The sequence below is a fragment of the Rhodococcus sp. 05-2255-3B1 genome, from assembly GCF_002258545.1.
Taxonomy (GTDB): Bacteria; Actinomycetota; Actinomycetes; order Mycobacteriales; family Mycobacteriaceae; genus Rhodococcoides.
The window spans coordinates 1-97,515 of record NZ_NOZC01000029.1; the positions used below are offsets into that span (position 1 = coordinate 1).

Consider the following 97,515-nt stretch of genomic DNA (forward strand, 5'->3'; position numbering starts at 1 on the left):
GCTGTCGACGAAGGCCACACCGTCGAGGCCGGGGACCTCATCGCCGTCCTGGAAGCGATGAAGATGGAAAACCCCGTCAACGCCCACAAAGCAGGCACCGTCACCGGCCTGACCGTCACCGCAGGCGACGCCATCACCCAAGGCACCGTCCTCGCAGAGATCAAGTAGGGGAGTGTCCGATGACTGCCATCGCTGAATCGTTCGACGGTGGTACCTCGCCGGTGCATTCCACCGAACTCGAAATCGTGTCCACGGTGCTGCGCATGGCGTCGGCCGCGCGGGTCCGTCTGGCGGAGGCGCTGGACGCGCAGGGGCTGAGCTGGGCGAGGTACGAGGTGCTGGAACTGGTGTCCAGGCGAGGGCCGATGTCCTACAGTGCGCTGTCGCGGGAGTTGGTGCGGCACCGGACGAGTATCACCGCCACGACGGCCAGTCTCGTCGAGTCGGGGCTGTTGGTGCGGAGCGCCAATCCGCGAAATCGGCAGCAGTACATGGTCGAGGCCACCGACTCGGGGCACCGTGCGGTCACTCGGGCCGAGCGTGCGCTCGAACGCGCTCGGTCGAGGATGGCAGTCGATGCCGATTCTGCTCGGACGCTCGAGGTGTTGCGCGGCATCGAGAAGCAGTGGAACGGTCGGCGCTGACCGGCAGGTGACAACACCGGGCCGTCGGCTCTGAGTGCAAGTACCCCTGGGGTGATACCCCCAGGGGTACTTGCATACCCCCTTGGGTATGTGCGAAGGTGGGCACGTTCGATCGATCCGGGGGTTCGTCTGCCCCGATCGATACCCCCGCCCGTATAGGAGCACCATGTCGCTGCGTGATGCCGAAGTTCTTCGTCCACCGGATGATCGGCCGGTAGCCGCGCCGGGCCTACTCGGCCGTGCGGGCGGGGCGATGGTGACCCATCGACGGTGGGTGTTCGGTGTGTGGCTCATCGCGCTCGTCGGCCTCGGTTCGTTCGCGCCCTCGGTGTTCTCGTCCCTCGCCGGAGCGGGATGGCAGGCGAACGGATCCGAATCCGTTCAGGTTCGAGAATTGGCCCAGCAGCACTTCGGCGGTAACTCCTCCGCCGCGGTGCAGGTGGTCGTCCACTCCGACGCAGAACCCATCACCGATCCCGCTGTTCGGAACGTGATTGCCGACGTGTCCGATGTGTTCGCCGGTGACACCAGATTCGGGGACGTCGTTGCGCCGCAACCGGGGATGACGATCAGCCCGGACGGCCGAACCGGCATCGTCATCGCCGGGGCGAACGGCACGACCGACGAGATGGTGAAGGCCGTCGACGATGTGAAGGAGCGGTTGACCGCGCTCTCGACCGACGGAATCGAGGTGTACCCCACCGGTTCGTCGGCCCTGTGGTCGGACTTCAACCAGGCGAACCACGACGCGATGATCCAAGCCGAATTGTTCTCGTGGCCGGTCACATTGGCGATCATGGTGCTTGCGTTCGGATCACTCGTCGCCGCCGGATTGCCGCTGCTGCTCACCGTTGCCGGTCTCGTCGCATCGGCTGGTGGTCTCGTTCTGCTCAACGGAGTCACGCCGATCTCGGTGTGGGCCATGAACTTCGCGATGATGTTCGCGCTCGCGCTGGGAATCGACTACGCGCTGTTCGTCGTTGCTCGATTCCGCGACGCGTTGCGTCACGCAGACCCTCGGGCGGCGGTGGCCGAAACCATGGACACCGCAGGCAAAGCCGTCGTGTTGTCCGGGCTGACGGTGCTGGTGAGTCTGTCCGCAGTGTTGCTGGTCCCCGCGCCTGCGGTGCGCACGATGGCTGTCGGAATCATGCTGGCCGTTGCCTTCGTGTTGCTGGCGACCATGACACTGCTCCCTGCGGCGTTGGGCGCGCTCGGACCCAGGGTCGACGCCGCCTCGTTGCCGTACGCCAAGCGGCAGGAACATCGATCCCCGAAGTTCGCGGCCTGGGGCGAGTTGTTGCACAAGCACCCGTGGCCGTTCGCCGTCGTCTCCGTGGGAATTCTGATCGCCCTCGCCCTACCTGTGCTGGGATTGAAGGTGGCGATGCCGTCGATCGCGGTGGTGCCCGAGAACGCACCGGTGCGCCAGGGCTACGAGCTCGTACAGGCCCAGTTCGGGCCGGGTGTACCGGGAGCGCTGCAGATCGTGGTTCCCGACGCCGAGGCTCTCGGCACCGCGACCGCCGCTGCCGGGGTCGACGGGATCGCGATGGTGACGCCGCCACAGAGTGCAGCTGACGGTTCGGGATTTGCTCTGCTGCAGGCAATTCCGTCGGTGGATCCGTCCGACGAATCGATGGGTACCATTCTCGCCGATCTGCGATCCACGCTGCCCGATTCGGCACTCGTCGGCGGAGCACCCGCGGAGAACCTGGACCTTCAGCAGGCTCTGAACGACTACCTGCCGATCGTCGTCGGGATCATCCTGGTCCTCGGGTTCGTGCTGCTTCTGGTCGCGCTGCAGGCTCCGCTGATCGCGCTGCTCGGCACTCTGGTGAGCCTGCTGTCCACGGCGGCGGCCTTCGGAGTTGCCAAGTTGATCTTCCAGGACGGCCACGGCGCGTCACTGCTCGGTTTCACCCCGCAGGGATTCCTGGACGGGTGGGGCCCGGTGTTCTTCTTCGCGATGATCTTCGCGATCGCCATGGACTACACGGTTTTTCTGCTGGCCACCGCGAAGGAACACTACGAACGCTCGGGCGATTCCAAGGCTGCTCAGGTCGACGGCTTGGCCCACTCGGGGCGAGTCATCTTTGCCGCAGCGGCGGTGATGGTGGCAGTGTTCTTCACGTTCGCACTGTCGGATCCGTTGCCCCCGAAAGAGATGGGCATCATCCTGGGTGTTGCGGTACTGCTCGACGCGTTCCTGGTTCGGCTCGTCCTGCTTCCGGTCCTGCTACGGCTGACCGGACAAGGCGCGTGGTGGTCGCCGGCGTGGCTGCGTGCGGTGCTGCCCTCCATTCGCTTTTCGCACTGACACAACAATTTTCGAGGAGTCATCATGAACATCGCATTGTCCACCACACTGACCGACACCGATTTCGCCGACGCGATCGAGAGCACGAGAAAGGCGTTGTCGGAGCAGGGATTCGGAGTTCTCACCGAAATCGACATGCAGGCCACGTTGAAGGCCAAGCTCGGCGAGGACATGGAGCGCTACGTGATCCTGGGCGCGTGTAACCCGGGACTGGCTCATCGCGCCGTCGGAGTGATGAAGCAGATCGGTCTGCTGTTGCCGTGCAACGTCGTGGTCCGCGAGAACACGTCGGTAGCGGGGTCCGTCGTCGTCGAGGCGATGAACCCGGCCATCATGGTCGAGGTCACCGGTGAGCCCGAGTTGGGTGCGGTCGCCTCCGAGGCCACCGTGAAATTGCAGGCGGCGATCGCGGCACTGGGCGGTACCGGATCCGATCTCGCTTGATGCCCCCGGGGGTACCATCGGGTTCACTACCGCAACCACCGAGGAGATCGACATGATCGGCGACGAAGACAGCATCGCACTGGTATTGAACCGGCTCAAGCGCGCGCACGGTCAGCTCGCCGGCGTCATCGGGATGATCGAGAACGGACGCGATTGCAAGGATGTGGTCACTCAGCTCGCTGCTGTTTCCAGAGCGCTGGACAAGGCCGGATTCAAGATCGTGGCAACGGGCCTGCGTGAATGCATGACGGGCGAGAGTGCGGGGGAGAAGGAGCCGATGACCGAGGCCGAACTGGAGAAGCTGTTCCTGGCACTGGCCTGATCCCGTCCCGAATCCAACCGAGGAGTGTAGGGACAGCGAACAGTAGGAGTCGCGGTTGCTCGGTGACGGCGCTGTTGTTCGGCGTCCAGGTCGACATCCGGCGAATTCGTCTGCATACTTGACTTTGTCCAGAAAAGCGGAGGATAGTATTGCTGTGATGCCGATCTCACCGTACGCGGAGCTGTTACGCACCGCCGACATGCGCGTGACCCGTCCCAGGGTCGCGGTGCTCGAGGTCGTCGGATCCAATCCTCATGCAGACACCGACACGATCCTCGGACTCGTGCGATCGGTGCTGCCCGAGGTGTCGCGGCAAACCGTGTACGACGTGCTCAATGCGTTGACCGCGGCGCGCCTGGTGCGGCGAATCGAACCGGCAGGATCTCCCGCTCGGTACGAATCTCGCGTCGGCGACAACCACCACCACGCGGTGTGCCGCTCCTGTGGCGTCATCGCCGACGTGGACTGCGCGGTGGGCGAAACGCCATGTCTCACCGCATCGGACTCCGTCGGTTTCACGATCGACGAGGCGGAAGTCATCTACTGGGGCTTCTGCGCACAGTGTTCGACTGCTCGACGGCAGTCGACAGCTCCTGTTTCGTTCCCTCCCGGTTCTCGGACACAGCAGAGTTCGTGAACCGACCTCGATCACAGCCCGATCGTCACACCCTGGAAGGAAGCACGTGTCAGAAGATCACACAACACGCGAAAAAGAGATGAACGAGGATCAGCCGCAGGAGTCGGGTGGCAAGTGTCCCGTCATGCACGACTCGATGCCGATGCCCGTCGAGGGCGGTAGCAACCGCGAGTGGTGGCCCAAGTCTCTGAACCTCAAGATTCTGAAGAAGAACCCGGCCGTCGGCGACCCGATGGGTGCCGACTACGACTATGCCGCCGAGTTCAACTCCCTCGACCTCGCCGAGGTCAAGCGCGACATCGAAGCGCTCATGACCAACTCGCAGCCCTGGTGGCCTGCCGACTTCGGTCACTACGGCCCCTTCTTCATCCGCATGGCGTGGCACGCCGCGGGCACCTACCGCAAGCAGGACGGACGCGGCGGTGCCGGAGCGGGCATGCAGCGCTTCGCACCCCTGAACAGCTGGCCGGACAACGCCAGCCTGGACAAGGCTCGCCGGCTGATCTGGCCGATCAAGCAGAAGTACGGCCGCAAGCTCTCCTGGGCCGACCTCATCGTGCTCACCGGCAACGTCGCGATCGAATCGATGGGTCTGCCTACCTACGGTTTCGCCGGCGGACGCGTCGACGCCTGGGAGCCGGACGAGGACGTCTACTGGGGCCCGGAGCAGACCTGGCTGGGCGACGAGCGTTACGACGGTGATCGCACGAGCCTCGAGAACCCGCTCGCCGCAGTGCAAATGGGTCTGATCTACGTCAACCCCGAAGGCCCCAACGGCAACCCGGACCCGGTGCAGTCCGCGCTGGACATCCGCGAGACCTTCGGCCGGATGGCCATGAACGACATCGAGACCGCGGCACTGGCCGTCGGTGGGCACACGTTCGGCAAGACGCACGGCGCAGCCGATCCCGACGAGCACATCGGTGCCGAGCCCGAGGGTGCACCCATCGAGCAGATGGGCCTCGGCTGGAAGAACAGCTACCAGAGCGGTGTCGGTGCGGACGCGATCACCAGTGGCCTCGAGGTCATCTGGACGCCCACGCCCACCCAGTGGGACAACAGCTTCCTCGAGACGCTGTACGGATTCGAGTGGGAGCTCTACAAGAGCCCCGCAGGCGCGCACCAGTGGCGTCCGAAGAACGGTGAGGGCGCAGATCTCGTTCCCGACCCCGCCGATCCCACCAAGCGTCGCCACCCGTCGATGCTGACCTCCGACATCGCGATGCGTGTCGACCCGATCTACGAGCAGATCACCCGTCGCTGGCTCGACCACCCCGAGGAGCTCGCAGAAGAGTTCCAGAAGGCTTGGTTCAAGCTCACCCACCGCGATATGGGACCGGTGTCGCGTTACCTCGGCCCCGAGGTTCCCTCGGAGACCCTGCTCTGGCAGGACCCGATCCCGGCCGTCGATCACGAGCTGATCGGTGAGGCGCAGATCGCCGAGCTCAAGCAGACGATCCTCGACTCCGAACTGACTCAGGACCAGCTTATTTCGGCTGCGTGGGCCGCGGCGTCGTCGTTCCGCGTCAGCGACAAGCGCGGCGGTGCCAACGGTGGCCGTCTGCGTCTGCAGCCGCAGGCAGGCTGGGAGGTCAACGAGCCCGACGAGATCGCACAGGTCATCCGCGTGCTCGAAGGCATCCAACAGTCGTTCTCCGGGACGGTTTCGTTCGCCGACCTCGTCGTCCTCGGCGGCGTTGCCGCACTGGAGAAAGCGGCGGGAGTCAGCGTTCCGTTCACCCCGGGCCGCATGGATGCGACGCAGGAGCAGACCGACGTCGATTCGTTCTCCGACCTCGAGCCCAAGGCGGACGGTTTCCGTAACTTCCTCGGTAAGGGCCAGAAGCTTCCGGCGGAGTACTCCCTCGTCGATCGGGCAAACCTGTTGTCGCTCAGCGCACCCGAGATGACCGTGCTGGTCGGCGGACTGCGTGTGCTCGGAGTCAACTTCGGAAAGTCGTCGCACGGCGTCCTGACCGACAAGGTCGGAACGCTCACCAACGACTTCTTCGTCAACCTCCTCGACATGGGCACCGAATGGGTCCCCACCGCTGAGGACGGCATCTACGAGGCCAAGGATGCCGCGACCGGTGAGACGAAGTGGACCGGAACCCGTAACGACCTGGTGTTCGGATCGAACTCCGAATTGCGCGCTCTCGCCGAGGTTTACGCCTGCGACGACGCCAAGGACAAGTTCGTTCAGGACTTCGTGGCGGCGTGGGACAAGGTCATGATGCTCGATCGGTTCGAGCTGGCCTGACCTTCTCTACCGAACTCGAAGTTATGGATGGAAACCGTGCTCGATCCATCCATAGCTTCGAGTTCGTCGTTACCGGTCCGTGACCTTTCGTTGCCGATTCGTGTCCTCGGTCCCCGGCTCGCTGCAATTTGCGAGCGGCAAGCTACAAGACATGACACACGACGAGGGGGCGGCAGGAGCCGTCGACCACAACATGGACGAATCACGCAAGGGAGCATCCGGCTTCGGGTCGTTCCTGGAGATGTTCCAGGATGCCTCCACCGACAAATCCGACATCGAGCGCTGAATCCTCAGCGAGTACCGATCGTGTTGGTAACCGACCCGATCCGTTCGATGCTCAGTTCGACGCGATCGCCCGGGGCTATCCAGCGGTCGAGCTCCAGGCCGCATCCGCGGGGAAGCGTGCCGGAGGTCAACAGCTCACCGGGGTAGACGTTCTCGCCGCGACTGGCGTACGCGAGTGATTCTCCGATCGAGTACCGCATGCCTGCGGTGCCCGTGGTCGACCACACTTCGTCGTCGACCGTCACGGTGGCCGTCAACGAGTCCAGATACGGTGACACCTCGTCGGCGGTGACGATGTCGGCTCCCATGGAGCTGGCGAAGGTCTTGGTCTTGACCACCGGGCCGAACGGGGTGCGGCGCTGCTCCTCCCACTGGGTGTCGCGAGCACTGATGTCGTCGAACACCACGTACCCACCGATCGCAGCGGTGGCTTCCCGCTCGGTCACGTCGCGAACGGGCCTGGTCACCACGGCTCCGAACTCGAGCTCGAAATCCAGTGCCCGGCTGTAGGACGGCCACTCGACCGGAGCTTCGTCGGCGACGACGGTGAGGTGATTGCCCGTGTAGTAGACCGGATGGTCGTCGAACCCCGGTCCCGGACGGAGTGCAGGAAACGTCGACCGTGTGACGGCCTCGAACCCGCGGATGAAGGGGACAGCTCTCGGGAGGTTACGGCGAACCAGGTTGTGCGCAGCCAGATCCCAGTGCGCCTCCCAGCCGAGGAAGCACCGAAGCGACGCAGGAACCACCGGCAGTGTCGGTGCCGGTCGGTCGATCACCGCAACTCCCTCGGACACCGCGCGCTGCACCACGGACCGAGCCGAGTCGCGCGCACGTTCGCCGGCGTCGAGAAATCCGAGCACCGTGCGGGTGAGTGGGCGCAGAGCCTCGTCGGCACCCAGCGTCGACACTGCGGCATCGAGATCGACCCAGGCACCGGACTCGGGTGCGTACACGGCCAGACGATCTGTCGAGTCGGCAGCGATCAGGCGTCGCAATCGCACGTCAGGAATCCGATCTTCGCGGGAGGGGGCCCTACAACGGTTGAGGAACCAGGAGTGTAAGCGGCAGTACGGCCGCGATGTCAAGGCCTGTTCGTCGAGGACTAGCGTGGACACATGAGATCGCCTGTTCCCGAATACCTCGCATCCGTGTTGGAGGACTGTCGAGAGTTCGACGGCGGGACCGTGACCGAGGGCAACCCGGTAGTGGCCTCATCGGATCCCGACACGTTCGCGGTCGCACTCGCCACCGTCGGGGGATCGCTGCACGGAGCGGGCGATACCGACACCGAATTCTCGATCCAATCGATAGCCAAAGCGGTCGCGTATGCGCTCGCCATCGAGGACAACGGCATCGAGGCGGTGCTCGAGGCCGTCGACGTCGAACCGTCGGGCGACTCGTTCAACGAGATATCGCTGGAAGCCGAGACCGGAAGGCCGCGGAACCCGTTGATCAATGCCGGTGCGCTGGCGGTGCATTCGATGATTCGAGGCCACGGGAGCGAAGAGCGGGCGGGGCGAATGTCGGCCCTTCTGAGCAAAATGGCAGGCCGCGAACTCTCCGTCGACCGTCAGGTGTACGAGGCCGAACTGGAATCCGACGACCGGAACACCGCGATCGCGCACCTGCTGAAGTCGGTCGGCCACCTCGGAGCCGAGCCCGCCGATGTCGTCGACGGCTATGCGCGTCAGTGTGCGGTGACCGTGACCTGTAACGACCTGGCCCGGATCGCCGCGGTGATGGCGAACGGCGGCAAAGATCCTCGGACGGGCGAACAGACACTCGATTCGGCGATCGATCGCCACGTACTGGCGGTCATGGCGACCTGTGGAATGTACGACGGCAGTGGCAGTTGGCTCGCGACGGTGGGTATACCCGCCAAGAGCGGGGTGGCCGGGGCGATCATCGGAGTGTTGCCGGGTCAGGTGGGCATTGCCGTCGTCTCACCCAGACTGAACGAGCACGGCAACAGTGTGCGCGGGGTGGCGGTGTTCGAGAGACTCTCGCGCGATCTGGGCCTGCACATGATGCACGTCGCGCCCAGCGGTGAATCGGCCATCCGCAGCGTGACCGAGGCGGACGGCGTGACCACCGTGGAGCTGCAGGGCGATCTTCGGTTCGCGGGTGCAGAGGCGGTCACGTCCCGTTTGGTCGCCGATGTCGGCGACAACACCTGTACCACGGTCGATTTCAGTGAGGTACGTGCCATGGACGGCGCGGCTCGACGGCTCCTGCGCGATGCGTTTCGCGCCCTGGACGACGACGGACATCGGGTCGTCGCTCACGACCCCGACGGGTTCATGGAGTCGCCCGACCGGTCAGAGTCGGCCGGCGAGAATCATGTTCCAGTAGGACAGCGGTAGGCCGTATCGGTCGAAGGCCCAGGCGGAGCGCCTCGGCTTCAGCGAATCGAGGAACGACGGCAACGACGGCGTCAGGGTTCCGGTGCGGTCGAACTCGGCGGCGATCAAGCTGTGTGCGCCGACGGCGATGGGGGCAACGGTGTAGCCGTCGTACTCCGACAACGGTTTCCCGCTACGCGCTGCGATCAGATTGTCGACGAGAATCGAGATCTGTTTGCGCAGTGCGCCACCCGAGGAGTCGGTGTCGATGGCTGCTCCGTCACCCGCGGCCCAGACCTCCGGATACGCCCGGTGGCGCAGAGTCCGACCGTCGATGTCGACGACACCGTGCGCCGCAGATCCGGTCAGGTTCGACTCCTCCAGCCACGTCGGACCGCGGAACGGCGGTACGAGGTGCAGCATGTCGTAGCGGATGCGATCGTCGACGCCGTCGTTGTCCGTGACGGTGATGTGTCCGGTCTCCGGATGCAGAGCCGTCACTGCGGTGCGGGGGAGTATTCGCACGCCGAGTTCGCGTAGTCGCCCGACGACGATGGCGTCGAGCTCGGGATTGCCCAACATTCGATGTCGATCCACCACCAGTGTGATGTCGATTCCCGGCAGGTGCCCGCTGCGCATCCAGTGGTCCGCTGCGAGAAACAACGGCTTGAGCGTGGTGCCGGTACAGCCCACCGGTGGGCGGGGCACTGTGAACACAGCACTGCTGCCGACGGGGAGATCGCGTGTCAGTTGCCAGGTGGCTTCTGCTCGGTCGAGGTAATTGCTTGCAACACCGGGGAATTCGAGTGCCGCGTGTACTCCGGGCAGGGCGTCGGTGTCCACCACGAGACCCTGGCCGAGAACGAGGTCTCGATAGCCGTACGCCCTGCCGGACGTGCATCGCACCAGACGGTTCACCGGATCGATCGCTGTCACCGAGTCTTCCAGCCAGACGCATCCGGTCGGAATCACCGACCGCTGTGTGCGTTCCGCCTCGGTCAGCGCTGCCTGACCGGAGCCCACGTAGGACAGCAGTGGACGATACGTGTGCACCTGCTCGGGCTCGATGACAGCGACGTCGGAGATGCCCTTCTTCAGCAGCCGCGCAGCCGCGCTGATGCCTGCGTTGCCTCCGCCGACGACGAGCACGTCGTAGGTCTTGCTCGGGGTGGTCACTTACGACACCTCTCGCGAATCGGCAGGCCATACCGTCGCCGAACGGATCACCTGGTGTCTGCTGCCGGTGCCGCCACGGACTCGGTCGTCGAGCGACGAACGTCGACTCGCTCCGGTACGAGACCGATGACGGACTGCTGCAGATCTGGTGAAAGCACCACTGCCAGTTTCTGATTCCATCGTCCGAGTCGGATGGAGGTGGCGTCGAGCACGGAGCGGACGCCTGTGGCGACGCCTGCCACCGAGGACAGATCGAGGATCAACGTGCGTCCGCGTTCGGCGGCCTCGCCGAGTGTTTCGGCGAGAACGGGGACGTCCGCGTCACCGATCGTTCCGATCACTCGCACGATGATGTCGGCACCCGCGCTCTCGTTCACCGACAGCGTCATCTCGGGTTCGAGACTCGACGACTCGGACAGCGACGGAACGACTTCCGCGAGGCGTGGCGTAATGGACGGTACGACGATCATGGACACTCCTGTGCAGCCGAACTCCCCACCGGGTGCACGTGAGAAATCGACAGTCGACATTCGGGGACGGCGGGCTACTCCTCAACCACGCTCGACAGGACTACCCCGGGAGGCCGGATCGTAAGCATCGAGACAGCAACGGGTTTGACTGCGAGTCTCACGGGAATACGACTTCGATCGCTACACCGTGGGAGGCACGCCGATGACGACAGCCGAAACCGAATCCGCCAGAACCCTGGCGGCCGTGCACGCCGATCCCGGAGTGTACGAACCGCAGGAGGATTCGCTACTGCTGTGCGATATCGCCGCCACGACGGGCATCGTTCCCGGTGCGCGAGTGCTCGACATGTGCACCGGCAGCGGTGCCGTGGCCATCACCGCCGCACTGTTGGGTGCGCGTGAGGTCGTCGCGTTCGACATTTCCGCACGGGCCGTCGACTGCGCGCAGCGCAACGCGCGCTCGGTGGGCGTCGAGGTGGACGTCAGGTTGGGTTCCCTTGCCGAGGCGGACGCACTCGAATCGTTCGACGTCGTGCTGTGCAATCCTCCGTACGTTCCGTCCGAGGCAGAGCCGACCGGAATGGGGCTTCACCGGGCCTGGGACGCAGGCGAGGACGGCCGCATGGTGCTCGACCCGCTGTGTCTGGCAGCCGCCTCGCTGTTGGTTCCGGGTGGGATACTGCTGGTCGTACATTCCGAGTTCTCGGGGCCGCGACGCACCGTCGACATGCTCGCGGACAACGGATTCTCGGTCGTCGAAGAGAGCAGGCAATCCATCGATTTCGGCCCGGTGATGCACCGCCGTGCCGAGTGGCTCGAAGCCCGCGGTCTGTTGGCTCCGGGGCGTCGAACGGAGGAGTTGGTGGTGATTCGTGGCGACAAGCGATGACTCGGCCGGCAAGCGGACGACGGTGAGAATCGTTCGCGGTGGCCCGATGCTGATCGACGGACCGGTGAACATCGAACTCGACGACGGCACGAAAGTGGAGTCGGACCGCTTCGTCGTTGCGGTGTGCACGTGCAAGCGGAGCAAGAGCTATCCGCTGTGCGACACGAGCCACCGCGCGAAGAGGCGACCCTCTCAGTCCAGCGAGGACTGACCGGCCGACCATCGCCGCATCACGTGGTCGGCGAGTTCGTTCTCGACGAAATCCAGTGCGCGCATTCCGAACACCACATCTGCTTCGAGTTCGGGCTCGTGGCGAAGCAGAGTGCCGACCACATCGTGACGTAGCACCTGCTCGTGCACGGCGTCCGCCTCGACGTGCTCGGCGTAGAACGCGATGCATGCCGACGGTGCATCGAGCCTCCGCAGTCCCTGCACGTAGCGCTGCGAGCCGGGCGACGACGTGATTTCGGTTGCCGCCAAGTGGCCCACGGTGGCACCGCGCAGCCCTCGATGCAAACCGAACAACGACATGAGATTGACCCAGGCCAGTGTCTGTGCCGGGACGCGATCGACGTAACCGAGATACGTCGGATCGAGATCGGCCGCCACCATCGATTCGGCCCACAGATGCTGGTGCAGGCGGTCGCCCTTGCCGCCGCCGTACTCGTCGAATTCGACCGCGACGTAGGAGGCCTTGGTCTGGCCCGTCAGACGGGGGATGGCCCACGCGTGCGGGTCGGCTTCCTTGAGGTGGTAGACGGACCGGTGCACGAAGTACTCACGCATCTGCTCCCACGAACCTTCGTCGCGAAGGAACCACGAGGGGCCGCTCCCCGAGGTCGCTTCGATCGACAGCGCGTCCATCTCCGCCACTGCGTCGGTGCCGGGTTCCACGTTCTCTCGCACGTATCGCAGAAAAGCGGATTCCAGCCCTCCTCGTAGGCGGAGGAGCTCGGGGTCCCACTCCCAGGCGTCGTCCACGCCCTCGAACCCGCGGTAGTGCAGTTCGTAGCAGATCAGAAGCGCGAGTTGCGCGTCTCGGGTCGTGGGATCGGCCTCGATCGGATCGGGCATCACCGGGGTTCCGGTCGGCACACCCGCGGCCAGCGACCGGGTGACGGCTTCCGAGATCGGCCCGCAGGGGGTGGGTAGGGCGGGAGATCGAGCGGTGGACGGATCGACGGAGAACAACGCGGTCATAGTGGTGGCTACCCGCTGCCGGGCGGTACCAACCACTGCAGGCATATGTGTTTGTGACCTGTCACAACAGGCAATGCGCAATGCAGCGACATCGAACTTCGAAGTCGCTTCGATGGAAGGACGTCATGCGCGCAGTGACCTGGCAGGGCAAGAGAAAAGTCAGCGTCGACACCGTTCCCGATCCGCGGATAGAACTTCCGACGGACGCGATCGTGAAGATCACGACCACCAACATTTGCGGCTCGGACCTGCATCTGTACGAAACGCTCGGAGCCTTCATAGACGAAGGTGACGTTCTGGGGCACGAGCCGATGGGCATCGTCGAGGAAGTCGGCTCGCAGACAGGCGATCTGGCAGTCGGAGACCGAGTGGTCATTCCGTTCCAGATCTCGTGCGGACACTGCTACATGTGCAATTCGAGCCTGTACACCCAGTGCGAGACCACACAGGTTCGCGAACAGGGAATGGGCGCGGCACTGTTCGGCTTCTCCAAGCTCTACGGTCAGGTCCCCGGTGGGCAGGCCGAGTACCTCCGCGTGCCGCAGGCGCAATTCACGCACATCAAGGTGCCGGAGGGACCGCCGGATTCGCGATTCGTATACCTCTCCGACGTACTGCCCACCGCTTGGCAGTCGGTCGAGTACGCGGCGATTCCCGACGGGGGATCGGTGACGGTTCTCGGTCTCGGACCCATCGGCGACATGGCAGCACGCATCGCGCAGCACAAGGGCGCACGAGTGATCGCCGTCGACCTGGTCCCCGAGCGCCTCGCCCGCGCCGCGGCACGGGGTATCGAGACGGTGAACCTGGCCGAGCACAGCGGTGGCGTCGGCGACGTCATTCGTGAGATGACCGACGGCAGGGGTACCGATTCCGTCATCGATGCGGTGGGCATGGAGGCGCACGGATCTCCGGTCGGCAAACTCGCTCAGCAGATCGTCGGCATGCTCCCCGATGCCGTTGCTGCGCCGATGATGCAGAAGGCCGGTGTCGATCGACTGGGCGCGCTGTACTCTGCGATCGACATCGTTCGACGCGGCGGAACCATCTCGATCATCGGTGTGTACGGCGGTATGGCCGATCCGCTGCCGCTGATGACCATGTTCGACAAGCAGATTCAGCTCCGCATGGGCCAGGCGAACGTCAAGAGGTGGGTGGACGACATCATGCCGCTGCTCGGCGACGACGACCCGCTCGGTGTCGATTCGTTTGCCACGCACGAGCTTTCGCTCGAAGAAGCCCCGCACGCATACGAGATCTTCCAGAAGAAGCAGGACGGTGCCATCAAGGTGTTGCTCAAACCCTAGCGGGTTGCTTCGAATGCAGCGATGCGGCCCGGAAGTTCACGGGCCGCATCGGTATTCGCAGAAGGTCAGTCGATCGAGATGACATCCTTGGCGATTGCTGCCACGCGCGTCTGTCCTGCGGACACGACTCCGTGGCGGTTCTTGTGTGCCTCTTCGTACGCCACGACGGTGCGAACATCGGTCGGGTTCGTGAGGTCCTTGATGGCGGCAACGGCGTCCGAGACGTTCAGGTCGTCGTAGTCCGCGATCGGCAGCTCGTCGGCGTCCAGGGTTCCGCTGGCCGACCGTGCGGTGTGGATCGCGTCGGCGACGGTGTCGACTCCCTCGCTACGAGTGACGTCCTCGGCTGCCTCGAGTGCTGCATCGCGGCTCGCCGTCAGCGTCTTGACTGCCACGTCACCGGCGTGAGCTCCGCGGCCCAGCAGAGCGGCGAGGCGATCCGGGGTGGCTCGGGCTGCGTCCAGTGCGCGGTCGAGACCGCGTGCCGACCAGGTTGCCGGAGCATTGACGATCTTGACTGCGGTGCCCGTAGCGGCCTGGAACGGAGTGCGGCGCAGCGCTGCGGGTCCGCCGAGTGCGTCTTCGGCGAGCACGGTTTCGAGCCACTCCACCGTTGCGCTGTGTGCTGTGGCCAGCCGGGTGGCCAACGCGACGACGGTGGGCTCGTTCGCTGCCGTGGCCAGTGCCTTGATGTACTTGGCGCGGCCCAGCAGCTGCTGCTCGAGTGCGAGATCGCCCAGCAGGGCCTCGTCGAACGGCTGCGCCTGCTCCGCGACCGTCTTGACGGCGGCGAGTGTGCGCCCCAGGAACGGTGCGACCAGTTCGGGCAGTCCGCCGAGTCCGCGGATTGCTTCTTCGATGGCTGCCGCGCGCTCACGGCCGTTCGCGGCGTTCTGAGTCAACTCCCTGCGTACCGCCTCGGTGCGCGCCTGAACGACGCGAGTTTCCGCGATCTGGATTTCGGTGTTCGTCAACTGCAGTGCAACACGCAACTGCGCGATCAACGTGGATGTGCTCATGGTGCTCCCCTTTCGGTTCGGTGGTCGTTTGCTCTGGCCGATGCCTGTGGGTCACAGCGTGATGCTCGGCCCTGACAGCAGCGTTACCCGTCGGTAGGTTCGGTCAAACTGATGTATCCGATGTGTGAACATCGACACGTACCCCTCGGTCTCGACCCCGGCGCGTGGACTCCGCCGGTTTCGATCGGCTGCCGAGTGGACATCCGACGTCGATGAACACCGAGCTGTACACAGCAACTGTCTCTGCCACCGCGACGGGAGTCACCTCCGACGACGGGGTTCTGTCCCTCGGTGTGCGAGAACCGAAGCAACTCGGAGGGCCGGGGGAGCACACCAACCCCGAGCAACTGATGGCTGCCGCTCTGTCGAGCTGCCTGGTCGAGTCTCTGCGTATCGCGCTCGGAACCGTCGGCGGTAGCGTCGACGACCTCGCAGTGAAGGGCACCGTCGTACTCACCGACTCGGATGCATCCGGCTACGACGCCACGTTCGCCCTCGCAGTATCTCTTCCCGGCACCGACGATCCCGAAGCGGTACTGGCGCAGGCAACCTCGATCTGCCCGTTTCTCAAGGTCATCGATGGTGTGGACATCACCCTTGAATGACACCGTTGCGGTCGGCGCGTTACTCGGTGCTCGCGCGAGATGACCTCGATACGCACAAGGGCCACGCGCGCAGTCGGCGCGATCAAAGCCGGGTTCGCCCGCGAGGACACCACCTTGATCGCGGGCGGCTTGACCTTCTACGCCGTCATCGCTGTGGTGCCGCTACTGCTGCTGACCATCCGCGCCTGCACCCTGTTGGTGTCGGCGGACTGGGTACGCGGCGGGTTCGACGCCATGTCGGCGTTGTTGCCCGACGCCCTGGGTGCTCGCGCGGCGGTGGATGAGTTGGCCACGGCCGGAATCGAACTCGGCCCGATCGGTGTCCTGATCGCCATCTTTCCCGCGACGTTCTACGGGGAGGGCCTGCGCCGGGCCATCGTGCGGTTCGCACCGACACGAGAGTCGTTCACCGGTTGGCGGGGTCGACTGGCGATGGTCCCGTTCTTCGCCGCCGCACCGGTCTTGCTGGCCGGGGTCCTCTGCGTCGCGCGGCTGCTCGACGCGTCGACCGGCGGCGGCGGAATCGGTGCCATGACGCTGCGCGTGTTCCTCGGCTTCAACTGCCTGTGGGTGATCCTGTCGGTCCCCCTGGCTTGGACCTATCGCGTGATCGCGCCACGCGCGGTGAACTGGCGGGCGTTGATCGTCGGATCACTCGTCACCTCGTCCATCGTCACCGGATTCGTACACGGATTCATCTTGTTCCTGGCGATACCGGTGGACCTGGGTGCGCCGTTCGGAGGCCTCACCGCGATCGGCGGCGGGGTCGCAATCATGTTGTGGATGTTCGTGTTCCATGTACTGGCACTCGCCGGCTGGCTGGTCACCGCCGAATTCGATCGGCTCGACGATGCAGCCCGAACATCAACTGGGTGAACCCGACGGCGGCGAGCGCGCACGTCACCGACATCCCGATGGTCGCCGACGTTCCCGCAGCAGCAGGCGCTGCCCCGGCGACCGTCGCCGTGACCGCAGCCGCGATCACCCGCGAGGGACGCTCCCATATCGTCAGGAAGCCGACGTCCTCGATGCCGGAACCCACCGCGCGGGCACGGGCCATCTCGTGCAGCAACGTCACCACGCCGACCGCGACGACGAGCGGCATCGGGGCACCCAGAGCGAGACCGCTTGCCAACAGCAGCAGGTCGCTGCAGCGATCGGCGACGGTGTCGAGCAGGTACCCCCACTGAGATTGGGAACGGCCGATCATCGCGACCCCGCCGTCGATGCCGTCCAGCAGGCCGGAGATCACGATGAGCAGCGCCGCGATCAACGGTGCGGAGGTACCGGGTCGCGACAGCGCCACTGCAGCCCCTGCCACGACCACAGCGGCGAGGGTGACGGCGTGGGCGGAGACGGACGCGCGAACCAGCGGCGCGCTCAGCGAATAGACCACGCGAAGCCAACCCGAGACCAACGCGGACGAGGAAGGATCGATGCCGTTGTGCAGTGTCGACCACGTCGACAGATACTCGTCGCGAGTCGCCGGCCGTGCCGACGTTCCGTGCTGCTGCGACGTACTGCGCTGATTGACCATCGAGAACCCTTGCTCGCCACTGACTGAGAGGAACTCGACGAGCAGGTGACCGGCTGTTGCGCGTCGAGACTTCGGAGCGGAGTACCCGCCCACGGCGTTCTCAATCCGCACCTCGGCGGACTCGTCAGTCGTTCTCGGAATTGCTCGCTCTGCGGCGCGCTTTCAGTCGGGAGATCTTGATGCCCACGGCTGCGAGCACGATGAGCCATCCCGAGATCAGTACTCCGCCACCGACGAACGCCGCACGGCGCAGTGGGTGTTCATCGGCGTACACGTAACCGACTGTGCCCCAGATCAATGCAATGAGAGCGATGATCGCCATCATCCAGAGCATCGAATACAGCGTTCTGTTCATCGTCCACCCGACCTTGCTGTTCCGTCGTCCCCGACGACCGCCGATACATATTCTTCCATCAGTCGCCGCCGCGCCGTATTCGACGTCACCAGGACAGATCCGGTTGATGCTCACCGGTCGAGATCCCGAACTCGACGGCTGTGCGGTGCATGTGCCCGAAGAGATCCTCGGCCACGTCGAGCGGATCACGACCGAGTGCATCGGCCCACCGCGCCGCGCGCGTCCGCGAACGCGAACTGCGACACTCGACGACGCCGCTGCCGCCGACGTCCACGGTCATACGATCGGCACCGGTTGCCAGCATGCGGCGCAGAGAGTGCTCACCGAACAGTACGAGTCCGCGCACGTGCACGACGATATGGCTGCGGCCGGTGTCGCCGGGCCGACCCGAACGAATGCGCGGGTCGACGTCACCCCACTGCTCTCGCAACGACGCTGCGTCGGGACCGTCGATCCACACCGCGCAGTCATGTTGGCGCAGAACCGATCCGACGGTGGACAGCAGTGACGCCGAGCTGTGTCCGGTTGCATCGACCACCACGATCGTCTCGGGCACGGCATAGACGAGACCGTGGGTACGAGCGGCCGGGTCGGTGATGCGGGAAGACAGCATCAGCGCTTCGAGGTTCTTGCGTTCCCGATCCCCGCCCGTACGCTCGGCCCATTCGGGTCCGTCGTGCCAGGCGACGGCGGCAGGCAGGTGCGCCAGGACGGCACCGGCGTCGTACGCGCGATGCGCGAAGTCCCAGTCCTCTCCGCCGTATCCGACGAAGGTCTCGTCGAATCCACCGATGTCGGAGAACAATTCACGGCTGCACGACATCACGGCGCTGATGACGAATCGGTACGAACGTCGATCCGCATCGAGCAAGTCGCGTGAGCGCGAGTACCCGTCCCGAAGCCACCCCGGCTCCGACAGTTCCGGCGGTCCGTGCAAACCTCCGCCGAACCACCCGGCCACGTCCTCGGCGGTCCAGCCCGTCAGATCGGCGTGGCGTCGCCGACCCACGGTGAGCGCATCGGGAACTGCCCCGGTCAGCCGCACCGACTCCGCGATGTACTCGGGTTCGGGGACCGTATCCGCGTCCAGAAAACACAGAATCTCCCCGTCGGCGACCGATGCACCGAGATTGCGCGCCGCCGCTGCACGGAAGCCGCGATCCTCCTGTCGAACGACGGTGATGTCGAGAGCGGGCAGGAAGATATCGACGTCCGGCGCGTCGGGCGACCCGTCGTCGGCGACGATCACCTGGAGCAGGGTGGCCGGATAGCTCTGCAACGTCAGCGCAGTGAGTACGTACTCCAGCTGACGCTGCTGACGAAAGTACGGAATCACCACGGACACTCGCGGGTTGCGATCGACAGACGGGGCGAGATCCCACCGATTGCCCGGTACCACCCACCGGCCGTCGGGCAGCTCCTTGGCCGCTTTCGCACGCTGTTCGTCGAACAGTGCGCGGTACAGCACGGCCGCCTGCTCGAGCGTGGGGTAGGCGACCACGTCGTGCTGCTGCCATGTCATGTCGGGATGGCGTAGAGCCTCTGCCATCGCAGCGGCGAGGCCCTCGATCGAATTGTCGTGAATCCACAGGGCCCCGGGGGAGTTGGTCTCCATCTCCTCCACGTACCGACCCCGCGGGACGAGTGGTCGACGGCCTGCCGCGATCCAGGAATTGATCGAACCCGATGCCGATACATGTCGGTGGAACGCAACGGGAATGGCGACCGACTGCAGGATCTCGTCCAGCTCGGCGTCGGGAACGAAACCGGTCGAGGTGAACGATCGGCCGAGTTGCTTTGCAGCAGAACAGAGTTCGTCGATCATGGATTCGTGTCCCGGTGACGCGGAACCGATGGAGAGAACGTCGACGTCGGTGTCCAGCGACGTCATGGCACCGAGTACCTCCTCGTGCCCCTTACCCGGATAGACGAACCCGAGTACACCGACGACCTTTCGCGGGGCGACGCCGTCTGCTGTCCGCTCCGCCGCGCGTCCGATCGGGAGCGGGATGACCCGAACGTCGTGCCGGCGATCCAGGATGTCCTCGAGCAGTAGTCGCTCGTGCATGCTGGAGACCACCACGATTGCCGCGCAGTCGATCACCCGTCGGTAGCAGTCCTTCCGCGCCTCGAATGAGTGGCCGTCGGATGCCTGCGGCACATCGTGGACCGTGACGGTGATGGGCGCTCGATGGCGTTCGGCGAGCGCAGCGAATGCGTCTGCGGCCTCGGTTGCGTTACGTCCGAACAGCCGGTCGGTGAAGTGCACGTGGAGTGCCGTGTCGGAGGCAAGATGCTCGAGTCCGGAGATCACCGGACTGGCTGTTGCGGAGGCCAATTCGCGGGCGCAGCGGACGACCCCGTGCTCGTTCGGTCCCACCACCAGATGATGTACCGGTCCGGTCACGGTGCCAGCTCCAGGGTTCGGATCAGCTCGGCGTGTCGTTCGAGGGCCGCGCCGACGAATTCGGGACGAGCTGCGTACCACTGCAGGTGAGCGCGGTGAACGGAATCCGGCGTCAGGTCGGAGCCGTCGACCGACCAGTTCGGCCGTGGATCGCCGTGCAGGCCGAGCGCATTCAGCACTCGACCCTCGACGGGCGCGCGAACACCTCCGAGCAGCTCCCGCCCTGGATCCCGGACCGTGCTACCGGTGTTCAGGTGGTCGAGTACTCGCTGAGCCAGGCCGGTGAGCACCACGTTGGTCGCATGGTTGATCGTGTGGGTGGCATGGCGGCCCGCGTCTCGAAACAGGTCGGACGCAACGATATCGGTGTCTCGGTCCTCGCGTCGACGCAACTCGTCGAGACTGGCATCGGCTGCCCGACGTAGACCGTCCTCCGAGACCGGAACGTCCCAGTCCGCGTCGCTGCCGAGGCCGCGATGGACCGCGAGGATCGTGCGCAAGTCGTGATAGGGCACCATGTTCGGAACTGCAGCCGGGGCACTGGGGTGGCGAACGATGACCTGGAAGGGGTGCAACCCCGAATATCGGAGCACCGGCCAACGCACCACGGTGGCGTCGGGCGGTAGCGCGTCGACCAGATCGGGCACGCCCAGGGGCAGCGACCGATAGCCGGCTCGAACCGGTTGGGTGAGCAGCACCGACGCCTGCCGCACGAGTCGGTCGACGTGGGGCAGATCGGAGGATTCGAGTTCGTGCACCGGTGGAATGCGGACGGTCCGCATGGGCATGGCCGGATCGGAGGCAAGGAGGATGCGCAGCGCCTCGGCCTGGCAATTTCCCCAGACGAGGAGGAGCGGTCCGTCGTGCTCGGAGCGACTCGGCTCGTCCGATATGCCGTAGAAGTCGCCGTAGTGGCGGGTGCGCCCGTCCATGCTTGCCCCGACGTCGTGTGCTCGTTCGTGTTGGACCATTCTCTCGTCAACGTAGACCCGGGGGACGGGCTTCGCCAACCCCGATTGAACCTGGGTGCAACTGGGTACTGGCTACGTATCGCGTGTCGGGAACAGGCACGATCCACCTGCCTGAACCCGAAGGAATTCATGATTCGCGTTGCATCGGTTCCGTCCTCGCACGCCTATGTCCGACACCTGCAGCCCGCTGTCGGCGACTCCGCACACGCGGCGTCGGCCGAACCGTCGGTGATCGTGCTGCCCGATCCGGCCCCTGTTCGAGTCGACGTACCCGACCAGTGGTGGCCTCCGCGGTTGCTCGATGCTCGTTGGCTTGCCGAACAAACTGACGTGGACTTCGACGTGCTGCACGTGCATTTCGGGTTCGAGTCCTTTTCCCCGGGCGAGCTCACCCATACCGTCGACCATCTACGCGCCCACCGGCAGCCGTTGGTCCTGACGGTCCACGACCTGCACAATCCCCATTTCGCGGACAACGCCGATCACCTGCGGCAGTTGGACGTACTGGTTCGCGCGGCCGCCGCCGTCATCACCCTCACCGCGGGTGCTGCTGCTCGGATTCGCGATCGGTGGGGCGTCGAGGCAACGGTGGTCGAGCATCCGCACGTCGTGCCGCTCGAGCGGATGGCACTCCCGCGCCCGGTGTCGGATTCGTTCGTCATCGGTGTCCACGCCAAGAATCTGAGGTCCAACATCGACGCGTTGGCAGTGATGGACGCTGTGGTCGAGGCCGCTCGGGCGCTACCCGACGCGACGGTGAGACTGGACATCGACGAGGACGTCTTCGAGCACTCCAGCCACTGGTACAACCCGACGGTCGGCGCGAAGCTGCTGGACTACAACAGCTTTCCCGACGTCGACGTACGCGTGCATCGACGTTTCGACGACGACGCGCTCTGGGACTATCTGTCGTCGATCGATGTCTCGGTGCTGCCGTATCGATTCGGAACACACTCGGGCTGGCTCGAGGCCTGCCGCGACCTCGGTACCGCCGTCGTCGCATCCGACTGCGGCTTCTACGCAGATCAGGCGCGGGTGCACAGCTTCCGGATGGGCATCGACTCGTTCGATCCCGCCTCGCTCGTCTCTGCCGTGCGGGCATCGCACGCAGAACGCGTTCCGGCAGTCGATTCCGGAACCAGATCAGAACAACGTCAACGAATCGCAGCAACTCATGCGGCGATCTATTCAGCAGTGATCAAGGAGATGCGTTGAACGAGAACCCACTTCGCATCGCGGTGCTGGCGTCATCGAGTTTTCCGGTGGCACAGCCTTTCGCGGGCGGCCTGGAGGCACATGTCTACAACCTGGTGCGTGCGCTCACCGAGCGCGGGCATCAGGTGAGTCTGTTCGCTGCGGACGGGTCGAGCGTCGACCTGGATGCGACCCTGCTACCGGTGCGGACGTTGGATCTGACGCCGATCTCCATCGCCGACGTCGCGATCACACCCACCGCGATTCGTGAGCATCATGCGTATCTGGCGGTGATGCTCGAACTCGCCGGAACACTGTCTCGGTCCTTCGACATCGTGCACAACCACAGCCTGCACTACCTGCCGCTGGCGATGTCGGCGACGCTGTCGGTACCGATGGTGACGACACTGCACACACCGCCGTTCGCGTGGCTGGAGTCTGCAGTTGCGCTGGCCCCTCCCGGTGCCAACACGTTTGCCGCGGTCAGCGAGTTCGCCGCCTCGCAGTGGGCCGATGTCACCGCCGGGACCGTCGTCATTCGCAACGGAATCTCCCTGGCGGACTGGCCGTTCGGTACCGGCGGAGACTACGTGGTGTGGTCGGGTCGGGTGGTCCCCGAGAAAGGAGTGCACTTGGCCATTGCGGCTGCGAAGGAAGCAGGCCGCTCGCTGCGTATCGCCGGACCGCTGAGCAATCTCGAGTATTTCCACGAGTTCGTCGAGCCGATGCTCGACGAGAACATCCGCTACGTCGGTCACCTCGATCAGCCCGCTTTGGCGGCGTTGGTGGCCGGTGCCGAGGTAGCGCTCGTCTCACCGGTCTGGTCCGAGCCGTACGGCCTGGTGGTGGCGGAAGCACTCGCCTGCGGCACTCCGGTCGCCGCGTTCGCACGAGGCGGCATACCGGAGATCGTCGATGCATCGTCGGGAGTGCTGGTAGCGGCCGACGACGTGCACGGCCTCGCGGCGGCGATCCCCGCGGCGGCAGCGCTGAGAAGGTCGGACGTCCGGGCGCGCGCGGAGCAGGTGTGCTCGATGGATCGGATGGTGGACGAGTACGAGGCCCTGTACCACTCGACACTGGCTGCGGCTGCGGACAAGCTCGACGACCGGCTCGCGATCGCATGATCGGGTATTACGCGCACCACCACGGGGTCGGTCACATCACCCGTTCCGATGCCATTGCGCGGTCGATGGCAGAGCCGATGACGGTGCTGTCCTCGCGCGCTCGACCGGCAACGCATGCGGCGGCCGAGTGGATCTCGCTTCCGCTCGACGTCGACGATTCCGTCGGAAGTGATGCCGCGGAGGACAGTTCGGCCGGAGGGGTGCTGCACTGGGCACCTCACGACGTGGACGGTCTGACCGAGCGGATGGCGATCATCGCGGAGTGGGTGGCGCGCGAGCGGCCACGAGCGGTGGTGGTCGACGTATCGGTGGAAGTGGCGATGTTCTTGCGACTGATGGGTGTTCGGGTGATCGTGATGGCAATACCCGGGGAGCGGGACGATCCGATTCACGACCTCGCCTATCGCGCGGCGACCCACATCGTCGCGCCGTGGTCACGCGAGGTCTACGACCCGACCTGGCTGCGTCCCTTCGCGGAGAAGACCACCTATGCCGGCTCGATCAGTCGATTCGCCGAGCGCGAGCGAGTCACTGCCCACGCCGATCCGACGGTGGTGGTTCTGGGTGCCGCCGGTGGCACGGAGCTGACCCGAGACCTGGTGGACTCGTGGTCGGCGGTGGACGCCCGATTCGAGTTCCGCGCTCTCGGTGTGGCAGGGGGCGACTGGGTGGACGACGTGTGGCCGGTGTTGTGTTCGGCAGCACTCGTCGTCACGCACGCCGGCCAGAACGCCGTCGCCGACGTCGCCGCCTCGGGCGTGCCCGCCATCGTCGTGCCGCAGGCTCGACCCTTCGAAGAACAGTCGGCCACCGGACGGGCCCTGGCCCACGGGTCGGTCGCCGAGGTGCTCGATACGTGGCCGTCCGTCGCGCGGTGGCACGCAGCGGCGAACCGCGCTCTCGACATCGGTGGCGGTCGGTGGTCGGCATTGCGCACCGCGGGTGCACCTGCCCGCGCCGCCAGGGCGATCGAGCAGGCCGCACCTCGCGCGGTGCGACAGTGAAGACCGTCGTCGTCACCGTGGTGTCCGGACGACACGAGCACTTGGCCGCGCAGATGCGTGGTCTGGGTACATCGACCGCAGAGCAGGTCGAGCACGTCGTCGTGTCCATGGGCGACAACATGATTGCCGACCTGCTCGACCGAACCGGTTCGCCCGCCATCTATCTCGAGATGCCTGCGCAGCATCCGCTGCCGCTGGCGGGTGCCCGCAATCTGGGTGCGGCCGCGGCAATCGATCGCGGCGCGGAGTTGCTGGTGTTCCTGGACGTGGACTGCATCCCCGGTCCGGAGACGATCGAGCGATACCGGCGTGCGGCAACACTGCTCGGCAACGAGCGATCGCTGCTCTGTGGTCCGGTGACCTACCTGAAAGAGAAGGACATCGGTGCCGAGGGTGAGGTCCTGAACTCTCTGACCGCGCCGCATCCGGCGCGGCCGAACCCACCGGTCGACACCGTCGAGCACGGAGACAACTTCGACCTGTTCTGGTCGCTGTCCTTCGCGGTCGGGGCGGCGACCTGGGCCGAACTCGGCGGCTTCTGCGAGGACTACACCGGCTACGGCGGTGAGGACACCGATTTCGCAGCGACCGCGGAGGCGTCGGGCATCGGGTTGCGGTGGGTCGGCGGGGCGCACGCCTACCACCAGTTCCATCCGGTCTCCGATCCTCCGGTGGAACATCTCGACGACATCGTCACCAACGCGCGCACGTTCTTCGATCGATGGGGTCGGTGGCCGATGATCGGCTGGCTCGACGCCTTCGCCGCTCGCGGCCTCGTCGAGTTCGACGGCTCCCGGATTCGCCGCACGGCCGACCGATTCGTTTAGGCTGGGTCCAATTTCGGCCGAATGGAGTCTGGACGTGCCTACGCCTTCTCACCCGTTGCTGTCGCTCGGATTTCTCACGATCGGGCTCTTCGACGAGTCCGATCCAGCACGCGGCCACGAATCGACGTTGAACATCATCGAACTCGGCGAGCAGCTCGGCTTCGACAGTGCATGGCTTCGGCATCGCCACCTGCAGTTCGGAATATCGTCGCCCATCGCAGTCATGGCTGCGGCGTCGCAGCGGACCCATCGGATAGCGCTCGGTACAGCAGTGACGCCACTGGGTTGGGAGAACCCACTGCGACTGGCAGAGGACCTGGCGACGGTCGACGTGTTGTCCGGTGGGCGGATCAATCCCGGAGTCAGTGTGGGACAACCGATGCAGTTCGACCGGGTCAAGCATTCGCTCTATCCCGACACCGCGGATACCGAGGATTTCGGGTACGAACGGGTATCGAGGCTACTCGGGTTCGTCGCCGGGGAGCCGGCGTCGACGTGGTCGGGGACCGAGGGCATCGAGTCGTATTCCGCTCGCGTGCAGCCGCATTCACCCGGTCTGCGTGGTCGGATGTGGTACGGGGGAGCGAGCCTGCGGTCGGCGCAGTGGGCCGGTGAGAACGAGATGAATCTTCTGGTCAGCAGCGTGGTGCGCGCCGAGGAGTCGACCGATTTCGACGACATCCAGCTCTCCCACATCCGGCGCTTTCGTCGGTTTCACCCGGCCGGGAACGATGCGAGGGTCTCGCAAGGGTTGGTGGTGATCCCGACCGACAGTGCGAGCCCGTCGCAGACGGCCAAGTACGAGGAGTACGTGCGTGGGCGATCGGCACGCACGCTCGAGCCACAGGGTCCGGCTCGGATGATGTTCGCGCCCGACCTCGTCGGGACTTCGGACGTGATCGCCGAGAAGTTGTACGCAAACAAGTCTTTTCGTGAGGTGGACGAGGTGGCGTTCGCACTGCCGTTCAGCTTCGACCACGAGGACTACGTGCAGATTCTGACCGACATGGCACACACGCTCGGGCCCGCACTCGGATGGGCACCTGCACAGCAGTGAGGGCGATCGGGTCGGTGCCCGATCGCCCTCACCCAGGTGTGACTAGCCGCCGGTGATCGGTGAGTTGAAGGCACACGGGATCGACTTCGTGGGGAAGCCCTTCGGATCCAGTGCGTTCTTCACGATGCCGATCGCTCGAGGCGAGACAGAGATCGACAGGTGATCGGACAGATCGATGCCGCAGCCGTCCTGCAACGTGACGTTGTTGACGGTGGCACCGGGACCCGCGGTGAGGAACGTCGTCTTGTAGGGGGTCACCACCTCGTCGTACTTGGTACCGATCACGGTGTACTTGATGCCGGGGTCGGTGTCGCCGCCCACTGCCAATCCCTTGACCAGAGCGGAATCGATGACCTGGTCCGAGGCTGCGGGTCCGGCGATGGCACCGACAACGCCGAGCACGTTCAGACCCAGGTTGTTGATCGTGCGACCGAGCGTGCCGATTCCGACGAGAGTGGTGCCGTGGTTGGACCCGGCGACGCTCACGACGGTGTTCACCTTGTTCTTGGTCGGATCGGCGGGGTTGGCACCACCCTCGAAGCGAAGGTACTGGCGGGTGACGAGTCCGCCCTGGGAATGGCCGACGATATCGACCTGCGCAGAACCGGTCGCGGTACGCACGGCGTCGATGTACGTGGCGATCTCCTTCGCGCTGGATGCAACGGATGCGGTACCGCGCAGTGACGGGAGGTTGCCGACGATGCTCGGGTCGCTGTCACCGTAGTTCAGCGCGAAGATGCAGTAGCCCTCCTTCTTGAGCGCAGGCGACATCCGCGCGAAGTTGTTGTAGGCGTTCTCCCAGGTGCCGTGCAGCAGCACGACCGGACGCGGATGCGCCGCCGACGGCTTGCAGTTCCAGTCGTTGGCACCCTGAGGTGCGACATTGGGATTGACGATGCTGTAGAGGAATCCGGCCAGGAAGTTCTTCTGTTCCGGTCCGTAACCCGTGGTCTCGGTCCGTGGGTCGTAGGTGACGGTCGCGGGAGCGGCCGATTGGATGTTCGGCTGGGCGATACCCTGGTCGGCTGCCTTCGGTGATGCCTCGGTCGGGCCGGGGGGAACGACAGTGGCACCCTGCACGGTGGCAGGCGGGGCAGGCGGGGCAGGTGCGGGCGCGGGCTGTGCCTGTGCTGCGACACCGGCACCGAGGGTGAGTGAGCACGCCATTGCCGCGATCATCGCAGCGCGCACCGTCGCTGCCTTCCGCGTTGCGCGGAGGATGGACCGAGAAGTGGTCATGGAGCCTGACTTTCGACGAGGGTTGATGGACAAGGCGGAACAGTAGGTGCGGATTCGGGTCGTATGCGCCCTCCTGCCAGGCGTTTGGAATTTGGCCGCAACCGACGCGTCATCTGTGAGAAATCGTCACAATTGAGCTCCGGGGGACGAATCTGGATGGACTGCCGGATATATTCGGTAAAACAATCCACAGGTTTGATTTTTGTTCTACTGTTCGTGTGTCTGCCGCCCGGTCTCGCTCGATGTGGCTGCACGCGCGACGGTGAGACCGAGCGATCCGTCGAGGAGCCGGTCGGACGGGAAGCGAACCCGAAGAGGGTGTCGAGTTTCGAGGGGTGGGGTCTTCGGTGACGGCAGCAGAGAGCGTGCACGTGTCGCAAGAGGAGTACGTCAGCGGGCGGCGGGCCTCCGACCGTCTGCGGACGCCGAGAGAGACAGCCGCGCGCATGTTGGATCAGTACTTCGGTGAACCCGAGGACACACCACCACCGCGCGAGTGTGCCCGCGGTGAGCTCGACGACATGACGACGACCTGCTGCGAACTGGCGACCGGTGTCCTCGAATCCGGTCGGCTACCGATACCCGGTGCCATGGACGTCTTTCGCGACGCGGCAACCCGATGGGCCCGAGACGGTGTACCGCTCGGCCGGATCCAACATGCCATCAACGAGGGCTGCGCACTCGCTGTGCGACAGGCGTCCCGTTCGGTCGACGAGGACGCGGGCGATCGGCTGGTCGAGGGAACCGTCCTGGTCATGGAACTGTTGGACGTCGTCACCGCGGCGGTGTCCGACGCCTACCTGGTCGAATTTCGGACGCTGACCCAGAACGGTCCCCGTCACGACGTGGAACTGCTCGACGCGTTGCTGACCGGTGACGGTACGGCTCGTAAGATCGCCGACCGGATGGGTACGCTGCTTGCCGAGGATTATCACGTTGTCGCCCTGCACATTCCGGCGCACGCCGAAGAGGGTGGCCGACGGATCGACGCGGCGATGACGGCGGCTCGAAAGCTGCGAAGAATGCACTCGGCGCTGGCGACGTTCGACGCGGAGTACCTGCCCATCGCCTCTATCAGCCCCACCGGCGGAACCGTCCTGCTGCCCGATGTTCCCGGTGTCGACATCGGCGAACTCGTCGATCGTCTCGCCGACGCGGGTCAGGTGGTGATGACCGCGACGACCGGGTCGGCCGCGGTCGACGACATCGCCACGACCGCGCCCCACCTGTACGAACTGCTCGGTCTGGTGCGTCGACTCGGATACGCACCCGGGACGTACCGGATGTCGGATCTCGTGTTCGAGTACCAGGTGAGCAGGCCGGGCCTGGGTCGCAAACATCTCGTGACACTGATCGATCCGCTGCGCGATTCCGTCGATCTGTTGCCGACGCTGCAAGCGTTCGTCGACTCGGACTCCAACCGAAAGAAGACGGCCACCTGGCTGACGGTGCATCCCAACACCGTCGACTACCGCTTGAAGAGGGTGGAGCAGCTCACCGGGCTCGATCCGATGAAGCCGTCCGGACTGCGAAGACTGCATGCCGCGCTGATCGCCGACCGCCTCGAGGCCCGCCGCGTTCCGGTGGACGAGCGATCACTGTGACTGCGCCGGACGGCGCGGTGCTGGCAGCATCGGCGGCGCTCGATTCGGTGGAGTCCGTCGCTGCTCTCTTCCAGCCCGTCGTCGAACTCGCCACCGGTACCGTCGTGGGATACGAGGCCCTGGCCAGGTGGCCGTCTCCGAGCCTGGCCGTTCCCGAAGACGTCTTCGCGCTGGCCCGAGAGCGTGGGATGGTGGGTCGCGTCGATGTGGCGTGTCGCGCCGCCGCGTTGCGGGCAGCACGCGAGTGCGCGTATTCGCGTCGGGTGCGCTTCTTTCTCAACATCGAGCCGGGTTGTTTCGCCGACGAACGTGACGTCGCCACCCACCTCGATGCGATCGGTGACGATCTCGACGTCGTACTCGAGATCACCGAGCGAGACCTCGACCGAAACGTCCCGTTGCTGATGGCCCTGGTTCGAGGAGCCCGCGCTCGCGGCATGTCGGTGGCCATGGACGACGTGGGTGCCACGCCCGCGACGTTGGAACTGCTGGCCGCCGTCGCGCCGGACATCGTCAAACTCGACGCGTCGATCATCCGATCTCCGTATCGGTCGCGTGCCGCGGTGCGGCAGGTGCGCGCGTACGTCCGCACGAGCGATGCAGTCCTACTGGCCGAAGGAATCGAAACCCACAGTCATCTGCGTCGTGCCAAGTCTCTGGGAGCAACCCTCGGTCAGGGTTGGTTGTTCGGCCGTCCATTGCCGTTGCCGAATCCGCCGATCTGATCGGTGGCCTGCAACGAGGAAACCCCGCACCTGCGACGGCCGAGGCCTGGGTGCGGGGTTTCGATTCGACCGATCGAGACGATCAGTTCGTGAACTTGTCCTTGATGTTGCCTGCAGCGTCCGAGACGTCGTCGCCGACCTGCTTGGTCTTGCCCGACGCCTGATCCTTTGCGCCTTCGGCAGCAAGATCGTCGTTGTCGGTCTTGTGGCCGATCTTTTCCTTGGCTTCGCCCACGAGCTCTTCTGCCTTGTGCTTTGCCTTGTCGATGAAATCAGCCATGAGAACTCCTCGAAATCGATTGTCTTCGTCCGTTCGGGGAGAGCTATACCCGCGATCGGAGTCGGTAATCATGCACAGCGCGTCCGGGTTGTGCCGGGCCGATTCGGGTAAGCGCGCTCCATGGATCAACACAACGACGCCGAGTCGGCCTCCGAGACGCCCTCGCCCGAACACCAGCGCCCGAGCGGCGTGGACGACGCGACTGTGGCCGCGGTGGGAAAGCTCTCCGAGGCCCTCGAATGTGTCGAGCGCGCTCGTGGGCATCTCTACTCGTTTCACCAGCTGATGGGGCACGCAGATCTGCTGCTCGGCGACGCGGTCGATGCACTTGCCGATGCAGGCCACACCACTGCATCCGAGCGGATCGACACGGACATGATCGGTCGTAACATCGCACCGGGGCGGTGGACCTTTCAGCTCGTCGAAGAATTCGACGACGGATATTGGGGCCCGTTGCGCGAACACGATCGTGCGGTGCGAAACGAGTTGATGGACGGGCGTCGCCACGTCTTCGAGGCCGAGATGAAGGAGAAGCGTCGAACCCACGGCCGCAGCGGGCACGAGGCCAGGCCGACCGACTGACCCTTCGAAACGACGAACACCGACCTCGCCGGCTCACGGCGAGATCGGTGTTCGGATGGACGGTGTCTAGCCTGCTTGCTTCGCCGCGTCGACCTCGCTGGTCGCGTTGGCGGTGGAGAGCTGACCACCGGAATTCTCCAGGTGTGCCCGCACGAACCAGTGGAAGAGTTCGAGCTGCGCGCTCTGACCGATCAGCATGTCCTCGGTCACCGGGTCGATCTCGCCGACCTCTTCGATGTTCTTGCGAGTGGTCTCGATGACCCCGGTGTACACCAGGTCGAGTGCACCGAGGTGCTCGATGGCCGTCGCGCGACCGATCGAGTAGTCGTCCCAGCTGCGCTCGGAGACGATGGTGCCCGGTGTGCCCTTCGCCGAGGAGCCGAGGGTCGCGATGCGCTCGGCGACGTCGTCCGCGAAACCGCGAACTGCTTCGACCTGAGGATCGAGCATCTCGTGTACCGAGATGAAGTTGGGTCCGACGACATTCCAGTGAATGTGCTTGAGAGTCAGATGGAGATCGTTGTAGGCGTTCAGTCGATCCTGAAGGATCGCGGCGACGCGCGCGCCCACTTCCGAGGTGAGTCCGGGAACGGTGTACGAGTTCTTTTCAGCCATGCGCGTTGTTTGCCCCGTCCCCTCGGAACACAAACATGCCCCGCCGAATCGAATTCGGCGGGGCATGTGTGGTGAGCGGTCAGGACTTGTCGAGTCTCGGCGAGTCCGTGCCCGACGTTCCGGTCGACGAGGTGCCGGCCGAGGAGGTTCCGTTCGTCGGATCGACGATCGGGCTGTCGGCAGCGACCTGGTCGATCGCGTCTGCCGTGTCTTCCTCGGGAGGATTCTTCAGGCTCAGGATGATCGAGCCTGCCAGGACCACGATGATGACCACCAGGCTGACCAGAGACGGGATCTCGGGGATCGATGTGCTGATCACCTTGTGTCCGGCCTGCAGGATCAGCTTGACGCCGATGAAGGCGAGGATGATCGCCAGTCCCTTGGACAGGTAGTGGAACTTCTCGAGCAACCCTGCGAGCAGGAAGTACAGGGCGCGGAGGCCGAGGATGGCGAACGCGTTCGAGGAGTAGACGATGAACGGGTCGTCCGTCACCGCGAGGACGGCAGGAACGCTGTCCACGGCGAAGACCAGGTCGGCGGCTTCGATCGCCACCACGACGGCGAGAAGTGGTGTGGCCACCCGCTTGCCGGCTTCCTTGACGAAGAACTTGGTTCCTTCGTATTCGTCGCGGACAGGAATGATCTTGCGAAGCAGGCGAACTGCGATCGAGGTACTCGGGTCGTACGAGTCGTCCTCGTCCTTCATCAGCTTGTAGGCGCTGTAGAGCAGGATCGCTGCGAAGACGAACAGAACGGCAGCGAACTTGCTGACGATGGCCACACCTGCGGCCAGGAAGATCGCGCGGAAGACGAGGGCACCGATCACACCGAAGAACAGCACCCGGTGCTGGTACTCACGGGGAACCTTGAAGTAGCCGAAGATCAGCGCGAAGACGAAGAGGTTGTCGACGGACAGACTCTTCTCGAGCAACCAGGCCGTCGTGTACTCGACTCCGGCCGTGGTTCCCAACGTGAAGAACACCACGATGCCGAAGATGATCGCCACGCCGACCCACAGTGCGCTCCACCATGCGGCTTCCTTGAAGCCGATGATGTGCGCACCGCGGTGCGCCAACAGGTCGATGGCCAACAGGATGAGGACGACGGCACCGAATGCCGCCCATGCCCACCACGGGACGACGTTCATGAACGGCCACCTCTATTCGTGAATTTGCTGCCGAGTTGCTTCAACTTCGCCTGATTCTCGGGCTTGGTTGCGTACCGACGTGCTTGATCGATCATCTTCTTGCCCTGTGGGCTGCGAGCGAACGATGTCAATTTCTGTGTCAACGACGCCATCTGTCACACGCTCCTTTTCGTTCTCGTCTGTCTTCGTCCTACCGGTGTTCCGGCCGTGCGTTCGGGCCTCTGCGGAAAACGCTCGGTCATTCCGCGACTACTCCAGTGTGACTGTTCGCTTTCCTGCAGGCATGGTCGTTTTGCGGACACGTTTCGACCGATTTGGTTGCCTGGTTACGGCAATTCGAGCAGTCTGTACCCGTTACGAAGGCGAGCGAACCTCGGGCCAGTCGAGCAGCTTCGCTCCGAGTACCGCCGTGTGCAGCGCGAATGCCTCGACGGGGTTGCCCACATTCTGCCCGGTCAAATCCTTTATTCGAGACAATCTGTAGGTCACTGCCCGCACCGACAGATGCATCCGGCGTGCGGTGGATGCGGTGTTCGCGCCGGTGTCGAAGTACACCTGCAACGTCTCCAACAGGGGACCCGCCCCGCCTCGCGCGCCCAGCAACGGTGTCAACAACGTGTCGACCAGATCGGCGATCGCCGCACGGTCACTGATCAGGACGCGGTAGACGAGCAGATCACGCGCATCGATCACGGATGCGTCGAACCCGAGCGAGGCGGCGAGATCGAGCGCGTCGAGGGCTTCCCGATACGACGCAGCGACACCGACCGCCCCGCTGCGTGGGCGGCCGATCCCGATCTGCGTCCGGCCGTATTCCCCTTTGCGCCGGAGGTCGACCGATTCGCTCGACGCCGAGTTGGACGTACCGAGGGCGCGTCCGACCCGGTCGAGGACATGGTCGACGGCGTCGAGGTCGGGTGCCGGGAACACCAGAATCAACCGGTCCTGCTTGGTGGCCACGAGCAATTCGGCGTCTCCCTTGCTGCCCTGCACGCTGCGCTCGACGAGGGTGATGGCAGAGCTGGCGTCGGTGAACGGCTTGGTCGACGTCACCACGGCCACCACGTGCGGGCTCGACAGGTCGAGGCCGAACGTCTGCGCGCGCCCGAGGACCCCGGCGACATCGGAGGTGCCCGAGAGCAGATCGTCGACGAATTCACGGCGGGCGAGTACTTCGGCTCGCACGAGAGTGCGCCGGGCGAGCTGAAATCCCTCGGCCAGTTCGGCCACCGCGTCGTCGACCGCGCGCAGCATGACCTCGCCTGCGGTGACGACTCCGGCCGGGTCGTCCGCGGCGGCGACGACAGCGGGTAGTTCCCGCCACAGCCGCCACGCAGAGGTCAGGTACAGGTCCAGCAACGCCCGCAGTGCGACGCCTGCGCGGGCAGCAGCATCACCCTGCGCTCGAAATTCCTGCAGCTGCCCGCGGTTCAATGGGACGCCTGCATCGACGGCGTCGGCGAGAACGTCGAGGAAGCTGCCCAGTAGAGCGACGTCGAGTCCGCCTGCGTCCGAGGCGGCCTGCGCAGCGACCGAATCGAGCGGTAGCGCATCGCGCTGTGTGGCCATCTGTTCTCGTGTCTCCCATCCGACTCGAGGCCAATGGTAGGCATCGAGGCTGCGGCGAAGAAACGGACCGGTGTGGGAATCGACCGATTCCACCGCGTGTTCGGCGTGCGAGAGGCGGTATCGGGGAGCACAATCAGCCGATCCGCACCGTTCGTCTCCACGTTGGGAGTGCCGGCCATGACATCGTCGAACAGACCTGCATCGAGTCTGCGATCTCAACTGCTTCGCAGGAAGCCGATCGTGGATCCGGACCAGCAGAGCAGTGGCGGGTTGGAACGGACCATCGGCACCTTCCAACTGACGATGTTCGGCGTCGGTGCCACCATCGGTACCGGCATCTTCTTCGTGCTCTCGCTCGCGGTCCCCGAAGCCGGTCCCGCGGTGGTGCTCTCGTTCCTGGCCGCGGGTGTGGCGGCCGGTCTCGCAGCCATCTGTTACGCCGAAATGGCCTCGGCGGTACCGGTTTCCGGCTCGACCTACTCGTACGCGTATGTGACGATGGGCGAGGTTGTCGCGATGGGCGTCGCCGCCTGTCTGTTGCTCGAGTACGGAGTGTCCAGCGCTGCCGTCGCCGTCGGGTGGAGCGGGTACCTCAACGAGCTGTTGAACAACCTCTTCGGCTTCACCATCCCGCACGCGCTGTCGGCTGCGCCGGGTGACGCCGACCCCGGCATCATGAATCTGCCTGCAGTCGTGCTGATCGTGCTGTGCGCCGTTCTGCTCATTCGTGGCGCGAGCGAGTCGGCGGCGGTCAACGCAGTCATGGTCGTCATCAAACTCGGTGTGCTGGCTCTGTTCGCGATCGTCGGATTCACCGCCTTCGACTCCGGCAACTTCTCGGACTTCATGCCCCTGGGCGCAGCAGGGGTGACGGCGGCCGCGGGCACGATCTTCTTCTCGTTCATCGGACTCGACGCGGTGTCCACTGCGGGCGACGAGGTGAAGGATCCTCAGAAGACCATGCCGCGGGCCATCGTTGCGGCGCTGATCGTCGTCATCGTCTTCTATCTCGTCGTGGCCGTGGCCGCTCTGGGGACGCAGCCGTGGACCGACTTCGCCGGCCAGGAGGAAGCCGGGCTGGCGGAAATCCTGCGCAACGTCACCGGGCAAGCCTGGCCGGCAACGATTCTGGCTGCAGGTGCGGTCATCTCGATCTTCTCGGTGACGCTGGTGACGATGTACGGGCAGACTCGCATCCTGTTCGCGATGGGCCGGGACGGCATGTTGCCCAAAGCTTTCGCCAAGGTCAGCCCCCGCACGCACACGCCGGTCAACAACACGATCGTCGTCGCCGTCGTGATTTCGATCCTCGCCGCGTTCATTCCGCTCGACAAGCTGGCGGACCTGGTGTCGATCGGCACCCTCGTCGCATTCATCGTCGTATCCGTCGGGGTGATCGTGCTGCGCCGTTCGATGCCCGATCTCGAACGGCCGTTCAAGGTTCCGGGATACCCGGTCACTCCGGTGCTGTCGGTCCTCGCCTGCCTGTACATCCTGTCCGGACTGCACTGGACCACGTGGTTCTGGTTCGGGCTCTGGCTTGCGGTGGTGTTGGCGTTCTACTGGTTCTGGGGTCGGCACCACTCGACGCTGCGCGGAGCAGAGCAGGACCTGCGATGAGTGTCCTGATCGCATTCGCGCCGGGGAAAGGCAGCGTCGGTGCCCTCGATCTCGGTGCCCAGATCGCTCGGTCGCTCGGCACCGACATCGATGTGGCGACGGTGGTGCCCAAACCGTGGTCGACTCCGTCGATGGCACGGGTGGATGCGGAGTTCGCCGACTGGGCCGCGACGACTGCAGCCGAGTCGGAGGCGAAAGCGCGCCACTACCTCGAAGACCGGGCACCCGACATCACTGCATCGTTCCACCGATTCGCACACCGCTCGGTCTCGACGGCGTTGACCGAGGCGGCCGAGAGCATCTCGGCCTCGATACTGGTTCTCGGCTCCTCGGGCGACGGCGCTCTCGGGCAGGTGGTCGTCGGGTCGACGGCAGACAAGCTTCTGCACTCGTCCCCGGTGACCGTGGCGCTCGCTCCCCGCGGCTATCGGATGCGCGAACGCGCCACACTGACCCGGATCACGTGCGCGTTCTCCGGCGACAGCGAGGCGTCGCGCGTCGTGGGTCCGACCGCCGAACTCGCCCGAGACGCGGGTATCCCGCTCCGCTTGGCGTCGTTCGTCGTCCGGGGAGCGACGATGTATCCGCCCGAGGTCGGCCTACGCGTCGAGGACGACGTTGCCGCCGAACTCGCCGTCGGGTTGACCGAGGCACTGACCGCGGCGATGGACGACGCAGTCGCGGTTGGGCTTTCGGCCGAGCAGGTCACGACCGAACTGGCCATGGCCGGCAGTTGGCGCGAGGCCCTCGACGAGGTTCACTGGCAGGACGGCGAAGTACTGACCATCGGATCGTCCGGGCCGCTGGGGCCGATCGCTCGGGTGTTCCTCGGTTCGCGCGCCACCAAGATCATCCGCCATTCGCCGGTGCCGATCCTGGTGTTGCCGAAACGGTGAGGCGGGCGTCCTACCGGTTGAGGGCGAGCACCGACAACAGCTCGTAGGCGACATGTGCCGCTGCAATCCCGGTGATCTCGGCGTGATCGTATGCGGGTGCCACCTCGACGATGTCGGCCCCGACCACGTGAAGGCCCACGAGTCCGCGCAGGGTGTTGAGCAACTCTCGGGACGTCATGCCACCGGCCTCGGGCGTGCCGGTGCCCGGCGCGTGCGCCGGGTCGAGAACGTCGATGTCGACCGAGACGTACACCGGACCGCCGTCGAGGCGTCGACGCATCCGTTCGACGATGCTGGCCACGCCGTCGACCTCGTAGTCGTCGGACCGAATCACCTGGAAGCCCAGTACACGATCGTCTTCGAGATCCTGCTCGCTGTAGAGCGGGCCGCGGATGCCGATGTGCTGTGAGCGTTCGAGATCGATCAGACCTTCCTCGCTGGCTCGTCGGAACGGCGTGCCGTGGGTGTAGGGAGCACCGAAGTACGTATCCCACGTGTCGAGGTGCGCGTCGAAGTGCAGTACCGCGATCGGCCCGTGATCGCGTGCGAGCGAACGCAGAATCGGCAGGGCGATGGTGTGGTCGCCGCCGAGGGTGAGAACCGAGGAGCCGTCGGCGCGCAGGTCCGTCACCGCGTCGTGCACCGTGGTCAAGGCCTCGGTGATGTCGAACGGATTGACGCCGATGTCACCGAAATCGGCCACCTGTTGGCGGGCGAAGGGTGAGACCTTCAGCGCGGGGTTGTACGGACGCAGGAGTTTCGAGGCCGCCCTGATGTGACCCGGGCCGAAACGTGCGCCGGGGCGGTAACTGACGCCGGAATCGAACGGCACACCGAGGATGGTGACGTCGGCGCGGGACACCTCGTCGAGACGGGGCAGCCGCGCGAACGTGGTCGGCTCGGCGAAGCGAGGGACCTTGGTCGCGTCGACCGGACCGATCGGCGGGTGTTCGGGATTGCTCGGGTTCATCGAGAATTCCTTCCGAATTTTCATCAGTCCGGTGACGTTCGAGTCGACCAGTTCGCCCGGCAAGCGTTACTCTGATGCTCGATCTTGTCAACACAAGTTTCCTGGAAGGCGAGAGCGGTGTCCCTTGCTACGTCGGTCGTCGGCGATGCGCCGCGTATCGGCGCACGGCTCAAGGAGGCTCGGCAGAAGAAGCGACTGACCCTCGACGCACTCGCGGACGCCTGCGGAGTCACCAAGGGATATCTGTCCAAGCTCGAACGCGACCAGGTCAATGCGTCGGTGGCGTCCCTGGTTCGAGTCTGCGCCGCCCTGGAGCTTCCGGTCGGCTCGCTGTTCGACGACGCGCCATCCGGTGAGGTGGTCCGGGCGCAGTCGTTGCCGCGCATCATGTTCGGCGGGGAAGCGATGACCGAGTACCTGTTGACGCCGGTGGGGGAGCGCCGGGTGCAGGTGTTGCTGGGTCACATCGACGCCGGTGGCGGCAGCGGAGCCGAGGCGTACACCCTCCCGCTCGACGTGACGTTCGTGCACGTGATCACCGGCGAGTTACGGGTGACCTTCGACGCGGAAGCGGACGGCACCTTCGCGGGCGACGAGGTGCTGCTCGGTCCGGGAGATGCGTTCACCTTCTCGCCGCGTCGCAGGCACAGTTTCCGAGCCGAAGGCGCAGACGGTGCTCAGGTCCTGTGGGTGTTGGCACCCGCGCTACCCGAGGAGTTGCCGATGAGGAAACAGGAGTTGCAGCCATGACCGTCACCGTGTCTCTCTATCAAGGGCCGGAACTGGCCGGCGATGTCCACTCGAACCTCGCCGCACTCGACGACGCAGCGAGAAACGCGGCCGCAGCAGGTGCATCGATTCTGGTGACCCCGGAGATGTCGGTCAGCGGATACGACATCGGTGATCTGGTACTCGAACGAGCAGAACCGTTCGACGGGCCGATCTTCGAGAAGGTGTCTACCATCGCTCGATCCCACGGCCTCGCGATCGTCTACGGATATCCCGAGCGCAGTCGATCGACGCTCGGTGGCGAGGTGGTGTTCAATGCGGTGCAGGTGGTCGATGCATCGGGACGGTCGGTGGCGCGCTATCGCAAGACCCACCTGTTCGGTGAACTCGATCGCGCGCACTTCACTCCCGGGTCGGAACTGTTGGTGCAGTTCGACTTCGGCGGACTGCGCTGCGGTCTGCTCACCTGCTACGACGTCGAATTCCCGGAAACCGTTCGCGCCCACGCCGACGCCGGAACGCAGTGGTTGATCGTCCCGACCGGCCTGATGACCCCGTTCGAGATCATCGCAACCCACGTCGTTCCGACGCGCGCGTACGAGAGTCAACTGTTCGTCACCTACGTCAATCGCTGCGGCACGGAAGCGAGTCTGACGTACTGCGGACTGACCTGCGCCGTCGCGCCGGGTGGCACCGACCTCGCGCGGGCAGGCGCGCACGAACAGCTTCTGACGGTGGTGCTGGATCCGGCCGAACTCCTTCGATCTCGCGCCGTCAACACTCACCTGGACGATCGTCGCCACGATCTGTACCGGACAGTTCTCGACCCGACAGGACCCTCGCGGTCCGAGCAGGAGACCGACCGATGACCACACCCGTCACCCCGGACAGCGCGATCGAATCCGAGGACGACCAACCGCTCACGATGTTCGGTCCTGATTTCCCGTTCGCCTACGACGACTATCTGGCGCACCCGGCCGGCCTCGGGAGCGTTCCCGACGCTGCCCTCGGTACGAAGGTCGCGGTGATCGGGGGCGGACTCGCGGGTATGGTCGTCGCGCGCGAGTTGCTCAGGCTCGGCCTGGAACCCGTTGTGTACGAATCGGATCGAATCGGCGGCCGGATGCGGTCGGTGCCGTTCGAGGGGCACCCGGGTGTGGTGGCCGAGATGGGTGCGATGCGGTTTCCGCCGTCGTCGACGGCACTGTTCCACTACCTCGACGCAGTCGGGCTGGAGACGACGCCGTTTCCGAACCCGTTGGCAGAAGCGACCCCCAGTACGGTGATCGACCTCAAGGGCGAGAGCCACTACGCCCAGAAGCTCGAGGATCTACCGCCGGTGTTCGCCGAGGTCGCCGATGCGTGGAACCGGACGTTGGAGGAACACGCCGAACTGATCCCACTGCAGCGGGCCATCCGCAGGCGCGACGTTGCCGAGATCAAGCGAATCTGGAACGAGCTGATCGTGAAGTTCGACGATCAGACCTTCTACGGATTTCTCGCTGCATCCGAACACTTCTCGTCGTTTCGGATGCGAGAGCTGTTCGGCCAGGTCGGTTTCGGAACGGGCGGATGGGACACCGACTACCCCAACTCGATCCTCGAGATCCTTCGAGTCGTCATCACGGCGGCGGACGACCACCACCGCGGAATCGTCGGCGGCTCACAGCAACTGCCGATGCGGCTGTGGACCGATTCGCCGGCGAAGATGGCGCACTGGCCCGCGGGAACGTCGGTGGCGTCGCTGAACGGCGGCACCACGATGTCGCGTGTCACCGAGATCAGACGTACCGACGGCGGCACCACGATCCACGACGACCGCGGCAACATTCGTACCTACGCGGCCGCCGTCGTGACCGCCCAGAGCTGGATGCTGCTCAGCAACATCAGGTGTGACGACGATCTGTTTCCCATCGACCACTGGACCGCCATCGAACGCACCCACTACATGGGGTCGACCAAGGTGTTCGCACTCGTCGACCGGCCCTTCTGGAAGGACAAGGATCCGGTCACCGGCCGCGATGTGGTCAGCATGACGCTGACCGACCGGATGAGCCGTGGCACCTACCTACTCGACCAAGGGGAGGGCAGGCCTGGGCTGATCTGCCTGTCCTACACGTGGTCCGACGATTCGCTCAAGCTGCTGGCCCTGGACCCGACCGAGCGAATGAACATCATGCTGCGCTCGCTCGAGGAGATCTATCCCGGCGTCGATTTCCGCAGTCACATCATCTCCACGCCGGTCACGCTGTCCTGGGAAACCGAACGCGACTTCATGGGTGCCTTCAAAGCCAACCTGCCCGGTCACTACCGCTACCAGGAGAGGCTGTTCACGCACTTCGTGCAACACCGACTCGACCCGCGACATCGAGGAATCTTCCTTGCCGGCGACGACATCTCGTGGACGGCGGGGTGGGCCGAGGGTGCCATTCATACCGCACTGAATGCGGTGTGGGGCGTCGTGCATCATCTGGGAGGAAAGTCGGCAGAGGGCAATCCGGGGCCGGGCGACGTCTTCGATGCCATCGCACCACTTCGATTGGGTGACTAGGTCGCTCAGTGTTTCGGCGATCGCGGCCGGGGAGAGCGCTCGTCGAACACGAACAACGCCAGGGCGATCGTCAGCATGAGGGCAACCACCCAGATCGCCCGTAGCCCGAACAACTCGACCGCAACCGCCCCGAGCAGCGCCCCGCCGAAGAATCCCGAGATCACCGCGCCGAACCGTCGGGCGCGGGTTCCGGCCTCCAGATCGTGTTCGACCACCCGATGGAATGCGGCCATCGCCATGCTGCGGAGATTCCCGGTCGTCATGGTGGTGTTGTACGGCGAATCCACCAGTACGCGAAAGGTGGTCACCTGCACGCCGGCAACGTGAGCGAGAATCACCGAGACCACCGCATCGGGCACGGTCGTCGGCAGAAAGCCGACGACGAGGACCACGAGGATCTCGAAGACCAGCACCGCCCGTACCGGTCGCCGCACGATCTTCGCAACCGCGGGCAGCGCGATGAACTCTGCGGTCGCGACGCCCAGGACGAAGGCAGCCAACGGCGGCAGAAAAGCCAGCGCCTCGACCCATCGGCCACCGGCGACGTCGACGCCGAGCAGCACCACGTTGCCTGTCTGTGCCCCGGCGAACACCCCGCCACGGGTGATGAAGGTGTACGCGTCGAGGAATCCACCGACTGCCGCCAGCAGAACACCGAGTCGGACCGATTTCGCAGTTGCGACGGCGATGTGGGGTTCGGGACGAGGCGTGGTCATCGGGAGATCCTGACACGATCGCCGATATTCACGTTGTCGAGGCAAGCAGTGAGAGCAACAGTTCGGCTCGTACCCGCGCCGACGTCAGATCCACCGCGAGCAGTTCCTCGCACCGCGTGATGCGGTTTCGCAGCGTGTGACGATGAACGGACAGATGCGCCGCAGCGGTTTCCCAATGCCCGTTCGCCTCGAGGAACGCCCGAAGCGATCCCACCAGATCGGCGGAATGGGTGCGGTCGTACTCGGCCAGTACCGCGATGGTGACTGCAGCCATGGCACGCAACGACTCCTGCACCGGTTCGGACGCCAACAGCATCGATCCGGTGAACTCGACGATCCGATCGCTCGCGCCGGCTGCGGCGCACGCGAGCGAAGCCTGCTGCAGAGCAACAGGGGTCTCGGAGATGTGACGGCTGGAACTGAGGCCGACGCACACCGACCTCGGCAGTGAATCGAGCAGTCGAGCAACGACATCGGAGTCATCGCTACCGCGCAACAACACCGCGACACCGGCGTCGGTCGTGCGCGCGAACGTGGGCCGCGCCCGGGCCCGGCACTCGGCATCGACCGCCTCGACGACGCGCTCGGCGGGTCCGCGGACCATCGCAACCCTGACGCGAGAGTCGTCGTCGGCCGCGTCCACGAGGTAACTCGGTAGCGCGGTGCCGTCGGGGGCAGGCAGATGGCCGTCCAGTAACAACCCGAGCGCGAGCGTGTTGAGTCGGGACTGCTCGGCGCGCAGACGTGTGGGCTTCTCGAGCTCGAGGGTCACCAGCGACACCGCGTGCCCCAGCAGGATCTGCTCGACACCCGTCACCGGGCCTGCGGTACGGATGGCGAGAAAGCTCGACGCCCCGCCGGAGATCGCGACGGAGTGCAGAGTGACGGTGCACCCCGGTTCGCTGACCGAGACCGTGGCCGGTGACGACGACGGGCGAATGCTGCGGGCGACCTCGCGGGCGCGCTCGACGAGATCGGCTGCGGCGGCGGGATGAAACGATTCGGTGCGATTGCCGATCAGCGCCACCGACGTGGATGTGGCGACGGCCAGTTCGCGAACGATCGCGTCGACGCCTCCGTGCAACGCTGCCCGAGTGATACGGGTCTGGACCGAGGCCGCACGAAGAACCTGCTCGTATTCCTGCTCGGCTATGCGCTTCATGACCGCCCTGATCACGGCGGCGAACGGGGTGTCGTACGGGACCTCGACGACGGGAAGGCCGACGGCCTCGGCCGTGTCGAGAATGTGACGCGGGATCGTGCTGTGGGACAACCCGACTCCGAATCCGAGGCAGGCGACACCCGCGGCCGCCAGGGTCCGGACGTAGGTGGCGAGAGCCGGGCCGTCGGCGTCGAAGCCGAGCCCGGTCGTGAGAATCAGTTCACCGCCGGACAGCCAGGGGCTCGGATCGGTGAGCTCGGTCGCCTGCGCGAACGTGATCGGCACACTGCTGCGCTCCGGTCCGCCGCGATGACTCAGGCGGAGGTGTTGCTGCCTCAGCAGCCAGGACATCTGCATGCTCACCTGTGGAACTGTAGCGCTGTGCCTGCCGAAATGGAGTGTGATCCAGCCCTGATGTGTACGAAATGGCGTCGTGCTGTCTCGCTCGGAGAGTCGCATACTGACTGCACAAGCCCACACGAAAGGTGCGACCATGGCCTCGATCGAGTACCGACTTCCGCAGGAACGCAAGATCGTCACCGCCTTCCCCGGTCCGAAGTCGGCGGCGTTGGCGCAGCGCCGCAAGGCCGTCGTCGGTGCAGGCGTGGCGTCGACGCTGCCGGTGTACGTGGCCGATGCCGACGGTGGCGTCGTGGTCGATGTCGACGGGAACTCGCTGATCGACCTCGGGGCCGGAATCGCAGTGACGACAGTCGGTGCCTCGAACCCGGCAGTCGTTGCTGCAGTGCAGGATCAGGTCGCACACTTCACCCACACGTGTTTCATGATCGCGCCGTACGAGGGGTACATCGAGGTCGCCGAGAAGCTCGCCGAGTTGACGCCGGGGGATCACGACAAACGCAGCGTGCTGTTCAACAGTGGTGCCGAGGCAGTCGAGAACGCCGTGAAGATCGCACGGCACGCCACCGGGCGGTCGGCCGTCGTCGTGTTCGACCACGCCTACCACGGTCGTACCAATCTGACGATGGCGCTGACCTCCAAGTCGATGCCGTACAAGAGCGGGTTCGGGCCGTTCGCCCCCGAGGTCTATCGGGCCCCGATGTCCTACCCGTTCAGGGAGGGCCTGAACTCCGACGGTTCCGCGGTCACCGGTGCCCAGGCGGCGGCGCGAGCGATCTCCGTCATCGACAAGCAGATCGGCGCGGGCAATCTGGCCGCGATCCTGATCGAACCCATTCAGGGTGAGGGCGGCTTCATCGTGCCCGCAGAAGGATTCCTGCCTGCACTGGCGGACTGGGCACGCGAGAACGGCGTGGTGTTCATCGCCGACGAGGTACAGGCCGGATTCACCCGCACCGGCGCGTGGTTCGCGAGCGAACACGAGTCCGTCGTGCCGGACCTGATCACCATGGCGAAGGGGATAGCAGGAGGAATGCCGCTGGCCGCGGTCACCGGCCGGGCCGATCTGATCGACGCCGTGCATCCCGGTGGACTCGGTGGAACCTACGGCGGAAACCCCGTCGCCTGCGCCGCGGCCCTGGCGTCCATCGAACAGATGGAGACACTGAACCTCAACGCCCGAGCCCGCGACATCGAACGAATCGTGTTCGAGCGACTGAATGCGTTGAGTGCCGAGGTCGGCATCATCGGTGAGGTGCGTGGCCGGGGAGCCATGCTTGCGATCGAGCTCGTCGTGCCGGGTGGACGTGAGCCCAACCCCGAGGCCACCAAAGCCGTTGCGGCGGCGGCACTCGCGGCCGGGGTGATCGTGCTGACGTGCGGTACCTACGGCAACGTCATCCGGTTGCTGCCGCCACTGGTGATCTCCGACGAGTTGCTCGGTGAAGCGCTCACCGTGCTCGAAGACGCGCTGCGCGCCGTGGCACAGGAGAACTGACATGTCGGCTGTCGACCTGATCTCCAAGCTGCCCACCGAACTGTGGCTCGGCGGCGTGCAGACTCCCTCTGCGTCGGGCGCGCGATTCTCGGTGCTGAACCCGGCGACCGGCGAGGAGTTGACCACTGTCGCCGACGCCACCGCAGCCGATGGCATCACCGCGCTCGACCTTGCCGCCGAGGCGCAGCCGGGGTGGGCGGCGACGCCCGCTCGTGAGCGTGCCGAGGTTCTGCGGCGCGCCTTCGATCTGCTGCAGGAGCGTGCTGCCGACTTCGCTCTGCTGATGACACTCGAAATGGGAAAGTCGTTGGCGGAGAGCCACGGCGAGGTGAAGTACGGCAGCGAATTCCTACGCTGGTTCGGTGAGGAGGCCGTCCGGGTCGGCGGTCGGTTCACCCCCGCTCCTGCGGGCAACGGTTCGATCCTGGTCACCAAGTCGCCGGTCGGTCCGGTCCTGGCGATCACCCCGTGGAACTTCCCGTTGGCCATGGGCACACGCAAGATCGGGCCGGCGCTGGCGGCGGGGTGCACCGTCATCGTCAAACCGGCCGAGGACACCCCGCTGACGATGCTTCTGCTCGGGCAGGTGTTCGCCGACGCCGGGTTGCCCCGTGGCGTGCTGTCGATACTCCCGGCCTCCGACGCCGCGTCCGTCACCGGACCGTTGATGGACGATCCGAGGCTGCGAAAGATCACGTTCACCGGTTCCACCGGGGTGGGAAAACTGTTGGTGCGCAACGCTGCCGATCGTCTGTTGAGGACGTCGATGGAGCTCGGTGGCAATGCCCCGTTCATCGTGTTCGACGACGCAGACGTCGACGCCGCTGTCGACGGAGCGATGCTGGCCAAGATGCGCAACGGCGGCGAGGCGTGCACGGCAGCGAATCGTCTGTACGTCGCCAACTCGGTGCGCGAGGAATTCACCGCGAAGCTGACCGCACGGATCGACGCGCTGACCGTCGGTCCCGGTGATGCGGACGGTACCGACATCGGGCCGCTCATCAACGACAAGCAGCGTCGAACGGTCACCGCACTGGTCGACGACGCCGTGGTGAAGGGAGCCCGAGTGCGCACCGGCGGAGCCGCACCCGAGGGACCCGGATTCTTCTACGCGCCGACGGTGCTCGACCGAATCCCGGCCGACGCGAATCTGTTGCAGGACGAGATCTTCGGGCCCGTCGCGGCAATCATCGGATTCGACACCGAGGACGAGGCCGTCGCCGCAGCCAACGACACCCGGTACGGGTTGGTGGCCTACTTCTACACCGAGAGCCTCGACCGAGCACTGCGGGTGTCGGCAGCACTGGACACCGGCATGGTCGGGGTCAACCGCGGTGCGATCTCCGACGCGGCCGCCCCGTTCGGTGGCGTCAAGGAATCGGGCTTCGGCCGCGAGGGCGGGTCGGAGGGCATCGAGGAATACCTCGAGACCAAATACATCGCTCTACGGTAGAGCTGCACGTTTCGCTCCACCCCAGGCCGTGGGTGCAGGATGCCCCTCGATCCACGACCGGGAGTGGAGCGTCGTGTGCCGAGATCATCGCCGCATTTCTCGGTCCAATTCGTAGCGGACCGCGTCGAGGAACTGCTCGGTGGTCAGGTAGTGCTGGTCTTCACCGATCAGTGTTGCGAGGTCCTTCGTCATTCGACCGTCTTCGACGGTCCTCACGACGACGTGTTCGAGTGTGCGGGCGAACCGGCCCACGTCGGGCGTTCCATCCAACTTGCTGCGGTGTTCGAGGCCGCGAGTCCAGGCGAAGATCGACGCGATCGGGTTGGTCGACGTGGGTTCACCGGCCTCGTACCTACGGAAGTGGCGTCGCACGGTTCCGTGGGCAGCTTCGGTCAGGCATGTTCTGCCGTCCGGTGTGAGCAGGATGGACGTCATCAAGCCAGGTGAACCGAATCCCTGTGCGACCGAGTCCGATTGCACGTCTCCGTCGTAGTTCTTGCAGGCCCACACGTACCCGCCTTTCCACTTCATGGCCGACGCGACCATGTCGTCGATGAGGCGGTGTTCGTACGTCAGTCCGGCTGCCTCGAACTCGGTCTGGAACTCGGTCCGATAGATGTGCTCGAAGACGTCCTTGAATCGGCCGTCGTACGCCTTCAGGATGGTGTTCTTCGTCGACAGGTAGACCGGATAGTTCTGCTGCAAACCGTAGTTCAACGAGGCCCGCGCGAAATCGATGATGGACTGGGTGAAGTTGTACTGACCCTGCACCACTCCGCCGAGGCTTTCGTCGGTGAACCTCACCAACTCGTGCTGTATCGGTTCGCCTCCGTCGTCGGGGGTGTAGGTGATGGTGACGGTACCCGGCCCGGGCACGGTGAAATCGGTGGCGCGGTATTGGTCGCCGAAGGCGTGACGCCCGATTACGATGGGTTCGGTCCACCCGGGCACGAGTCGGGGAACATTCGAGATGATGATGGGGGCTCGAAAAATAGTCCCTCCGAGTACATTCCGAATGGTGCCGTTGGGCGAGCGCCACATCTGTCGCAGAGCGTACTCCTCCACTCTGCCGGCGTCGGGTGTGATGGTGGCGCACTTCACGCCGACACCGTGGTTCTCGACAGCTCGTGCAGCGTCGACGGTGATCTGATCGTCGGTGGAGTCGCGGGACCGTATTCCCAGGTCGTAGTACTCGAGGTTCACGTCGAGATACGGAAGGATCAGATGATCCCTGGTGTAGTGCCAGATGACTCGGGTCATCTCGTCGCCGTCCAGTTCGACGACGGTGCCCTCGACTCGGGTTTTCGGCTTCGGCATGAGAGGTAGGTCCCTTCAGTGGACTCTGCACTGCGGCAGGGTCATTCGTTGTATCCGAAGATCGAGTTCCACGCAGTCTGATCCTCGGCGGAGTGGGTGGTCGATTCCTCCGGGGTGATCCGGTGCACCTTGGGATCGGTGAAGTCGGGGAGCTGAACACCGAGAATGTTCGGCGGATCGACGTCGGTCCGTACCGAGTATTCGCCGAGGTCGGTGAACACCCGCTGGCCGCGGGTGGAGAGGTTCCAGTTCATGAATACCTGTGCGGCAGCAAGATTGCGTGCGGTGTCGGCAACTCCCGTGTAGTAGTCGTACGAGGTGACTCCCTCGTCCGGTACGACGAAATCGACAGGAGCGTTCTCGTTGTTCGCGATGTTCACGCTGCTCACGACGACGGTGCCCGCGTTGATCTCGCCGCGGGCCAAGGCATCGAGCTGGGCACCGATCGAGTCGAACACTCGCGCCTCCGAGGAGTATCTGCGGAGGTAGTCGTCGCCGAGAACATCGCGCTGAAATCGAGTCAGAGCGAGCGCGCTTCCGCCCGAACCGGCCTGCGCGATACCGAGTTTGTCGTCCCAACGATCCTCGAGAAGAGAATTCCACGACGTGGGGGCGTCGGCGTCGTCGACGACAGCGCGGTTGTAGCCGAAGGTGTAGATCGGGTTGAACGTGCGGAAATATCGGTTGTCGTCGAACGAGACGTCATCCTGCAGATTGTCCGCAGTACCGGGCAAGTAGGGCTGGAACAGTCCGCGCTCGGCCAGACCCCGAACGAATCCGGGGTCGGAAATCCGGATGACGTCTGCATCGAGGCGACCGGTACTGTATTCGGCCGTGAGGCGTTCGTAGAGCCGATTGGAGGTCAAGCGAACGAGTTTCACCTCGATACCGGTGTCGGCCTCGAACTGTTCGAGCACCTCGGATTCGGTGTCCTGGGTGTATCCGCTGTACAGCGTTATCGTGCCCTCGGATTCTGCGCGCGACCACAGATCCGGGTCTGCGATCTGCTCGCCGTCGATCACCAGAGCCCCACCTGGTTCGGTGATGGACGCGGCCGACCGTGCCAGCGATGGGGCCTGCGGTGGTGGACTGCATGCGGTCACCGCGGCGACCGCGATCGCGCACACTGCGGCCCCGAACCGCCGGATCGTCGATGTGGTCATCTACTTGGACTCCTTTGCGCCGAATCGGCGGGACAGTGCAGCAAGAACGCCGATCACGACGCAGTAGAGCAACCCGAGTTCGGCTGCCGATCGGATGGATCCGTTGTCGTAGGCGTCGAAGATCGCTATGGACAGCAGTCTGGTGTCAGAGGTGAAAAGGAACAGGGCCGCAGTCAATTCGCGCATCGACAACATGAGCAGCAGCAGAAAGGTCGAGGACAGCCCGATTCGGAGCAGGGGCACTGTCACGAATCGGATGGCCTTTGCTCGGCTCGCGCCGAGCATCACTGCGCTGTCCTCGAGGTCCTGGTCGAGCTGAACGATGGAGGAGGACACTCCGCGGTATCCCTGCGGCAGGAAGACTGCGATGAATGCGACGACGAGGACGGCGAGAGTTCCGTAGATCGGCACCGGCAACGCCAGCCAGGTCCAGAGCAAACCCAGCCCGAGCACGATGGCGGGAACTGCCAACGGCAGCATTGCCAGGTACTCCAGCACCGATCGTCCGGGCGACCTGGTCCGGTACCGGGTGTACGCCAACGCAAAACAGAAAGTCGTGCCTATGGCCGCGGTCGACACACCGACGATGACACTGTTGAGCACAACGTTGTGGAAGTCCGGGTCCTGAACTGTTTGCCCCAGGCTCCACAGGGACAATGCGCCTGCGTCGAACAACTCCCCGAATCGGGCCAGGTACGGGCTGGTCTGGAGCGACGCCACCACGAGGGCTCCCATCGGGAGTGCCACGGCGAGAACGAAGTACAGCCATGCGAGAGCGGCGGCCGGCCAACGCCAGCCCCGAAGTGGCACCTGTCGTGCGCGCACTCCCTTGCCGCTGACGGTTGTGTATTCCTTGCTGCCGGTCACTCTGTTCTGCAAGGCCACGACGATCACGAGCAGAACGGTGAGGACGACGGCGATGGCTGCCGCGTCGTTACTGCGGGCAGGCGCAGCGTTCATGAGTCGATAGATGAGGGTGGGCAGGGTGTCCACGCCGCCGGGTACACCGATGACCTGTGCGACGGCGAAGTTCTCGACGGTCAGGGCGAACACGAGTATGCCGGATCCGATCGTGGCAGGAAGCACGAGCGGAAAGGTGATCTTGCGGAGCATCTGGGTGAGCCCTGCCCCGTGCAGGCTGGCTGCATCTTCCAGATCCGGATTCATCAACGACAACGCCGAGTGAATCATCAGGAACGGATACGGAGCGTAATACAGGCCGAGAACGAAGATCATTCCGGCGAAACTGTAGATGTCGACGAATCCGGGGAGTCCGAGGGCAGTCAGGGCGAGATTGAGGTAACCGGTTGCGGGGCCGGCGAGCAGAGCCCACGCCAGCGCACCGACGAGCGACGGCAGGAACAGTGGGGCAATTCCGATGCCGTAGATCAATTTTCGACCCGGGATGTTGGTTCTTGCGGCCAGGAACGCCAATGTCGCACCGATGAGGAGGGCGAGAATCGACGATCCGATTCCGACGATCGCGGAGCTCCACATCGCCTCTCGAGCCGACTGGCGTCCCAGTAGAGCGAAGTTGTCGAAAGTGAAGTGACCGAAGTCGAAGACGTTGCTGCGGTCGGGATTGTCGGTGAAGGCACCCATGACGATGAAGAACATCGGGCACAGGACGATGAGCGCGAGAAGCGCGAGTTGGACGAGTGTCGGAAGGCTCCGCCGCAGCCGACGGTTGCGGGTGCGCGACACCGAGACGCTCGGCGTCGGTGCCGGTGCGTGCCGCGGACGGTCGGTGGTGGGGGCGCTCACGAGTGAGCCCCGACGAGTTGCGTGCGGTCGTCGACCAGCAGCTGTGCGGCTCCGGGTGTGATGTCGACGGCGACCCGTTCTCCCACGTGCAGCGCCCGTTTCGCGGCCCCGGTGGCGAGGGCCTCGATGTTCGGCCCGCCGTCGAGAGTGATGCGGTAACGAATGGACGCCCCCTGGTAGCTCGCGACGTCGACACGCCCTGCCCAACCCACTCCCGTAGCCGGCTCGTCGTGTACGGGCGTGACGGTCATGTCCTCGGGACGCAGGCACACGAGCAGTCGGTCGGCATTGTCGGGCACGGTGGCATCGATTCGGACCGTGAAGTCGTGGTCGGTGAGCGTGACTGCTCCGGACATGCCAGGAGTGGGTGAGCACGCGAACAGGTTGCCCACGCCGAGGAACTCTGCGATCGACCCACTGGCGGGCGCGGTGTAGATCTGATCGGGTGCGCCGCTCTGGACGATTCGGCCGTTCTGCATCAGCGCGATGCGGTCGGCCAAGGCGAATGCTTCCACCTGATCGTGCGTGACGTAGATCGTGGTCAGGCCGAGTCGCAGTTGTAGTTCACGTAGTTCCATTCGCAGGCGTTCGCGCAGACGCGCATCGAGATTGGACAACGGCTCGTCGAGCAACAGGACGTTGGGGCGCATGACCAGGCTCCGTGCGAGGGCTACCCGCTGCATCTGGCCACCGCTCAACAGGCTGGCTCCGCGCTCGGCCAACTCACGCAGCCCGACCAGATCGAGTGTCTCGTACACGCGGGAGACGAGTTCGTCCTTACCGACTTTCTGCATCTGCAGCGAGAATGCGACATTCTCGAACACGGTGCGATGAGGCCATACCGCGTACGACTGAAACACCATTCCGACGTTGCGCTTGTTGGGCGGTACGGTTCGGCCACTGGATGAATCGTGCATCACGTTGTTGCCTATGGTGATTCGTCCTTCGTTCGGACTTTCGAGACCTGCGACGCAACGCATGGTGCTGGTCTTGCCGCAGCCGGATTGACCGAGTAACACGAGCGATTCTCCGTCGGCAATCTCGAGATCGAGGTCGCGGACGACGGTGTTCTTTCCGTAGGCGAGGGTCAAATTCTCTATCGATACCTTCATGGGAATTCCTTCGACTTGTCGGTTCTTCTCAGACCCGAGACTCGACGAGCTGATGCAACGCTCGAATATCACTGTCGTCGAGCGTGATCCCGTCTCGGATCTGCTCGTGGTAACGCGCCATCTCGTATTCGCCCGGTAGTCGAACGGGATCGGCGGGATCTGTTGCCGGAACCGAATGCAACCGATCCCCGAAGTCCTGGACGCGCTCGTGCAGATCGGGCCCGGAGAGCAGCAGCTCGGTGTCGACGAGGACGAAGAAGTGCCCCAGGTTCTGGGCCCGCTCGGGTGAGACGCTCCATGAGCTGACCTTGTCCAGATATGCCGCACCGGAAAGTAATCCGGCGAACAGGTCGACCATGACCGCCAGCCCGTATCCCTTGTGGCCCGCGATGGGCTGCAGGAACCCCGAGAGCGCAGCGCTCGGATCGGTCGTGGGGTGGCCTGCGCTGTCGGTGGCCCACGTGGCGGGAATGGTGCGGCCATCGGTTTGCGCGGCCCGAATCTTCGCTCGTGCTGCGACGCTCAACGCGATGTCGAGAAGAATGGGGTCGCCACCCGGATTGGGGACACCCCATCCCATCGGGTTGTTGCCCACCCGGGTGGCCTTCCCTCCGGACGGTGCGATGGTGGTCGTCGCATTACTGGCGATGATCGCCGCGAATCCCTCCGAAGCAGCCTTGAAAAGGTACGGCATGACCGGCCCGAAATGGTTGCTGTGCCGTGCGAACGCCGCTCCCACACCGCATGTTCGGGCACCGTCCATGGCTGCGGTGAGTGCAGCACTACCGACCAGAGGTCCCACTGCGTTGGCACCGTCGATCAGCGCGAGAGCGGGGGCAGGTCTGGTGGTGGTGACGTCGGCGCGCGGATCCATGCCCCCGATCGCGGCGCGGTCGAGGTACTGGGGGACCCGTTGGATTCCGTGTGTGTGGATGCCGAACAGGTCGGCCAACACGAGGACTTCTGCGATGGTCCGAGCTGACGCCTCGGACATGCCGCACGTGATCAGTGCTCGCGATGCGAGATCTTCGAGTTGGGCGGCGGAAACCGTAACTGTCGACATGGTGCCATGGCTTTCTGTGCAGTCGGGGAGTGTCGAGGAACGTTCGCGGAACAGGTCCGGTGAACGGTGGCCTATGGCCTGGATCACTCTCGAAAGCCACTATGGCAGCGCCGATAGATAAGTAGTAGTCAAGGTTTCTTGAGTCCGACATAAGTGATGCTAAAGTTGGGTAGATGAGGGCCGATTTGACCCGGCTGCAGATCTTGTCGGCTGTCGGACGACACGGATCTATGGCCGCGGCAGCCGACGAGCTGAGATACACCTCGTCGGCCATCTCGCAGCAAATCAGCAAGTTGGAGTCCGAACTCGCCGTCGAGCTCGTCGAGCGACATGCACGCGGTGTGCGCTTGACCGAGGCCGGGCGAGCGGTTGTCGTGAGGGCACGCGCCATCGACGAGCAACTCGACGGGATGAAAGACGATCTCCGTGAGCTCGCCGAAGGGTTCACCGGGACAGTTCGCTTCGGAGTATTTCCCACGTTTGCCGCGTCGTTGTTGCCCGACGTCGTCATCGGACTACGTGAGGCGCACCCGGGAATTCGTCTGTCGATACATTCGAGCCGAATCGCACCTTTGCGGGAGTTGCTCGAGACGCGGCAGCTCGATCTGGCGCTGACGTGGGACTATCCGTGGAATCGAACCGTCGACGAAGGTCTGACCGTTCGCGAAATTCTCAGCGACTCAACGGTATTGATTGTTCGGCGTGATCACGAACTGGCGCACGCGGATACGGTCGAGCTCTCGGATCTGAGCAACGACGACTGGATCGTGCGAGCTGGAGGTCACCCCACCACAGAGCATCTCTGGCGCTGTGCCGACACCGCCGGCTTCACGCCGACGGTGGCGGTCGAAGCGAGCGACTATCAGGAAACGCAGGCCATGGTCGCCGCGGGTCTCGGTGTCACGCTGTGCCCCCAACTCGCCACCAGCTACGTCCGCGGCGAGGTCGTCGTCAAGCGGCTCGCCGCGTCCGTACCGGCACGGCGGATCTGTACGGCTCGTCCGTCGGACGTCAAACCGTCCGTTGCCAGTCTCCGCCTGGAAGGGCTGCTTCATCGGGTCGTGAAGGGATACAACCTTTCTCAGGGGTAGTCCTCCGACAGGCCGTCGTCGGTGCGGGATGCCGGAGGGATACCACCTCTCAGCCCTGGGCGGCCGCGATTCGATCCTCGGCCAGACGATCGGCCGCTGCCCCGAGCAGGATGCCCTCGGCGCGGGCGATGGCGAAGATGCCCGTGACGGTGTCGCGGATCTTGCCGATCGTGGCCATCACCTGAGCCGAATCCTTGCCGCGCAGTTCGCCTTCCACCTGGATCAGGCCGCCGGCGTTGGCGACGTAGTCGGGTACCCAGACGATTCCGCGGGCAGCCAGCATCGCTTCGACGTCGGGTGTGAGCAGTTGATTGTTGGCCGCGCCGCAGACGATGGACGCCGACAACCGGGCCACCGAGGACGCGTCGAGAGTGGCACCCATGGCGCACGGCGCATAGACGTCGATGTCGGCACCGATGATGTCGGATCCCACGGTGACACCGGGGAAGTCGGCGACGATGCGATCGAGGGCAGGCGGATAGGAGTCGCTGACGACCACCTCGGCACCGGCTTCGCGAAGCAGTGAGACGAGGTTGTAGCCCACCTTGCCCGCGCCCTCGACGCCGACACGCTTGCCGGTCAGATCGTCCGAGCCCCATGTGGATTCGGCTGCGGCCAGGAGTGAGAGAAAGACTCCGAGCGCAGTCTGGGGGCCGCTGTCGCCGGTGCCGCCGGCGGTGGTGTTCTTGCCGACGACGTGCGCCGTCTCCTCGGCGATGATGTCGAGATCGTCGCTGTTGGTGCCCACATCGCCCGCGGTGACGTAGGTTCCGCCGAGCGACTCGACGAATCGGCCGTACGCGCCCAGTAGCGTCGGGGTCTTGATGGCGTTGGGGTTACCGATGATCACTGCCTTTCCGCCGCCGAGATCGACTCCCGCGACGGCCGCCTTGTACGTCATTCCGCGGGAGAGGCGCAGCACGTCGGTCAACGCTTCCTGCTCGGAAACGTAAGGGTAGAAGCGAGTTCCGCCGAGAGCCGGACCGAGGACCGTGGAGTGGACCGCAATGATCGCGCGCAGACCGGTGTCGGGGTCCTGGCAGAACACGACGCGTTCGTGTGCGCAGTCGCGCGGCATGTCGGGACGATCGAAGACGCCGGTCGCGGCGGGGAAGGAATCGGACGAGGTGCTCGATGCGGCGGGGTGGTCGGCAACGACGGACACAGGCGGTCTCTTTCGGGTGATGAGGCGGCGGTACCGGAAATGGGTGGTATCCGGAATTCGTGTCCCCGAAGGGTGTCGTGAACGTGCACGCTGGTCAACCGCTGTTGCCGAGAATGTGCATGTTGCACGGTGCATCTCGGATCGACCGAGCCGGGATGGTCGGGCTGCTCAGCGACGACCGTCCTCGGCGAGTTGTTCGAGCAACGGCTTGGTGCGGTACTGGATCAGCTCGCTCATCGCGATGGACATGTTGGTGCGCTCCACCCCGGGGATGTCCAGAATGAGACCTGCGATGCGGTACAGGTCGTCGGCATCGACGGCCGCGATGCGGATGTGCATGTCCGCGGCCCCGGACAGCCCGAACACTTCGAGCACTTCCGGGATGGTGCGAAGGTGTTGGGTCACTGCGGCGAGCGTGTGTTGGTTGACCTGCGCGGTCACGAACGCCTGCAACGGGCGTCCCAACGACTTCGGTGGGATGCGGTGATCGATGGGCGTGAGCGATCCCTTGTCGTCCCAACGGCCGAGGCGCGCCTGCACGGTGTTGCGGGACAGCCCCAACGTGGTGGCGAGTTCGACGCCGGTGGCGCGCGGTTTGGCGCAGAGGGCGAGGAGGAGTCGGGCGTCGGTCTTGTCCAGATCGGTCATTGCGCACTTCCTGTCGCTCGGTCGTTACCCAATATTGTGCACACTGCGCAGTTGTGAAGTCATCACTTGTGCAGGGTGGATGTCGGTGGTGTCCTTGTGAAGGACATCACATCACGACGGAGAGTGCGACGATCATGACTACCACCTCGCTGGTACAGCTGATAAAGGAATCTGGGACGGTGGTCCGCAACGAGACCTACTCGCCGCTGGTCGCCGACATCGACACGGCCGCGATGATGGACTTGTACCGAGATCTCGTGGTCGTTCGCCGCATCGACACCGAGGCGACCGCACTGCAGCGACAGGGCGAACTGGGGTTGTGGGCACCGCTGCTCGGTCAGGAAGCGGCGCAGGTCGGTTCGGCCCGCGCTCTCGACACCGAGGACTTCGTGTTCGCCAGTTACCGCGAGCACGGGGTCGCCTATTGCCGGGGCGTCGACCCGACGCAGATGCTGCGCTTCTGGCGCGGATCGACCCTCTCGGGCTGGGACCCGTACGAATACCGCATGACGACGCCGGCCATCATCGTCGGATCTCAGGGCCTGCACGCCACCGGGTACGCCATCGGTATGCAACTCGAGGGGGCCGAGGGCGCGGCCATCACCTACTTCGGCGACGGCGCGACCAGCCAGGGCGATATTTCCGAGGCACTCGGCTTCGCCGCGAGTTTCCACGCACCGGTGGTGTTCTTCTGCCAGAACAACCAGTGGGCCATCTCCGAACCGGTCACGGTGCAGACGAAGGCCACGATCGCCGCTCGCGGTGAGGGATACGGCATCCCGTCGGTGCGCGTGGACGGCAACGACGTTCTCGCCGTCCTGGCCGTCACCAGGGCGGCGCTCGCCCGCGCCCGCGAAGGTAGCGGCCCGACGCTCATCGAGGCCGTCACCTACCGCATGGGCCCGCACACCACCTCCGACGATCCGACGCGGTACCGCTCGGGTGCCACCGACGACGAATGGCGCGCCAAGGATCCGATCGATCGAATCGAGAAGTTGCTCAGGCGAATCGGCGTGTTCGACGACGCATTCGCCGCCTCGGTGAAGCGCACCGCCGACGAGGTCGCAGCCGAGCTTCGCCGCGGCTGCCTCGAAACCGTCGAGCCGACCGCGATGTCGGTGTTCGACAACGTCTACGCCGATCCCCACCCCCTACTCGACGACGAGCGCGCCCAATTCGCCTCGTACCAGGCCGGATTCGAAGGAGCTACGTCATGACCACCCTGGAACGGCCCACCAGTCTCCCGTTGGGCAAGGCCATCAATGCAGGTCTGCGACGAGCGATGGAGAACGACCCGAAGGTCCTGCTGATGGGCGAGGACATCGGCAAGCTCGGCGGTGTCTTCCGCATCACCGACGGCCTGCAGAAGGACTTCGGTCCCGGTCGAGTACTCGACATGCCGCTGGCGGAATCGGGGATCATCGGCACCGCCGTCGGCCTCGCGATGCGAGGCTTTCGGCCGGTGTGCGAGATTCAGTTCGACGGTTTCATCTATCCGGCGTTCGACCAGATCGTCTCGCAGGTGGCGAAGTTGCACTACCGCACCAGTGGCAACGTCAAGATTCCGATGACCATCCGGGTGCCCTACGGCGGCGGAATCGGTGCCGTGGAGCATCATTCGGAGTCTCCCGAAGGATACTTCGCGCAGACCGCGGGTCTTCGCGTGGTCACCTGCAGCAACGCCGCCGACGGCTACTCGATGATTCAGCAGGCCATCGCGAGCGACGATCCGGTGTTGTTCTTCGAGCCGAAGCGTCGGTACTGGGAGAAGAGCCCCATCGACCTCGATGCCGACGCGTCGTATCCGCTGCATCGGGCACGGGTGGTCACCGAAGGCACCGACGTCACCCTGATCGCGTACGGACCACTCGTCGCCACCGCACGCAAGGCCGCCGAAGTCGCTGCCCACGAGGGAGTGTCGATCGAGGTCATCGATCTCCGCTCGCTCTCGCCCATCGACTTCGAGACCATCGAGGCCTCGGTGCGCAAGACCGGGCGTCTCGTCGTCACCCATGAGGCACCGGTGTTCATGGGACTCGGTTCGGAGATCGCAGCTCGAATCTCCGAACGGTGCTTCTACAACCTCGAGGCGCCGGTGTTGCGCGTCGGTGGCTTCGGCACTCCGTACCCGGCATCGAAACTGGAGCGATTCTTCCTTCCCGATGTCGACCGGATTCTCGACGCAGTCGACCGCTGCCGCTCGCACTGACCTCGCGCTCACCGACCGCCGCCGATACGTACCGAACAGGATTCGACGATGCCCACCATCAAGAGCTTTCCGTTGCCCGACCTCGGGGAAGGACTCACCGAAGCCGATCTGCTGACCTGGCTCGTCGCCGTCGGTGACACCATCGAGCTGAATCAGAACATCGCCGAGGTCGAAACGGCCAAGGCCGCCGTCGAACTTCCCTCACCGTTCGCCGGGGTCGTTGCCGCCCTTCACGTGTCGGAGGGTGACACCGTCGAGGTCGGCGTACCGATCATCGACATCAGGGTCGGTGGCGACGACGAGGGCGGTGTCGAGCCGGAGCCTGCCGTTCCCGATGTGGACATGACGGTTCCCGCCGAAGACGGGGACGAGCGTGTTCCGGTTCTCGTCGGCTACGGCGTGGCGAAGGAAGGCTCCAGTCGACGCGGTGGCCGAGGTGCAGCACCGGCCACCCCGACACCGACCGGACAGAACGGGAAACCGCTGGCTGCGCCACCGGTGCGAAAGATGGCCAAGGACAACGCCGTCGACCTCGCCGAGGTGCCGGCCACCGGAGACCGCGGCGACGTCACCCGTGAGGACATCGACACCTACCTCGCGGGTGACAACCCGGTCGAGGAGCGGACAGCGGAACGGGCCGGTCGCGAAGAACGGACCCCGATCAAGGGAGTGCGCAAGCACACGGCGGAGGCGATGGTGCGCAGCGCGTTCACCGCTCCGCACGTCACCGAGTTCGTCACCGTCGACGTCACCGAAACTCTCACTCTGCTGGACTCCCTCCGTGCGTCCGCTCACTTCGCCGACGTTCGTCTGACCCCGCTGGCTCTGGTCGCCAAGGCGGTTCTCGTTGCGCTCAAATCGAATCCGTCGCTCAACTCCTCGTGGGACGAGACGAGTCAGGAGATAGTGACCAAGCATTACGTCAACCTCGGTATCGCCGCCGCGACTCCGCGCGGGCTGATGGTGCCGAACATCAAGGACGCTCACGAGAAGTCTCTGGTGGACATCGCCCGCGCGCTGTCGGATCTGACGCGGACGGCCAAGGAAGGCAAGAGCAGTCCTGCCGATCTCGCCGACGGCACGATCACCATCACCAACGTCGGGGTCTTCGGAGTCGACGCCGGTACGCCGATCCTCAACCCCGGCGAGGCTGCCATCCTCTGTTTCGGCTCGATTCGCCGCATGCCGTGGGAGCACGAGGGCCAGATCGCACTACGGTCGGTGACGACACTGTCGCTCTCGTTCGACCATCGCCTCGTCGACGGCCAGCAAGGATCGCAGTTTCTCGCGCTCGTCGGCCGGTTGTTGAGCAGCCCGGTGGATATGATCGCGCTGGGCTGATTTCCCGGCTCGTACCGTGTGAAGAAAAGGGGCTTGCGTGGCGGAAGCGATCGACACGCATTTCCTGGACCGGATTCGGGTCGCGGCGACGGGTGGGCCGGAGCTCGCCGATCCGGATCGTGTGCTGAGGTACTTCGATGCTCAGCTCGCCAGTCGGCACCTGGACTTCGCAGCCCGCTGGTTGCAATCGACGGGCTTCGGCTACTACACCATCGGATCGTCCGGGCACGAGTCGAATGCAGCGGTCGGTGCCGCGACGACGGTCACCGACCCGGCTCTGCTGCACTACCGCTCCGGCGGCTTCCATGCCGCACGCGCACAACAGCATTCGGGGTCGAATCCGATCCACGACGTGCTGGCCGGCTTGGTCGCCTCCACCCGCGACCCCATCTCCGGCGGGCGGCACAAGGTGTTCGGGCACCCCGATCTGGGCATCGTGCCGCAGACGTCCACCATCGGGTCGCAGGTCCCGCGCGCGGTCGGTCTGGCATTCGCGCTGGGGCGAGCGAAGGCGCTGCGCCACCGAACGCCATGGCCCGAGGACGCCATCGCGGTGTGCAGCTTCGGCGATGCCTCCGCCAATCATTCGACGACGGTGGGTGCGCTCAATTCGGCTGCGTACTGTGCCTACCAGTCGATTCCGATGCCGATCCTCCTCGTCTGCGAGGACAACGGCATCGGAATCAGTACCCGGTCACCGCGGGGCTGGATCGAGCGGTCGCTCAGCCGATTTCCGTCGATCGAGTACGTGCGAGCCGACGGGACCGACCCGGTCGCGCTGATGCGAACCGTGGACGCCGCTGTCGCCGCGGTGCGGTCGGGGCGTCGGCCGGTGATGGTGCATCTCGAGACGGTGCGGTTGATGGGCCACGCCGGATCCGACGCCGAGCTTGCGTACCGCACCAATGCGGACATCGTCGGCGACTATGCACGAGATCCGTTGCTCGCCTGCGCACGTGCGCTGATCGGGGCCGGTGTGCTCTCGGCAGCCGACGTCGAGGGCCGCTACGAGGCAATGCGCGAGACCGTGATGAGCGAGGCCGAGGCGATGGTCGAGTCGCTGCGGTCCGGGGCGTCGTCGCGCCTGGCCACCGCCGAGGCGGTGATGGCTCCGCTCACCGAACGGAGACCGATCGCGGTGGCCGCAACCGAGCAGAGCCTACGACCGGCACAGGGCGGGCCGCGGCTGACACTCGCCGCCATGATCAACAGGACGCTCACCGACATCATGGCGGCGCGGCCGGAGGTCCTGGTGTTCGGGGAGGACGTGGCCGTCAAGGGCGGCGTCTACGGAGTCACGAAGGGTTTGCGCAAGAAGTACGGCGCAGCAAGGGTTTTCGACACGCTTCTCGACGAGCAGACGGTGCTCGGCACCGCCCTCGGTGCTGCGCTGGCAGGATTCGTCCCGATACCCGAGATTCAGTATCTGGCGTACCTGCACAATGCCGAGGATCAGCTGCGTGGTGAGGCCGCGTCGCTCGAGTTCTTCTCCGATTCGCAGTTCAGCAACGGGATGGTCGTGCGCATCGCTGGTCTGGCGTATCAACGCGGTTTCGGCGGACACTTTCACAACGACAATGCGGTCGCTGTTCTGCGCGATATTCCGGGCATCGTGGTTGCGGTTCCGAGTTCGGCGGCCGAGGCCGCCGGTCTCTTGAGAACCTGTGTGGCACTGGCCGCGGAGGAGGGGCGAGTGTGCGTGTTTCTGGAGCCCATTGCGCTCTATCACCGCACCGATCTGCTCGACGGCGACGGAGAGTTGCGGTGCGCCGACGACGCGTCCGCCGAGTTCGCCACCACCGCAATCCATTCGGACGGTGACGATCTGGCCATCGTCACCTTCGGTAACGGGGTGGTGATGAGCAGGCGTGCGGCATCGAGGTTGCGTGAGCGCGGGATCGGCGCGACGATCGTCGATCTGCGCTGGATCGTTCCGCTGCCGGTCGACGACCTTCTGCGCCGGCTCGACGGCTTCGATCGCGTGTTGATCGCCGACGAGACCCGGCACGACGGGGGAGTGGGAGAAGGCGTCGTGACGGCGCTCGTCGAGGGTGGCTACGCGGGTACGGTCCGCCGAGTGGCGAGCAAGAATTCGTTCGTACCGCTGGGTGCCGCAGCCGATCTCGTCCTCCTGTCGGAAGACGAGATCGTCTCTGCGGCGTTGGAGATGGTCGAATCGGATTGACTCAGTGCACCGGCTGTACGGGAGCGACCTCGTCGACATCCTTGCGTGCCGGAGCGCGGATGAAGAACGACGCCGCCACCGCCATTAGAGATACCGCGCCGCCGTAGAGGAACGCGGCATGGATGCCGGCCTCCGAACCGCCGAGCTGGGTTGCGCCGTCGGAGATTCGGGCCGCCGCGGTGTTCGACATCACGGTGACGAAGAGCGCGGTTCCGGCAGCGCCTGCCAACTGCTGCACCGTGTTGAAGATTGCGCTTCCGTGCGAGTACAGCGGGGTGGGCAGCGAACCCAGTGCCGATGTCATCAGTGGCGTCATGATGAAGGCGAGTCCCGCCGAGAGAAGCATGTGGATGCCGATCACCACAGGCAGGGCGGTCTGCGCGTCGAGCACGGTCATCGACCACAGGGCGGCGCTCATCACGATGGCTCCAGGAATCACCAACGGGCGCGGCCCGACTCGGTCGAAGATGCGGCCGACGAACGGAGCGAGCAGGCCCATCAGCAATCCGCCGGGGAGCAGCATCAGGCCGGTGTCGAGTGTGTCGAGGCCGCGGACGTTCTGCAGGTACATCGGCAGCAGGATCAGCGCACCGAACAGGGCCATCATCGAGATCGCGATCATGCCGAGGCCGATGCTGAACGTGGTGGTGCGGAACGGTCGCATGTCCAACAGTGCGCCGCCACGGTCCTGGCGCGAGATCTGACGCAGCACGAACACCAGCAGTGCGATCACACCGACCGCCATTGGTAGCCATACCGGTACCACCGATTCTTCGGCCGAATGTCCCAGGCTGCTCAGGCCGTAGACGATGCCGCCGAACGCCAACGCGGACAACACCACCGATGGGGGATCGAACGAAGGCCGACCGGTTTGCGTCACGTTCTTCACCAGCGTGGTACCGATCGCGAATGCGATCAGTGCGATGGGGAGAACGAGCCAGAACATCCAACGCCAGTTCAGCGAATCGAGGATGACTCCCGAGATCGTCGGGCCGACGGCCGGAGCGACGGCGATGACGATCGAGATGATTCCCATCATCGCGCCGCGCTTGTGCGCAGGGACGACGGTGAGCACCGTCGTCATGAGCAACGGCAACATGATGGCCGTGCCGCTGGCCTGGGTGATGCGTCCGAGCAGGAGTAGCTCGAAGCCCGGGGCGGATGCCGCGAGCAGCGTGCCGACGGTGAACAGCGTCATCGCTGCCACGAAGACCTGACGCAACGTGAATCTCTGGAACAGATACCCCGTGATGGGAATGACCACGGCCATGGTCAGCAGGAATCCGGTGGTGAGCCACTGCGCCGTCGTTGCCGTGATGCTCAGGTCGACCATCAGGGTAGGGAGCGCCACGCTCATGATCGTCTCGTTGAGGATCATGACGAACGCTGCGATGACGAGGATGCCGATCAGCAACTTGCTTCCCGGCGCGAGCTGCGCGTCGGGTGCGTGGTCGGTCTCAGGTGTGGTCATGTGTCGGGAACTTTCGCGTATGGGTTCAAGTGTGGAGAAAAGGTCGTGCTGCGACAGCCTGACTCATTGTGACAGTGACTGTCAACTTGAACATTGCTGGTAAGTTGACGGCGAGAATACGAAGAAGTAGGCGATGGGTGGAGGACAATGAGCGAGCACGTGCCGGACCTGCGAGAGCGACGTCGCCGGGAAACCCAGCTCGAGATCACCCGTGCCGCGCTCGAACTGTTCGAGACGCAGGGTTGCGCAGCAACGACGGTCGACCAAATCGCACGTCGGGCCGGAGTATCGCCCAGCACGTTCTTTCGTAGCTTCGCATCCAAGGAAGAGTCGGTTCTCGGGCTCGCCCCGGAGTTCGAGCTCGACATCGACGCCTGGCTGGCATCGACGGCCCCCGCGAACATAACCCTTGCAGCTATCGAAGCACTGTACGAGCGATCCGTCGAACGATTATCCGCGGCACCGCACGAAGCGCGAGATCGACTACTGCGTACCCGACGGCTGATCGGGCGCGACGATCACCTGCGGTCCGCCGCCTTCGCGACCGACGCCATGACGCTGTGTCGCGTCACCGACTCGGTGGCCGCCAAGCTCGATGGCCACGAATCACGTTCGTACGCACGATTGCTGATCGAGGGTGCCGGGATGGCCATGCGAATCGCCTTCGACGACTGGGCCGAGCGCATCGATGCCGGGCAGGACGCCGACCTGGTGGATATCTACCGAACCACGCTGCGCGATCTACGACGCGTAGTCGCCGGATGACGGTAGACGTCGTGAGTGGAACTTCGTAGCAGGGGTCGCGTTTTCGTGCACGTGGCGCGAAGCGCCTCTCACCCGAAGCGCTGCGGAGCCAAGTCTTCCGCCCGCAGTCCGCGCGCAGTCACGTCGATCGGAAGCGGTTCTCCGCGAACGATTGCCGCGCCGACTCGTGCCAGTGCCGCACAGGTCTGGATTCCGTACCCACCCTGACCTGCGCACCAGAAGAAGCCTTCGATGCTCGGGTCGAAGCCCACGACCGGGGTGCGATCGGGAACGAAACTGCGCAGACCCGCCCAGGACGAGCGCAGATGCCGGCCCGTCAGTGTGGTGGCCTCGGCGATGTCGTCGAACGCCCGCGCGATCTCCAACTCGTCGGGGCGCGCGTCACTCGGCTCGGTGGGCGTCTCGTCTGCAGGGGAGCACAAGAGTTGTGTGCCTTCGGGTTTGATGTAGAACTTCTCGTCCATATCGCTCAACGTCGCCAGATTCGCGGTGTCGAGATCGTCGGGCGCGGCGACCATGAACACCGACCGACGCATCGGGACGAGTCCGATAGGATCGGCACCCGCCATGCCGCCCACGACGTCCGCCCACGCGCCTGCTGCGTCGACGACGAGGGGAGCAGTGTGGACCGACCCGTCCGTGGTGTGCACGTGCCACAGTCCGTCGACGCGTCCGAGCTGCGTCACGCCTGTCCCGGTGTGGACCTGTCCACCTCGATCGCGCAACCCCCGTACGAAACCCTGGTGCAGCGCGTGGACGTCGACCTCCATCGAATGTGGTTCGTAGAGTGCACAATCGATCAGGTCGGGGCGCAGCGGCGGGAAGAGTGTGCGCGCGTCGGACGGGGTGACCAATCGGGCGTCGGGTGTCAGTCGGCTGACGTCCGCATACATTGCCTCGAGCGCGTCGCCTCGCCCGATGGCCGCGAACTGCAACAGCGGACGCGGGGCCAGCAGCTCGGTTCGGAAGTGCTCCGGCGGGTCGACCAGAAAGGCCCGGCTGGCCGTCGTCAGGGCCCGAATGGTGCTGTTGCCGTAGGTTTCCAGGAACAGAGCGGCCGAACGTCCGGTGGTGTGGAAGGCCAGGGTCGATTCGCGCTCGAGCAGTGTGACGCCTCGGTCGCTCGCGAGTTCGTAGCCGAGCGAGACACCCCCGATTCCGCCGCCGATCACGATGACGTCGGTGGAGTTCCGTTCCCGCTCGGACGTGGTCATGGATTGCTCCCGTTCGTTGTCTCTGCGGTCCACTGCGCGCCGGGTCCGATCGCCTCGTCGAAGATCAGCCAGGTTCGCGTCGACAGTATCCCGTCGAGTCCCTGCAGTTTGTCGAGCACCAGGTGTCGTAGCGCCGAGGTGTCCGGAGCTCGCACCAGAACGAGGGCGTCGAAGTCGCCGCCCATGAGGCTGACGTGTTCGACGAAGGGGAAGGTGCTCAGATCGTCGGCGACGGCGCGCCAGGAATCCTGCCGAATGGACAATGCCACATACGCCGACGCGCCGAACCCCGCTTTCTCGTAGGCGATGCGTGCGGTGAATCCCTCGATGACCCCTTCGTCGACGAGACGGTCGACGCGCACGTAGGCGTGTGCTCGCGAGATGTGGGTGGCCTCGGCCAGGGCGCGCATGGACATTCGGCCGTCACGGCTGAGCTCGGTGACGATACGTCGGTCCACATCGTCGAGCTCGTATTCCTTCTGTGCCATCCGTCCACTCCAGCCGGTTCGTCAGGGGTCTGTGTGGACGAATTGTCACATTGTTTCCAGCATCGAACCATCGATCTCTGATTCGGCTCCCGATTTGAATGTCGGTCCATATGGCCGCACTCTGTGTAGAACACATCGATCCGCGACGAACACGCGCAGGAGGGGTACCGCATGACCACGACCGACACGCTCGATCACGTCACGACCTCGGTCGCGCGACGCGTTCGTCGGGGATACGAAGCCGACTTCGTGGAGTGGACCGATCGCGGCATGGACATCGTCCGAACCTTTCCCGGATTTCTCGGGGGCGGTTGGCTGCGCAGTTCCGGCGATTCCAACGACTACCACGTGGTGTATCGCTTCGAGACACACGCCGACCTCGACGCCTGGCTGCGCTCGGATGCCAGGCGCACCTGGCTCGGCACCGGCCGCCCCATCGCCGACGACGTTGCGACACATCGACTCTCCGGTGTGGAGGGATGGTTCGAGCCGCAGTCCAACCTCACCGACGCCGTCCGGGTGATCGGTGGTCCGCCGCCGCGGTGGAAGCAGGCAGTCTCGATCGGGGTTGCCTTCTACGCCGTCAGTCTGCTCGTCAACATCGTTGTGACGCCACACCTGACCGACCTGAACGTGGCCCTGCGTACCGCGCTGGTGGTGCTGATGTGCACGCCGCTGATGGTGTATGTGGTGATGCCGTTCGTCACTGCTCGGCTGCGTCGCTGGCTGGTACCGCGCTCGTAGCCTCGCTTTCGATAGGGTCGAACCCATGCCCGACGCCCCGGTACACGATCAATTCGCCCTCGACGGGGCCTGGAACTTCCGTGATCTCGGCGGTGTGCGCACCACGGACGGGGCGACGGTTCGGCCTGGATTGTTCTATCGCGCTTCCGAATTGAGCGCGCTGTCCGAGAGCGGTCAGCGTTCTGTCGGTGACCTCGGGATCCGCACGGTGTTCGATTTTCGTAGCGGTTCGGAGATCGATCGCAGTGGCGCGGACCGAGTTCCGCCGGGCGTCGAGTCGATCTCGGTTCCCTTCGAGATCGTTCGAGGAGTGCGCGCCCCCCACGAAGCTCCCATGCAGGACGAGCGGAGCCAAGTCGAGTACATGATGCGGGCGTACGCGTCCTTCTCGGCTCTCGACGGGGCATCGCACGCGATCAAGCGGGTGGTCGACGCGATCGTCGAGGGGCGCGGTGGCGTCCTGGTGCACTGCGCAGCGGGCAAGGATCGGGCCGGGTGGACCGTCGCGACGGTGTTGCGGGCGGCCGGTGTCAGCGAGGACGACATCGTCGCGGACTACCTACGCAGCAACGACGGGATCGAGCCCCTACTCGCTCACGTGCGCCGAACCTGGGTGGGGGCGGCCGACACGGAGGTCCGACCCACCGAGGCGATACTGGGAGTTCGCGCGTCCTACCTGGAGCACGGGCTGGACGTCATGAAGTCGACACACGGATCGTTCGACGGGTACCTGACGCACCTGGGTATCGATCGGGACCTCCGGCATCGCCTGACCGCCGCCCTCTTGAACGACTGAGCGGTAGCCTCGCCCCATGCGTATCGGACATACCGCCCCGGATTTCGAGCTACCGGACCATTCCGGGGAACTGCGTGCGCTGACCGACCTGACTGCGTCGGGCCCGGTCGTTCTGTTCTTCTACCCGGCGGCCAACAGCCCCATCTGCACGGCCGAAGCGTGTCATTTCAGGGACTTGGGCACGGAGTTCGAGAGATTCGGCGCGCAACGTGTCGGCATCAGTACCGACACCCGAGATCGCAACCAGCATTTCGCGCTGCAGAGGTCGTTCGACTATCCGTTGCTGTCCGACTCCGACGGTGCGGTGGCCGAGCAGTTCGGAGTGCGACGAGGCGGGTGGTTCACCCGGCGGCGTCGGCTTCGTGAGCTCGAACGCGGGCGGGCGCATGCAGCCAACCGTGGGTACCTGCGGCAGCTACTGTCCGTGAAGCGGACGACATTCGTGATCGATCGGAACCGAGTGGTGCGGATGGTGGTGCAGAGCGAACGCGGTCACGTACATGCGACCAAGGCGTTGGAGTACCTGCGCTACCTGTCGTGAAGGGCTGTTCTCGCTATTCGTTCGCGCCGCTGAACAGGGCGGTGTAGACGGCAGGCTTCGATGTTTCGGCGTGCGCATCGGTCGATGCGTCGTCGGGATGGCTGAAGAGCGCCTCGTTCTTGTCCTTGTGTTCCATTCCCCGAGCATGCCCCTGATTCGCGGCAATAGCCACTCGCCGCGCGGGCTGTCCGGGCTCGGCCGGGTGGGATACTGCTCGAGTGCCCGATGAATCCCTGTTCGACGCCCTTCGTCGCGAGCCCGACGCCGAGGCACCCAACCTTCACGCCGTCGACGCCGCGGACCGCCTCGTCCTCGATACCGTCGACGAACTGACCGGAATCGACAGGACCAGGCCGATCGCGGTGATCGGCGACCGGTACGGAGCCCTGACCCTCGGGGCCGCCTCTGTCGGGTTCTCCGCGATACGCGTGCATCAGGACGCCGTCACCGGAGTGCGCGCGCTCGAGCTGAACGCCGCGCGGGTCTCGATGGCCGGGACTTACACCCAGCACGCGCTCGGTGCCGAACTGCTCGACGGTGTCGGCGTGGTGCTGATGCAGTTGCCGCGAGGTCTGGCCGAACTCACCGAGATCGCCGAGCACATCGCCGCACACGCATCGTCGGACGTCGTCGTCCTCGCGGGGGGACGAGACAAGCACATGACCCCGGCGATGAACGACGTCCTGCGGAAGTCGTTCGAGACGGTGACGGCCGGCCGCGGACGACAGAAGGCCCGAGTGCTCACCGCACGCGGGGCGGTGGCGTCGGGAATGACGTATCCGGTGAGCAAGAGGATCGCCGACCTGGACTTGACGGTGGTGGCGCACGGTGCAGTGTTCGCGGGTGCGGGCCTCGACATCGGGACCAGGTATCTGCTCGAGTTCGTTCCGAAGATGCTCCCGCGAGCTCGGGTTGCCGTCGACTTGGGCTGTGGCACAGGAATTCTCGCAACCGAATTGGCGCGCACCAGGCCCGACCTCGAGGTGATCGCCACCGACCGCTCGTCCGCAGCGATTGCATCGGCGGCGGCCACGGCCGAGGCCAACGGGACGCGTGTGTCGGTGCTCGCCGACGATGCGATGTCCACGGTCGAATCGGAGTCGGTCGATCTGGTGGTGTGCAACCCGCCCTTCCACGAGGGTGCTGCGGTGCACACGGGCGGCGCGAGCAAGTTGTTCGCGGCGGCGGGCCGCGTGCTGAGGCCGGGAGGACAACTGTGGACGGTGTTCAACACCCATCTGAACTATCGGCGCGAACTGGCCGACGCCGTCGGCCCCACCGACCTGATGGGGCGCAACGGCAAGTTCACCGTTGCTCGCTCGGTGCGTCCGAGCGAGCAACGGTAGACGGTCAGGTGACCGGGCCGCCGTCTTCGGGAGCTCCGTCGATCTGTCCCCGGTTGCGTCCGAGGTCCTCGACGAGAGTGCCTTCGACTATTTCGGCCTGACGCTGGCCTTCTGCGTAATCGACGTCCGGATCCTCGTCGGATTCCTCGATGACGTGGTCGACCAGTTCCTCGGTCAACTCGTCGTCGGGGGTCTCGGTGATCGGGCGGTCGAGATCGTCTTCGACGGCGATGTCGGGTTCTTCCTCGCTGAGCTTGAGGTCCAGACTCTCGCCCTCGGCTGCTTCGCGAGCAGTGGTGCCGAAGCTGTTGGCCTCGCTCCAGTGATCGGGGGGATCGACCACGGTGTCGCCGTCGTCGTTGCGCACCTCGTCGGAGTCGACGCTCTCGCTGGGGTCCAAGGTCTGGTCGGGTCCGTCTTCGATTGCCATTTCCTCATAGTGCCCGTTTCGATTCGGTGTCACACACGCCGTCGTCTCCGCGTGTCGAGCCCCCACCCGGTAGAGTCCGATTTGTCCGTCGTAGAAGTTCTCCTCCTGGGAACTTTTGTCCGGATGTCAGACGTTCTACTGATGACCGACGGGGAGATCCCCGGTGGGGATCAGAACTTACGAAGGGAAGAGACACGGTGCGCACCTCCAGCAACCCGGTGTTCCGCAACCTGCCCAAGCAGCAGGGCGGCGGCTACGCCACATTCGGATCTGCGACGGCTGGAGCCTCGCAGGCCGCCACCTTCGGCCAGCATCCCGGAACGCAGGCCGACCCGTACACCACCCAGCCCGCACAGCGGGCCATGACCATCGACGACGTGGTCACCAAGACCGGCATCACCCTCGGTGTGCTGAGCGTCACGGCGATCATCTCGTACCTGCTGGTCTCCAACAACACCGCGTTGGCCGCTCCGTTTGTCATCGGCGGTGGCTTGATCGGCTTCGGCCTGGTCATGTTCGCGACCTTCGGTCGCAAGATGGACAACAAGGCCATCGTCCTCGCCTACGCCGCAGCGGAAGGCGTGTTCCTCGGCGCACTGTCGCTGATGTTCACCGGTGTCGCGTTCGGTGGGGTCGGCGGATCGGCCCTCATCGGTCAGGCCGTCCTCGGCACGTTCGGCGTGTTCTTCGGCATGCTGATCGTCTACAAGACCGGCGCGATCCGCGTGACCCCACGCCTGACCCGCATGGTCGTCGGTGCCCTCATCGGTGTCGTCGTCCTCATGCTCGGAAACCTCGTCGCCAGCTTCTTCATGGAGGACGGTTTCGGTCTTCGTTCCGGCGGACCGCTGGCCATCATCTTCAGCCTCGTCTGCATCGGCATCGCCGCGTTCAGCTTCCTGCTCGACTTCGACCAGGCCGATCAGCTGATCCGCGCACAGGCACCGGAGAAGGCAGCCTGGGGCGTCGCCCTCGGTCTGACCATCACGTTGGTCTGGCTGTACGTCGAGATCCTGCGACTGCTGAGCTACTTCCAGAACGACTAGTACTCACGAGAAAAGCCCCGCCACTCCTTCGGGAGAGGCGGGGCTTTTCTCGTTGTGCTGTCTCGGATCAGCTGAGACGTTCCAGCACCATGGCCATGCCCATGCCGCCGCCGACGCACATGGTCTCGACGCCGAACGTCTCGTCGTGTGTCGTCAGGTTGTTGAGCAGCGTGGTGGTGATCCGGGCACCGGTCATACCGAACGGGTGGCCGATGGCGATGGCACCGCCGGAGACGTTGAGCTTGTCCTCCTCGATGCCGAGGTCGCGCGCCGAACCGAGGACCTGCACCGCGAAGGCCTCGTTGATCTCGAACAGGTCGATGTCGGAGATCGACATGCCCGCGATCTTCAGCGCCTTGCGGGTGGCCTCGATCGGTCCGAGGCCCATGATCTCGGGAGAGGTGCCGGTGACGCCGGTGGAGACGATGCGCGCCAGCGGGGTCAGGCCCAGTTCCTTGGCCTTGGTGTCGCTCATGATGACGAGCGCTGCTGCGCCGTCGTTCAGCGGGCAGGCGTTGCCGGCAGTGATCGTGCCGTTGGGTCGGAAGACCGGCTTGAGCTGGCTGATCTTCTCGTACGTTGTGCCGGCGCGAGGGCCGTCGTCGGTGCTGACCACGGTGCCGTCGGCGAGGGTCACCGGGGTGATCTCCCGCTCGAAGAATCCGGCGTTGATGGCCTCTTCGGCGCGGTTCTGGCTGCGCACGCCCCAGTGGTCCTGGTCCTCGCGGGTGATGCCGGTCAGAAGCGCGACATTCTCGGCCGTCTGGCCCATCGCGATGTACGCGTCGGGCAGTTCGCCGTTCTCGCGGGGGTCGGTCCAGCTGTCCGCGCCCTCTTCCTGTGCCTTCTTGGTACGGGCCTCGGCGTCGGCGAAGATCGGGTTGTGGCTCTCGGGGAGCGAGTCGGAGCTGCCGTGAACGAAGCTGGACACGCTCTCGACACCGGCCGAGATGAACACGTCACCTTCGCCCGCCTTGATCGCGTGCAGCGCCATGCGGGTGGTCTGCAGCGAGGACGAACAGTATCGCGTGATCGTCGTTCCGGGCAGGGAGTCGTAGCCGAGCTGAACCGCGACGATGCGAGCGAGGTTGTTGCCCTGCATGCCGCCGGGCAGTCCGCAGCCCAGAAGCAGGTCGTCGATGTCCTTCGGGTCGAGCGAGGGCACCTTGGCCAGCGCAGCGGCGACCATCTGAGCGGTGAGGTCGTCGGGGCGAATGTCCTTGAGCGACCCCTTCATCGCCCTGCCGATCGGTGAGCGCGCGGTGGCGACGATGACTGCCTCTGGCATGAGATCTCCTTCGAATCGATACTGCGTACCTGCTTTGCTACCGCCGGGTAGGCGATGTCTCCTGACCGAACTTACAACCCCGCCGAATCGGCGCTGCCGCGACGTACGAGATCCTCCGACGCAGTGGTGATCTCGGCGTCGAGTTCTGCTGTTCGCCGGCGCAGAAATCGGTCGAGGGCTGCGGTGGCACGGGGGATCGGCTTGCGCGATTCGACGGCAGCAGACACCGTCGGCAGTTCGGGCAGCGGACCACCGTGCCACACGCCGAGGGCGGAGGCGAGCACCGGCAGAATCTGCTGTGCGGCAAGCTCGTAGCCGGCCGCCGAGGGATGGAAGCGGTCCGCCGAGAACATGGTGTCGGGGGCCGCCAGGAACTCGGGAGCCAGCAGATCGGCCAGGGCCACCGGATGCCCGCCCGCGCTGAGCGTGCGGGCCGTCTGGGCGTGTGCGAGGCGGCGACCCCAATTGCGGACGACGGTACGCAGCGGCTGCGGAATGGCCGTCACGACACCGAGATCGGGGCACGTACCCACGGCGACGACGCAGCCCTTGGCGGTGAGCCGCTCCACCGCGTCGCCCAGTCGGGCCGCCGAAGCCGGAATGGAGAACTTCTTGGTGACGTCGTTGGCGCCGATGAAGATGACCGCGGCGTCGGGAGGGGGACCTGCGACGAACATGGCGTCGACCTGGCCTTCGAGTCCCTTGGATGTGGCACCGGCAATTGCCTTGGTGCTCAAGCGAATTCGTTGGCCTGTTTCCTCCGCCAATCCTCTGGCCAGCAGAACGCCGGGAACCTCGTCGGCGACGGTGCAGCCGACGCCTGCCGCGGTGGAGTCGCCGAAGATCATCAGATGAATATCTGCTGAACTTCCCAATCGCCACCGTTCCGGGGCCACGCAGCCCGCTGTGTAGACGCCGTCCGCCTCCGGTGGTTTGGCCGTGGTGCGCCCGATGACGCCACGCGCCGCAGCGGCCTGCGCCATCAGATGTCGGTACGCGGCCCAGGACGCCGTCCCTGCTCCCGAGCCTGCCAGCACTGTCGCGGCGCTCGCTTTCGCAGCGGTACGCCATCCGCTCGCCGTCACAGATCGATCCCTCTCCTCATGCCTTCCTCACCATCGTATGCGGGTGTCGACGGCCGTGACCGAGAGTCGAATACCTGCATCTGGGAAGATGGAGCAATGCGCATCGCACAGCACATCACCGAACTCATCGGCAACACCCCGTTGGTGAAGTTGTCCACCGTCATCGGCGACGGCGCCGGCACTGTCGCGGCCAAGATCGAATACCTCAACCCGGGTGGTTCGTCCAAGGACCGCATCGCCGTCAAGATGATCGACGCAGCCGAGGCGTCCGGCGAACTGAAGCCCGGCGGCACCATCGTCGAACCTACGTCCGGCAACACCGGCGTCGGTCTCGCACTGGTCGCGCAGCAGCGTGGCTACAAGTGTGTGTTCGTGTGCCCCGACAAGGTCGGTGAGGACAAGCGCAACGTGCTGCGCGCGTACGGAGCCGAGGTCGTCGTCTGCCCCACGGCCGTCGCGCCCGAGGACCCCAACAGCTACTACAGCGTCTCGGATCGACTCGTTCGCGAGATCGAGGGAGCCTGGAAGCCCAACCAGTACTCGAACCCGGCGGGCCCGGCCAGCCACTACGAGACCACCGGTCCCGAGATCTGGGCCGACACCGACGGCAAGATCACCCACTTCGTCGCAGGCGTCGGTACCGGCGGCACCATCTCCGGCACAGGCAAGTACCTCAAGGAGGTCTCCGGCGGCAAGGTCAAGGTCATCGGCGTCGACCCCGAGGGCTCGGTGTACTCCGGAGGTACGGGCCGCCCGTACCTCGTCGAGGGCGTCGGCGAGGACTTCTGGCCGACCGCCTACGACCCGTCCATCCCGGACGAGATCATCGCGGTCTCCGATGCCGATTCGTTCGACATGACCCGTCGCCTCGCACGGGAGGAGGGCCTGCTGGTCGGCGGCTCGTGCGGCATGGCTGCCGTTGCTGCTATCCAGGTCGCCGAGCGTGAAGGTCCCGACGCGCTGGTCGTCGTGCTGCTGCCCGACGGCGGACGCGGCTACCTGGCCAAGATCTTCAACGATTCCTGGATGTCCTCGTACGGATTCCTGCGTTCACGCCTGGACGGCACCACCGAGGAGACCTCCGTCGGTGCAGTGCTGCGCGGCAAGTCCGGCGCGCTCCCGGACCTGGTGCACACCCACCCGTCGGAAACCGTGCGTGACGCCATCGAGATCCTGCGCGAGTACGGCGTCTCGCAGATGCCCGTGGTCGGTGCCGAGCCGCCCGTCATGGCAGGCGAGGTTGCCGGCAGCGTCACCGAGCGCGATCTGCTGAGCGCCGTGTTCGAGGGACGGGCCGCGTTGGCCGACCCCGTCGCCAAGCACATGAGCGCGCCGTTCCCGCTGATCGGTGCCGGAGAGACTGTCTCCGACGCCACCAAGGCACTCGGCGAATCCGATGCGCTGATGGTCGTAGAGGAAGGCAAGCCCGTCGGCGTCATCACCCGCCACGATCTGCTCGGATTTCTCAGCAAGGGCGCATAGCGGCAGTGGTGCGGTCGAGCGCCCCAGGAGGCACTCGACCGCACCACTGCGCGTCAGCGCACCGCGCTGGTGCCGGTGAGCGCCTGTCCGATCACGAGCTGATGGACCTCGGACGTGCCCTCGTAGGTGAGGACCGATTCGAGGTTGTTGGCGTGTCGTAGCACGGGGTATTCCAGCGTGATTCCGTTGGCGGCCAGGATCGTTCGGCATTCACGAGCAATCTTGATCGCTTCGCGCACGTTGTTGAGCTTGCCGAGCGACACTCGCTCACCCGGTAGCTGACCCTTGTCCTTCAGTCGGCCCAGGTGCAGCGCGAGCAGCTGACCCTTGCCGAGTTCGAGGGCCATGTTGGCGAGCTTGGCCTGGGTGAGTTGGTACCCGGCCAGCGGCTTGTCGAACACCGCGCGAGTCTTGGAGTACTCGATCGCCGACTCGATGCAATCCCGCGCCGCGCCCATGGCACCGAAGACGATGCCGAAGCGGGCCTCGTTCAGGCAACTCAACGGGCCGCTCAGGCCGCGGGCTTCGGGCAGCATCGCGTCGGCAGGAAGCCGGACGTCGTCGAACACCAACTCGCCGGTGATCGACGCGCGGAGCGAGAGCTTCTTCTTGACCGTGTTGGCGGTGAATCCGGGGGTGTCCGTGGGGACGACGAAACCCCTGACCTTGTCGTCGGTCTGGGCCCACACGACGGCGACGTCGGCGACCGGCCCGTTGGTGATCCACATCTTGCTGCCGTTGAGGATCCAGTCGTCACCGTCCCGCTTGGCGCGGGTGAGCATGCCTCCTGGGTTCGATCCGAAGTCGGCCTCGGTGAGCCCGAAGCAGCCGATCAGCGATCCCTCGGCCATGCCCGGTAGCCACTGCTGCTTCTGCTCCTCGGAGCCGTACTTCCAGATGGCGAACATCGCCAGAGAGCCCTGCACCGAGACCAGCGATCGAATGCCGGAGTCGATCGCCTCGAGCTCGAGGCAGGCCAGGCCGTACGCCGTCGCGGAGGTTCCGGCGCAGCCGTAGCCCTCGAGATGCATGCCCAGCAACCCGAGCGAGCCCAGTTCCTTGGCCAGTTCACGGGCCGGCACAGTGCCTTCGTCGAACCAGTCGGCGATGTGTGGACGGATGCGCTCGTTGCCGAACTTGCGGACGGTGTCTCGGATCTGACGCTCTTCGTCGTCGAGGAGTGAATCGATCGCGAACAGTTCGTCGACGCTCTGGGAGTTGGCCACGGTGCCTCTTTCCGCTGGGGGTTGTCTTCGCAGGTTACCCACGACCCCGCCGGGCGACGCAGGCCGATTAGGGTGGAGGGCATGAGTGAGCAGCGCAGCAAGGCAGACAACACCTCCTGGCAGGGCTTTTCCACGAAGGCGGTGCACGCCGGCTACGAGCCGGATCCGCTGACCGGCGCGGTGAACGTGCCGATCTACGCCAGCTCCACCTTCGCTCAGGACGGCGTCGGCGGTATGCGCAGCGGTTTCGAGTACGCGCGCACCGGCAACCCGACGCGTCGGCCGCTCGAAGCCAACCTGGCGGCCATCGAGTCCGGCACCTACGGGCGCGCGTTCTCCTCGGGCATGGCGGCGACGGACTGCCTGCTCCGCTCGGCGCTTCGCCCCGGTGACCACCTCGTCATCCCCAACGACGCCTACGGCGGCACGTACCGATTGATCGACAAGGTCTTCACCCAGTGGGGCATCGAGTACTCGGTGGCTGCGGTGTCGGATGTCGACGAGGTCCGCGCGGCGATGCGCCCGAACACCAAGCTGGTCTGGGTCGAGACGCCCACCAACCCGTTGCTCAACGTCGGTGACATCGAGGCGCTCTCGGGCGTCGCGCACGAGGGCGGGGCCAAGCTGGTCGTCGACAACACGTTCGCGTCCCCGTACCTGCAGCAGCCCCTGAGTCTCGGTGCCGACGTGGTGCTGCACTCGACCACCAAGTACATCGGCGGACACTCCGATGTCGTCGGCGGCGCTCTGGTGACCGACAGCGAAGAGCTCGATACGGCGTTCGCGTTCCTGCAGAACGGCGCCGGCGGTGTTCCGGGACCGTTCGACGCGTTCCTGACCTTGCGCGGCATCAAGACTCTCGCGCTGCGGATGGAGCGACACAGCGACAACGCCGAGAAGATCGTGGAATTCCTCGAGGGGCATCCGGCCATTTCGCAGGTCATCTATCCCGGACTCGAATCGCACCCGTCTCATGCGGTCGCGGCGAAGCAGATGCGACGGTTCGGTGGCATGGTCTCGGTGCGTCTGGCCGGCGGCAAGCAGGCTGCACTCGACTTCTGCGCGAAGACCGAGATCTTCACCCTGGCGGAGTCCCTGGGCGGCGTCGAATCGTTGATCGAACATCCCGGCGCGATGACCCACGCCTCGACGGCCGGTTCGTTGCTCGAGGTACCCGACGATCTCGTGCGGCTGTCGGTCGGCATCGAGGACGGTGCCGACCTGGTCGGCGACGTCGAGCAAGCATTGGCATGATCGTCGCACTGATCGACTCGGGCCTGGGGATGCTCCCTACGGCTGCGCGGCTTCGCCAGGTGCGTCCCGAGCTCGATCTGGTGCTGATGATGGATCCCGACAACGCTCCCTGGGGACCCAAACCGGATCGGTGGGTTATCGACCGGGTGGTCGCCACCGCCGAGCACGCCGTCGATCTCGGTGCCGAGGTGGTCGTGCTTCCGTGCAACACCGCCAGCGTGACGGCGCTGAGCCACGTTCGGGCCGCGCTCGGTGACACGATCCCGGTGGTGGGTACCGTCCCGGCGATCAAACCCGCTGCGGCGCAGAGTGATCGGATTGCGATCTGGGCAACGGCAGCAACGACGGCCAGTGCCTATCAAGCGCGGTTGATCGAGGAGTTCGCCTCGCATCGGACGGTGACGAGCGTGGCCTGCCACGGTCTGGCGGATTCGATCGACCGCGGAGACGAGCGGGGGATCAGCGCTGCGATCGCCGCCGCCGTGGCTGCCACTCCCGACGACGTCCAGTCGGTCGTGCTGGGGTGCACGCACTACCCGCTGGTGCGGGGCGAGATCGTTGCGCAGCTGCCCACCGAGGTGACGATGTTCGACAGCGCCGAGGCCGTGGCCAATCAGACCGTCCGACGCGTCGACGAGGTCGGCTCGAGCGGTTCGGGTACCGGCCGCGTCTCGGTGTGGCTCAGCGGAATCGAGGGCGGGTTGCCTGCGAGCGCGCAGCGGTATCCCGAAGGAAAGCTGCTACTCGACGACCTGCGAGCAGAGCAGCACTGACCCGTCGGGGAATGCAGGACGCTCCCGAGCGTTGTCTTTCACTGAGCTAACGGTCACTGCGGTGAAGGGAAACACATGGTCGGCGTCGAAGTGCGCGGTAGTGCCGGAAGGACTGCGGCGAGGATGCCGCATCGATACGCCTTCTGGGTGGTGGGCGTTGCCTTCATCGTGCTGATGGCGTCGTCGGCAGCACCGTCTCCGCTGTATCCGGTGTACCAGCAGTCGTGGGGATTCAGCGCGATCACACTCACGCTCATCTTCGCCGTCTACGCGGTGGCGCTCCTGGCGACGCTGCTCACCGTCGGCAGCCTGTCGGACCACATCGGTCGTAAGCCGATTCTGATTGCGTCGCTGCTGATGCTCGTGGTGAGCCTGGTGCTGTTCATCGTCTCCGACAGCGTGCCGCTCCTCATCGCCGCTCGCGTGGTGCAGGGAATTGCTGCAGGCGCGGCCACGGGTGCGATGAGTGCGGCCATCATCGATCTCCAGCCCGACGTGTCCACCGGGCCGCTGCTCAACAGCGTGGCACCTTCGTTCGGACTGGCGGCCGGGGCGCTCGGTGCCGGGTTGCTGGTGCAGTTGGCTCCGGCACCGGAGATCCTCGTGTTCGTTCTGTTGATCGGCGCGGCGCTCGTCCTCGCGGTGGCGCTGCTGTTCGTCCCCGAGACATCGGCGTTGCGCGGCTTCGATTCCCGACGCCACCTCGCGTCGACCCTGCTGCCGAGAATGTCGATCCCGAAGTCGGTGCGGGCACCGTTCCTTCTCATCGCTCCCGCCCTGTTCGCCACGTGGTCTCTCGGTGGTTTCCACCTCTCGCTCGGTCCGTCCATCATCGGCACTGTCTTCGGTGTCGACAACCACATCGTGGGCGGATTGGAGATCTTCGCACTGTTCGGTTCCGGTTCGATAGCAGCTGCCGTGGTGCGCAACGGATTTCCTCGCAGGGTAATGATGATCGGCGCGTCCGTGCTTGCGATCGGTGTGGCGCTGACCTTGGTATCGGTCGAGATCGGCTCGATCGGGCTGTACTTCGTCGGGGCTGTCATCGCCGGGTCGGGTTGGGGAGCAACTTTTCTCGGCGCGATGCGCACGCTCGGTGCGCTGGTTCCCGCAGCGGAGCGAGGCGGGGTGTTCGCCACGACGTTCGTCATCAGCTACCTCGCCTTCAGCGTGCCCGCCGTGGTCGCCGGTCTGTCGGTGCATCGGCTGGGGTTGAGCACGACGGTGGAGGTGTACGGCGCGTTCGTCATCGCGATGGCGTTGTTCTCGGTTCTCGGATTCTCGCTGGCGCAGCGCCGAGATCGGTAGTGCGCCAGAGTCTGTGGTTCTTCCTCTGCCGAGGGTGAGCGAGTACTCCTACCCGATCGGGTAGTTCGGTCGGGTCGTTGGCAGGGTTCCCGCCTCGAGGTGTTCCCAACGCGGTGTGCGGCGGTGGAGTGTGGTCATCAGTGAGACGCCGATCACAGCAGAAGGCGTCTTGTCACTCACACTCACCGAGGAGACACCGATGGTTATCGAGCTCAATCAGATCTGGGAATTCCCCATCAAGGAGTTTCATCCGCTGCCGCGCGCCAAGCTGGGAGTCGGTGCCCACGACATGATCGGTGTCGAGGCCAAGGAACTCGGGTTCAAGCGCTCGCTGCTCGTCACGACCGGTCTGCGCGGTTCCGGAATCATCGAGGAACTGATCGGCAAGATCGAGTACCAGGGCGTCGAGGTGGTCCTCTACGACAAGGTCGAGTCCAATCCCAAGGACTACAACGTCATGGACGGTGCCGCGCTGTACCAGAAGGAGAAGTGCGACAGCGTGATCTCCGTCGGTGGTGGTTCGAGCCACGACGCGGCCAAGGGCATTCGCGTCGTCGTCGCGCACGACGGACGCAACATCAACGAGTTCGAGGGATTCTCCAAGTCCACCAACAAGCAGAATCCACCGCACATCGCCGTATCGACCACTGCAGGAACGGGTTCGGAGACGTCCTGGGCCTACGTCATCACCGACACCTCGGACATGGAGAAGCCGCACAAGTGGCTGGCGTTCGACGAAGCGTCGACACCGACTCTGGCACTGGATGATCCGCTGCTCTACTACACCTGCCCGCAGCAGTGGACCGCGTTCTGCGGCTTCGACGTTCTCGCCCACGGTGCCGAGCCGTACGTCTCGCGTCTCGATTTCGCGCCGTCGCTCGGCAACGCCATCTATTCGATCGGCCTGGTGTCCAAGCACCTTCGTGAAGCGGTGTACGACCCGGGCAACCTGAAGGCTCGCGAGGGCATGATGAACGCCCAGTACATCGCCACGCAGGCGTTCAACTCCGGCGGACTCGGTGTCATCCACTCGATCTCGCACGCGATCAGCGCGTTCTACGACAGCGCTCACGGCCTCAACAACGCCATCGCGCTGCCGCGCGTGTGGGAGTACAACCTGCCCTCGCGCTACGAGCGTTACGCCGAGATCGCCGTGGCCATGGGCGTCGATACCAAGAACATGACCACCGTGCAGGCGGCCGATGCTGCCGTCGAAGCCGCCATCAGGCTCGCCAAGGACGTCGGAATTCCCGACAACTTCGGCTCCATCCGTTCGGCGACGTACGACAAGAACCGGATGAACACCGGCAAGTACGCGGGCAAGGGCGACGTGATCAAGGGCGACGAGAAGTCGGTGCTGAAGATCTCCGAGCACATCCAGGAGGACTGGTGCACCCCGGGCAACCCCCGTGAGGTGACCGTGGAGTCGATGATCCCCGTCGTCTCGCACGCGATCAACGAGTCGTACTGATGCTGCGCAGTGGTGCGGTTATGTGCCCCGGGCGGCGCATAACCGCACCACTGCGGCTCCGCCGCACCACGAAGGGAAACACATGACCTCGCTGTCGACAGTGCGTAGCGACGACACCGGCACCGTTCGATTCACCGACGCCGCCGATCTGCAGCGCGCGCTCGGCGAGCAGGACTACATCGCCGACGACGACCTCGCCACCGTGGTACATCTGGCGACAGCGCTCGATCGCCCACTGTTGCTCGAAGGCCCTGCGGGCGTGGGCAAGACCGAGTTGGCCAAGTCTCTCGCTGCGGCGAGCGGACGGAAGCTGGTTCGGTTGCAGTGCTACGAGGGCCTCGACGACAACCGAGCCCTCTACGAGTGGGACTACGCCAAGCAATTGCTGCATGTGCAGATGCTGCGCGAACACATCGGCGCGCTCACCCAGCACGTCACCGATATCGACGACGCATCGAAGCTGCTCGCCGCCAAGGACTTCGGCCTGTACTCCGAGCCCTTCCTCGCCGTACGCCCTCTGCTCGAATCGGTGCTCTCTGAGGAGCCGGTGGTGCTGCTGGTCGACGAGGTGGATCGCACCGAGGAGTCGATGGAGGCACTGTTGCTCGAAGTGCTCGCCGAGAAGCAGGTGACGATCCCCGAGGTCGGCACCTTCACGGCGCGCAGCGATCCGTGGGTGATATTGACCTCCAACGACACTCGTGAGCTGTCCTCGGCGCTCAAGCGACGCTGCCTGCACTTCCATCTCGATTACCCGACGGCTGCGCGGGAGCGCGAGATCGTCACCGCTCGTGCGCCCGAGGTGCCCGCGCACATCGTGGCCGAGATCGTCGATTTGGCAACCGAACTGCGCGAACTACCGCTGCGCAAGAGCCCGTCGATCTCGGAAGTGATCGACGCGGCTCGTATCGCGTCGGTTCTCGGACACTCCGAGGACACCCGCAAGTATCTGCTCGCCGCGCTGGTCAAGTACTCCTCGGACATGAAGATCGCCTTGGCCGGGCCGGTCGCCGAAACAACCTCTGCCGCAACGTCACTGGGAACTATCGTCAACACGACCGCGACGGCCTTTCGCGGACACGGTGGACGCGACAAGGGCGGCATCGGAATACGACGATGACCGGGCACGAATCGTTCTCGGCATCGGTGGTGCTCGACGTGCTGGCGGCTGGCTTCGGCCGGACGCTGCGGCGCTTCGGAGTAGCGGCGTCGCCGGCCGAGGTGATCGAGGTACGACGCGTCCTCGGTCTCCTCGGGGGCCGGGACCTGACGATTCTGCGTGCGGCCCTGCGCGCGACGTGCGCCAAGTACGACCACGAACAGCACGGATTCGATCTCGCGTTCGAGTCGATGTTCGAGGCCGCCATCGACAGTGCCGTGGACGAGCATCGATCGCCGTTGGGTGCGCAGGTCGCCGGCGGACTTCCGACGGACCTCGAGGTGGGAGCGGACCAGGAGGCCGCCATGTACGCCGAGTACAACGAACGGGCCGTGGAGATCGGGGATCTGCTCGACGCGCCCGAAGCCGACAAGGGCTTCAACCCGCACAAGGACGACGACGACATCAGCCTTTCGTCCGAGGATCATGATCTGTCGATCGACACCGACGGCGACATGGGCCGTCGCGGGGTCACCTACACCGTCGACCTGGAGCGGTCCGGATCGACGGCGGCAGGGGAGTTGGCGTCGAGTACCAGCGGAGCGGTTGCGGGACAGCTGAACTGGGAAGATCCGGCGAGCGTGCTGGCGTGGTTCGACGCCTACGATCCGCGGAGCGTCTACGGCGACGGCGGTGATTCGGGTCCACTGAGTGCCGCGATGCTGGATCGGATCACCGATGCCGTCGAGGCTTTCGTCGCGGCGTTGGGTGAGCTGACCGGAACCATGCCCTCACCGATACCGATCGACGGTGCGGCGCAGGTGATCGGCAGGCACGCCGAGATCGAGCGCGCGAGTCACGAACTGCTGCGGCACATGCGCGGCACCCCGCGCCCGCGGCCGCGCGAGCACTCGCGCGGGCCGCTGGACATGAGGCGCACCGTCCGGTCGAGTCTGCGAACCGACGGGATTCCGTTTCGCTTGGTGACGAAGACACCGGTACCGGACAAGGTCCGACTCCTCGTGCTCGCCGACGTTTCGCTGTCGGTTCGGCCGATCACGGCGTTCACCCTGCGCCTGGCGCAGGCCATGCATGCGCGCGCGCACCGATGCACGGTGATGGGGTTCGTCGATGCGCCGGTGGACGTGACTACCACCTTGCTCGCCAGTACGGGGGACGGCGCGCTGGCGGCGGTGCTCGCGGATGCGCGTCTGGACCTCGAAGCCAGTAGCGACTACGGCAGCATGTTCGGCGCTCTGTTGGACTCGCATGCCGACGTGCTGAACAAGCGCACCGCGGTGATCATCGTCGGCGACGGCCGGTGCAACGGCCGCCCGTCGGGACTCGATGCGCTGGAAAGGATTCGGTCCATGGTGCACCGCGTCGCGTGGATCACCCCCGAGGCGCGCCGCTACTGGGCTCAGGCTGCGTGTTCGATGGAGGACTACGAGCAGGTCTGCGACCGGGTCGTCGTGGCGAGGGACGGGGACCAGCTGACGGCGCAGGCGGCCGAACTGGGGCATGCGCTGTCCTAGCCAGCGTCCGACCCTGGCCGTCGGGGTTCGGGTACCTACCCGATCGGGTAGGTGGGAACCTGGTCCGGTGCTGGTGGGATTCGACGGGCCCCCCTCGTAGGGTTGTAACCTGAATCACATGCCCGGATGTCTCGGGCCGATGGACAGCGAGGGTGTGAACGGTGGACCAGGCAGCTACTGCGAACGTAGGCAAGGCGCTGCACGACCTCGATGATCGACGCAGCCGCCCGGAGGCACCGCGCGTGCTCAAGTTCCATGCCCCGGAGATCGTGTTCGGTCAGGATTCGTTGGGTGAAGTGGCGCACGCGACGCTTCGGCTGGGCGGAGTGCGTCCGCTCGTGGTCACCGATGCCGGTCTGATCGACAGCGGGTGGGCGGGTCAGCTGATCGATCTGCTCACCGCACAGGGCCTGTTTCCCCAGGTGTGGAGCGAGCTGACGCCCAATCCCAAGGATGTCGAGATCGAAGCCGGATATGCGGTCTACACCGAGTCGGTCTGCGATGTGCTGGTGGCCATCGGCGGGGGATCGGTGATGGATGCGGCCAAAGGCATTGCGATCCTGGCCGGTAACGGCGGCAGAATCCTCGACTACGAAGGTGTCGATCAGGCCACGCGCCCGATTCCACCCTTGGTCATGGTGCCGACGACGTCCGGTACGGGTGCCGACGTGTCCCAGTTCTGCATCGTCACCGATACGGCGCGCTCGACGAAGATCACCATTCTCGGCAGAGCTCTGGTCCCCGATATCACCGTGATCGACCCGCGGCTGCTCACCACGATGCCCGAATGGCTCAACGCAGCAACGGGTTTGGATGCCCTGACTCACGGTATCGAGGCCTTCGTCTCGCTCGGACACAACCAACTCACCGATCACCATGCGCTACGGGCCATCACCATGGTGATGTCGCAGCTGGCACGCACCATCGACGAACCCGCCGACATGGTTGCGCGCGGATCGATGGCCCAGGCGAGTCTCGAAGCCGGCCTGGCTTTCACCAACGCGATCCTCGGTGCAACGCATGCCATGAGCCATCAGGTGGGTGGACTGCTCGACCTGCCGCACGGTGTGATCAACGGCGTACTGCTGCCTCATGTCATCCGCTTCAATGCAGCCGAGGATCCGCTGCCGTACGTGGCCATCGCGACGAGCCTCGGACTTCCCGAGGGCAGAGCCCGGCCGGAGGAGGCCGCGATGGCCGTGGCAGACCGCGTCGACCGCCTCGCGCGACAGGTCGGTGTCCCGTCCGGCCTCGCACAGATCGGAGTCAGTGAGTCGGATCTCGATGTGTTGGCCACCAACGCTCTGCACGATGCCTGCATGTCCACCAATCCGCGCTCGGCGACGCACCTCGAGATGGTCGAACTGTTCCGGAGTGCGCTGTGACTTCGGGACCCGATGTGACGTCGGGCCCCGATCTGTCGCTGCTGACGGGACTGCGCTCGGGCAAGAACACGTTCTATCCCCAGTATCGCGGCGCGGCCGAACGGCTCGAACGCGTCGTCTATGCGCTGGAGCTGATTTCGCGGGCTCTGGTGCGGACGGTCGACGGCCCCGAGACGCTGGTGTGCGCGGTCGCGGAAGCCGCTCGTGCCCATCTGAGCGCGCAGTGGGTCGTGTTCGCGCTCGCCGACGGTGCGCTCCCGGATGCCGGTCCCCGGCGGCTGGTGCTCGGACCGGACGCGACGCCGTTCCTGGTCGACAACGTCGAGGGTCCGCCGCTGCCGGACGACGTCATCGACTGCCTCGAGTCGATTCGAACGGATACGTGCGGTGACGGGCAGAGTCCGGTCATCTCGGCCCATCACGCATTCGTGCCGATCGCGTTCGACGGTGGCGTCGTCGGCGCGTTCGCGGCGTGGACCGGCGACCGCCGGGTGCTCGACGCAACCGACGCGGCCGTGTTGAGCATTCTGGCGAGTCAAACGGCTGTGGCACTGCAGAATTCGGCTCTGTTCCAGAGCCGGCGACAATTGCTCGAACGCACCGAGAACGCGTATGCCCAGGCCCACCGCACAGCAGCGGATCTGGCTGCCCGCAACGCCGAACTCGAAGTGACTCAGCGGCAGTTGGGTGCCGCGCACAGACATCAGGTGCTCGACGACGAACGGCATCGCATCGCCCGCGAACTACACGACAGCGTGACGCAGGCGGTGTTGTCGGCCGGTATGCAGATCGAGGTGTGCCGCAGCGACATTCCGGCCGAGGAGCGCGGAGAACGGCTCGATCTGGCCAAGGAGTTGACGCGTCGAGCCGTCGAACAATTGCGGTCTGCGATCTATGCGCTCAACCATCCGCAGGATGCCGATCGAACGTCTCTGCCCGAGATGCTCGAGCAGCTCTCGGTGGTGCACATGCCCGACGAGTTGCAGGTGTCGTTGCGAGTGGAGGGAACTCCGGTCGAGCTGAGCAGCGAATGCGAGCACGCCCTGCTGCGCATCGCCGGTGAGGCGCTGTTCAACACCGCGGTGCATGCCCACGCGTCGCGGGCAATTCTGAGACTGACCTACTCGCCCGATCAGGTGCAGTTGTCCATCGCCGACGACGGGGACGGCGATCCGGCCCATCTGCGGATGATGCTGCACCTGTCCGAGTCCACCGACGTCGACGGTCGGCATCGAGGATTGGCGAACATGGCGGCCCGTACCCGCGAGCACGGTGGCGTCTTCGAGATCAGGCGTGCCCGTACCGGAGGAGTGCGAGTGACCGTGCGAATCCCCCTCGGGAGCGATCCCCTCGGCAGTACATCGGAGAAGGGCGACACCCTGTGAGCGTACCGACGATCCGCGACGGCCAAGGGCATGTGGCTGCACCCACGGTGCGCATCGTGCTGGTCGACGATCACGCGATCCTGCGCGAAGGGCTACGGTCGGTGCTCGAACGCGAGGCGGATCTGACGATCGTGGGGGAGGCGTCGACGCGGGAGGAGGGACTGGCCGTCGTCGCGCGGGTGGAGCCCGACATCGTGCTGATGGATCTCAAGCTGTCGGCCAGTTCGGATTACGAGGGTCTTGCCTTGTGTGCGCAATTGGCGAAGGCGCACAACGGAATCGGACTGTTGGTGCTCACGACCTTCCTCGACGACCGGCTCGTGGTGGAGGCGGTGCATGCGGGAGCGCGGGGATACGTGGTCAAGGACGTCGACACCACCGAGCTGGTACGCGCGATCCGCGCGGTCTCGCGCGGCGAGAGCGCCTTCGACTCGCGGAGCGCCTCGGCCGTCGTTCGCTCTCTCAACGGCACACCGAGCAGCATCGAGCGCCTGACCGAGCGTGAGCTCGAGGTCCTGAGGCTGCTCGCGACGGGCCTGTCCAACAACATGATCGGAACGCGACTGTTCATCTCGGCGACGACGGTCAAATTCCACGTCAGCAACATCATGCGCAAGCTCGCGGTGTCCAGACGAGCCGAGGCCGTGTACGCGGCGAGTAAGCAAGGCTTGATCTGACTGCAGAGCCTTCGGGCGCAGAGTGCAAAGTAGACGGCGCTCGGTGTCCTGTCGAGAGCGTCTGGGCGGTGCAGGCTTCGGATAACACATACCAGTGATATCCATGCCGAGGAGCACCCCATGACGACTGTTCAAGAAGGCACACGCCAAGACGACGCTCCCGCAGACCGCCCCGCGGAGCTCACCGTTCTCGGAGCCTGCGGCCAGGACTGTCCGGATTCGTGCTCGATGGTGGTCACCGTCGCGGACGGTGTGGCGACCAGCGTCAGCGGTAGCAAGACCAACCCGTACACCAACGGTGGATTGTGCGTGAAGGTGGACAACTACCTGGACAAGGTCTACAGCCCCGATCGAGTCCTGTACCCGCTCAAGCGATCCGGACCCAAAGGCTCCGGTCGCTTCGAGCGAATTTCGTGGGACGAGGCCGTTGCGACCATCGCGGAGAAGTTCACCGACATCGCCGAGGAATTCGGCCCGGAAGCGATCATGCCGTGCAACTACCTCGGCACCCAGGGGATCACGCAGGGGCTCAACGTCGGCGACGCATTCTTCAACCGTCTCGGGGCAACGGTTGCCGAGCGCACCTACTGCGATGCAGGGTCGTGCACTGCGTACGCGATGACGGTCGGCGATACGGCGGGAGTCGACCCGGAAAGCTTCGTCCATTCGAAGTTCATTCTGATCTGGGCGTCGAACATCATGAGCACCAACCTGCACCTGTGGCCGTATGTGGCCGAGGCCAAGAAGCGCGGGGCCAAGGTCGTCGTGATCGACCCGGTCAAAACCAGGACCGCGAAGGCTGCGAGTTGGTACATCCCGATCCGGCCGGGCACCGACGGCGCGCTCGCGCTGGCGATGATGCACGTCATCATCGACGAGGGGTTGACGGACGCGGACTACATCGAGCGTCACACCATCGGTTTCGACGAGCTGGCCGAGCGGGTGAAGCAGTACACCCCGCAGTGGGCATCGGAGGAGACGGGCATCCCCGTCGAGGACATCTACACCCTGGCGCGGGAATACGCGCAGAGTCAGCCGGCCGTGATTCGCATCGGTGTCGCGATCGAACGGAGCGCCGGTGGCGGGCAGAGCGTCCGAGCCATTTCCTGCCTGCCGTCGTTGGTGGGTGCCTGGCGCAAGCCAGGAGGCGGAATCCTGCAGCTACCCCTGTGGGCTTTCCCGGTGAACTGGCCCGAGTTCCTGCAGACGGATCTGCAAACGCCAGGCACGCGGGTGATCAATCTGTATCAACTCGGCGAAGCGCTGACCGGCGGGCTGAATCTGGACACGCCCCTCAAGGCCCTGATGGTCTACAACTCGAATCCGGTGGTGGTGTGCCCGGATCAGAAACGGATGATCGACGGGCTCAGCCGCGAGGATCTGTTCACCGTCGTCAGTGACCATTTCATCACCGACACAGCCGATTACGCTGACATCATCCTGCCGGCGACCACACAGCTCGAGCAGGACGACATCAACTTCTCGTGGGGGCACCTGTTCGTCACCTACAACAATCGGTCGATCGAGCCGATGGGAGAAGCGGTCCCCAACACCGAGCTCTTCCGGCGACTGGCCAAGGCCATGGGGTTCACCGAGCCGGTGTTCTCCCGTACCGACGAGGAACTCATAGCCCTCTCGTACGACTGGAATGCGCCTGCCATGGAGGGCATCTCGATCGACTCGCTCAAACAGCTCGGGTGGCAGCGGCTCAATCTTCCCGGTCCCGACGAGTACGCACCCCACGCCGAGGGCAATTTCCGGACGCCGTCCGGCAAGACCGAGTTCCTGTCCTCGGCAGCGGCGGGCGGCAACTTCGTTCTGCCCCTCTTCCGGCAGGGATCGAACGATCACCAGCCGGGCCAACCGGTGGATCCGCTTCCGCACTACATTGCGCCGCGCGAATCGTCTCGCACCAACCCCGAACTGGCGCAGAAGTATCCGCTCAACCTGCTGACGCCCAAGTCGCACGCCTACTTGAATTCGAGCTTTGGAAATCTCGACATGCATCGCAAGGTGCAGAAGGAGCCGACCCTGCTGATCAACCCAGCCGACGCCGAGCGGCGGGGTGTCGCCTCCGGTGATGTGGTTCGAGTGTTCAACGACCGCGGTGAGTTCACCGTCCTGGCCAAGCTGGACAAGTCCGTCATGGAGGGCGTGACGGTGTGCGCGATGGGCGCGTGGCGCAAGAACATGCTCTCGCTCTCGACCCCGGCCTCGCTCAACCCCACGGCATTCGCGGACCTCGGGAATGCCCCGACGTTCTCGGACACTCTGGTCGACGTGCGACCACTCGACGCCTGACAACACCTTCCCTACTACGAGAACGAGGATTTCGAGATGGCCTACGTCGTCACCGAACCGTGCATCGACCTGCTGGACAAGGCATGCACCGAGGAGTGCCCCGTCGACTGCATCTACGAGGGTGCTCGGATGATGTACATCAATCCCGACGAGTGCGTCGACTGCGGCAAATGCATGCCCGCGTGCCCCAACGACGCGATCTTCTGGGAACACAAGATCCCGGACGAGCAGAAGCGGTTCGTCGACATCGCAGTGGAGTTCTGCGAGGATGCCGATGCGTCGGGTGGCGCGGAGGATCTCGGTCCGGTCGGACACGACCACCCGGCGATCGACGAAGCGGCGAAGAAGTGAGTGACGCAACCGATTTCGAGTGTGACCTGATCATCGTCGGCGCGGGCCCGGCCGGCCTCTACGGTGCGTACTACGCGGGCTTTCGTGGGCTGACGGTCACCGTCGTCGACGCCTTACCGCATCCCGGTGGTCAGCTGGCCGCGCTGTACCCGGAGAAGAAGATCTTCGACGTCGCCGGCTTTCCGGCAATCAAGGCGCAGCATCTGGTCGACGCCTTGGTGGAGCAGGCAGAGCAGGCGAAACCGACGTATCTGATGGGACACGTCGCGACCGAGCTCGAAGAATCCGAGGAGGCCGTCCGGATCACGACGGACAAGGGTGTCACCGTCGTCGGGAAGGCGGTTCTGGTGGCAGCGGGGATCGGCAAATTCACGCCGAGACCGCTGCCGGCGGGTTCGGAGTTCCACGATCGTGGGCTTCGCTACTTCGTGCCGAGACTGAACGAGTTGGCCGGCGAACACGTGATGATCGTCGGGGGCGGTGATTCGGCGGTGGACTGGGCTCTGAGTTTGGAGCCGATCGCGAAGTCGGTGGTACTGGTGCACCGCCGCAACGAGTTTCGGGCTCATGCTCACAGCTTGGGACTGTTGGAGCGGTCGAGTGTCGATGTACTCACCCCGTACGAGGTCGAGGAGATCGCTGGCTCGGACGCCGTCGAATCGGTGACGATCGTCGACGGAGCCGGAACCGAACGCCGTCGACTTGCAGTGTCGAGTGTCGTTGCCGCACTGGGCTTCAAAGCGGCATTGGGTCCCATCGGGACGTGGGGTCTGGACAAGCACCAGCGCGATATCGCCGTCGACCGGACGATGCGGACCAATCGTCGGCGAGTATTCGCGGTGGGTGATGTTGCCGGACACCAGGACAAGGTCAAGCTGATCGCGGTCGGATTCGCCGAGGCCGCCACGGCGGTCAACCACATCGCACCACTCGTCGACGGTTCGGCACCGATCGTGCCGGGCCATTCGAGCGACTCGATCCACTGACTCGAGTCGATCGTCGCGTCAGTACCTCGGTTCTCGGTCGGTCGGCCGTGTCGAGCGCGTCACCGCACGCGGGTCGTCCGACCGGGCACAGACGCTGGCGCGGTACTGCCGCGGACTCATGCCGTACTGCTCACGAAAGGCGCGGCTGAAGACGGCGAGGTCCGCGAAGCCCCATCTCCGACTGATCTGCCCGAGCGACTTGTCCAGCGTGATGCTGCCGACGATCTCGCGGCGGCAGCGCTCGAGCCGTTTGGTTCTGATGGTGCGGGCCACCGTCGTGCCGCTCGAGGCGAACACACGATGCAACTGTCGCGTCGAGACCAACATCGCCGACGCCACCGAGGTGGGTGAGAGCTCGGTATCTGCGAGGTGGTCCTCGATGTACCGCTGCGCTGACCGAACCAGAGCTGCGCTGGGCGAGTCGACGGTCGAGTTCGTGGTGGTGTTGCGGGCGATCACGCTGACGAGATCGCCGACCTCGTCCGCTATCGCCTGCGCTCCGGTGATGTCCAGTGACGAGCGCGTCGAACTCAGATCGTGAAGAAACCGGCCCAGTAGCCCACTGAATCCGGCGGATCCGTCGAATGCCATCGCCGTCATGTCGCTGGACTCACGGGCGTCGAGCCGAAGCATGTGACGGGGCCAGGTGAAGACCTCCAGTTCCCATTGATCGTCGTCGGGGTGGCCGTCGATGATCCAGTCGAACGGGCGTGAGGTGTCGTAGATCGCGAAGTCGCCCCGCGTCAGAGTGCATTCGCGGCCGTCCTGCACGACGATGGCCGAGCCGCGTCTGATCATTCCGATCTGGACGTACTCGATGCGATCCCGATCGATCAACGAGTCGGTACGCGCGATGTGCTGCGTGGTGGATCTGACACTCGAAACCTGAAGGTGTGCAAGCGACATCGACCGGACGGCCCCGGTGAATCGGCTGTCGGCCACGTCCGCGACGTCCAGTGCGACGAAATGCTCGCTGAGCATGTCGCACCAGTCACTGCGGCTGGTCGTCCGAGTCGGGATCGAGAATCCGGATCTGGACAGCATGGGAACCCCTTTTCGTCGAAGCCCACCGTCGTCGGTCCTGGTGACCGTGTCGTCACTGCGATGCAGGAGCTTTGTTCGAGGTTAGCGCGCAATGTTTCCGGTTGATTCGCTGTTCGTAACATTGCCGGAAAGTCCGATCCGGACGGCGTGGCGAGGTCTCTGCAGGTCAACTAACGGTCGCTGGCGGTCAAATGCACTGCACCCCTTTGGACCAAGCTGGAACCGAATTCGACGAAAGGGGTGCACCATGGGCGACGTCGACACAGTCGTGCAGCTGGACGGGAACGACAGTGAATCCTGCGCAAGCGGGGTGCGAGTCGCAGTCACCTCCGACGCGTTGTCGGTCGAGGCGGCGACCGCCTGGGCCACCATGCCCCAGTGCGGGGCCGTTGTCACCTTCACCGGGGTTGTGCGCGAGTATTCGAGGGACTCCGCAGGTCGACGGACCGACGGGGTCGTGTCGATCGACTATCAGTCCTTCGAGTCGGTCGCGCGCGGACGCCTGTTCGAGATTGCCGAGACGGCGCAACAGCGTTGGCCCGACATCGGCCGTATCGCCCTGCTGCACCGGACCGGATCCGTCGCGGTGGGTGAAGCGAGTGTCCTGGTCTGTGTGTCCGCGGGTCATCGCGTCGCCGCGTTTCTGGCGGCTCAGTTCTGCATCGACATCGTCAAGGCGTCCGTTCCGGTGTGGAAGCTCGAACAGCGGGACGCCGCGCAATCCTGGGTGGAGACCGGTGTGCAGATCGAGAGTGTCGAGCAGGCGGCCTCGCAGTGGTCGCCGCTCACCTGCGGTGCCGCCTCGTGAGGGATGTCGTGACCGACGCGAGAGACGTTCGGGGCCGGCCACTTCGGGACCTGCGTATTTCCGTCACCGACCGGTGCAACTTCCGGTGCGTCTATTGCATGCCGCGGTCCGAATTCGGTCCCGACCACGAATTCTTGAAGACCGCGAAACTGCTGTCGTTCGAGGAGATCGACAGAGTCGCCCGAGCTGCTGCCGACATCGGTATTCGCAAGGTGCGCCTGACCGGTGGAGAACCGCTGCTGCGAACCGGAATTGTCTCCCTCGTCGAGCGACTGAGCGCCATCGACGGTATCGATCTGGCGATGACCACCAACGGTTCTCTGCTCGGCGCACATGCTGCGAAGTTGGTCGACGCGGGGTTGGGGCGGGTGACCGTCAGCCTCGATTCGACGGATCCGGCAACGTTTGCTCGCATGAGTGACACTCGGGTGCCCGTGCAGACGGTACTCGACGGTATCGACGCGGCGGTGGACGCGGGCATGTCTCCGGTGAAGGTCAATGTCGTGGTGCGTCGCGGGGTGAACGAGGATTCGATTCTGACTCTGGCGGAGCGGTTCAAGGGCACCGGCGTCGTGGTGCGCTTCATCGAGTACATGGACGTCGGTGCTACGAATCGGTGGGAGTTGTCCCAGGTCATGGACGTGCAAGCGATCGTGGAGACGATCGGCCGCGTCCACCCGCTGGTGCGGGTCGAGGCGGTGTACGACGGTGAGGTGGCGACTCGATATCGATACCTCGACGGCAGTGGAGAGATCGGCGTGATCGGGTCGGTGTCCGAGCCGTTCTGCGGAACGTGCACGCGCGCGAGGCTGTCTGCCGACGGCAAGGTGTACACCTGTCTGTTCTCGTCGACCGGAACGGACCTGCGCGCGTTGCTGCGCTCGGGGGCGTCGCAGGACGAACTCGTATCCCGCCTCGCGACGTTGTGGATGCGACGGGACGATCGATACTCGGAGCTTCGAGCGGAAACGAAGGAGGATCCGGTGCGAGATCGGATCGAAATGTCCTACATCGGTGGATGATCGAAGGGGGCTGATCGTATGGCCGAGTTGGTGATGTTCGCTGCGGCACGACAGATTGCCGGGGAGGCGTCGAACAGCATGTCGGGATCGACCGTCAGAGAGGTGCTCGATACTGCGGTCGAACGATACGGTGCGTCGTTCGCGGAGGTATTGGCGGTGTCGCGCATCTGGATCAATGGACGATCGCTGGCACGCGACGAGGATTCGCCGTGCTCCGATAGGGACGAGATCGCGGTCCTGCCTCCGATCTCCGGCGGATGATGTCGACGACAGTGGACAGCGTCCAGGTCCATCTCCGAACGGTGGACCAACACCGCTGCGCGATAAGAAAACTGGGAGTATCGGCGTCGGTGCGTTCGGTGCCGATCGGCAATGCGGTAGGGGCAACGCTCGCCGAGGATGTCGTTGCCGACCACGCACTGCCGGCCTTCGACAATTCGGCGGTCGACGGATTCGCCGTTCGCGCTGCCGATGTCATCGGTCCGGAACATCTGCCCGTACGTCTGCTCGTCTCCGCGCGCAGTGTCGCAGGTGGACAACCGGCACCGCTGCACCTTCATCCGGGTGAGTCGGTACAGGTCATGACCGGTGCCGCAGTTCCGTGCGGCGCAGACATGGTGATTCCGGTCGAGGGAACCAGCGGGTTCGTCGAGACATTCGGTATCGAGGAGGTGACGATCCACTCGGTCGGCTCGAAGAGCAACATCCGCAGTCGTGCCTCGGGTTTCGAGGTCGGCGACGTCGCCGTCCGGGCAGGCACATCGGTCACGCCGGCACAGGTCGGTGTTCTGGCGGCGCTCGGTCGCACCCATGTGCTGATCGAGTCGGCTCCGATCGTGGCGGTGCTGTCGACAGGATCCGAGGTTCGGCCGGTCGGGACCGAACTCGCACGCGGCGAGTGTTACGACGCGAACTCGGCGATGATCGTCGCGGATCTGCTTCGGTGCGGTGCCGACGTTCACCTCGAACCGGCCGTCGCCGACGACGTCGATGAGTGTCGGGCGGCACTGGCCCGATGCGCGGCGGTTGCCGACCTCGTCGTCACGACCGGTGGGATCAGCGCGGGCACCGAGGAGGTGATCCGGCTTGCGCTTGCAGACCAGGACGTCGAATTCGTCTCGGTTGCAGTCAAACCGGGCAAACCGCAGGGATGCGGAAAGGTCGAGGGAACTCCGATCGTCTGTCTGCCCGGAAACCCTGTCAGCGCGTTGATCTCGTACGAACTGTTCGTCCGGCCGATCATCGTTGCGGCACTGCGAAACCCGCAAGCCGAGCGAACGATCAGAACGGTCAGGGTAGCGGGGGAGGCCGTTTCTGCCTCACCGGTACCCCGGGTCATGCTGGGCATCGTCGACGGTGAAGGGGCCAGAATCATCCGATCGCATTCTGTCGGTGCGCTCGCCGACGCCAACTGTGTGATCGTGATCCCGCCCTCCGACGGCGACCTCGGGCCGTCCGGTGAGTACCCCGCGTGGATGCTCGACTCTCTCGCCTCGTCGCGGCGAGGCACGTGCATCTGAAGATCCGAGAAATTCTCTCGGCGCACCACTCGTCGATGTGAGGAGAGTGCACGCATTTCGTAACGCAAACGCCTCGGATGGCTTACGCCAAGGGCCTACCGTTGGTGCACTCGAACCTATCGCGGAGTGCATCATGACGTCATTTTGGACAACCCGGGGACTCGGCCATGCCGATCAGATGAGCTACTGGGCCGACGTCCTGTGTCAGGCATTCACCCCACTGGCACCGTGGCGATCCCGCGATCACGTCGAACGCAGTTCGTCCCGGTCCGGACTGCCCGGGTGGGTGCGCTCTGCGGCTGTCGGAGGTGGCAATGCCGCGGAGATCGCCTCCTGCACCCAGCGAATCGACCACGGAAAGCGCGAAGTCGCCCGCGCGGACGAGGACGTCGTCTTCGTCAACCTCCAACTGGATGGGCACTGTACGACCACCCAGGACGGGCGGCAGTGCACCGTCTCCCGAGGCGGATTCGCCGTCGTCGATTCGACCCGCCCGTACCGCCTCGAGTTCGTCGAACCGGGCAACGACGAACTGTGGCGGGTCCTGTCGTTCCGGCTGCCACGGCCATTGCTGGCAGACGTCGTCGCACCGTCGGCGGGGACCACTGCTCGGCGCTTTTCGAGCTCGTCGGGCTCGGCTCGCTTGCTCGGCTCACTGATGGTCGAGACCTGGCGGAGCGATTCCTCACTGCACCCCACCGAGCGGCAGATGATCGGTGCCGCCCATGTCGATCTGCTCCGCGCGGTGCTGGGAGCAACGGCCGAGCGGGACACCGCGTGCTCGTTGCAGACCGACGAAGCACTCCGGGTGTCCGCGGTTCGGTTCATCGACTCCCGGCTTCCCTTCGGCCGAGTTCCCGCCACCGAGGCAGCCCGCCACGTAGGGGTATCGGTTCGCACTCTCCATGCACTGTTCGAGAGGGCAGGAACGACTTTCGGTGCCGTGGTACGTGAGCATCGAGTCGAGGCGTGTCGTCGTGAGCTTGCCGATTCGCGCGACGATCGGTCGATCGGAACGATCGCAGCGGCGTGGGGATTCTCGGATTCGGCGCACCTGGCCAAGTCGTTTCGATCGCACTTCGGATGCAGTCCGGTCGAATACCGAGCGTCGATGAAGACCAGGGAACTGCCGCAGCTGGTGCAGCGGTAGCGAAACGCTCTGTCCGAGTGTGCAGAACGGTACCGATCACGGCGCAGTCCGGTACAAGACCAGGACGACTCACCCGATGAAACTGGTGTGCAGGGCAGCGTCGCCCGATTCCGTTCTTCACCCCACCAGGACAGACATCGAGGAGTCCCACATGACCCTGAGTTTCGAGCTCAGCCCCGAGCAGATGGCCGTGCGCATGCAGGCGCGGCAAGTGGCAGACGAGATCCTGAGCGAAGTAGCAGCCGCTATTTCGCCCTTGCCCCGGCCGGAGGATCGCTTCTACGCATTGCAGCCGGTCTACAAGCAGCTGGCCGGGCTCGGATTCGTCAAGGGACTGGTTCCCGATCAATACGGCGGCGCGTACTTCGACAACCTGACGTTCGCCCTTGCGGCCGAGGAACTCGCTCGGGTCGACATCAACACTCCGACAGCGTTGCTCGGCACCGGATTGGGACTGAATCCGATCATCAATTTCGGCACCGAGGAACAGAAGAATCGCTGGCTCCCGCTGTTCTGCGACGGCGAGCCTCGGCTGGCTGCGATCGCATACACCGAGGTGACCGGTGGGGCCAACTACGACTCGGAGGACCCTACCGTCGGAATTCGGACCTTCGCGCGACGCGAAGGCGACGAGTGGGTCATCAACGGTGCCAAGCACTACACCACCAATGCTTCGGGCTGGGACGGTCAGGGTGCCGACCTGATCAGCGTGGTGTGCCGCACCGATCCTGCGCTCCCGCCGTCGGAGTCGCTCGCGGTCATCGTCGTGGAGAAGGGGACGCCGGGGGTCGAGATCACCGACATGATCGACACCATCGGACACCGCGCCACCAACTCGCCGCGAGTCGAATTCCGCGACGTGCGAGTGCCGGTCGGCAACCTCATCGGTAAGCCGGGCGACGGGTTGGACATCGTCGCCACCGCCTTCTCCTGGACCTGCTCGTCCATCGCCGCCGCGTGCGTGGGCAGGATGAGGGCTGCATTCGACTACTCTCTGCAATTCGCCAAGACCGACCACCGGTCCGGTCCGGTACCCGTCATCGAGTACCAGAACGCGGGATACATGTTGGTGGACATCAAGACTCGGATCGAGGCGGTCCGCTACTTCGCATGGAAGGCTGCCGATCACTTCGATCGCACCGGTGGACGCGACCGTGAATTGGCCAACGAAGCAAAGATATTCGCGTCCGAGACGGCCGTGCAGGTGGTGTACGACGCCATGCGTCTCGTCGGCGTCGATGCGTACACGAACCTGACCCCGATCGCTGCGATCATGGAAGACGTCCTCTGCTTCCCGGTGTACGACGGCGGAAACATGGGCGTTCGCCGGCGCAACGTCCACAATCTGCTCAAGGCAGACGGATTCGACTCACTCGCCGCGGCAGAGAATCGACTGTCGGTACCCGAGCACGCCTAGGCCGATGGCGCTCGTGGTGTCAGGATTCGATCGATCCTGACACCACGAACGGGCTCGCGCGCCGATTCCGGTTCGTACACACTGGAGAAAGGGCAACGAGGCCAATGGTTCTCGGTCATTTGGTCGGATGATTCCAAAAGTGTGGTGATGCTGACCGATTGTCGGGTCGTCACGGACCGTGAGGTAGTCGGGCACGTGCGGCGTCACGTCTTCGACGCTGCGCTGGACGATATGGCCGCGGGTTTCGAGACGGAGAGATCTACGACATGTACGCATTCGGCTCGCGTACCCGGTGCACCGGGCAGCTGACTTCTTGTTCTGCACGGCAGACGTGGTACTCGTCGGCAAGGATCTTCCACACGTCGACGTTTCCAGGGTCATCGCGCGGCGATTCAACGACCGTTGCGGCGAAGTGTTGGAGAAACCGCACGCCCTACTGACGTCGAGACATCTCCTATGGTCGGGCTCCACAAGGCCAGGGTATCGGCACTGCTCACTGTGGTCGGCACCGCACGACCGCGGCTCAGATCACGACATTCTGAGTTCGAGCTCGGCTGATTTGTGCTGCTCGGGGTGGTGAGCACGAGCAGCCGAGTCTGCGCTTTCGTTACTTGTCGGTGGCCCGGGTTAGTCTTCTTTCAGTTCGAACGCACGTTCTGAAACGTTGCTCACCGGGGGGTGGAAGATGGGTGCACTGCCAGCTGTGTCACTGGAGGCGTTGACCGCGGCCGCGTGTGAGGAGAATCGGCAGGCGGCCCGCAAGATCACCGCCTGTTACGAGGTTCATCGGAGCTGGATCACCCTCGACGCCGAACACAAGCATTACAGCCGCTACGGGCGCACCGAAATGGCCGTCGCGTTGGGGTGCTCGGCGACGGTCGCCGAATCGTATATCTCGGTCGGCGTCGCCCTGCACACCCGACTCCCATTG

Annotated in this window: 94 protein-coding genes; 61 read left to right on the forward strand and 33 right to left on the reverse strand. The window is 65.0% G+C overall.

Translation table 11 applies throughout. The features are described 5' to 3' along the window. The 8 genes from CH249_RS16650 to CH249_RS28495 form a co-directional block, all read left to right on the forward strand. On the forward strand, positions 1-168 hold a 168-nt coding region (locus tag CH249_RS16650), incomplete at its 5' end, for a biotin/lipoyl-containing protein (RefSeq protein WP_143544527.1). An 11-nt stretch (positions 169-179) separates the two neighbouring features. Then, a complete protein-coding gene (locus CH249_RS16655; protein ID WP_052050232.1) occupies positions 180-644 on the forward strand; it encodes a MarR family transcriptional regulator in 465 nt (154 codons plus the stop codon). 166 nt (positions 645-810) lie between these two features. Further along, complete coding sequence (locus CH249_RS16660; protein WP_373453517.1) at positions 811-2,964, forward strand: MMPL family transporter; 2,154 nt, start codon at positions 811-813, stop codon at positions 2,962-2,964. Positions 2,965-2,988: 24 nt separating this feature from the next. Beyond that, the gene (locus CH249_RS16665) at positions 2,989-3,408 is read left to right on the forward strand and encodes a DUF302 domain-containing protein (RefSeq protein WP_032397636.1); all 420 of its coding nucleotides are present in this window, start codon (positions 2,989-2,991) and stop codon (positions 3,406-3,408) included. Between the two features lie 52 nt (positions 3,409-3,460). Then, positions 3,461-3,730 carry a metal-sensitive transcriptional regulator gene (locus tag CH249_RS16670; protein ID WP_032397635.1) on the forward strand — a complete coding sequence of 90 codons (270 nt, stop codon included), beginning with the start codon at positions 3,461-3,463 and terminating at the stop codon, positions 3,728-3,730. Between the two features lie 157 nt (positions 3,731-3,887). Next, a complete protein-coding gene (locus CH249_RS16675) occupies positions 3,888-4,367 on the forward strand; it encodes a Fur family transcriptional regulator (protein ID WP_032397634.1) in 480 nt (159 codons plus the stop codon). Between the two features lie 79 nt (positions 4,368-4,446). Continuing rightward, on the forward strand, positions 4,447-6,627 hold the full coding sequence (gene katG, locus CH249_RS16680; protein WP_230597033.1) for a catalase/peroxidase HPI: 2,181 nt from the start codon (positions 4,447-4,449) through the stop codon (positions 6,625-6,627). Between the two features lie 151 nt (positions 6,628-6,778). Beyond that, a complete protein-coding gene (locus CH249_RS28495) occupies positions 6,779-6,913 on the forward strand; it encodes a hypothetical protein (RefSeq protein ID WP_254923937.1) in 135 nt (44 codons plus the stop codon). A 4-nt stretch (positions 6,914-6,917) separates the two neighbouring features. Here the strand turns inward: CH249_RS28495 and CH249_RS16690 are convergent, their stop codons facing one another. Beyond that, positions 6,918-7,916 (reverse strand): fumarylacetoacetate hydrolase family protein, encoded by a 999-nt coding sequence (locus CH249_RS16690; protein ID WP_179273191.1) that lies wholly within the window; start codon positions 7,914-7,916, stop codon positions 6,918-6,920. 114 nt (positions 7,917-8,030) lie between these two features. On the opposite strand from CH249_RS16690, the gene glsA reads away from it, so the two are divergent. Next, the gene (glsA, locus tag CH249_RS16695; RefSeq protein WP_094681545.1) at positions 8,031-9,278 is read left to right on the forward strand and encodes a glutaminase A; all 1,248 of its coding nucleotides are present in this window, start codon (positions 8,031-8,033) and stop codon (positions 9,276-9,278) included. Here glsA and CH249_RS16700 read toward each other — a convergent pair. After that, positions 9,234-10,433: an NAD(P)/FAD-dependent oxidoreductase gene (locus CH249_RS16700; protein WP_094681546.1), complete on the reverse strand. Its 1,200-nt coding sequence runs from the start codon at positions 10,431-10,433 to the stop codon at positions 9,234-9,236. The two genes, glsA and CH249_RS16700, sit on opposite strands and share 45 nt — an antisense overlap. A 47-nt stretch (positions 10,434-10,480) precedes the next feature. Continuing rightward, positions 10,481-10,903 carry a hypothetical protein gene (locus CH249_RS16705; RefSeq protein WP_141214782.1) on the reverse strand — a complete coding sequence of 141 codons (423 nt, stop codon included), beginning with the start codon at positions 10,901-10,903 and terminating at the stop codon, positions 10,481-10,483. A 202-nt stretch (positions 10,904-11,105) separates the two neighbouring features. On the opposite strand from CH249_RS16705, the gene CH249_RS16710 reads away from it, so the two are divergent. Next, complete coding sequence (locus CH249_RS16710; protein ID WP_094681547.1) at positions 11,106-11,792, forward strand: HemK2/MTQ2 family protein methyltransferase; 687 nt, start codon at positions 11,106-11,108, stop codon at positions 11,790-11,792. 46 nt (positions 11,793-11,838) lie between these two features. Next, a complete protein-coding gene (locus CH249_RS16715; protein WP_082074008.1) occupies positions 11,839-12,003 on the forward strand; it encodes a CDGSH iron-sulfur domain-containing protein in 165 nt (54 codons plus the stop codon). On the opposite strand, the gene CH249_RS16720 is transcribed toward CH249_RS16715, so the two are convergent. Further along, positions 11,985-12,992: an iron-containing redox enzyme family protein gene (locus CH249_RS16720; protein ID WP_094681548.1), complete on the reverse strand. Its 1,008-nt coding sequence runs from the start codon at positions 12,990-12,992 to the stop codon at positions 11,985-11,987. The genes CH249_RS16715 and CH249_RS16720 overlap by 19 nt on opposite strands. A 125-nt stretch (positions 12,993-13,117) precedes the next feature. On the opposite strand from CH249_RS16720, the gene CH249_RS16725 reads away from it, so the two are divergent. After that, on the forward strand, positions 13,118-14,299 hold the full coding sequence (locus CH249_RS16725; protein ID WP_094681549.1) for a zinc-dependent alcohol dehydrogenase: 1,182 nt from the start codon (positions 13,118-13,120) through the stop codon (positions 14,297-14,299). Positions 14,300-14,364: 65 nt separating this feature from the next. On the opposite strand, the gene CH249_RS16730 is transcribed toward CH249_RS16725, so the two are convergent. Then, positions 14,365-15,318: a hypothetical protein gene (locus tag CH249_RS16730; protein WP_094629387.1), complete on the reverse strand. Its 954-nt coding sequence runs from the start codon at positions 15,316-15,318 to the stop codon at positions 14,365-14,367. A 212-nt stretch (positions 15,319-15,530) separates the two neighbouring features. Here CH249_RS16730 and CH249_RS16735 point away from each other — a divergent pair, with 212 nt between their 5' ends. Next, positions 15,531-15,923, forward strand: coding sequence for an OsmC family protein (locus CH249_RS16735; RefSeq protein WP_032398274.1), 393 nt, complete (start codon positions 15,531-15,533; stop codon positions 15,921-15,923). Positions 15,924-15,962: 39 nt separating this feature from the next. Next, positions 15,963-16,799, forward strand: a complete 837-nt coding sequence (locus tag CH249_RS16740) for a YihY/virulence factor BrkB family protein (protein WP_094681550.1) — start codon at positions 15,963-15,965, stop codon at positions 16,797-16,799. On the opposite strand, the gene CH249_RS16745 is transcribed toward CH249_RS16740, so the two are convergent. From CH249_RS16745 to CH249_RS16760, 4 genes are all read right to left on the reverse strand, one after another. Beyond that, complete coding sequence (locus tag CH249_RS16745; protein ID WP_094681551.1) at positions 16,747-17,571, reverse strand: CDP-alcohol phosphatidyltransferase family protein; 825 nt, start codon at positions 17,569-17,571, stop codon at positions 16,747-16,749. The genes CH249_RS16740 and CH249_RS16745 overlap by 53 nt on opposite strands. Before the next feature lie 13 nt (positions 17,572-17,584). Next, entirely contained in the window at positions 17,585-17,815 is a 231-nt protein-coding gene (locus tag CH249_RS16750) for a hypothetical protein (RefSeq protein ID WP_230596994.1), read from the reverse strand. Between the two features lie 85 nt (positions 17,816-17,900). Further along, complete coding sequence (locus tag CH249_RS28500; protein ID WP_256988354.1) at positions 17,901-20,222, reverse strand: glycosyltransferase; 2,322 nt, start codon at positions 20,220-20,222, stop codon at positions 17,901-17,903. After that, complete coding sequence (locus CH249_RS16760; RefSeq protein ID WP_256988355.1) at positions 20,219-21,154, reverse strand: WcbI family polysaccharide biosynthesis putative acetyltransferase; 936 nt, start codon at positions 21,152-21,154, stop codon at positions 20,219-20,221. The genes CH249_RS28500 and CH249_RS16760 overlap by 4 nt, the downstream gene beginning before the upstream one ends. Positions 21,155-21,322: 168 nt before the next feature. Between CH249_RS16760 and CH249_RS16765 the strand changes: the two genes are divergently transcribed. From CH249_RS16765 to CH249_RS16785, 5 genes are read left to right on the forward strand one after another with little or no spacing between them, the layout of a single operon-like run. Further along, positions 21,323-22,408: a glycosyltransferase gene (locus CH249_RS16765; RefSeq protein ID WP_094681553.1), complete on the forward strand. Its 1,086-nt coding sequence runs from the start codon at positions 21,323-21,325 to the stop codon at positions 22,406-22,408. Further along, on the forward strand, positions 22,405-23,514 hold the full coding sequence (locus tag CH249_RS16770; RefSeq protein WP_032397620.1) for a glycosyltransferase: 1,110 nt from the start codon (positions 22,405-22,407) through the stop codon (positions 23,512-23,514). The genes CH249_RS16765 and CH249_RS16770 overlap by 4 nt, the downstream gene beginning before the upstream one ends. Next, complete coding sequence (locus CH249_RS16775) at positions 23,511-24,518, forward strand: glycosyltransferase (RefSeq protein WP_094681554.1); 1,008 nt, start codon at positions 23,511-23,513, stop codon at positions 24,516-24,518. Before CH249_RS16770 ends, CH249_RS16775 begins: the two co-directional genes overlap by 4 nt. Next, on the forward strand, positions 24,515-25,345 hold the full coding sequence (locus tag CH249_RS16780; RefSeq protein WP_094681555.1) for a glycosyltransferase family 2 protein: 831 nt from the start codon (positions 24,515-24,517) through the stop codon (positions 25,343-25,345). Before CH249_RS16775 ends, CH249_RS16780 begins: the two co-directional genes overlap by 4 nt. A gap of 34 nt (positions 25,346-25,379) precedes the next feature. Then, complete coding sequence (locus tag CH249_RS16785; protein WP_032397617.1) at positions 25,380-26,402, forward strand: LLM class flavin-dependent oxidoreductase; 1,023 nt, start codon at positions 25,380-25,382, stop codon at positions 26,400-26,402. A 42-nt stretch (positions 26,403-26,444) separates the two neighbouring features. On the opposite strand, the gene CH249_RS16790 is transcribed toward CH249_RS16785, so the two are convergent. Further along, the gene (locus CH249_RS16790) at positions 26,445-27,641 is read right to left on the reverse strand and encodes a triacylglycerol lipase (protein WP_094681556.1); all 1,197 of its coding nucleotides are present in this window, start codon (positions 27,639-27,641) and stop codon (positions 26,445-26,447) included. Between the two features lie 347 nt (positions 27,642-27,988). On the opposite strand from CH249_RS16790, the gene CH249_RS16795 reads away from it, so the two are divergent. Next, positions 27,989-29,245, forward strand: coding sequence for a CdaR family transcriptional regulator (locus tag CH249_RS16795; protein ID WP_032398269.1), 1,257 nt, complete (start codon positions 27,989-27,991; stop codon positions 29,243-29,245). Continuing rightward, positions 29,242-29,970: an EAL domain-containing protein gene (locus CH249_RS16800; RefSeq protein ID WP_094656474.1), complete on the forward strand. Its 729-nt coding sequence runs from the start codon at positions 29,242-29,244 to the stop codon at positions 29,968-29,970. The genes CH249_RS16795 and CH249_RS16800 overlap by 4 nt, the downstream gene beginning before the upstream one ends. Positions 29,971-30,052: 82 nt before the next feature. Here the strand turns inward: CH249_RS16800 and CH249_RS16805 are convergent, their stop codons facing one another. Continuing rightward, complete coding sequence (locus CH249_RS16805; RefSeq protein WP_027496220.1) at positions 30,053-30,250, reverse strand: CsbD family protein; 198 nt, start codon at positions 30,248-30,250, stop codon at positions 30,053-30,055. A 120-nt stretch (positions 30,251-30,370) separates the two neighbouring features. On the opposite strand from CH249_RS16805, the gene CH249_RS16810 reads away from it, so the two are divergent. Continuing rightward, positions 30,371-30,832, forward strand: a complete 462-nt coding sequence (locus tag CH249_RS16810) for a hypothetical protein (protein ID WP_094656475.1) — start codon at positions 30,371-30,373, stop codon at positions 30,830-30,832. 66 nt (positions 30,833-30,898) lie between these two features. Here CH249_RS16810 and CH249_RS16815 read toward each other — a convergent pair whose 3' ends face one another. From CH249_RS16815 to CH249_RS16825, 3 genes are all read right to left on the reverse strand, one after another. Further along, positions 30,899-31,447 (reverse strand): Dps family protein, encoded by a 549-nt coding sequence (locus tag CH249_RS16815; protein ID WP_032397614.1) that lies wholly within the window; start codon positions 31,445-31,447, stop codon positions 30,899-30,901. Between the two features lie 79 nt (positions 31,448-31,526). Further along, positions 31,527-32,594: a TerC family protein gene (locus CH249_RS16820; protein ID WP_032397613.1), complete on the reverse strand. Its 1,068-nt coding sequence runs from the start codon at positions 32,592-32,594 to the stop codon at positions 31,527-31,529. Between the two features lie 354 nt (positions 32,595-32,948). Beyond that, a complete protein-coding gene (locus CH249_RS16825) occupies positions 32,949-34,163 on the reverse strand; it encodes a CdaR family transcriptional regulator (RefSeq protein WP_045200073.1) in 1,215 nt (404 codons plus the stop codon). Between the two features lie 177 nt (positions 34,164-34,340). Between CH249_RS16825 and CH249_RS16830 the strand changes: the two genes are divergently transcribed. Continuing rightward, a complete protein-coding gene (locus CH249_RS16830) occupies positions 34,341-35,783 on the forward strand; it encodes an amino acid permease (RefSeq protein ID WP_094681582.1) in 1,443 nt (480 codons plus the stop codon). Next, a complete protein-coding gene (locus CH249_RS16835) occupies positions 35,780-36,679 on the forward strand; it encodes a universal stress protein (protein WP_094645437.1) in 900 nt (299 codons plus the stop codon). Before CH249_RS16830 ends, CH249_RS16835 begins: the two co-directional genes overlap by 4 nt. 10 nt (positions 36,680-36,689) lie before the next feature. Here CH249_RS16835 and speB read toward each other — a convergent pair whose 3' ends face one another. Then, positions 36,690-37,649 (reverse strand): agmatinase, encoded by a 960-nt coding sequence (gene speB, locus CH249_RS16840; RefSeq protein ID WP_032397611.1) that lies wholly within the window; start codon positions 37,647-37,649, stop codon positions 36,690-36,692. Between the two features lie 117 nt (positions 37,650-37,766). Between speB and CH249_RS16845 the strand changes: the two genes are divergently transcribed. The 3 genes from CH249_RS16845 to CH249_RS16855 are packed head-to-tail and all read left to right on the forward strand — an operon-like array spanning position 37,767 to position 40,929. Next, entirely contained in the window at positions 37,767-38,399 is a 633-nt protein-coding gene (locus CH249_RS16845; RefSeq protein ID WP_094681557.1) for a helix-turn-helix domain-containing protein, read from the forward strand. Further along, positions 38,396-39,247 (forward strand): carbon-nitrogen hydrolase family protein, encoded by an 852-nt coding sequence (locus CH249_RS16850; protein ID WP_094681558.1) that lies wholly within the window; start codon positions 38,396-38,398, stop codon positions 39,245-39,247. Before CH249_RS16845 ends, CH249_RS16850 begins: the two co-directional genes overlap by 4 nt. Then, a complete protein-coding gene (locus CH249_RS16855; RefSeq protein WP_045196056.1) occupies positions 39,244-40,929 on the forward strand; it encodes an NAD(P)/FAD-dependent oxidoreductase in 1,686 nt (561 codons plus the stop codon). Before CH249_RS16850 ends, CH249_RS16855 begins: the two co-directional genes overlap by 4 nt. Before the next feature lie 5 nt (positions 40,930-40,934). On the opposite strand, the gene CH249_RS16860 is transcribed toward CH249_RS16855, so the two are convergent. Then, positions 40,935-41,645 (reverse strand): YoaK family protein, encoded by a 711-nt coding sequence (locus CH249_RS16860; RefSeq protein WP_094681559.1) that lies wholly within the window; start codon positions 41,643-41,645, stop codon positions 40,935-40,937. A gap of 28 nt (positions 41,646-41,673) precedes the next feature. Continuing rightward, positions 41,674-43,164 (reverse strand): PucR family transcriptional regulator, encoded by a 1,491-nt coding sequence (locus CH249_RS16865; RefSeq protein ID WP_256988356.1) that lies wholly within the window; start codon positions 43,162-43,164, stop codon positions 41,674-41,676. A gap of 136 nt (positions 43,165-43,300) precedes the next feature. Between CH249_RS16865 and gabT the strand changes: the two genes are divergently transcribed. Together gabT and CH249_RS16875 are read left to right on the forward strand one after the other, a co-directional pair. After that, the gene (gabT, locus tag CH249_RS16870) at positions 43,301-44,665 is read left to right on the forward strand and encodes a 4-aminobutyrate--2-oxoglutarate transaminase (RefSeq protein ID WP_094681583.1); all 1,365 of its coding nucleotides are present in this window, start codon (positions 43,301-43,303) and stop codon (positions 44,663-44,665) included. Between the two features lies 1 nt (position 44,666). After that, positions 44,667-46,118, forward strand: a complete 1,452-nt coding sequence (locus CH249_RS16875; protein WP_094681561.1) for an NAD-dependent succinate-semialdehyde dehydrogenase — start codon at positions 44,667-44,669, stop codon at positions 46,116-46,118. An 84-nt stretch (positions 46,119-46,202) separates the two neighbouring features. Here the strand turns inward: CH249_RS16875 and CH249_RS16880 are convergent, their stop codons facing one another. Genes CH249_RS16880 through CH249_RS16900 form a run of 5 tightly spaced genes read right to left on the reverse strand, consistent with a single transcriptional unit; the run spans position 46,203 to position 52,537 of the window. Then, positions 46,203-47,435 carry an NADP-dependent isocitrate dehydrogenase gene (locus CH249_RS16880; RefSeq protein ID WP_094629369.1) on the reverse strand — a complete coding sequence of 411 codons (1,233 nt, stop codon included), beginning with the start codon at positions 47,433-47,435 and terminating at the stop codon, positions 46,203-46,205. A gap of 41 nt (positions 47,436-47,476) precedes the next feature. Then, entirely contained in the window at positions 47,477-48,598 is a 1,122-nt protein-coding gene (locus CH249_RS16885) for an ABC transporter substrate-binding protein (protein ID WP_094645430.1), read from the reverse strand. Next, entirely contained in the window at positions 48,599-50,362 is a 1,764-nt protein-coding gene (locus CH249_RS16890; protein ID WP_094629367.1) for an iron ABC transporter permease, read from the reverse strand. Next, positions 50,359-51,474: an ABC transporter ATP-binding protein gene (locus tag CH249_RS16895; RefSeq protein ID WP_094681562.1), complete on the reverse strand. Its 1,116-nt coding sequence runs from the start codon at positions 51,472-51,474 to the stop codon at positions 50,359-50,361. The genes CH249_RS16890 and CH249_RS16895 overlap by 4 nt, the downstream gene beginning before the upstream one ends. A gap of 28 nt (positions 51,475-51,502) precedes the next feature. After that, positions 51,503-52,537 (reverse strand): Ldh family oxidoreductase, encoded by a 1,035-nt coding sequence (locus tag CH249_RS16900; RefSeq protein ID WP_094645427.1) that lies wholly within the window; start codon positions 52,535-52,537, stop codon positions 51,503-51,505. A gap of 173 nt (positions 52,538-52,710) precedes the next feature. Between CH249_RS16900 and CH249_RS16905 the strand changes: the two genes are divergently transcribed. After that, the gene (locus CH249_RS16905) at positions 52,711-53,628 is read left to right on the forward strand and encodes a LysR family transcriptional regulator (protein ID WP_094656484.1); all 918 of its coding nucleotides are present in this window, start codon (positions 52,711-52,713) and stop codon (positions 53,626-53,628) included. Positions 53,629-53,677: 49 nt separating this feature from the next. Here the strand turns inward: CH249_RS16905 and CH249_RS16910 are convergent, their stop codons facing one another. Further along, positions 53,678-54,793 (reverse strand): Glu/Leu/Phe/Val dehydrogenase, encoded by a 1,116-nt coding sequence (locus CH249_RS16910; protein WP_373453518.1) that lies wholly within the window; start codon positions 54,791-54,793, stop codon positions 53,678-53,680. Between the two features lie 168 nt (positions 54,794-54,961). Next, complete coding sequence (locus CH249_RS16915) at positions 54,962-55,441, reverse strand: Lrp/AsnC family transcriptional regulator (RefSeq protein WP_032397602.1); 480 nt, start codon at positions 55,439-55,441, stop codon at positions 54,962-54,964. Between the two features lie 134 nt (positions 55,442-55,575). Here CH249_RS16915 and pdhA point away from each other — a divergent pair, with 134 nt between their 5' ends. The 4 genes from pdhA to CH249_RS16935 are packed head-to-tail and all read left to right on the forward strand — an operon-like array spanning position 55,576 to position 61,176. Further along, positions 55,576-56,658 (forward strand): pyruvate dehydrogenase (acetyl-transferring) E1 component subunit alpha, encoded by a 1,083-nt coding sequence (pdhA, locus tag CH249_RS16920; protein WP_032397601.1) that lies wholly within the window; start codon positions 55,576-55,578, stop codon positions 56,656-56,658. After that, positions 56,655-57,650, forward strand: coding sequence for an alpha-ketoacid dehydrogenase subunit beta (locus tag CH249_RS16925; protein ID WP_032397600.1), 996 nt, complete (start codon positions 56,655-56,657; stop codon positions 57,648-57,650). The genes pdhA and CH249_RS16925 overlap by 4 nt, the downstream gene beginning before the upstream one ends. Before the next feature lie 48 nt (positions 57,651-57,698). Then, on the forward strand, positions 57,699-58,991 hold the full coding sequence (locus tag CH249_RS16930; protein WP_094681563.1) for a dihydrolipoamide acetyltransferase family protein: 1,293 nt from the start codon (positions 57,699-57,701) through the stop codon (positions 58,989-58,991). A gap of 37 nt (positions 58,992-59,028) precedes the next feature. Further along, positions 59,029-61,176 (forward strand): thiamine pyrophosphate-dependent enzyme, encoded by a 2,148-nt coding sequence (locus CH249_RS16935; protein WP_094681564.1) that lies wholly within the window; start codon positions 59,029-59,031, stop codon positions 61,174-61,176. Between the two features lies 1 nt (position 61,177). Here the strand turns inward: CH249_RS16935 and CH249_RS16940 are convergent, their stop codons facing one another. Next, positions 61,178-62,647 (reverse strand): MDR family MFS transporter, encoded by a 1,470-nt coding sequence (locus CH249_RS16940; protein WP_094681565.1) that lies wholly within the window; start codon positions 62,645-62,647, stop codon positions 61,178-61,180. A gap of 147 nt (positions 62,648-62,794) precedes the next feature. On the opposite strand from CH249_RS16940, the gene CH249_RS16945 reads away from it, so the two are divergent. Next, positions 62,795-63,412, forward strand: coding sequence for a TetR/AcrR family transcriptional regulator (locus CH249_RS16945; protein ID WP_032397596.1), 618 nt, complete (start codon positions 62,795-62,797; stop codon positions 63,410-63,412). 68 nt (positions 63,413-63,480) lie between these two features. Here CH249_RS16945 and CH249_RS16950 read toward each other — a convergent pair whose 3' ends face one another. Together CH249_RS16950 and CH249_RS16955 are read right to left on the reverse strand one after the other, a co-directional pair. After that, a complete protein-coding gene (locus CH249_RS16950; protein ID WP_094681566.1) occupies positions 63,481-64,626 on the reverse strand; it encodes an FAD-binding oxidoreductase in 1,146 nt (381 codons plus the stop codon). Beyond that, positions 64,623-65,114, reverse strand: a complete 492-nt coding sequence (locus CH249_RS16955) for an Lrp/AsnC family transcriptional regulator (RefSeq protein WP_094629356.1) — start codon at positions 65,112-65,114, stop codon at positions 64,623-64,625. Before CH249_RS16955 ends, CH249_RS16950 begins: the two co-directional genes overlap by 4 nt. A 171-nt stretch (positions 65,115-65,285) precedes the next feature. Here CH249_RS16955 and CH249_RS16960 point away from each other — a divergent pair, with 171 nt between their 5' ends. From CH249_RS16960 to CH249_RS16970, 3 genes are read left to right on the forward strand one after another with little or no spacing between them, the layout of a single operon-like run. After that, positions 65,286-65,858: an antibiotic biosynthesis monooxygenase gene (locus CH249_RS16960; RefSeq protein ID WP_094681567.1), complete on the forward strand. Its 573-nt coding sequence runs from the start codon at positions 65,286-65,288 to the stop codon at positions 65,856-65,858. Between the two features lie 25 nt (positions 65,859-65,883). Then, a complete protein-coding gene (locus CH249_RS16965; RefSeq protein WP_094681568.1) occupies positions 65,884-66,654 on the forward strand; it encodes a tyrosine-protein phosphatase in 771 nt (256 codons plus the stop codon). A 16-nt stretch (positions 66,655-66,670) separates the two neighbouring features. Next, the gene (locus CH249_RS16970; protein ID WP_032397591.1) at positions 66,671-67,195 is read left to right on the forward strand and encodes a peroxiredoxin; all 525 of its coding nucleotides are present in this window, start codon (positions 66,671-66,673) and stop codon (positions 67,193-67,195) included. A 13-nt stretch (positions 67,196-67,208) separates the two neighbouring features. On the opposite strand, the gene CH249_RS28505 is transcribed toward CH249_RS16970, so the two are convergent. After that, positions 67,209-67,331, reverse strand: coding sequence for a hypothetical protein (locus CH249_RS28505; protein ID WP_254923930.1), 123 nt, complete (start codon positions 67,329-67,331; stop codon positions 67,209-67,211). Positions 67,332-67,413: 82 nt separating this feature from the next. On the opposite strand from CH249_RS28505, the gene CH249_RS16975 reads away from it, so the two are divergent. Then, a complete protein-coding gene (locus CH249_RS16975; protein ID WP_045196032.1) occupies positions 67,414-68,541 on the forward strand; it encodes a methyltransferase in 1,128 nt (375 codons plus the stop codon). A 4-nt stretch (positions 68,542-68,545) separates the two neighbouring features. On the opposite strand, the gene CH249_RS16980 is transcribed toward CH249_RS16975, so the two are convergent. Beyond that, positions 68,546-68,971, reverse strand: coding sequence for a hypothetical protein (locus tag CH249_RS16980; RefSeq protein WP_032397589.1), 426 nt, complete (start codon positions 68,969-68,971; stop codon positions 68,546-68,548). Positions 68,972-69,168: 197 nt separating this feature from the next. On the opposite strand from CH249_RS16980, the gene CH249_RS16985 reads away from it, so the two are divergent. Continuing rightward, positions 69,169-70,017, forward strand: coding sequence for a Bax inhibitor-1/YccA family protein (locus tag CH249_RS16985; protein ID WP_032397588.1), 849 nt, complete (start codon positions 69,169-69,171; stop codon positions 70,015-70,017). Between the two features lie 67 nt (positions 70,018-70,084). Here CH249_RS16985 and CH249_RS16990 read toward each other — a convergent pair whose 3' ends face one another. After that, the gene (locus CH249_RS16990) at positions 70,085-71,305 is read right to left on the reverse strand and encodes an acetyl-CoA C-acetyltransferase (RefSeq protein ID WP_094681569.1); all 1,221 of its coding nucleotides are present in this window, start codon (positions 71,303-71,305) and stop codon (positions 70,085-70,087) included. Between the two features lie 71 nt (positions 71,306-71,376). Next, positions 71,377-72,390: an SGNH/GDSL hydrolase family protein gene (locus CH249_RS16995; protein WP_045196028.1), complete on the reverse strand. Its 1,014-nt coding sequence runs from the start codon at positions 72,388-72,390 to the stop codon at positions 71,377-71,379. A 96-nt stretch (positions 72,391-72,486) separates the two neighbouring features. On the opposite strand from CH249_RS16995, the gene CH249_RS17000 reads away from it, so the two are divergent. Then, complete coding sequence (locus tag CH249_RS17000) at positions 72,487-73,872, forward strand: cystathionine beta-synthase (RefSeq protein WP_032397585.1); 1,386 nt, start codon at positions 72,487-72,489, stop codon at positions 73,870-73,872. Positions 73,873-73,925: 53 nt separating this feature from the next. On the opposite strand, the gene CH249_RS17005 is transcribed toward CH249_RS17000, so the two are convergent. Beyond that, positions 73,926-75,098, reverse strand: a complete 1,173-nt coding sequence (locus CH249_RS17005) for an acyl-CoA dehydrogenase family protein (protein ID WP_094645418.1) — start codon at positions 75,096-75,098, stop codon at positions 73,926-73,928. Between the two features lie 81 nt (positions 75,099-75,179). Between CH249_RS17005 and CH249_RS17010 the strand changes: the two genes are divergently transcribed. The 12 genes from CH249_RS17010 (at position 75,180) to CH249_RS17065 (ending at position 89,623) form a co-directional block, all read left to right on the forward strand. Continuing rightward, the gene (locus tag CH249_RS17010; RefSeq protein ID WP_032397583.1) at positions 75,180-76,352 is read left to right on the forward strand and encodes a cystathionine gamma-synthase; all 1,173 of its coding nucleotides are present in this window, start codon (positions 75,180-75,182) and stop codon (positions 76,350-76,352) included. Next, positions 76,349-77,125, forward strand: coding sequence for a glutamate racemase (locus CH249_RS17015; protein WP_094681570.1), 777 nt, complete (start codon positions 76,349-76,351; stop codon positions 77,123-77,125). The genes CH249_RS17010 and CH249_RS17015 overlap by 4 nt, the downstream gene beginning before the upstream one ends. Positions 77,126-77,248: 123 nt before the next feature. Further along, on the forward strand, positions 77,249-78,433 hold the full coding sequence (locus tag CH249_RS17020) for an MFS transporter (protein ID WP_094632323.1): 1,185 nt from the start codon (positions 77,249-77,251) through the stop codon (positions 78,431-78,433). A 199-nt stretch (positions 78,434-78,632) separates the two neighbouring features. Then, complete coding sequence (gene mdo / locus CH249_RS17025; protein WP_032376592.1) at positions 78,633-79,904, forward strand: NDMA-dependent methanol dehydrogenase; 1,272 nt, start codon at positions 78,633-78,635, stop codon at positions 79,902-79,904. A gap of 82 nt (positions 79,905-79,986) precedes the next feature. Next, a complete protein-coding gene (locus CH249_RS17030) occupies positions 79,987-81,024 on the forward strand; it encodes a MoxR family ATPase (protein WP_094632325.1) in 1,038 nt (345 codons plus the stop codon). Further along, on the forward strand, positions 81,021-82,538 hold the full coding sequence (locus CH249_RS17035) for a VWA domain-containing protein (RefSeq protein WP_094681571.1): 1,518 nt from the start codon (positions 81,021-81,023) through the stop codon (positions 82,536-82,538). The genes CH249_RS17030 and CH249_RS17035 overlap by 4 nt, the downstream gene beginning before the upstream one ends. A gap of 197 nt (positions 82,539-82,735) precedes the next feature. Continuing rightward, positions 82,736-83,923 carry an iron-containing alcohol dehydrogenase gene (locus tag CH249_RS17040; protein WP_256981006.1) on the forward strand — a complete coding sequence of 396 codons (1,188 nt, stop codon included), beginning with the start codon at positions 82,736-82,738 and terminating at the stop codon, positions 83,921-83,923. Next, the gene (locus tag CH249_RS17045; protein WP_179273192.1) at positions 83,920-85,308 is read left to right on the forward strand and encodes a GAF domain-containing sensor histidine kinase; all 1,389 of its coding nucleotides are present in this window, start codon (positions 83,920-83,922) and stop codon (positions 85,306-85,308) included. The genes CH249_RS17040 and CH249_RS17045 overlap by 4 nt, the downstream gene beginning before the upstream one ends. After that, positions 85,305-85,985, forward strand: coding sequence for a response regulator transcription factor (locus CH249_RS17050; RefSeq protein WP_306436631.1), 681 nt, complete (start codon positions 85,305-85,307; stop codon positions 85,983-85,985). Before CH249_RS17045 ends, CH249_RS17050 begins: the two co-directional genes overlap by 4 nt. A gap of 120 nt (positions 85,986-86,105) precedes the next feature. Next, entirely contained in the window at positions 86,106-88,286 is a 2,181-nt protein-coding gene (locus CH249_RS17055) for a molybdopterin-dependent oxidoreductase (protein ID WP_094681572.1), read from the forward strand. A 36-nt stretch (positions 88,287-88,322) separates the two neighbouring features. After that, entirely contained in the window at positions 88,323-88,637 is a 315-nt protein-coding gene (fdxA, locus tag CH249_RS28230; RefSeq protein WP_094681573.1) for a ferredoxin, read from the forward strand. Further along, positions 88,634-89,623, forward strand: coding sequence for an NAD(P)/FAD-dependent oxidoreductase (locus tag CH249_RS17065; RefSeq protein WP_218828393.1), 990 nt, complete (start codon positions 88,634-88,636; stop codon positions 89,621-89,623). The genes fdxA and CH249_RS17065 overlap by 4 nt, the downstream gene beginning before the upstream one ends. An 18-nt stretch (positions 89,624-89,641) precedes the next feature. Here CH249_RS17065 and CH249_RS17070 read toward each other — a convergent pair whose 3' ends face one another. Continuing rightward, positions 89,642-90,667, reverse strand: a complete 1,026-nt coding sequence (locus tag CH249_RS17070; RefSeq protein ID WP_094681575.1) for a helix-turn-helix domain-containing protein — start codon at positions 90,665-90,667, stop codon at positions 89,642-89,644. 247 nt (positions 90,668-90,914) lie between these two features. Here CH249_RS17070 and CH249_RS17075 point away from each other — a divergent pair, with 247 nt between their 5' ends. The 8 genes from CH249_RS17075 to CH249_RS17105 all read left to right on the forward strand — a co-directional run. Then, on the forward strand, positions 90,915-91,475 hold the full coding sequence (locus tag CH249_RS17075) for a molybdenum cofactor biosynthesis protein MoaE (protein WP_179273193.1): 561 nt from the start codon (positions 90,915-90,917) through the stop codon (positions 91,473-91,475). 8 nt (positions 91,476-91,483) lie between these two features. Continuing rightward, the gene (gene moaA / locus CH249_RS17080) at positions 91,484-92,497 is read left to right on the forward strand and encodes a GTP 3',8-cyclase MoaA (protein ID WP_143544529.1); all 1,014 of its coding nucleotides are present in this window, start codon (positions 91,484-91,486) and stop codon (positions 92,495-92,497) included. An 18-nt stretch (positions 92,498-92,515) separates the two neighbouring features. After that, positions 92,516-92,758, forward strand: a complete 243-nt coding sequence (locus tag CH249_RS17085) for a MoaD/ThiS family protein (protein ID WP_045196011.1) — start codon at positions 92,516-92,518, stop codon at positions 92,756-92,758. Beyond that, complete coding sequence (gene glp / locus CH249_RS17090; protein WP_256988358.1) at positions 92,758-94,017, forward strand: gephyrin-like molybdotransferase Glp; 1,260 nt, start codon at positions 92,758-92,760, stop codon at positions 94,015-94,017. The genes CH249_RS17085 and glp overlap by 1 nt, the downstream gene beginning before the upstream one ends. 133 nt (positions 94,018-94,150) lie before the next feature. Beyond that, positions 94,151-95,167 carry a helix-turn-helix domain-containing protein gene (locus tag CH249_RS17095; RefSeq protein ID WP_094681579.1) on the forward strand — a complete coding sequence of 339 codons (1,017 nt, stop codon included), beginning with the start codon at positions 94,151-94,153 and terminating at the stop codon, positions 95,165-95,167. Between the two features lie 151 nt (positions 95,168-95,318). Continuing rightward, complete coding sequence (locus tag CH249_RS17100; RefSeq protein ID WP_094632429.1) at positions 95,319-96,584, forward strand: acyl-CoA dehydrogenase family protein; 1,266 nt, start codon at positions 95,319-95,321, stop codon at positions 96,582-96,584. Positions 96,585-96,876: 292 nt separating this feature from the next. After that, entirely contained in the window at positions 96,877-97,164 is a 288-nt protein-coding gene (locus CH249_RS27650; protein WP_179273194.1) for a hypothetical protein, read from the forward strand. Positions 97,165-97,269: 105 nt separating this feature from the next. Then, the coding region (locus tag CH249_RS17105) for a hypothetical protein (RefSeq protein ID WP_143544531.1) at positions 97,270-97,515 on the forward strand (246 nt) is incomplete at its 3' end.

What these genes read in the sequence shown, in the direction of transcription:
- CH249_RS28495 (WP_254923937.1), top strand. Translation starts at nt 6,779, where the DNA reads ATGACACACGACGAGGGGGCGGCAGGAGCCGTCGACCACAACATGGAC.
- CH249_RS16750 (WP_230596994.1), bottom strand. Translation starts at nt 17,815, where the DNA reads ATGAACAGAACGCTGTATTCGATGCTCTGGATGATGGCGATCATCGCT.
- CH249_RS16950 (WP_094681566.1), bottom strand. Translation starts at nt 64,626, where the DNA reads ATGACCACGTCCGAGCGGGAACGGAACTCCACCGACGTCATCGTGATC.
- CH249_RS16715 (WP_082074008.1), top strand. Translation starts at nt 11,839, where the DNA reads ATGCTGATCGACGGACCGGTGAACATCGAACTCGACGACGGCACGAAA.
- CH249_RS16905 (WP_094656484.1), top strand. Translation starts at nt 52,711, where the DNA reads ATGAGGGCCGATTTGACCCGGCTGCAGATCTTGTCGGCTGTCGGACGA.
- CH249_RS17055 (WP_094681572.1), top strand. Translation starts at nt 86,106, where the DNA reads ATGACGACTGTTCAAGAAGGCACACGCCAAGACGACGCTCCCGCAGAC.
- CH249_RS17070 (WP_094681575.1), bottom strand. Translation starts at nt 90,667, where the DNA reads ATGCTGTCCAGATCCGGATTCTCGATCCCGACTCGGACGACCAGCCGC.
- glp (WP_256988358.1), top strand. Translation starts at nt 92,758, where the DNA reads ATGTCGACGACAGTGGACAGCGTCCAGGTCCATCTCCGAACGGTGGAC.
- CH249_RS16810 (WP_094656475.1), top strand. Translation starts at nt 30,371, where the DNA reads ATGGATCAACACAACGACGCCGAGTCGGCCTCCGAGACGCCCTCGCCC.
- CH249_RS16990 (WP_094681569.1), bottom strand. Translation starts at nt 71,305, where the DNA reads ATGCCAGAGGCAGTCATCGTCGCCACCGCGCGCTCACCGATCGGCAGG.
- speB (WP_032397611.1), bottom strand. Translation starts at nt 37,649, where the DNA reads ATGAACCCGAGCAATCCCGAACACCCGCCGATCGGTCCGGTCGACGCG.
- CH249_RS16965 (WP_094681568.1), top strand. Translation starts at nt 65,884, where the DNA reads ATGCCCGACGCCCCGGTACACGATCAATTCGCCCTCGACGGGGCCTGG.
- CH249_RS16660 (WP_373453517.1), top strand. Translation starts at nt 811, where the DNA reads ATGTCGCTGCGTGATGCCGAAGTTCTTCGTCCACCGGATGATCGGCCG.
- CH249_RS16865 (WP_256988356.1), bottom strand. Translation starts at nt 43,164, where the DNA reads ATGCAGATGTCCTGGCTGCTGAGGCAGCAACACCTCCGCCTGAGTCAT.
- glsA (WP_094681545.1), top strand. Translation starts at nt 8,031, where the DNA reads ATGAGATCGCCTGTTCCCGAATACCTCGCATCCGTGTTGGAGGACTGT.
- CH249_RS16930 (WP_094681563.1), top strand. Translation starts at nt 57,699, where the DNA reads ATGCCCACCATCAAGAGCTTTCCGTTGCCCGACCTCGGGGAAGGACTC.
- gabT (WP_094681583.1), top strand. Translation starts at nt 43,301, where the DNA reads ATGGCCTCGATCGAGTACCGACTTCCGCAGGAACGCAAGATCGTCACC.
- CH249_RS17000 (WP_032397585.1), top strand. Translation starts at nt 72,487, where the DNA reads ATGCGCATCGCACAGCACATCACCGAACTCATCGGCAACACCCCGTTG.
- CH249_RS16860 (WP_094681559.1), bottom strand. Translation starts at nt 41,645, where the DNA reads ATGACCACGCCTCGTCCCGAACCCCACATCGCCGTCGCAACTGCGAAA.
- CH249_RS17010 (WP_032397583.1), top strand. Translation starts at nt 75,180, where the DNA reads ATGAGTGAGCAGCGCAGCAAGGCAGACAACACCTCCTGGCAGGGCTTT.
- CH249_RS16765 (WP_094681553.1), top strand. Translation starts at nt 21,323, where the DNA reads ATGATTCGCGTTGCATCGGTTCCGTCCTCGCACGCCTATGTCCGACAC.
- CH249_RS28505 (WP_254923930.1), bottom strand. Translation starts at nt 67,331, where the DNA reads ATGGAACACAAGGACAAGAACGAGGCGCTCTTCAGCCATCCCGACGAC.
- CH249_RS17020 (WP_094632323.1), top strand. Translation starts at nt 77,249, where the DNA reads ATGCCGCATCGATACGCCTTCTGGGTGGTGGGCGTTGCCTTCATCGTG.
- CH249_RS16735 (WP_032398274.1), top strand. Translation starts at nt 15,531, where the DNA reads ATGAACACCGAGCTGTACACAGCAACTGTCTCTGCCACCGCGACGGGA.
- CH249_RS16960 (WP_094681567.1), top strand. Translation starts at nt 65,286, where the DNA reads ATGACCACGACCGACACGCTCGATCACGTCACGACCTCGGTCGCGCGA.
- CH249_RS16815 (WP_032397614.1), bottom strand. Translation starts at nt 31,447, where the DNA reads ATGGCTGAAAAGAACTCGTACACCGTTCCCGGACTCACCTCGGAAGTG.
- CH249_RS16970 (WP_032397591.1), top strand. Translation starts at nt 66,671, where the DNA reads ATGCGTATCGGACATACCGCCCCGGATTTCGAGCTACCGGACCATTCC.
- CH249_RS17030 (WP_094632325.1), top strand. Translation starts at nt 79,987, where the DNA reads ATGACCTCGCTGTCGACAGTGCGTAGCGACGACACCGGCACCGTTCGA.
- CH249_RS16740 (WP_094681550.1), top strand. Translation starts at nt 15,963, where the DNA reads ATGACCTCGATACGCACAAGGGCCACGCGCGCAGTCGGCGCGATCAAA.
- fdxA (WP_094681573.1), top strand. Translation starts at nt 88,323, where the DNA reads ATGGCCTACGTCGTCACCGAACCGTGCATCGACCTGCTGGACAAGGCA.
- CH249_RS16915 (WP_032397602.1), bottom strand. Translation starts at nt 55,441, where the DNA reads ATGACCGATCTGGACAAGACCGACGCCCGACTCCTCCTCGCCCTCTGC.
- CH249_RS16830 (WP_094681582.1), top strand. Translation starts at nt 34,341, where the DNA reads ATGACATCGTCGAACAGACCTGCATCGAGTCTGCGATCTCAACTGCTT.
- CH249_RS16980 (WP_032397589.1), bottom strand. Translation starts at nt 68,971, where the DNA reads ATGGCAATCGAAGACGGACCCGACCAGACCTTGGACCCCAGCGAGAGC.
- CH249_RS16855 (WP_045196056.1), top strand. Translation starts at nt 39,244, where the DNA reads ATGACCACACCCGTCACCCCGGACAGCGCGATCGAATCCGAGGACGAC.
- CH249_RS16885 (WP_094645430.1), bottom strand. Translation starts at nt 48,598, where the DNA reads ATGACCACATCGACGATCCGGCGGTTCGGGGCCGCAGTGTGCGCGATC.
- katG (WP_230597033.1), top strand. Translation starts at nt 4,447, where the DNA reads ATGAACGAGGATCAGCCGCAGGAGTCGGGTGGCAAGTGTCCCGTCATG.
- CH249_RS16760 (WP_256988355.1), bottom strand. Translation starts at nt 21,154, where the DNA reads ATGGACGGGCGCACCCGCCACTACGGCGACTTCTACGGCATATCGGAC.
- CH249_RS16790 (WP_094681556.1), bottom strand. Translation starts at nt 27,641, where the DNA reads ATGACCACTTCTCGGTCCATCCTCCGCGCAACGCGGAAGGCAGCGACG.
- CH249_RS16955 (WP_094629356.1), bottom strand. Translation starts at nt 65,114, where the DNA reads ATGGCACAGAAGGAATACGAGCTCGACGATGTGGACCGACGTATCGTC.
- CH249_RS16655 (WP_052050232.1), top strand. Translation starts at nt 180, where the DNA reads ATGACTGCCATCGCTGAATCGTTCGACGGTGGTACCTCGCCGGTGCAT.
- CH249_RS16900 (WP_094645427.1), bottom strand. Translation starts at nt 52,537, where the DNA reads ATGTCGACAGTTACGGTTTCCGCCGCCCAACTCGAAGATCTCGCATCG.
- mdo (WP_032376592.1), top strand. Translation starts at nt 78,633, where the DNA reads ATGGTTATCGAGCTCAATCAGATCTGGGAATTCCCCATCAAGGAGTTT.
- CH249_RS16725 (WP_094681549.1), top strand. Translation starts at nt 13,118, where the DNA reads ATGCGCGCAGTGACCTGGCAGGGCAAGAGAAAAGTCAGCGTCGACACC.
- CH249_RS17085 (WP_045196011.1), top strand. Translation starts at nt 92,516, where the DNA reads ATGGCCGAGTTGGTGATGTTCGCTGCGGCACGACAGATTGCCGGGGAG.
- CH249_RS17100 (WP_094632429.1), top strand. Translation starts at nt 95,319, where the DNA reads ATGACCCTGAGTTTCGAGCTCAGCCCCGAGCAGATGGCCGTGCGCATG.
- CH249_RS16850 (WP_094681558.1), top strand. Translation starts at nt 38,396, where the DNA reads ATGACCGTCACCGTGTCTCTCTATCAAGGGCCGGAACTGGCCGGCGAT.
- CH249_RS16940 (WP_094681565.1), bottom strand. Translation starts at nt 62,647, where the DNA reads ATGACCACACCTGAGACCGACCACGCACCCGACGCGCAGCTCGCGCCG.
- CH249_RS16895 (WP_094681562.1), bottom strand. Translation starts at nt 51,474, where the DNA reads ATGAAGGTATCGATAGAGAATTTGACCCTCGCCTACGGAAAGAACACC.
- CH249_RS17075 (WP_179273193.1), top strand. Translation starts at nt 90,915, where the DNA reads ATGGGCGACGTCGACACAGTCGTGCAGCTGGACGGGAACGACAGTGAA.
- CH249_RS16705 (WP_141214782.1), bottom strand. Translation starts at nt 10,903, where the DNA reads ATGATCGTCGTACCGTCCATTACGCCACGCCTCGCGGAAGTCGTTCCG.
- CH249_RS16730 (WP_094629387.1), bottom strand. Translation starts at nt 15,318, where the DNA reads ATGAGCACATCCACGTTGATCGCGCAGTTGCGTGTTGCACTGCAGTTG.
- CH249_RS16675 (WP_032397634.1), top strand. Translation starts at nt 3,888, where the DNA reads ATGCCGATCTCACCGTACGCGGAGCTGTTACGCACCGCCGACATGCGC.
- CH249_RS16665 (WP_032397636.1), top strand. Translation starts at nt 2,989, where the DNA reads ATGAACATCGCATTGTCCACCACACTGACCGACACCGATTTCGCCGAC.
- pdhA (WP_032397601.1), top strand. Translation starts at nt 55,576, where the DNA reads ATGACTACCACCTCGCTGGTACAGCTGATAAAGGAATCTGGGACGGTG.
- CH249_RS16670 (WP_032397635.1), top strand. Translation starts at nt 3,461, where the DNA reads ATGATCGGCGACGAAGACAGCATCGCACTGGTATTGAACCGGCTCAAG.
- CH249_RS17095 (WP_094681579.1), top strand. Translation starts at nt 94,151, where the DNA reads ATGACGTCATTTTGGACAACCCGGGGACTCGGCCATGCCGATCAGATG.
- CH249_RS16875 (WP_094681561.1), top strand. Translation starts at nt 44,667, where the DNA reads ATGTCGGCTGTCGACCTGATCTCCAAGCTGCCCACCGAACTGTGGCTC.
- CH249_RS16835 (WP_094645437.1), top strand. Translation starts at nt 35,780, where the DNA reads ATGAGTGTCCTGATCGCATTCGCGCCGGGGAAAGGCAGCGTCGGTGCC.
- CH249_RS16720 (WP_094681548.1), bottom strand. Translation starts at nt 12,992, where the DNA reads ATGACCGCGTTGTTCTCCGTCGATCCGTCCACCGCTCGATCTCCCGCC.
- CH249_RS16880 (WP_094629369.1), bottom strand. Translation starts at nt 47,435, where the DNA reads ATGCCGAAGCCGAAAACCCGAGTCGAGGGCACCGTCGTCGAACTGGAC.
- CH249_RS16925 (WP_032397600.1), top strand. Translation starts at nt 56,655, where the DNA reads ATGACCACCCTGGAACGGCCCACCAGTCTCCCGTTGGGCAAGGCCATC.
- CH249_RS16710 (WP_094681547.1), top strand. Translation starts at nt 11,106, where the DNA reads ATGACGACAGCCGAAACCGAATCCGCCAGAACCCTGGCGGCCGTGCAC.
- CH249_RS16775 (WP_094681554.1), top strand. Translation starts at nt 23,511, where the DNA reads ATGATCGGGTATTACGCGCACCACCACGGGGTCGGTCACATCACCCGT.
- CH249_RS17015 (WP_094681570.1), top strand. Translation starts at nt 76,349, where the DNA reads ATGATCGTCGCACTGATCGACTCGGGCCTGGGGATGCTCCCTACGGCT.
- CH249_RS16825 (WP_045200073.1), bottom strand. Translation starts at nt 34,163, where the DNA reads ATGGCCACACAGCGCGATGCGCTACCGCTCGATTCGGTCGCTGCGCAG.
- CH249_RS16820 (WP_032397613.1), bottom strand. Translation starts at nt 32,594, where the DNA reads ATGAACGTCGTCCCGTGGTGGGCATGGGCGGCATTCGGTGCCGTCGTC.
- CH249_RS16945 (WP_032397596.1), top strand. Translation starts at nt 62,795, where the DNA reads ATGAGCGAGCACGTGCCGGACCTGCGAGAGCGACGTCGCCGGGAAACC.
- CH249_RS16805 (WP_027496220.1), bottom strand. Translation starts at nt 30,250, where the DNA reads ATGGCTGATTTCATCGACAAGGCAAAGCACAAGGCAGAAGAGCTCGTG.
- CH249_RS17035 (WP_094681571.1), top strand. Translation starts at nt 81,021, where the DNA reads ATGACCGGGCACGAATCGTTCTCGGCATCGGTGGTGCTCGACGTGCTG.